General features: G+C 44.7%; 96 protein-coding genes and 3 tRNA genes (1 of these 99 only partly in view). 66 read left to right on the forward strand and 33 right to left on the reverse strand.

The features are described from left to right. The first annotated feature begins 102 nt into the window (after positions 1-102). The 5 genes from topA (at position 103) to fdhD (ending at position 6,107) form a co-directional block, all read left to right on the forward strand. Positions 103-2,763 (forward strand): type I DNA topoisomerase, encoded by a 2,661-nt coding sequence (gene topA, locus ACXAGV_RS07835; RefSeq protein ID WP_474872768.1) that lies wholly within the window; start codon positions 103-105, stop codon positions 2,761-2,763. Between the two features lie 137 nt (positions 2,764-2,900). Further along, positions 2,901-3,452: a DUF2058 domain-containing protein gene (locus ACXAGV_RS07840; protein ID WP_474872769.1), complete on the forward strand. Its 552-nt coding sequence runs from the start codon at positions 2,901-2,903 to the stop codon at positions 3,450-3,452. A gap of 349 nt (positions 3,453-3,801) precedes the next feature. After that, complete coding sequence (locus tag ACXAGV_RS07845) at positions 3,802-4,617, forward strand: leishmanolysin-related zinc metalloendopeptidase (protein ID WP_474872770.1); 816 nt, start codon at positions 3,802-3,804, stop codon at positions 4,615-4,617. A gap of 91 nt (positions 4,618-4,708) precedes the next feature. Beyond that, positions 4,709-5,335 carry a molybdenum cofactor guanylyltransferase gene (mobA, locus tag ACXAGV_RS07850; RefSeq protein WP_474872771.1) on the forward strand — a complete coding sequence of 209 codons (627 nt, stop codon included), beginning with the start codon at positions 4,709-4,711 and terminating at the stop codon, positions 5,333-5,335. Then, the gene (fdhD, locus tag ACXAGV_RS07855) at positions 5,325-6,107 is read left to right on the forward strand and encodes a formate dehydrogenase accessory sulfurtransferase FdhD (protein ID WP_474872772.1); all 783 of its coding nucleotides are present in this window, start codon (positions 5,325-5,327) and stop codon (positions 6,105-6,107) included. The genes mobA and fdhD overlap by 11 nt, the downstream gene beginning before the upstream one ends. 65 nt (positions 6,108-6,172) lie before the next feature. Here fdhD and ACXAGV_RS07860 read toward each other — a convergent pair whose 3' ends face one another. Continuing rightward, on the reverse strand, positions 6,173-8,497 hold the full coding sequence (locus ACXAGV_RS07860; RefSeq protein ID WP_474872773.1) for an FdhF/YdeP family oxidoreductase: 2,325 nt from the start codon (positions 8,495-8,497) through the stop codon (positions 6,173-6,175). A gap of 404 nt (positions 8,498-8,901) precedes the next feature. Between ACXAGV_RS07860 and ACXAGV_RS07865 the strand changes: the two genes are divergently transcribed. Next, positions 8,902-9,366, forward strand: coding sequence for a GNAT family N-acetyltransferase (locus ACXAGV_RS07865; protein WP_474872923.1), 465 nt, complete (start codon positions 8,902-8,904; stop codon positions 9,364-9,366). Between the two features lie 137 nt (positions 9,367-9,503). Here ACXAGV_RS07865 and ACXAGV_RS07870 read toward each other — a convergent pair whose 3' ends face one another. The 5 genes from ACXAGV_RS07870 to rne all read right to left on the reverse strand — a co-directional run bounded on the left by ACXAGV_RS07870 (position 9,504) and on the right by rne (position 17,571). After that, a complete protein-coding gene (locus ACXAGV_RS07870) occupies positions 9,504-10,331 on the reverse strand; it encodes a haloacid dehalogenase type II (protein WP_474872774.1) in 828 nt (275 codons plus the stop codon). Between the two features lie 82 nt (positions 10,332-10,413). Beyond that, positions 10,414-11,091 carry a response regulator transcription factor gene (locus ACXAGV_RS07875; protein WP_474872775.1) on the reverse strand — a complete coding sequence of 226 codons (678 nt, stop codon included), beginning with the start codon at positions 11,089-11,091 and terminating at the stop codon, positions 10,414-10,416. A 44-nt stretch (positions 11,092-11,135) separates the two neighbouring features. Beyond that, entirely contained in the window at positions 11,136-12,707 is a 1,572-nt protein-coding gene (locus ACXAGV_RS07880; RefSeq protein ID WP_474872776.1) for a sensor histidine kinase, read from the reverse strand. 207 nt (positions 12,708-12,914) lie between these two features. Continuing rightward, positions 12,915-14,057, reverse strand: coding sequence for an oxidoreductase family protein (locus tag ACXAGV_RS07885; protein WP_474872777.1), 1,143 nt, complete (start codon positions 14,055-14,057; stop codon positions 12,915-12,917). 106 nt (positions 14,058-14,163) lie between these two features. Next, the gene (gene rne, locus ACXAGV_RS07890) at positions 14,164-17,571 is read right to left on the reverse strand and encodes a ribonuclease E (protein WP_474872778.1); all 3,408 of its coding nucleotides are present in this window, start codon (positions 17,569-17,571) and stop codon (positions 14,164-14,166) included. Positions 17,572-18,381: 810 nt separating this feature from the next. On the opposite strand from rne, the gene rluC reads away from it, so the two are divergent. Together rluC and ACXAGV_RS07900 are read left to right on the forward strand one after the other, a co-directional pair. Continuing rightward, positions 18,382-19,323, forward strand: a complete 942-nt coding sequence (rluC, locus tag ACXAGV_RS07895) for a 23S rRNA pseudouridine(955/2504/2580) synthase RluC (RefSeq protein WP_474872924.1) — start codon at positions 18,382-18,384, stop codon at positions 19,321-19,323. Positions 19,324-19,326: 3 nt separating this feature from the next. Further along, positions 19,327-20,034, forward strand: coding sequence for an HAD-IA family hydrolase (locus tag ACXAGV_RS07900; RefSeq protein ID WP_474872779.1), 708 nt, complete (start codon positions 19,327-19,329; stop codon positions 20,032-20,034). 51 nt (positions 20,035-20,085) lie between these two features. On the opposite strand, the gene ACXAGV_RS07905 is transcribed toward ACXAGV_RS07900, so the two are convergent. Continuing rightward, positions 20,086-20,706, reverse strand: coding sequence for a Maf family protein (locus ACXAGV_RS07905; protein ID WP_474872780.1), 621 nt, complete (start codon positions 20,704-20,706; stop codon positions 20,086-20,088). 153 nt (positions 20,707-20,859) lie between these two features. Between ACXAGV_RS07905 and yceD the strand changes: the two genes are divergently transcribed. The 14 genes from yceD (at position 20,860) to ACXAGV_RS07975 (ending at position 32,387) form a co-directional block, all read left to right on the forward strand. Next, the gene (gene yceD, locus ACXAGV_RS07910; RefSeq protein WP_014976324.1) at positions 20,860-21,393 is read left to right on the forward strand and encodes a 23S rRNA accumulation protein YceD; all 534 of its coding nucleotides are present in this window, start codon (positions 20,860-20,862) and stop codon (positions 21,391-21,393) included. 3 nt (positions 21,394-21,396) lie between these two features. Then, entirely contained in the window at positions 21,397-21,567 is a 171-nt protein-coding gene (rpmF, locus tag ACXAGV_RS07915; protein WP_012518206.1) for a 50S ribosomal protein L32, read from the forward strand. A gap of 15 nt (positions 21,568-21,582) precedes the next feature. After that, complete coding sequence (plsX, locus tag ACXAGV_RS07920; protein WP_474872781.1) at positions 21,583-22,608, forward strand: phosphate acyltransferase PlsX; 1,026 nt, start codon at positions 21,583-21,585, stop codon at positions 22,606-22,608. Continuing rightward, on the forward strand, positions 22,605-23,570 hold the full coding sequence (locus tag ACXAGV_RS07925; protein ID WP_014949212.1) for a beta-ketoacyl-ACP synthase III: 966 nt from the start codon (positions 22,605-22,607) through the stop codon (positions 23,568-23,570). Before plsX ends, ACXAGV_RS07925 begins: the two co-directional genes overlap by 4 nt. A 99-nt stretch (positions 23,571-23,669) precedes the next feature. Beyond that, positions 23,670-24,599, forward strand: a complete 930-nt coding sequence (gene fabD, locus ACXAGV_RS07930) for an ACP S-malonyltransferase (RefSeq protein ID WP_474872782.1) — start codon at positions 23,670-23,672, stop codon at positions 24,597-24,599. Between the two features lie 9 nt (positions 24,600-24,608). Then, the gene (fabG, locus tag ACXAGV_RS07935) at positions 24,609-25,349 is read left to right on the forward strand and encodes a 3-oxoacyl-ACP reductase FabG (protein WP_474872783.1); all 741 of its coding nucleotides are present in this window, start codon (positions 24,609-24,611) and stop codon (positions 25,347-25,349) included. A 199-nt stretch (positions 25,350-25,548) separates the two neighbouring features. Next, the gene (acpP, locus tag ACXAGV_RS07940; protein WP_012518211.1) at positions 25,549-25,788 is read left to right on the forward strand and encodes an acyl carrier protein; all 240 of its coding nucleotides are present in this window, start codon (positions 25,549-25,551) and stop codon (positions 25,786-25,788) included. Between the two features lie 80 nt (positions 25,789-25,868). Next, positions 25,869-27,107 (forward strand): beta-ketoacyl-ACP synthase II, encoded by a 1,239-nt coding sequence (gene fabF, locus ACXAGV_RS07945; RefSeq protein ID WP_423077872.1) that lies wholly within the window; start codon positions 25,869-25,871, stop codon positions 27,105-27,107. Between the two features lie 233 nt (positions 27,108-27,340). Then, entirely contained in the window at positions 27,341-28,192 is an 852-nt protein-coding gene (gene pabC / locus ACXAGV_RS07950; RefSeq protein WP_474872784.1) for an aminodeoxychorismate lyase, read from the forward strand. A gap of 113 nt (positions 28,193-28,305) precedes the next feature. Then, positions 28,306-29,325 (forward strand): endolytic transglycosylase MltG, encoded by a 1,020-nt coding sequence (mltG, locus tag ACXAGV_RS07955; RefSeq protein ID WP_474872785.1) that lies wholly within the window; start codon positions 28,306-28,308, stop codon positions 29,323-29,325. 59 nt (positions 29,326-29,384) lie between these two features. Next, positions 29,385-30,059 (forward strand): dTMP kinase, encoded by a 675-nt coding sequence (gene tmk, locus ACXAGV_RS07960; RefSeq protein ID WP_474872786.1) that lies wholly within the window; start codon positions 29,385-29,387, stop codon positions 30,057-30,059. Further along, positions 30,059-30,946 (forward strand): DNA polymerase III subunit delta', encoded by an 888-nt coding sequence (gene holB, locus ACXAGV_RS07965; protein WP_474872787.1) that lies wholly within the window; start codon positions 30,059-30,061, stop codon positions 30,944-30,946. The genes tmk and holB overlap by 1 nt, the downstream gene beginning before the upstream one ends. A 64-nt stretch (positions 30,947-31,010) precedes the next feature. Next, on the forward strand, positions 31,011-31,793 hold the full coding sequence (locus tag ACXAGV_RS07970) for a TatD family hydrolase (protein WP_474872788.1): 783 nt from the start codon (positions 31,011-31,013) through the stop codon (positions 31,791-31,793). 36 nt (positions 31,794-31,829) lie between these two features. Beyond that, entirely contained in the window at positions 31,830-32,387 is a 558-nt protein-coding gene (locus ACXAGV_RS07975) for a pyridoxamine 5'-phosphate oxidase family protein (RefSeq protein ID WP_474831268.1), read from the forward strand. Between the two features lie 179 nt (positions 32,388-32,566). Here the strand turns inward: ACXAGV_RS07975 and ACXAGV_RS07980 are convergent, their stop codons facing one another. The 3 genes from ACXAGV_RS07980 to ACXAGV_RS07990 all read right to left on the reverse strand — a co-directional run bounded on the left by ACXAGV_RS07980 (position 32,567) and on the right by ACXAGV_RS07990 (position 38,332). Continuing rightward, the gene (locus ACXAGV_RS07980; protein WP_474872789.1) at positions 32,567-33,199 is read right to left on the reverse strand and encodes an SDR family oxidoreductase; all 633 of its coding nucleotides are present in this window, start codon (positions 33,197-33,199) and stop codon (positions 32,567-32,569) included. 196 nt (positions 33,200-33,395) lie between these two features. Next, on the reverse strand, positions 33,396-36,350 hold the full coding sequence (locus ACXAGV_RS07985) for a ligand-binding sensor domain-containing diguanylate cyclase (protein ID WP_474872790.1): 2,955 nt from the start codon (positions 36,348-36,350) through the stop codon (positions 33,396-33,398). 161 nt (positions 36,351-36,511) lie between these two features. Next, positions 36,512-38,332 carry a M2 family metallopeptidase gene (locus tag ACXAGV_RS07990; protein ID WP_474872791.1) on the reverse strand — a complete coding sequence of 607 codons (1,821 nt, stop codon included), beginning with the start codon at positions 38,330-38,332 and terminating at the stop codon, positions 36,512-36,514. Between the two features lie 354 nt (positions 38,333-38,686). On the opposite strand from ACXAGV_RS07990, the gene ACXAGV_RS07995 reads away from it, so the two are divergent. Next, entirely contained in the window at positions 38,687-39,052 is a 366-nt protein-coding gene (locus tag ACXAGV_RS07995) for a DUF4870 domain-containing protein (protein WP_474831272.1), read from the forward strand. A gap of 70 nt (positions 39,053-39,122) precedes the next feature. Next, positions 39,123-39,329: a hypothetical protein gene (locus ACXAGV_RS08000; RefSeq protein ID WP_474872792.1), complete on the forward strand. Its 207-nt coding sequence runs from the start codon at positions 39,123-39,125 to the stop codon at positions 39,327-39,329. A gap of 91 nt (positions 39,330-39,420) precedes the next feature. Here ACXAGV_RS08000 and ACXAGV_RS08005 read toward each other — a convergent pair whose 3' ends face one another. The 3 genes from ACXAGV_RS08005 to ACXAGV_RS08015 all read right to left on the reverse strand — a co-directional run bounded on the left by ACXAGV_RS08005 (position 39,421) and on the right by ACXAGV_RS08015 (position 41,637). Beyond that, positions 39,421-39,696: a hypothetical protein gene (locus tag ACXAGV_RS08005; RefSeq protein ID WP_474872925.1), complete on the reverse strand. Its 276-nt coding sequence runs from the start codon at positions 39,694-39,696 to the stop codon at positions 39,421-39,423. Between the two features lie 215 nt (positions 39,697-39,911). Then, on the reverse strand, positions 39,912-40,676 hold the full coding sequence (locus tag ACXAGV_RS08010) for an SDR family NAD(P)-dependent oxidoreductase (protein ID WP_474872793.1): 765 nt from the start codon (positions 40,674-40,676) through the stop codon (positions 39,912-39,914). Positions 40,677-40,722: 46 nt separating this feature from the next. Further along, entirely contained in the window at positions 40,723-41,637 is a 915-nt protein-coding gene (locus tag ACXAGV_RS08015) for a haloalkane dehalogenase (RefSeq protein WP_474872794.1), read from the reverse strand. A gap of 245 nt (positions 41,638-41,882) precedes the next feature. Between ACXAGV_RS08015 and ACXAGV_RS08020 the strand changes: the two genes are divergently transcribed. The 3 genes from ACXAGV_RS08020 (at position 41,883) to ACXAGV_RS08030 (ending at position 47,157) form a co-directional block, all read left to right on the forward strand. Next, positions 41,883-44,006 (forward strand): 3-hydroxyacyl-CoA dehydrogenase NAD-binding domain-containing protein, encoded by a 2,124-nt coding sequence (locus tag ACXAGV_RS08020; protein ID WP_474872795.1) that lies wholly within the window; start codon positions 41,883-41,885, stop codon positions 44,004-44,006. A gap of 160 nt (positions 44,007-44,166) precedes the next feature. Continuing rightward, positions 44,167-45,348 carry an acetyl-CoA C-acyltransferase gene (locus ACXAGV_RS08025; protein WP_474872796.1) on the forward strand — a complete coding sequence of 394 codons (1,182 nt, stop codon included), beginning with the start codon at positions 44,167-44,169 and terminating at the stop codon, positions 45,346-45,348. 9 nt (positions 45,349-45,357) lie between these two features. After that, positions 45,358-47,157 (forward strand): acyl-CoA dehydrogenase C-terminal domain-containing protein, encoded by a 1,800-nt coding sequence (locus tag ACXAGV_RS08030; protein WP_474872797.1) that lies wholly within the window; start codon positions 45,358-45,360, stop codon positions 47,155-47,157. Between the two features lie 547 nt (positions 47,158-47,704). Here ACXAGV_RS08030 and ACXAGV_RS08035 read toward each other — a convergent pair. From ACXAGV_RS08035 to ACXAGV_RS08045, 3 genes are all read right to left on the reverse strand, one after another. Further along, positions 47,705-48,103, reverse strand: a complete 399-nt coding sequence (locus tag ACXAGV_RS08035; RefSeq protein WP_474872798.1) for a DUF3718 domain-containing protein — start codon at positions 48,101-48,103, stop codon at positions 47,705-47,707. A gap of 562 nt (positions 48,104-48,665) precedes the next feature. After that, complete coding sequence (locus tag ACXAGV_RS08040) at positions 48,666-49,064, reverse strand: DUF3718 domain-containing protein (RefSeq protein WP_039224045.1); 399 nt, start codon at positions 49,062-49,064, stop codon at positions 48,666-48,668. Between the two features lie 355 nt (positions 49,065-49,419). After that, positions 49,420-49,713: a sugar-binding domain-containing protein gene (locus tag ACXAGV_RS08045; RefSeq protein WP_474872799.1), complete on the reverse strand. Its 294-nt coding sequence runs from the start codon at positions 49,711-49,713 to the stop codon at positions 49,420-49,422. A gap of 123 nt (positions 49,714-49,836) precedes the next feature. Between ACXAGV_RS08045 and ACXAGV_RS08050 the strand changes: the two genes are divergently transcribed. After that, positions 49,837-50,097 carry a hypothetical protein gene (locus ACXAGV_RS08050; RefSeq protein ID WP_474872800.1) on the forward strand — a complete coding sequence of 87 codons (261 nt, stop codon included), beginning with the start codon at positions 49,837-49,839 and terminating at the stop codon, positions 50,095-50,097. Positions 50,098-50,325: 228 nt separating this feature from the next. Here ACXAGV_RS08050 and ACXAGV_RS08055 read toward each other — a convergent pair whose 3' ends face one another. After that, positions 50,326-50,718, reverse strand: coding sequence for a DUF3718 domain-containing protein (locus ACXAGV_RS08055; RefSeq protein WP_039224051.1), 393 nt, complete (start codon positions 50,716-50,718; stop codon positions 50,326-50,328). Between the two features lie 159 nt (positions 50,719-50,877). Beyond that, on the reverse strand, positions 50,878-51,780 hold the full coding sequence (locus tag ACXAGV_RS08060) for a LysR family transcriptional regulator (protein WP_474872801.1): 903 nt from the start codon (positions 51,778-51,780) through the stop codon (positions 50,878-50,880). 231 nt (positions 51,781-52,011) lie between these two features. On the opposite strand from ACXAGV_RS08060, the gene ACXAGV_RS08065 reads away from it, so the two are divergent. Beyond that, on the forward strand, positions 52,012-52,461 hold the full coding sequence (locus ACXAGV_RS08065) for a MaoC family dehydratase (RefSeq protein WP_474872802.1): 450 nt from the start codon (positions 52,012-52,014) through the stop codon (positions 52,459-52,461). A gap of 187 nt (positions 52,462-52,648) precedes the next feature. Here ACXAGV_RS08065 and ACXAGV_RS08070 read toward each other — a convergent pair whose 3' ends face one another. Together ACXAGV_RS08070 and ACXAGV_RS08075 are read right to left on the reverse strand one after the other, a co-directional pair. Then, the gene (locus ACXAGV_RS08070) at positions 52,649-52,813 is read right to left on the reverse strand and encodes an entericidin A/B family lipoprotein (protein ID WP_474872803.1); all 165 of its coding nucleotides are present in this window, start codon (positions 52,811-52,813) and stop codon (positions 52,649-52,651) included. Between the two features lie 17 nt (positions 52,814-52,830). Continuing rightward, positions 52,831-53,814 (reverse strand): mechanosensitive ion channel family protein, encoded by a 984-nt coding sequence (locus ACXAGV_RS08075; RefSeq protein ID WP_474872804.1) that lies wholly within the window; start codon positions 53,812-53,814, stop codon positions 52,831-52,833. A gap of 419 nt (positions 53,815-54,233) precedes the next feature. Here ACXAGV_RS08075 and ACXAGV_RS08080 point away from each other — a divergent pair, with 419 nt between their 5' ends. The 14 genes from ACXAGV_RS08080 to rpsO all read left to right on the forward strand — a co-directional run bounded on the left by ACXAGV_RS08080 (position 54,234) and on the right by rpsO (position 70,714). Next, positions 54,234-56,927, forward strand: a complete 2,694-nt coding sequence (locus ACXAGV_RS08080) for a TonB-dependent receptor plug domain-containing protein (protein WP_474872805.1) — start codon at positions 54,234-54,236, stop codon at positions 56,925-56,927. A 167-nt stretch (positions 56,928-57,094) separates the two neighbouring features. After that, a complete protein-coding gene (locus tag ACXAGV_RS08085) occupies positions 57,095-57,397 on the forward strand; it encodes a 4a-hydroxytetrahydrobiopterin dehydratase (RefSeq protein WP_474835831.1) in 303 nt (100 codons plus the stop codon). A 203-nt stretch (positions 57,398-57,600) separates the two neighbouring features. Further along, positions 57,601-57,677 (forward strand) — tRNA-Met (locus ACXAGV_RS08090). A gap of 53 nt (positions 57,678-57,730) precedes the next feature. Continuing rightward, positions 57,731-57,807, forward strand: a tRNA-Met gene (locus tag ACXAGV_RS08095). A gap of 52 nt (positions 57,808-57,859) precedes the next feature. Then, positions 57,860-57,936: transfer RNA gene (locus tag ACXAGV_RS08100), tRNA-Met, on the forward strand. 183 nt (positions 57,937-58,119) lie between these two features. Continuing rightward, positions 58,120-61,455: an MHYT domain-containing protein gene (locus ACXAGV_RS08105; RefSeq protein WP_474872806.1), complete on the forward strand. Its 3,336-nt coding sequence runs from the start codon at positions 58,120-58,122 to the stop codon at positions 61,453-61,455. A 14-nt stretch (positions 61,456-61,469) separates the two neighbouring features. Continuing rightward, positions 61,470-62,471, forward strand: coding sequence for a response regulator (locus tag ACXAGV_RS08110; protein ID WP_474872807.1), 1,002 nt, complete (start codon positions 61,470-61,472; stop codon positions 62,469-62,471). A 301-nt stretch (positions 62,472-62,772) separates the two neighbouring features. Then, positions 62,773-63,231, forward strand: coding sequence for a ribosome maturation factor RimP (gene rimP, locus ACXAGV_RS08115; protein WP_474872808.1), 459 nt, complete (start codon positions 62,773-62,775; stop codon positions 63,229-63,231). A gap of 45 nt (positions 63,232-63,276) precedes the next feature. After that, on the forward strand, positions 63,277-64,773 hold the full coding sequence (gene nusA, locus ACXAGV_RS08120) for a transcription termination factor NusA (protein WP_334058238.1): 1,497 nt from the start codon (positions 63,277-63,279) through the stop codon (positions 64,771-64,773). 24 nt (positions 64,774-64,797) lie between these two features. Next, positions 64,798-67,404, forward strand: coding sequence for a translation initiation factor IF-2 (gene infB, locus ACXAGV_RS08125; protein ID WP_474872809.1), 2,607 nt, complete (start codon positions 64,798-64,800; stop codon positions 67,402-67,404). Between the two features lie 113 nt (positions 67,405-67,517). Then, complete coding sequence (gene rbfA, locus ACXAGV_RS08130) at positions 67,518-67,919, forward strand: 30S ribosome-binding factor RbfA (RefSeq protein ID WP_118495169.1); 402 nt, start codon at positions 67,518-67,520, stop codon at positions 67,917-67,919. Beyond that, complete coding sequence (gene truB / locus ACXAGV_RS08135) at positions 67,920-68,891, forward strand: tRNA pseudouridine(55) synthase TruB (RefSeq protein ID WP_474872810.1); 972 nt, start codon at positions 67,920-67,922, stop codon at positions 68,889-68,891. A gap of 164 nt (positions 68,892-69,055) precedes the next feature. After that, positions 69,056-70,333, forward strand: coding sequence for a hypothetical protein (locus tag ACXAGV_RS08140; protein ID WP_474872811.1), 1,278 nt, complete (start codon positions 69,056-69,058; stop codon positions 70,331-70,333). A 111-nt stretch (positions 70,334-70,444) separates the two neighbouring features. Next, positions 70,445-70,714: a 30S ribosomal protein S15 gene (rpsO, locus tag ACXAGV_RS08145; RefSeq protein WP_012518257.1), complete on the forward strand. Its 270-nt coding sequence runs from the start codon at positions 70,445-70,447 to the stop codon at positions 70,712-70,714. A 94-nt stretch (positions 70,715-70,808) separates the two neighbouring features. Here the strand turns inward: rpsO and rluF are convergent, their stop codons facing one another. From rluF to ACXAGV_RS08160, 3 genes are all read right to left on the reverse strand, one after another. Continuing rightward, entirely contained in the window at positions 70,809-71,567 is a 759-nt protein-coding gene (gene rluF, locus ACXAGV_RS08150) for a 23S rRNA pseudouridine(2604) synthase RluF (RefSeq protein ID WP_474872812.1), read from the reverse strand. A gap of 146 nt (positions 71,568-71,713) precedes the next feature. Further along, positions 71,714-72,520 (reverse strand): hypothetical protein, encoded by an 807-nt coding sequence (locus tag ACXAGV_RS08155; protein ID WP_474872813.1) that lies wholly within the window; start codon positions 72,518-72,520, stop codon positions 71,714-71,716. 209 nt (positions 72,521-72,729) lie between these two features. Continuing rightward, positions 72,730-74,286, reverse strand: a complete 1,557-nt coding sequence (locus ACXAGV_RS08160; protein WP_039222014.1) for a bifunctional GNAT family N-acetyltransferase/carbon-nitrogen hydrolase family protein — start codon at positions 74,284-74,286, stop codon at positions 72,730-72,732. A gap of 436 nt (positions 74,287-74,722) precedes the next feature. Between ACXAGV_RS08160 and ACXAGV_RS08165 the strand changes: the two genes are divergently transcribed. Then, positions 74,723-75,394, forward strand: a complete 672-nt coding sequence (locus ACXAGV_RS08165; protein ID WP_474872814.1) for a 2OG-Fe(II) oxygenase — start codon at positions 74,723-74,725, stop codon at positions 75,392-75,394. 221 nt (positions 75,395-75,615) lie between these two features. Further along, positions 75,616-77,301, forward strand: coding sequence for a response regulator (locus ACXAGV_RS08170; protein WP_474872815.1), 1,686 nt, complete (start codon positions 75,616-75,618; stop codon positions 77,299-77,301). A 168-nt stretch (positions 77,302-77,469) separates the two neighbouring features. Here ACXAGV_RS08170 and ACXAGV_RS08175 read toward each other — a convergent pair whose 3' ends face one another. Both ACXAGV_RS08175 and ACXAGV_RS08180 read right to left on the reverse strand, forming a co-directional pair. Then, entirely contained in the window at positions 77,470-80,055 is a 2,586-nt protein-coding gene (locus ACXAGV_RS08175) for an ExeM/NucH family extracellular endonuclease (protein WP_474872816.1), read from the reverse strand. A 329-nt stretch (positions 80,056-80,384) separates the two neighbouring features. Beyond that, positions 80,385-81,707: a DUF2252 family protein gene (locus ACXAGV_RS08180; protein ID WP_474872817.1), complete on the reverse strand. Its 1,323-nt coding sequence runs from the start codon at positions 81,705-81,707 to the stop codon at positions 80,385-80,387. Positions 81,708-82,007: 300 nt separating this feature from the next. Here ACXAGV_RS08180 and ahpC point away from each other — a divergent pair, with 300 nt between their 5' ends. From ahpC to ACXAGV_RS08205, 5 genes are all read left to right on the forward strand, one after another. Beyond that, positions 82,008-82,565 (forward strand): alkyl hydroperoxide reductase subunit C, encoded by a 558-nt coding sequence (gene ahpC, locus ACXAGV_RS08185; RefSeq protein WP_425291745.1) that lies wholly within the window; start codon positions 82,008-82,010, stop codon positions 82,563-82,565. Between the two features lie 181 nt (positions 82,566-82,746). Then, the gene (gene ahpF / locus ACXAGV_RS08190; RefSeq protein ID WP_474872818.1) at positions 82,747-84,336 is read left to right on the forward strand and encodes an alkyl hydroperoxide reductase subunit F; all 1,590 of its coding nucleotides are present in this window, start codon (positions 82,747-82,749) and stop codon (positions 84,334-84,336) included. Positions 84,337-84,621: 285 nt separating this feature from the next. Continuing rightward, positions 84,622-86,784 carry a TonB-dependent siderophore receptor gene (locus tag ACXAGV_RS08195; RefSeq protein WP_474872819.1) on the forward strand — a complete coding sequence of 721 codons (2,163 nt, stop codon included), beginning with the start codon at positions 84,622-84,624 and terminating at the stop codon, positions 86,782-86,784. 9 nt (positions 86,785-86,793) lie between these two features. Next, positions 86,794-87,330: a hypothetical protein gene (locus tag ACXAGV_RS08200; protein WP_474872820.1), complete on the forward strand. Its 537-nt coding sequence runs from the start codon at positions 86,794-86,796 to the stop codon at positions 87,328-87,330. Positions 87,331-87,340: 10 nt separating this feature from the next. Continuing rightward, positions 87,341-88,834: a PepSY-associated TM helix domain-containing protein gene (locus ACXAGV_RS08205; protein WP_474872821.1), complete on the forward strand. Its 1,494-nt coding sequence runs from the start codon at positions 87,341-87,343 to the stop codon at positions 88,832-88,834. A gap of 310 nt (positions 88,835-89,144) precedes the next feature. Here the strand turns inward: ACXAGV_RS08205 and ACXAGV_RS08210 are convergent, their stop codons facing one another. Continuing rightward, the gene (locus ACXAGV_RS08210) at positions 89,145-89,723 is read right to left on the reverse strand and encodes a demethoxyubiquinone hydroxylase family protein (protein ID WP_474872822.1); all 579 of its coding nucleotides are present in this window, start codon (positions 89,721-89,723) and stop codon (positions 89,145-89,147) included. Positions 89,724-89,949: 226 nt separating this feature from the next. On the opposite strand from ACXAGV_RS08210, the gene ACXAGV_RS08215 reads away from it, so the two are divergent. From ACXAGV_RS08215 to ACXAGV_RS08225, 3 genes are all read left to right on the forward strand, one after another. Beyond that, on the forward strand, positions 89,950-91,026 hold the full coding sequence (locus ACXAGV_RS08215; protein WP_474872823.1) for an SMP-30/gluconolactonase/LRE family protein: 1,077 nt from the start codon (positions 89,950-89,952) through the stop codon (positions 91,024-91,026). A 276-nt stretch (positions 91,027-91,302) separates the two neighbouring features. Next, on the forward strand, positions 91,303-92,955 hold the full coding sequence (locus ACXAGV_RS08220) for a S41 family peptidase (protein WP_474872824.1): 1,653 nt from the start codon (positions 91,303-91,305) through the stop codon (positions 92,953-92,955). Next, positions 92,955-93,377: a hypothetical protein gene (locus ACXAGV_RS08225; RefSeq protein ID WP_474872825.1), complete on the forward strand. Its 423-nt coding sequence runs from the start codon at positions 92,955-92,957 to the stop codon at positions 93,375-93,377. Before ACXAGV_RS08220 ends, ACXAGV_RS08225 begins: the two co-directional genes overlap by 1 nt. Before the next feature lie 141 nt (positions 93,378-93,518). Here ACXAGV_RS08225 and ACXAGV_RS08230 read toward each other — a convergent pair whose 3' ends face one another. Next, positions 93,519-95,873: a YgiQ family radical SAM protein gene (locus tag ACXAGV_RS08230; RefSeq protein ID WP_474872826.1), complete on the reverse strand. Its 2,355-nt coding sequence runs from the start codon at positions 95,871-95,873 to the stop codon at positions 93,519-93,521. A gap of 228 nt (positions 95,874-96,101) precedes the next feature. Between ACXAGV_RS08230 and ACXAGV_RS08235 the strand changes: the two genes are divergently transcribed. Next, the gene (locus tag ACXAGV_RS08235) at positions 96,102-96,566 is read left to right on the forward strand and encodes an EVE domain-containing protein (RefSeq protein ID WP_474872827.1); all 465 of its coding nucleotides are present in this window, start codon (positions 96,102-96,104) and stop codon (positions 96,564-96,566) included. A 140-nt stretch (positions 96,567-96,706) separates the two neighbouring features. On the opposite strand, the gene ACXAGV_RS08240 is transcribed toward ACXAGV_RS08235, so the two are convergent. Further along, positions 96,707-97,117, reverse strand: coding sequence for a hypothetical protein (locus ACXAGV_RS08240; protein WP_474872828.1), 411 nt, complete (start codon positions 97,115-97,117; stop codon positions 96,707-96,709). Between the two features lie 156 nt (positions 97,118-97,273). Between ACXAGV_RS08240 and ACXAGV_RS08245 the strand changes: the two genes are divergently transcribed. The 8 genes from ACXAGV_RS08245 to ACXAGV_RS08280 all read left to right on the forward strand — a co-directional run bounded on the left by ACXAGV_RS08245 (position 97,274) and on the right by ACXAGV_RS08280 (position 107,988). Then, positions 97,274-99,613: a TonB-dependent receptor gene (locus ACXAGV_RS08245; protein WP_474872829.1), complete on the forward strand. Its 2,340-nt coding sequence runs from the start codon at positions 97,274-97,276 to the stop codon at positions 99,611-99,613. A gap of 15 nt (positions 99,614-99,628) precedes the next feature. After that, positions 99,629-101,782, forward strand: coding sequence for an FAD-dependent oxidoreductase (locus ACXAGV_RS08250; RefSeq protein ID WP_474872830.1), 2,154 nt, complete (start codon positions 99,629-99,631; stop codon positions 101,780-101,782). A 29-nt stretch (positions 101,783-101,811) separates the two neighbouring features. Continuing rightward, positions 101,812-102,675, forward strand: coding sequence for a DUF547 domain-containing protein (locus tag ACXAGV_RS08255; RefSeq protein WP_474872926.1), 864 nt, complete (start codon positions 101,812-101,814; stop codon positions 102,673-102,675). Next, a complete protein-coding gene (locus tag ACXAGV_RS08260) occupies positions 102,662-103,996 on the forward strand; it encodes an ABC transporter substrate-binding protein (protein WP_474872831.1) in 1,335 nt (444 codons plus the stop codon). The genes ACXAGV_RS08255 and ACXAGV_RS08260 overlap by 14 nt, the downstream gene beginning before the upstream one ends. Next, a complete protein-coding gene (locus ACXAGV_RS08265) occupies positions 103,996-105,759 on the forward strand; it encodes an ABC transporter permease (RefSeq protein WP_474872832.1) in 1,764 nt (587 codons plus the stop codon). The genes ACXAGV_RS08260 and ACXAGV_RS08265 overlap by 1 nt, the downstream gene beginning before the upstream one ends. Then, a complete protein-coding gene (locus ACXAGV_RS08270) occupies positions 105,749-106,387 on the forward strand; it encodes an ATP-binding cassette domain-containing protein (protein WP_474872833.1) in 639 nt (212 codons plus the stop codon). Before ACXAGV_RS08265 ends, ACXAGV_RS08270 begins: the two co-directional genes overlap by 11 nt. Then, positions 106,381-107,022, forward strand: a complete 642-nt coding sequence (locus tag ACXAGV_RS08275; RefSeq protein WP_474872834.1) for a CDP-alcohol phosphatidyltransferase family protein — start codon at positions 106,381-106,383, stop codon at positions 107,020-107,022. The genes ACXAGV_RS08270 and ACXAGV_RS08275 overlap by 7 nt, the downstream gene beginning before the upstream one ends. A gap of 114 nt (positions 107,023-107,136) precedes the next feature. Further along, entirely contained in the window at positions 107,137-107,988 is an 852-nt protein-coding gene (locus tag ACXAGV_RS08280; protein WP_474872835.1) for a sterol desaturase family protein, read from the forward strand. A gap of 60 nt (positions 107,989-108,048) precedes the next feature. Here the strand turns inward: ACXAGV_RS08280 and ACXAGV_RS08285 are convergent, their stop codons facing one another. Both ACXAGV_RS08285 and ACXAGV_RS08290 read right to left on the reverse strand, forming a co-directional pair. Then, positions 108,049-108,822, reverse strand: coding sequence for a DNA/RNA non-specific endonuclease (locus ACXAGV_RS08285; protein ID WP_474872836.1), 774 nt, complete (start codon positions 108,820-108,822; stop codon positions 108,049-108,051). Between the two features lie 138 nt (positions 108,823-108,960). After that, positions 108,961-109,536 (reverse strand): exopolysaccharide biosynthesis protein, encoded by a 576-nt coding sequence (locus tag ACXAGV_RS08290; RefSeq protein WP_474872837.1) that lies wholly within the window; start codon positions 109,534-109,536, stop codon positions 108,961-108,963. Between the two features lie 257 nt (positions 109,537-109,793). On the opposite strand from ACXAGV_RS08290, the gene ACXAGV_RS08295 reads away from it, so the two are divergent. Next, positions 109,794-109,997, forward strand: a complete 204-nt coding sequence (locus ACXAGV_RS08295; protein ID WP_474872838.1) for a diguanylate cyclase domain-containing protein — start codon at positions 109,794-109,796, stop codon at positions 109,995-109,997. 109 nt (positions 109,998-110,106) lie between these two features. Here the strand turns inward: ACXAGV_RS08295 and ACXAGV_RS08300 are convergent, their stop codons facing one another. Both ACXAGV_RS08300 and ACXAGV_RS08305 read right to left on the reverse strand, forming a co-directional pair. After that, positions 110,107-111,168 (reverse strand): alcohol dehydrogenase family protein, encoded by a 1,062-nt coding sequence (locus ACXAGV_RS08300; RefSeq protein ID WP_474872839.1) that lies wholly within the window; start codon positions 111,166-111,168, stop codon positions 110,107-110,109. A gap of 64 nt (positions 111,169-111,232) precedes the next feature. Further along, positions 111,233-111,751, reverse strand: a complete 519-nt coding sequence (locus tag ACXAGV_RS08305; protein ID WP_474872840.1) for a TetR/AcrR family transcriptional regulator — start codon at positions 111,749-111,751, stop codon at positions 111,233-111,235. 277 nt (positions 111,752-112,028) lie between these two features. Between ACXAGV_RS08305 and ACXAGV_RS08310 the strand changes: the two genes are divergently transcribed. Both ACXAGV_RS08310 and ACXAGV_RS08315 read left to right on the forward strand, forming a co-directional pair. Further along, on the forward strand, positions 112,029-112,775 hold the full coding sequence (locus ACXAGV_RS08310) for a hypothetical protein (RefSeq protein ID WP_474872841.1): 747 nt from the start codon (positions 112,029-112,031) through the stop codon (positions 112,773-112,775). Between the two features lie 50 nt (positions 112,776-112,825). Continuing rightward, positions 112,826-113,632 (forward strand): DUF3307 domain-containing protein, encoded by an 807-nt coding sequence (locus tag ACXAGV_RS08315; protein ID WP_474872842.1) that lies wholly within the window; start codon positions 112,826-112,828, stop codon positions 113,630-113,632. Positions 113,633-113,773: 141 nt separating this feature from the next. Here the strand turns inward: ACXAGV_RS08315 and ACXAGV_RS08320 are convergent, their stop codons facing one another. Then, complete coding sequence (locus ACXAGV_RS08320) at positions 113,774-114,679, reverse strand: LysR family transcriptional regulator (RefSeq protein ID WP_474872843.1); 906 nt, start codon at positions 114,677-114,679, stop codon at positions 113,774-113,776. 197 nt (positions 114,680-114,876) lie between these two features. On the opposite strand from ACXAGV_RS08320, the gene ACXAGV_RS08325 reads away from it, so the two are divergent. Further along, positions 114,877-115,343, forward strand: the start of a protein-coding gene (locus ACXAGV_RS08325; RefSeq protein WP_474872844.1) for an NAD(P)H-dependent oxidoreductase. Its footprint extends 505 nt past the window's final position; the window shows 467 of its 972 coding nt (coding positions 1-467); the start codon lies at positions 114,877-114,879; its stop codon lies beyond the right edge, outside the window.

Here is a 115,343-nt window from a genome sequence, read left to right on the forward strand (position 1 = left end):
TGTTAAAAAAGAGCGAGTACCCTATATATAGTGTCGGGCTGCTCCAGTTTTCAGAAATTGACGTAAATAGTCATTAAAAATCAATAGGTTTAGTTCAATTATATGGCAAAATCACTGGTCATAGTCGAGTCACCAGCCAAAGCAAAAACGATAAATAAATATCTTGGCAAAGATTTTATCGTAAAAAGTTCGGTTGGCCATGTTCGAGATCTTCCGACGAAGGCGTTAGGCAAAGTAGAGCCTAAAAAACCGGCTAAAGAACTCAAAACTTTAGGCGAAGAAGAGCGTCAAGAATATCTTCGTCGTCACGAATACTTAAAACTTGTAGACAGAATGGGCGTTGATCCAGAGAAAGACTGGAAGGCTCACTATCAGGTGCTGCAGGGTAAAGAAAAGGTAGTCAACGAACTTAAAAAGCTCGCAAAAGACGCTGACACTATCTATCTCGCAACGGATTTGGACCGCGAGGGAGAAGCGATTGCGTGGCATTTACAAGAGCTGCTAGGCAAAAAAGATAAGATATATCAGCGGGTAGTGTTCAACGAAATTACTAAAAATGCGATTCAAGAAGCATTTTCAGACCCGGGCGAGCTAAATATATCGCGTGTCAATGCGCAGCAAGCACGCCGATTCCTAGACCGCGTTGTGGGCTTTATGGTGTCGCCATTGCTGTGGAAAAAGATTGCGCGCGGCCTTTCAGCTGGGCGTGTTCAATCGGTAGCGGTTAGGCTTGTTGTCGAGCGAGAGCGCGAAATAAAAGCCTTCGTCCCAGAAGAGTTCTGGGATGTACATGCAGACTTGACCAGTCAACAAAAAGCAGCGCTTCGTATGTTGGTTGCCAAGCATCAAGGTAATGCATTTAAGCCTAAAAACAAAGCTGAAACAGACAAAGCACTTGCTGAATTAGAAAGGGCTAGCTACACGGTAGAAAGCCGCGAGTCGAAGCCAACGCAAAGTCGTCCTTCTGCGCCATTTATTACCTCTACGCTGCAACAAGCAGCGAGCACACGTTTGGGCTTCGGTGTTAAGAAAACCATGATGATGGCTCAGCGCCTTTATGAGGCGGGTTACATCACCTATATGCGTACTGATTCGACCAATTTGAGTCAAGAGGCAGTAGATAGCGCGCGAGCTTATATCTCAGATAATTTTGGTGATAAGTATTTACCAGATTCGCCTAACCGCTATGGAAGTAAAGAGGGTGCGCAGGAAGCGCACGAAGCGATTCGACCTTCAAATGTGAGCATTAGTGCTGCAAGTCTAGGTGATATGGAGCGCGATGCACAGCGTCTATATGAGCTTATTTGGCGCCAGTTTTTAGCGTGTCAAATGACGCCGGCAAAGTACGATGCAACTACCATCAAAGTAGCGGCAGGGGACTACGAACTTACAGCAAAAGGCCGAGTACTTAAGTTTGACGGTTGGACGCGCGTGCAGCCTCAGCTTCGCAAAAAAGGCGAAGAAGAGCTTATGTTGCCCGATGTTCAAAAAGGTGATGTGCTTGACTTAAAAGCGCTTGATCCTAAGCAACACTTCACTAAGCCAATAGCGCGATTTAACGAAGCGTCTTTGGTGAAAGAGCTTGAAAAACGCGGCATTGGTCGTCCTTCTACGTATGCTAGTATCATTTCAACCATACAAGACCGCGGCTATGTGCGTTTGGAAAATAAACGTTTCTACGCCGAGAAAATGGGAGAGATAGTCAACGATCGTCTGATGGAAAACTTCGACGATTTAATGAGCTACGATTTCACGGCAAACATGGAACAGCATCTTGATGATATTGCTGAAGGCAATAAAGATTGGAAAGATGTTCTTAATGAATTCTACAGCGGCTTCTATGGGAAACTGCTGAACGCCGAAAAAGATCCTGAAGAGGGCGGTATGCGCCTAAATCAGGCAATACCTACGGATATTGCATGCGACAAATGCGGCCGCGAAATGAATGTGAGAACGGCTTCAACCGGCGTATTTTTGGGCTGTTCAGGTTATAACTTACCGCCTAAAGAGCGTTGCACCAACACCATGAACCTAACGCCTGGTGATGAAGTGGTGAAGGTAGATGACGAGGAAGAGCTTGAAACAGAAGCGCTTCGCTCTAAAAAGCGTTGCCCTAAATGTGGCACTGCTATGGACAGTTATTTGGTAGACGAGACCCGTAAGCTTCACGTTTGTGGTAACAACCCCACCTGTGATGGCATCTTGGTTGAGACGGGAACATTTAAAATTAAAGGCTACGACGGCCCCATTATCGAATGCGATAAATGCGGCAGTGATATGGAGCTTAAGAACGGTCGGTTTGGTAAATACTTCGGCTGTACTAACGAAGAATGTAAGAATACCCGTAAGCTGCTAAGAAACGGGGAAGCTGCGCCACCTAAAGAAGATCCGGTCGATTTACCTGAGCTTCCGTGTGAAAAGTCTGACGCTCACTTTATGCTACGCGATGGGGCGTCGGGCATTTTCTTGGCAGCGCATAACTTCCCTAAGTCACGCGAGACTCGTGCGCCGAAAGTGGAAGAACTTGCCCGCTTTAGAGATAGAATATCGCCGAAATTCTATTATCTTGCTGATGCGCCAAAAACAGACCCTGATGGTAACCCTGCAATAGTTCGCTACAGCAGAAAGACCAAACAGCAGTATGTGATGTCCGAAAACGAAAACGGAAAAGCCACCGGGTGGTCGGCGTGGCACGACAACGGCAAGTGGCAGGAGCAGGCAGCGAAAAAGCCGGCGGCTAAGTCAAAAGCCAAGAAAAAGTAATTCAAAGTTAATATAATACTTTAAAGACTAAGCAATAAGCCCGGATTTATTCGGGCTTATTACGTCATAAGATGTCTTTTAGCGTCTTGCTGCACGCACAATGCAAGGCTCGTTAATAAATCAATAGAGAGTGAGTTATGGCCTCTTTACAAGATCAACTTCTAAAAGCCGGATTGGCTGATAAAGCGTCTGCAAAGCAAGCGCGAGCGGATAAACGCAAAAAACAAAAGCAAAAAAACAAGCAAAGTCAACCTGTTGTAGATGAGGCGACGATTGCAGCTCAAAAAGCCGCAGAAGAGAAAAAAGCGCGTTCACGAGAGCTAAATCAACTTCAACAGCAAGAAAGGGAGAAGCGCTCGATAGCCGCACAGGTCAGGCAACTTATTACAGTAAACAAACAACCGCGTAACGGCGAAACGCTTCTCAACTTTACTCACGACAATGTCGTTAAACGGATGTACGTAAGCGAAGAAATGCACAGGCAGGTCACAAAGGGTCGTTTGACCGTGGTATTGCTAGACGATGCTTACGAGCTGGTTCCTACGCCGGTTGCTGACAAGATTGCTCAGCGTGATGAAGCTTCAATAATCTATCGTGCTGATTTGGACAAGAGTGGTAATGACGGTAAAGACGAAGCAGAAGACGACTGGTATGCCGATTATGAAATCCCAGATGATTTGACCTGGTAGCCGGTTTGTTCTCACCACCTTTTGGCGTGGAATTAGGTGGTGAGTAAATTTTCTTAGTCTTTATTTTACTTGCTCATCATCATACACACTGCCGCAAACACTATTTCTGCTTATACCTTTATATTGCAACTGGCTTAACTGCCTTTTTAAACCCCATTTTTTGCTGTAACAGATTGCATTTGGCAAGCGTTGTTAAAAAATTTTCTTTAGAATTTATTTGCTTAGCCGTTACATAGTTAAACTTAAAAGATCATCTAACCTCGACTCTCTCGACTATAGTTTTAAAAGCGCACAAGCATTGCTGGTTATCTTTTTTGCAGTGGAAGTTTTTTAATTCAGGAGTGAAGCTATGAAAGGTTTACCGAAGCTGGTTTTAGGTGTCGCAGTAACACTGTGTATGTCACTACCTGTAAGTGCTGGGCTATTCAACATTTCTATTACTAATCTTGGAGGGTTAACACCCTCACAATCTAGTGCATTTGACGACGCAATAGCCTATTGGGAATCATACTTAATAGGCGTTCAAAGCTCTTTTGACCATAGTATTATTATAGAGGCGAGTGGAGTACCGATTGATGGTACGGGCGGGGTACTAGGTAGTGCCGGCCCGTCGAGTATTACTCAGTTTTCCGATAGTACTTATGTTTATGCTAATAAAGGTCGCATGCGGTTTGATACGGCAGATCTAATTAACATGGAAAATAACGGCACACTTTTCGATGTTATCGTGCACGAAATGGCTCATGTTATTGGGTTTGGCACTTTGTGGACGACTGATTTTTTTATCGCGGGGAGCCAGTCTAATTACGTCAATGGCACAGGGCGCTACACTGGAGAATACGCTTTGGAAATCTACCGCCGTGAGTTTGTCGAAGACGCCACCTTTATTCCTGTTGAACTTGGCGGTGGCGCAGGTACTGCCAACAGTCATTGGGACGAGCTGTGGCCCGGTGGTTCTTCTGACTTAATGACAGGGTATCTCGGGCCCTATCCAATTACACTAAGTGATACCACTGTAGCTTCGTTTGCTGATATTGGCTATTTAACTACTGTTACCCATTCGGTGAGTGAAGCCGCAACAGTATGGCTGTTTCTACTTTCATTCTACTTAATATTCAGAAAAAAGCCTCTACGAAGTAGTGCGCGCCTTCTGCAATCTGTGTAACCTAACCTAGGCCTAGCTTTCTATGGCTAAGCAGTGTTTTGAATTTTCAAAATAAAGAATGAGGGAAAGCTTGATAAGACAGAAACATAAAGTGAATAAAACTCTTATCGGACTCGTGTTAGCGGGTGGCCAGTCGCGCAGAATGGGACAAGATAAAGCCCTTATGCGTTATCAGGGTAGCACGCTTATTGAGCATGCTTCATCACTGTTAAAGGCTGCAGGGTGTGATGAGGTATTAATCAGCCGTAATGCGCCAAATTTTTTAAATGATAAAATTGACGATGCGGGTCCACTGGGTGGTGTGCATGCGGCACTGGATGTTTTATGTAATTCAAATGAGGGCAACGGCAGCCCTATCGAATTGCTTGTCCTTCCCGTGGATATGCCCCAGATGACGCCTGAGCTTTTGAAAACGCTAGTATCATCTGGGCGGGAAGCCCAACGGTCGGTTTACGTGAAAAAACGCTTTCTGCCTTTCTACTTGTCTGTTATGCACAATACTAACGCTTTGCTAACTCACTACTTGGTTACTCAAAACAAGCGACGTGTAGTGGGGTTTTTAGAAAGCCTAAAAGCCATTGCTCTTGAAGAAGCTAATCTTGCGCACACAAAAAGGGTAGATGGCGAGCAAGGAAAACAGGGCGAAAAAACAACCCGTGTGGACGAGGCACAATGGCTTAATGTTAATACGCCAGGTGATTGGCCTGATGACATATAACGCTGAACACCAAGCATTAGTTTTAGATGGTAAATCTGAAACTCAACGTTTTACTCTTGCTGAAGAGGTCGCATTAAGCATTAGTTACAACGGTATCAACTATGCAGTAATGCTTATTACGCCAAAACATATTGAAGATTTCATCATAGGCTTCAGTTTAAGCAACGACGTTATCGAGCATCCTCGTCAGCTTTACAGTATCGAATTGACCCACCACAAAGAACACATTAATGCTGAAGTTGAAATTGCCAATCAGGCGTTCTGGAAGTTAAAGGAAAATAAACGGCAATTGGCGGGTAATTCTGGCTGTGGGCTCTGCGGCGTTGAGGCGTTAGACAACGCTATGCCTCAATTAACGCCTATTAGAGTATCACCTTTACCCGATGTGAGCTGGTTTAAAGGTTTGCGTAGCCTTATAAGCAACGCTCAAGCATTAGCGCAGCAGAGCGGTGCAGTACACGGCGCACTTTATATTGATGCCGAGCGCAATGTATTGGCATGTCGTGAAGATATAGGAAGACATAACGCATTTGATAAATTAATTGGGGCAATCGCGGCTAATAAACTTTATCAGAAGGATTGCCTTGTAGTACTAACCAGTCGCTGTAGCTTAGAACTAGTACAAAAAGCGATAAGAGCAAAATTACCTTTGGTAGTAACGCTTTCTGCTCCTACAGCGTTATCAGTAAAGTGGGCAAGCCGTTACGGTCTCACCCTGATCCATGTACCTAAGTATGACCCTCCAAGAGCTTACGCACCGCAAGAAAAGTAGTGCGCAGCGAGCCAGTTAGATTTAAAGGGCCAATACTGATAAGTACGAGATAAGCATCGAAAAGCTTACACCGCAGAGACTGCTATTCGGCCATCTGATACAGATTTCGAAAGTTTGATCGCGATAAATTTCGATGTTGGTGTGAACGTGCCATCACCGTAGCTTTCTAGTGGTACTAACGGATTAGTTTCGGGGTAATATGCTGCCGCTTGACCTTGCGGGATGTCGTAAGCCACCAACATAAACTGTTTAACTTGGCGTGTTTTGCCGTCGTTCCAGAGTGACGTAATGTCGACTTTATCGCCATCGTTAAATCCCAGCTTCTGAATATCACGTTCATTAACAAAAAGAACGTCCCGCGCGCCAAACACGTTTCTATAGCGGTCGTCCATACCATAGATGGTTGTGTTGTACTGATCGTGAGAGCGCAGTGTTTGTAAAATGAGGTCCGGCTTTTCACCTTTCGCAACAAGGTCAGCATTTAACAGTGAATCAGGCAGGGCGTTAGCGGCAAACTCGGCTTTGCCCGATGGTGTTAACCAGCGTCTCTCACCTGCTGCATTACCTAAATGAAAACCACCTGGTTGAGCGAGTTTGGTGTTAAAGTCTTTAAAACCGTCGATGGTGTCGGCAATGAGCTCACGAATATTGTCGTAATCGCTTATTAAGAAGTCCCAGTTTACCGGTGTGTTGCCTAACGTAGCCTTCGCGATACCAGCAATAATAGCGGGTTCAGAGCGAAGTTCGGGCGAGCTTGGCGGAAGTAGGCCATAAGAGATATGTACCATAGAAAACGTATCTTCCACAGTCACGCCTTGTTGCCCGCTAGCCTGCATGTCGACTTCAGTTCTACCTAAGCATGGCAAAATGAGCGCATTTTTACCTGTGGTTAGGTGAGAACGATTTAATTTGGTGGCGATATGAACGGTTAAGTCGCATTGTGACAGCGCAGCGTGAGTACGCGGCGTATCTGGCGTCGCCTGGGCGAAATTACCGCCTAGGCCGATGAAAACTTTGGATTCACCACTTTCCATAGCCTGGATAGCTTGAATCGTATTGTGACCTCTTTCTCGCGGTACGGCGAAGTTAAACTTGCATTCTAGCGCGTCGAGCAAGGCTTTAGGCGGTACTTCGTTAATACCCACGGTTCTATCACCTTGTACATTACTATGGCCTCTAACAGGCGATAGCCCTGCGCCAGGCTTGCCGACGTTTCCGCGCAATAACTGTACATTCACAATTTCTTGGACCGTAGCAACAGAGTGCTTGTGCTGTGTAATTCCCATAGCCCAGCACATAATGACCCGTTCTCCACGTTTGTACATTGTGGCCGCGTGACGTATTTCGTCTTTTGATAAACCGCTTTGTGCTTCAATATGCTCCCAGCTCGTCGCTTCAACGGTTCTCAGATAGTCATCCATGCCATTGGTATGTGCATTAATAAAGTCGTGGTCGAATACGGGGGCATCATTGTTCGCCCTGGCTTCATGTTCCCAAGTCAAAAGCCATTTAGCGATGCCGCGCATAACCGCCATGTCACCACCAAGAGCAGGCCTGAAATAGGCGGTATTTGTGGGAGTTGAACCATTGGTCAGCATCTCGATAGGGTGCTGAGGATGCTGGAACTTTTCTAAACCGCGTTCTTTTAGCGGGTTAAAGCAAACTACCTGAGCGCCTCTTCTAACAGCATCGCGAAGCGGCTCTAGCATCCGAGGGTGGTTAGTCCCCGGGTTTTGGCCTATAACAAATATGGTGTCGGCCTTTTCGAAATCGTTAAACGTGACCGTACCTTTACCCACACCTATGGTTGGTTTCATCCCTTGGCCCGACGCTTCGTGACACATATTTGAACAGTCGGGAAAATTATTGGTGCCAAATGCGCGTACGAATAACTGGTAGAGATAGGCGGCTTCGTTACTCGCGCGTCCAGAGGTATAAAATTCTGCTTGGTGAGGTGAAGGTAAAGCATTTAGATGTTTAGCGATAAGTGCAAAGGCATCGTCCCATGATACGAGTTCATAGTGGTCAGTCTGAGCATTGAAGCGCATAGGGTGGGTGAGTCTACCTTGTGATTCTAACCAATAGTCAGTGTGCTTCTTGAGTGAGCCTACAGAATGGTTTGAGAAAAACGCCGGGTCGACATAACGGCCTGTAGACTCCCAATTCACTGCTTTAGCACCATTTTCACAAAACTTCACTAATCCACTTTCTGGCGACTCACCCCAAGCACATCCAGGACAGTCAAACCCTTTGTCTTGGTTGGTTTTGAGCATTGCTCGCAAATTTTTAAGCGGCTTTTCGCTTTGGATCCAGCTTTGGGTGACACTTTTCAAAGCGCCCCATCCGCCAGCGGGTTTGTCGTAAGTTTTGATGTTGCGCTTATCACTCATTTATTGCCCCTGTTTCGAAGTGGTGTTTGTCTTAGAAGACAGTGTTAATTTCCACGACATTTTCTTTATACACAATAACCATTCTTGTTACAGTGTTCCAATTGATTACGCCAACCAAATGATTGAGTTCATCAAAAAACTGCTTATTTACCGTTACCTTGCTGTCGGAAAAAGGGGATGAAGCTTCTGATTGAGAAGTGTAGTACTAGTACGAAGTATAATGGCGCAGTGTATAGTTAATTAATTTGGTTGCGTTACGCTACACCAATCGTTATCGTCACAAAGCGCTTAATATTAGCTTACTGACACTGGTATCTAGATATCAGGATCGTATAACCAGTATCGTTAAAGGCCACATTAAAGGCGCTGCTCAATCATTAATTATAAAAACTCATCGAGGCAACATGGTTTCTTGGCAATCGCTCACATTTAATGAACTTACGAATCACCAACTTTTCGAACTGCTTAAGCTGCGAGTCGATGTTTTTGTTGTTGAACAAAACTGTGCTTATCCTGAGCTTGATGAAAAAGACCGCCACCCGCAAACACACCATTTAATGGGATTTCAAGACAACAAATTGGTGGCGTGTGCACGATTACTTGTCGAAGGGGTAAGTTATCCATCGGTCAGTATAGGCCGAGTGGCTACCAGCGAAACCTTCAGAGGGAAGGGGGCTGGTAAAGCGCTTATGCGTGAAGCCCTTGATCATTGCGAGGCGCTATGGCCGGGCTGTGATATTGAAATTGGCGCGCAAGAATATTTAAAAGGCTTTTATGAAAGCTTTGGGTTTGAAGCCACTTCGACTATGTACTTGGAAGACGATATTCCTCACATCGATATGAAAAGAGCAGGTACGGCAAAAGCCTAGTTCGAAAAATCGGTTGGCATTAGCCTTGGCTCAGGCGTTTAGCCTGAGTATTAAGCCAAGACGCTTGTGCGCGCCAACCGATAAGCTGTGCTTTTGAGTGCACCTTGATACTAGCTTGATAACATAGACCCTAACGCTTATTTGACATCGGGTAATTGGGAGACTAATTCATCTAGTCCGCTTACCACAGTATCGGGCGCTATTGCTAACGGGTAAAGTACCTTACCGGGGCGTGCAATGAACGCGGCTTGCCAGCCTGCCTGTTTAGCACCAGCAATATCCCAACCGTGTGCCGCCACTAACATAGCGTCTTCTGCTTCTATCCCCATTTTTTCAATAGCCCACTCATACGTGCGTGTATCGGGCTTGTACAGATTGATGTCTTCTACACTTAGTCGCTCGTCGAAGTAAGATAAAAGATCAGCATTCTTAAATTGTGTATATACGCCTTGATTAGAAGAGTTGGTAAGGCTTACCAGTTTATAGCCCTTGTCTTTTAGTGCCTGTAAGCCATCGCGCACGTCAGGATGGGGTGGTAGGCTTCGCAATGGCGTGACGATAGCTGTTTTAGCTTGCTCTTTGGTTAATTCAATACCTTCAATCTCAGCGACCATCAATAGTGAGGCAACGCCAATTTCTCCAAAGGTATGAAAGCGGCCAGTCGTTGAATCAACCAGTGAATGATGCAGCATAGTAGAGAACCACAGTGGCAACAAATCATCTCGACCGCCCAAGGCTTCGCCTACCGAACTGCGCATGGCGGTCAGGTCAAGCAAGGTCTCATTAACATCGAAAAAGATAACCTTTGGTGCTCGCAATTCCCGTGCAGACATTGCTGTATTCTTATCAGGCTGCGCGGCATCTCTGGTGTCTGTCTGAGCGAAGACAGGTGATGACAATAGACTAATGCCTACAGCGGTTGCGCAACATAGCTTTGAGAGTAATGAAGCAGGTGAGAGAGCCATAATTATCCTTTATATAAATTTGAACGAGTGTTCAAATTAGGCGGGATAACACATGAATGCAATAGCTAATGAGACGAAACAACTATTTTCTGGTGGTCAACCGGTAGCCGTTGCCTCTAAGAGTTTCAATAAATATGGCATCACTGCTGTGAAGCTTTTGTCGCAGCCTACTGATATACACATCAACAACATTAGTTAGCGGATCGCTGTGGCTTCGCCATACTCGACTTAATATGCGTTCTCGAGACAGCACTTTTTCAGCATTTTCGGCGAAGTAGTTGAGCATGTCGTATTCTAGTTTGGTGAGTGAAATCTCTTCCCCAGACAATGTCGCAATACGTGACTCGTCATCGATGTTTAACGGTCCGATGGTGAGTCCTAATTGGGAAACCGGTGTATTCGTCACTCTTCGGCTTAAGGCCGTTATGCGCGCAAGTAGTTCGTCAAAGTCAAATGGCTTGCACAAATAGTCATCCGCGCCTTGTTTTAAACCATTCACGCGCTCGCGTACTTCGTCCACCGCGGTTAGCAACAAAACCATAGGGGCATGGGGAAGCGACTTGATTGCGGGCAGCAGCTCTACGCTATCCTCATCACCAAACATGCGATCAAGTACAATAATGGCAGGGGCTTCATGGCGAATGCGCGTGACTAAGTTGTGCAATGCCGACTCTTCGATGCACTCAAAACCTTCAGCGCTTAAGCCTCGTGATAGAAAGCGTAGCAAGGGGGCTTCGTCATCAGCAATAAGAATTTTCATTGTTGTTATGATCCTAGTCGTTCGATGTTACTTAACGGTTGTTATTAATCTAATGACGTCGCGTGGTCTTGTAACACCGGCAGCGTCAACGTGAACTGCGAGCCTTTACCTAATGTGGAATGCGCACTCAATGTACCGCGGTGGGCTTCTGCTATCGCTTTAGCGATAGACAAACCTAGCCCCATTCCATTGCCTTTGCGCTTTAACCTAACGAAGCGTTCAAAAACGTGCTGCAAATCACTTGACGAAATGCCTTCACCGCTATCAATGACTGATACGTTGATATTCGGGCCTTCGCTCTCAACGCGCAGCACAATGGGCGTATCGGGATAAGAATATTTGTGTGCGTTTTCGATAAGGATGGTCAGTACCTGCGCAATTCTGTCTTTGTCGATGAGCACTTGGACCTCATTATTGGCAAGCCATTTAAGATCTAAGTCTCTTGGCTTTGTGAGCTTTTGCCATAACGCCATATTTTGTGTAAGCAGGTTATGTAAGTCAGATTTAACCAGATCTACAGTAAATTCGTGCATCTCGGCACGCGCTAGCAGCAGCAAATCATCAACCAACTTACTTAAGTTCACGGCTTGCTCAAGTATGGTTTCTAGCGTTTCTTTATAAATCTCGTTGCTAGCCGCAGCCTGCCTAAGGGTTACCTGCGCTTCGCCACGAATAATGGTTAACGGAGTGCGCAATTCGTGACTTACATCAGCCATAAATTGTCGGCGCTTTGCGTCCAGCTGAGTGAGTTTATTGTTGGCTTTTTTTAAAGCCCGGGTTCGGCTCTCCACTTCAAACTCTAAGTGCTTACGATGGGCATCAGCTTGGTCTTCGTGTTCTTGTAGTCGCGCTATCATGGAATTTAGTGCTTTGACCAAGTCAGTAAATTCGCTATCCAGGGTTTCAGGCAATCGATAGTGGTAGTTTCCCGAGGCAATGGCATCGGTACCCGTGCGAATAACTGTAAGCGGCTGATACAGGGCATTGAATAGCCAATAACAACCCAGCAGAATAAAAGGACAGGTGATAAGGCCTAAACTGATAGTAAACCACACAATGCTGCTGTTTAGCGTTTCAATGCTAGCGTTAATGCGCGATACAACGCCTGTTTGGCGGTTTACTGCAGAGTTGATGGCCTCCCTAAACTGGTTGTCGATAGTTACTTCAAGTAATGTTTGAAGGCGCTGCTGTTGATTAAGTGGAGTACTGTCGTTACTTAGCGCAATAGCTCTAAACTCTTCCACAATGCCTTGAATCAGCGCTTCAAGTTCATCGGTATCTTCAACACTTCCTAATGTTGCCTCAAGCCCTAGCGCTTCGCGTTGGGCAAGTTCCAGAGATTTTATACGGTTCAACGAGTTTTCTATTTGTTGTTGTTTGTTTCTCACTTTCGCTTGGTTCGCATTCTTGCCAAAAATAAGCTCATCGGTTAGCTGTTTGAAAAGCCTGTAGGAAATACTTGATAACTGCTGGTGCTCTGACAGCAGGGATTGAGCGAGTTGAGCTTGCGCTAAGTTAGTGCGCGTTAAATGCGCAGATATGGCTGCACTGGCTAAAGCAATCAACAGAATAAAAGTGGAAAGTAGCCCAAAAAGGTAGAGTTTACGTTTGTACATTGGCAGCAGCGTTATGATTATTTGTCACTATATACGCTAAACGTAATTTGATGGTGCAGTTTCACTGCAATAAAATAGTAAGTCTGAGCAGATGGGCTACCAGCGACATGTCGTCTGAACTGGTGTAAAAATAGAACAAAAAAAGGCGCGAGAGAGAGGAAAAAAGTACGTTCATAAAAGTCGTGATCACTATGAAAACGTAAACGTTTAAGCCGTGCGCTCAAGAATAGACAAGGCAATATCTGTTTGATATTGGAGCTCTTCATCTATTTTCCAGTGTTCGGGGCTCCAACCCGCTAAGAACCGATAAAAGTCAGCGCAGGCGAAGGGGTACAGGTACTTCCATTCAGCAATGATAAGCGCAATATCAGCACGCTTGAAACAAGCCGAACTATCATTGTTAGCCAATCGAGTGTGTAGCGCATCTTCGAGCGCTTGAAAGTAGGTATTGAGCAGTGCATCACGATGCTTCATGTGGGTTTGGGTTGATAGCGCACTGCCCAAAAAATACGCCACGTCCTTTATGCCTGCGCCATAACCCACATACTGAAAGTCGACAGCTGCACAGTCAGAAAAATCTTCGGTAAAACAAAAGTTAGCCACTTTAGCATCGCCGTGCACCAAAGTGTGATAGTGAGCGTCGCCTAACGTGGTAGATATATCGACAGCATGTTGCTTTAGTAATCCATCCGACATGGCGTTGAACTCATCTTCACGGGTTGCCAAGTGCCAATACGTCCCTTCAGGCCATAATTGTAAATTTCGGCTATCAAATTCATCTCTCACATTGACAAAGCGTGCATGAAAGTTGGCAAGCCATTCTAGAACAGTGATGCATTGCGCAGCGGTAAGTGAAGAGGCCGTGCGAGAATAGCCACTGTGTGCTAAGTCTTCCATAACAAGAAGGGAGGCTTCGCCCTGTTGGCTGTGCCCTAAGCATTTAGCTGTACGGCAGGGGGCGTCAGTTTGCGTTTGAAGATTGCTGTAAAAACAGTTCTCTACCTTAAAAGATTGGCACTTACGGTTGTGGCTAGCTTCACCATTCCAGCCTTTGGGGTGTGAGAGGCTGTGTGGCGGAGTGGCGCATTTCACGACTACTTTTAGCGCTGCTCCGTCTACACCGTGTTGTATGCTAAGTGGGTTTTGTAGCGCTTGGTGATGCTGGCTTTCTCGGAAAGGGCGACTCTCGTCGTCATTCTTCGAAAAAGTATTATTTGGATAGCCCAAAGTGGCACGAAAGCACGCACCGTAGCCACTCCAAAGAGGTTGAATCATTTGTGTGTCTAATACCTGCGCGTTACATACTTGGCTTAACCAATCTATATACTGCTGATTTACCGTATCTGACATTTTATTCTCAACTCGGACTCGATGTTAAACGTACACTAACAAACAAAAAAGCCGCTCGAAAGCGGCTTTTACGTCAATTAGCTAGTAGCGCACTAGCGGCTGAAACTTATTCAGCCTCGGCTGCCACATCGCCAACTTCATCAACTGATTTAGGAAGCGTAGTTACTGCTGAAGCGCGCGAGGTAACGTGCGACATTGCCGCAGTTTTACCTGATACTGCGAGTGCAGGTCGTGTGTCGTCTGCTTTAGCGGTAAGTGCTACATCAACAAACGCGTCGTTTACTGACGCTGGCAATGCCATAGGGTGCGATGCACCACGCTTACCTTTGCCACTTGCTGCTAGGCTGGTAGAAGGCATTGCTTTTTCTAGCGCTTTTTCTTTTGACGCTGGCGTATCTGCTTTCGCTTCTTGCGCTGCTGATTCAGATTCAGCATCTGCAGGTGCGTCAGCCAAGTTTATTTCAACTTGCTCTGGCGATGCTGCTTCGTCTTTAGCTTCTGGCGCTATGGCTGCCTGGGCAGTATCAGCTTGCGTTGCTTTAGCTTCAACCGCTGGTTCGGCTTGTGCTGCCGGTACCTTTTCTTCGGCGCTGCTTTGTTGCACAGAAGTTCCGGTCTCATTAGCAGATTCGGCTTCAGTCGCCTCGTTGTCGCCCGCTGACGTTACTTCTTCCGCTGAAGATTTTTCGTTAGCTGAAGCTTTATCGTCCGCTGAAGGCTCTATACCCGCTGAAGGCTCTATACCCGCTGAAGGCTCTGCATCAAACTGAAGTTCGTCCTGAACAGCTTCAACATCAAGCTTAGCGTTTTCTTGCTTATCTTGTTTAGAAACAGGTTGCTCGTCAGCCGGGGCTAGTTGTCCAGGCTCTTGTGCTTGTGTTTCTTCAACAACAGGTGCATCTGTCTTAGCTGTCGATTCAACTTCAACTTCTGTCTGCTGTGGTGACAGTTCACCAGGCTGTTTAGCTTGCGTGTCTGTATCGTCAACTTGCTGCGACTCTTTCTTACGACGTTGACCTGCTGCGCGAACGTGACGTGGAGAGCGGCGTGAACGGCCACGGCCTTCACGTTTCTGACCTTGCTCTTCACTATTAGTGTCGGTATTTGCATCGGTATTTTCAACGGCATCACTGGTTACCGCAGATGAGCCATCATCACCCTTCACAGCATCGGTTAGTGGCTTCGCTTCAACAGGTTTTTCAGCTGACTTTTTCTCTGCTTTCACTGTTGGCTTTTGCGTATCCTGCTTCGGCTCAGTCGTGTTTTCAACCGGAGTCTCTGCCTTCGGCTTAGTGTCAGCTTTAGCTTTCTGCTGCACTGGCGCTTCTTTGGCTACTGGTGCGGCCTGCGCTTTGTTTTGATCAGCAGTATTTACCGCGTTGTCATCCTTTTTCACACGAACGCTGCGGCGCTTATCGCGACGTTTTCTACGCTCAGCAACTTCACGCTTCTTCTGCGCTTGGTTTTCTTGCTGCTCGCCATCTTGCTTCTCGTGCTTAGGCTTTTGTTGCTCATCGCGAGGTTGCTGTGCCTTACGAGGCTTACGACCTTTGTTATTACGCTTGTCGTCTTGGTCTGACCGTTGTTCTTGACGCTGGTCTTTTCGCTGATCGCCGCGCGGTTTGCGATTATCGTGCTGCTCACCTTCGCGATTTTGATCTTTACCTTGGTCTCTGTTTTGAGACTGATTGCCACGACGATTGTTTTTATTACGAGGCTTGCGGCGACGGTCGTCATTATTGCGGCTGCGGTTGTTTCTATTTTTATTATCAGACTGTGGCTTCTTGTCTTTATTGGTTTCTTCTTCGCTTCCGCTACCGAACAAATCACTAATCCACTTACCAAATCGGGCAAATAGCGAAGGCACGTCATCGGCTTTCTTTGCTGGCTCTTCTTTTGGTGCTACAACAGGCGCAGCCGTCGGCGCGACAAGACCTTTAAGCGCGGGTTCTTCACGCTTAACGGGGGTTGAAGTTGTGGTTTCTGTTTCTGCTTCTACCGCAGGCATAAGCTCTACGTCATAGCTCGCTTCAGATACTACGTCATCCGGGCGTCTGCGCAATACCTGGTAATGCGGTGTATCTAAATTGGCGTTAGGAATAAGCAGTAAATTAACGCCGTGGCGCTTTTCAAGCAGCTGAATAGACTTACGCTTTTCGTTAAGTAAATAGGTCGCTACTGGAACAGGTAATTGCGCTTCAATTTGCCCCGTGTTCTCTTTAATACTCTCTTCTTCCAGAATACGAAGAATAGACAGTGCCAAAGATTCAGTGCCGCGAATGGTTCCGTGCCCCGAACAACGCGGGCACACATGGTGTGCAGATTCACCCAGAGAAGGGCGTAAACGCTGGCGAGACATTTCAAGAAGACCAAAGCGAGAAATGCGGCCTAACTGTACTCGTGCTCTGTCGCTTCTTACCGCGTCTTTCATGCGGTTTTCAACTTCACGTTGGTGACGAACTGGTGTCATATCAATAAAGTCGATAACAACCAAACCGCCTAAGTCGCGAAGACGCAATTGACGGGCAATCTCGTCTGCTGCTTCCAAGTTAGTATTTAGTGCTGTCTCTTCAATATCGCCACCCTTGGTTGCTCGGGCTGAGTTGATATCAATTGAGGTTAGTGCTTCAGTAGGGTCAATAACAATTGAGCCACCAGATGGTAAGCGAACTTCGCGTTGGAAAGCAGACTCAATTTGGCTTTCGATTTGGTAGTGGCTAAATAATGGAACTTCACCACGATATAGTTTTACGCGGTTTGCAAAGTCAGGGCGTACTAGTTGAATGTGCTGTAACGCTTGTTCGTAGATACTGGTTTTATCAATAAGGATTTCGCCAATATCGCGACGTAGGTAGTCACGAATAGCGCGTACGATAACGTTACTTTCCTGGTGAATTAAGAAAGGTGCTTCTCGCTCTTCTGCTACCTCTGAAATCGCTTCCCAGTGTTTAAGCAAGACTTTTAAATCCCACTCTAACTCTTCGTAAGATTTACCTACACCAGCAGTACGGACAATAAGGCCCATGCCGTCAGGAAGATCTAACTTGCTAAGTGACTCTTTAAGCTCTGTACGCTCGTCACCTTCAATACGGCGAGAGATGCCGCCAGCGCGTGGGTTATTTGGCATAAGTACCAAGTAACTGCCCGCAAGCGATAGGAATGTAGTTAAAGCTGCGCCTTTTTGGCCGCGTTCTTCTTTGTCAATTTGAACAATGACTTCTTGGCCTTCTTTAATCACATCTTTGATGTTTGGGCGGCCTTCGAATTTGTAACCTTTAGGGAAGTAAGTGCGGGCAATTTCTTTAAGGGGAAGGAAACCGTGACGCTCTGCGCCGTAGTCAACAAAAGCGGCTTCTAAGCTAGGTTCAACACGGGTAATTTTACCTTTGTAGATGTTCGCTTTTTTCTGCTCGTGCCCTGGGCTTTCAATATCTAAATCGTACAACCGTTGCCCATCAACGAGGGCAACGCGCAACTCTTCTTGCTGAGTTGCATTAATTAACATTCTTTTCATTGTATCTAACTCTGTTTTCGTACAGCCGTTAAGACACAAAATTAAAGTGACATGTGCAAACCCTCACCGCGCAACCTCACGGCTGGACGGGGACCTTGTTGTTTCGTCGCATTATCCCTGGTGGGTGACCACATTAGCGCCGTTTTTAGCGCTCAAATTCAATTAAATTAACTTGTGTCTTATTTTCAGACAAACTCGCAAGTAAATTGTAATGGCCACACTGCTTTAAGGATGTCGGGAGCGACTAGCCCTTATTACTGTATTCTTTTTTACAAGCAATTTAATTGCTTGCGTGTCATTTAATTCTGTTAGTTAACGGCAAACTTATTTTATGTTCGCAAGCAATGGCGGTTGCTTTATCACGGCAGTGTAGTCGTTGCCTCTCTAGCTTGGTTGGCCTGAAAAACATTTTTTCATTGCGGATGCTACCAACACGAACGCCATACTTTTTCGTTTTACAAGTTTGAGCAGCATCGTCATTCTTTATAGATTGCTGTCTCTTTCTTGATTGTTGTTTTTATAACGCTGAGTTTCACGTTTCTGAAAGGGCGTTTTGTTACCACTTACTGTCAAAAACTAAATTGTGAATATTACCGTTCAAAAAACGTCGTTAATTATCGCACCAAAACTGCAAATTTAGCAAGGAAAGCAAGTGAATAAATTGTGTATATGTCAATAATTAGGCTGTGTACTGAGCACAGACGAATGGCAAAAAATGTCTTTGGTTAAAATTGCGACGATAAATGCTTTTTTCAATTATTTATCACTTTCAATTAGCCCAGAGAAATACCAATGAGGTATACTCTGGGCATGAAAGAAGAAGCTCCCCAAAAAGTACGTTTTGTAACGGTTGAAGCCGACTTGGCTGGTCAACGTATCGATAATTTTTTGCGCACCCAGCTAAAAGGTGTGCCGAAAAGCATGATTTATCGCATTTTACGCAAAGGTGAAGTGCGGGTGAATAAAGGTCGTGTTAAGCCTGAATATAAGTTACAAGCCGACGATTTAATCAGAATTCCACCGGTTCGCGTGTCGGAAGGTGCGCCTGCGCCATCGCCAAAGCTCGATAAAATTGCATCATTAGAGTCGCATATCCTTTTCGAGGACGACCGTATACTTGTTATCAACAAGCCATCGGGAATGGCAGTTCACGGGGGAAGCGGCTTAAGCTTTGGTCTAATTGAAGGCCTAAGAGCCTTGCGTCCCGATGCCAAATTTATGGAATTGGTACATCGACTAGACCGTGACACATCAGGCTGTATTTTAATTGCTAAAAAACGTTCTGCCCTTCGCCACATGCATGAGCAGCTTCGCACGGGTAAAATGGACAAGCGATATAATGCGCTAGTTGTAGGTGAGTGGCCTAAAACTCGATTTAAAGTTAAAGCGCCGCTTCGTAAAAATGTGCTGCAATCGGGTGAGCGCATGGTAAGTGTAAGCGACGATGGTAAACCGTCAGAAACTCGCTATCGCATATTAGAGGAATACGCAGGTGCAACCTTGGTTGAAGCGTCGCCTATTACAGGTAGAACCCACCAAATTCGCGTTCACTGTTTGCATGCGGGTCATCCTATTGCTTGTGACCCAAAATACGGCGATGCGGATTTCGACGCGGCAATGCGCCAAAAAGGGCTGAACAGACTGTTCCTTCACGCTCGCAGTATTTCACTGCTGCACCCAGCGACTGAAGAGCGCGTCACATTTACCGCGCCATTAGACGACACTCTCTCAAATACACTTAAAGCGCTGTAAGTTATGCATTCAAAAAAACAGGCTGTGGAAACACAGCCTTTCATTTCGTTAGATAAAAAACTGCCTAAGTACAAACTTGTTATCTTTGATTGGGATGGCACGCTCATGGATTCGGCGGCAAAAATTGTTAGCTGCATGCAGCTTGCCGCAAAGCAGTGTGATATGCCTGTTCCTACCTACGACGAAGTAGGCCACATTATTGGTATAAGTTTAAAGCCCGCCATCAAGCAACTTTTTAAAATTGAAGACGATGAGTTAGCCGATCGTTTAGTGGCAGCGTACAAAGAAGCGTTTGTTACCCGCGATACAACACCGTGCCCGCTATTTGAGGGCGTGGAGCAGCTACTTGTTAATTTGAAAGAAGCAGGATGTACACTAGCCGTGGCGACAGGTAAAGCGCGCCGCGGTCTTGATCGAGCGTGGGCACAAACAGGGACGGGACCTTTCTTTAGTGCGTCACGTACCGCCGATGAGGCAGAATCAAAGCCTTCGCCCGACATGCTGCTACAGTTACTTGATGAACTGGGCTATGAAATAAAAGATGCCGTGATGATTGGCGACACAACCTACGACATGCAAATGGCGAAAACGATTGGTATGGATAGGATAGGTGTGTCATATGGCGTTCACGCGCAGGTTCATTTAGAAGCGTTGTTACCTGTTGCAATTGTACACTCTATAAGTGAACTAGAAACCGCGCTATTCAAATAGCGCTGGTTTGTAGCAATGCTTTGATACAACTGCTCTGACAGAATTAGTGGCTTACTGTGCAGCCATTGCTAATAAATCGACATCGAAGTGTGCGCCCAGTAATTCATTTAGCAGCATTATCGGAAGACCGATTAAACTGTTAGGGTCGCGGCTTTCTATTTTATCGAACAGTAATACACCCAAACCTTCGCTTTTAAAACTGCCAGCGCAATCAAGTGGTTGCTCTTTATCTACATAGGCGCGAATGGCAGCTTCACTGTTATGGCGAAAGAAAACGCGTGTTTCATCTACCTGTGTTATTGTTTTATTGGCGCTAGGTTGGTGAAGGCAAAGTGCAGTATAAAATGACACTTGCTTACCTTGGCATGCCATTAGCTGGTTTACTGCATTTTCTAACGTGCCAGGCTTGCCAAGTAACTGCGGGCCCGCATCGGTTTGGACCAAAGCGACTTGATCACTACCTATAATAATGGTGTCGTTATTTACCTTTTCTAATTCAGCGGCAACCTTGTGCGCCTTTTGTTCGGCTAAACGTAAACTCAATGCAGTAGGGCTTTCGTTCGCAAAGGGCGTTTCGTCAATATCCGGTGCGTGGGTGTCTACCTGAATACCAATGTTGGCGAGCAACATTTTTCGGTATTGCGATGATGAGGCAAGAACAAGGGAGGCCACAATTACTCCTTTTATAAAATCAATATGTTGCGTACTTTCAGTTAGTAGTACAATGTTACATTATCACTGCGCACCACATACAGCGTTTTATTGTAGGTTAAAACGCAATTTTGCTTTGACAGGGAGGGGTTGACCCTATATCATGCGCGCCCTATGCAGAAAGTGAAACTCCCTCATTCGGTTGAACCGACTAAAAGTGCCATGAAACGTTCCGATTACCGGGGCGTGATTGCGTCTAAAGATATGGAACGATTGAGTGAAGCAGTTGTCCGATGCAATGACTATGTGGACGCAGAAGTACAGTTCGAAAAAGACGCGCAGGGTCTTACTGTCTTTCACGGCCATCTAGCCACGCAGGTAACACTTATCTGTCAAAGGTGTAATGGTGAACTCGATTATCCCGTGGAAGCGGAATTCTGTTTTACTCCAGTGCAGGGAGAAGAACAGGAAAGCGATGACATCATTCCCGAGGCTTACGAACCGGTAGAGGTCAACGACCACGGAGAAGTTAATCTGCTTCAAATTTTTGAAGACGAGCTACTGTTATCTTTGCCAATTGTGCCCCTTCATGCAGAGTCGGAGTGTACAGTGAAGCAGGACGATATGTCGTTTGGAAAGATTGAACCGGAACAAGAGCGACAAAACCCTTTCGCGGTTTTGAAAGAACTTAAGCGAGACCAGGAGTAAGTTATGGCAGTACAACAAAATCGTAAAACGCGTTCTAAGCGCGGTATGCGTCGCTCACACGATGCATTGACAGGCGCGACTTTGTCTGTCGATTCAACGTCGGGCGAAACTCACCGTCGTCACCACGTGACCGCTGACGGTTATTACAAAGGCAAGAAAGTAATCGGCGCGTAATACGGCGACTACATTTTGTCTAAACTAACCATCGCGTTAGATATCATGGGGGGCGATCATGGTCCCCCTGTTATCCTTTCCGCAGCCGTAAAGGCTATTCAACTTCACCCAGACGTGCACTTCACGCTATGCGGTGATGAAGATACCATCAAAGCAGGTATACAGCCCCTTACTGATTCTGAGCGCAACCGCGTTACTATTGTCCATTGCTCACAAGTGGTTGAGATGGGCGAAGCGCCTACGTCAGCGCTACGAAATAAGAAAGATTCTTCTATGCGTCGCGTTATTGAGCTTGTCGAAAGTGGCGAGGCTAACGCGTGTGTAAGCGCAGGTAATACCGGTGCATTGCTTACCTTATCGTTCTATTTGCTTAAAACCTTATCAGGTATCGATAGGCCCGCACTTATTAATATGATGCCTACAACAGGGCACCATAACGTTTTTCTCCTTGATTTAGGCGCTAACGTAAACTGCACGCCTGAAATACTTTTCCAATACGGCGTTATGGGCTCAGTGCTTGCGCAAGAGGTGGCGGGCATAGCATCGCCACGGGTTGCCTTATTGAACGTGGGCGAAGAAGATATTAAAGGTAACGCGCAGGTAAAATCTGCCGACCAGCTTTTTAAAGACGCGCCAGGCATAAACTATATTGGTTATGTAGAAGGTGACGACATTTTCACCGATCATGCCGATGTAGTGGTAACTGACGGTTTTACCGGAAATGTAGCGCTTAAATCAAGCGAAGGACTGGCTAAGTTAGTGATAAACGAAGTAAAACGCCAGTCACAGAAGAACTTTTATACCCGATTATTGGCAAAAATTGCCTTCCCGTTACTGAAATCTATCTATAACAGCGTGAACCCCGACCAGTATAACGGTGCGAGTCTGATAGGATTGCGCGGCATTGTTATCAAGAGTCACGGAAATGCACAAAAAGACGCCTTTTATTACGCCATCGTGCAAGCAATGAAAGAAGCAAAGATGCATTTACCTGAAAAGATAAAGACAAAGATAGAAACGGTATTGTTGGAGCAGCTTTGAGCAAATATTCACGCTTTATAGGAACAGGTAGCTATTATCCCAGCGACGTGCGTACAAACGCAGATTTAGAGCAAATGGTGGACACCAGTGACGAATGGATCACTGACCGTACCGGGATAAAAGAGCGACGTATTATTGGAGCAGATGAAACCGCTGCTACCATGGGGGCAGAAGCCAGTAAGAAAGCCATTGAAATGGCTGGCATAGACCCGAAATCTATCGACATGATTGTGTGCGCTACCACGAGTGGTCGCTATGCGCTTCCAAGCACAGCATGTGAAATTCAACGCATTCTAGATATTGACGGTATTCCTGCATTTGACGTAGCTGCTGCGTGTGCAGGCTATTGCTACGCATTAAGTGTTGCCGATCAATACATTAAGTCTGGCATGGCGAAACGTATTCTTGTAGTCGGTACCGACTGTTTGAGCCGCTTGATAAACCCTGAAGACAGAACCATGGTTATCTTGTTTGGCGATGCGGCAGGCGCGACGATTATTGAAGCAAGTGATGAACCTGGCATTCTTTCCACACATATCAACGCATCAGGCTCTCACGGCGATTTGCTGTACGTGGGTAATCCAACCCGTGGTGACGAGCAGTCGGTTCACGAGAACTGGGGTGTGATGCGTGGTAATGAGGTCTTTAAGGTTGCGGTAACCAAGCTTTCAGAAGTGGTAGAACAAACCCTTGCTGCCAACGGTATGCAAAAATCTGATCTTGACTGGTTAGTACCTCACCAAGCAAACTTTAGAATTATTAAAGCGACAGCTAAAAAGCTGAATATGTCTCTTGATCAAGTAGTGCTTACGTTAGAGCAGTATGGTAATACCTCTGCTGCTACTGTGCCTACAGCGCTTGATACCGCTATCAGAGACGGGCGCATTCAACGCGGACAGCATTTATTACTAGAAGCATTCGGAGGCGGATTTGCTTGGGCATCGGCGCTTGTACGCTATTAGCCTTGCAGATATTTGCTTTGGTGATATTTGCCTCGATAGGGGCACTCCAACTCCGACGTTTTCTCGCTTCTAGTAAATTAAAAATAATAAGGAATCGACATGACAAAGACAGCCTGTGTATTTCCAGGACAAGGTTCTCAAAGCGTAGGTATGCTAAAGGAACTTGCTGAGACTTCTCCTATTATCGAAGCGACGTTTAAAGAAGCCTCTGACGCGCTCGGCTACGATCTGTGGGATTTAGTCCAAAATGATACAGACGGTAAACTAAACGAAACGCATATCACTCAACCAGCGTTGCTTGCTGCTAGCGTAGCAATTTGGCGTGTTATTCGCGAGCAGGGCATCGATGTAGATTACCTAGCGGGTCACAGCCTTGGTGAGTACTCAGCATTAGTATGTGGCGGCGCCATGGATTTTGCTGATGCTATCAAGCTTGTGGAAGCTCGTGGTAAATACATGCAAGAAGCTGTACCAGCAGGTGCAGGTGCCATGTATGCCATTATCGGATTAGACGATGCCGCCATTGCTGATATTTGTCAGCAAACTGCTATTGCTACAGGCGATGTGGTTGCACCAGTTAACTTTAACTCTCCAGGCCAAGTGGTTATTGCAGGGGAAAAGAGCGCCGCCGAGCAAGCCGCTAATGCGTGTAAAGAAGCGGGCGCTAAGCGCGCACTTCCTCTTGCGGTGAGCGTTCCTTCACACTGTGAGTTAATGCGTCCTGCAGCAGACAAGTTAGAAGACGCGTTATCGTCATTGAACGTTAATGAGCCTGCAATCAATATCGTGAATAATGTTGATGTCACTATTGAAACCCAAGGTGATGCAATCAAGAACGCATTAGTGAGACAACTATATTGCCCCGTTCAATGGACGCGTACTGTTGAATACTTGGCGGCTGCGGACGTTGAGCGCGTTATTGAAGTAGGTCCAGGTAAAGTACTTACTGGATTGAACAAACGTATCGACAAGAGCCTAGAATCTCTTGCAGTTAATACACCTGATGGTGTTGAAGCATTAAAACAATAAGGAAACGCAATGAGTCAATTAGACGGTAAAATTGCGCTTGTTACCGGCGCAAGCCGAGGTATAGGCAAAGCGATTGCCACGCAGCTTGCTCAGCAAGGTGCTACGGTTATCGGAACCGCAACCAGTGAAAATGGTGCGCAAGCGATCAGCGATTATCTTTCTGAATTCGGTGGCAAGGGTTTTGCGCTTAATGTCACTGACAAAGAAAGTGTAGATACAACATTAAAAGCAATTAACGAAGCTTTTGGTAGCATCGATATATTGGTCAATAATGCAGGTATCACACGTGATAATCTACTAATGCGCATGAAAGATGACGAGTGGCAGGACATTATCGACACCAACTTAACTTCAATTTTCACACTGTCAAAAGCGGTACTTCGCGGTATGATGAAGAAGCGTTTTGGTCGCATCGTGAATATTGGTTCAGTGGTGGGCAGTGCAGGTAACGCCGGACAAGCAAACTATGCTGCAGCGAAAGCAGGGGTCATTGGTTTTTCTAAATCAATGGCTCGTGAAGTGGCTTCTCGTGGTATCACCATCAACGTTGTAGCGCCTGGTTTTATCGATACAGATATGACAAAAGCGCTGACCGATGACCAAAAAGAAGCCATTTTCAAAGATATTCCGGCGAACCGTTTAGGTGCGCCTGATGAAATTGCAGCCACTGTTGCCTTTTTAGTGAGCGATGGTGCAGCCTATATTACAGGCGAAACTATCCACGTAAATGGTGGTATGTATATGGGGTAAATTCGCAAAAATTGCGAATTTTCCTTAGTTTGGGGTGGTATTTACCCGAACTTGGATGTAAAAATAGTATTTTACGAATTTCGAATGTCGCTGGTTTGACCAGAAAATTTGTTTAAACTGGTGCTTGCAAGGATGCACCTTGCAAAATAAACTAGCGGCACTTTTATTATCTAGTGACGTTTAAGGGAAACCTAGAATTATGAGTAACATTGAAGAACGCGTTAAGAAAATCATTGTTGAACAACTTGGCGTGAAAGAAGAAGAAGTAAAAGCAGAAGCTTCATTCGTTGACGATTTAGGCGCTGATTCACTTGACACTGTTGAGCTAGTGATGGCTTTGGAAGAAGAATTCGATACTGAAATTCCTGACGAAGAAGCAGAAAAAATTACTACTGTTCAGTCTGCAATTGACTACATCAACGCTAACAAAGACGCTTAAGTCTTAAGTAGCGACAAAGCGGCTCTTCTTACAGAGCCGTTTTTGTATCTCCTACCTTAGTTCCAAAGCGAGGGCTTTTTGTGACAAAACGTCGCGTAGTGGTTACTGGTCTTGGAATGCTTTCACCATTAGGTCTTAATAGCGAAGACACATGGCGCAAATTGCTCGCGGGCGAAAGCGGCATTGGTGAAATCACCCATTTCGATTGTAGTAACTATTCAACCCGTTTCGCAGGTCAAATTAACGATTTTGATCCGCAGGAATACATTGAAAAGAAAGAAACCAAGAAAATGGACCGCTTTATCCAGCTGGGTATTGCAGCAGGCAAGCAAGCCTTGGTCGATTCTGGTTTAACTGTTTCACAAGATAATGCGCATCGCGTAGGTGTAGCTATTGGTTCAGGTATTGGTGGTTTAGAGCAAATTGAACAAAACCATTTAAAACTGACAAATAGCGGACCTAAGCGCGTATCGCCATTCTTTGTACCTTCAACCATTACCAACATGATTTCAGGCTTTTTGTCTATCATGGAAGGGCTGAAAGGACCGAATTTAAACGTTGTGACTGCTTGTACAACAGGCGTTCACAACATTGGTATTGCCGCAAGAACAATTGCTTATGGCGATGCTGATGCCATGCTAGCCGGAGGCGCAGAAGCGTCTATTACTCCGCTAGGCATGGCTGGTTTTGCCGCAGCACGTGCTTTGTCATCTCGCAACGACAACCCACAAGCAGCAAGCCGCCCATGGGATAAGGACCGCGATGGTTTTGTTATGGGTGAGGGCGCTGGCGTGGTAATGCTGGAAGAATACGAAGCAGCTAAGGCACGTGGCGCGACCATTTATGCAGAACTGGTTGGTTTTGGTATGAGTGGCGACGCGTACCACATGACATCTCCACCTGAAGATGGTGAAGGCGCGGCCGCATCTATGCAAAACGCAATAAACGACGCGAAGATGGATGCAAGCGAAATTGGCTATGTTAACGCACATGGCACGTCTACGCCCGCAGGTGATATAGCTGAAGTAGCTGCGGTAAAACGTGTGTTTAACGATCACGCTCACAAGTTACTTGTTAGTTCTACCAAGTCAATGACAGGTCATTTACTTGGTGCAGCGGGTTCGGTTGAGGCAATTTTCACTATTTTGGCACTGCGTGACAAAATGGCGCCGCCAACCATTAACTTGGATGAACCAGGTGAAGGCTGCGACTTAGACTTTGTTGCACACAAAGCGAAAGCATTCAATGAAGACTACGCACTGTGTAACTCATTCGGGTTTGGCGGTACGAACGGCTCATTGATTTTCAAGCGTATCTAATACGGCGTAACTAATATAGCGTAATTATCGCTGATTAAGTGAACTTCACGCAAAGTTAAAAGGCAGCTTCGGCTGCCTTTTGTTGTTTATACAGTTAAATCTCACAGTGAATATCATAAAACTCAGGTCTCTTTGAGCACCGCTACAGCCAAATCAATTCAGCTAGTCATTGTTTGACAAACGCAAGTTGGTATACTTCCCTCAACCACAATAACGGCGAACAAGAGTAGGCAGTGAGAATTATTCCTAGCGCTACGCCTATTTCATCAAGTGACAGGGCGTTTAACTATGGCGACGGTGTGTTTACCACATTGTTGGTAAGTGAACATCAAGTAGAATTATTGCCTTATCATATTTCACGTTTAGAGCACGATGCGGCAGCCATCAAGCTCAATATTGATATCCGCGCGCTTGAAGTTGCAATTGCTGAACAAGTTAAGGCCATAAAGAACGGTTCAGGTGATAACGCGTCTTTAAAATATGTGCTAAAAGTTCACGTGTCGGGAGGTCAAGCCGGAAGAGGGTATGCGCGAAGCGAAGACAGTGAAGCATTAATCAGATTTAGCCAGCACCCTTACCCTGTCCATTACGATAGTCTTACGAATGAAGGGGTAACTGTAATTTGCGCTCAAACACGGTTAGCCATTCAACCATTGCTTGCGGGTGTAAAGCATATGAACAGGCTAGAACAAGTCTTAGTTAAGCACGAAGTAGACGATGCTGGCGCACACGATGCTATTGTTTGCGATACCCAAGATAACATTATTGAAGCGAGTGCTGGCAATGTATTTTTCTACCTCAATGAACAATGGTATACCCCGTCTTTGAAAGGAAGCGGTGTCAATGGCGTAGTCAGGCAGTGCCTTATTGATTCGCTGTTAAACGACAATTGTTCGCTTCACGTGGGGGAATATGACCTTTCTTATTTGCGAAAAGCGAGTGCAGTGGTAATTACCAATGCACTAATGGGCGTTATGCCGGTACAGCAAATACGAATGCCGGATTTCTCTTATGTAGATTTTGACGTAACTAGCGATGCGATTGTAGCGCTAAAGACAAGGCTTCAGACTGCGCTTAAAAATTAACTAAAACGCACTTCTTACAACAGGGTTCGTCAACGTTTTACGAGCTTCACCAAATTGGTAGTAAAAAGAAACAAAATGGAATGTAGAGCAATGAAAAAAGGGGAAGTTCAAGCATGAAGCGGGTAATTGTTATTCTATTATCTCTTGTCATGCTTGCCGTTGTTGGGGCAGCCTCTGGCGTAATGTATGTCTCGAGCAAGGTTACCGATGAACTAGCATTAAAAAGTGAAATCTTATTTACGATAGAGCGCGGCAGTAACGCTTATCGTACCGTGAAACACCTGCGTAAAATAGGCATGACCGATGTGTCGCCCTTTGTTGCGAAGGTGTGGCTCAAATTCTTCGCAGGCAGTACGTCTGTTAAGTCTGGCACCTACATGCTGCGCCCAGGGCAGTCACTGGTAGATGTGTTTACCTTGTTTACCGAGGGCGATGAGCATCTGTTTGCAGTGAGTTTAGTTGAAGGACTAACCCTTGCACAGTGGCTTGAGGCGCTTAAACAAAACTCAGATTTGGTGTTTGATTTAAACGAAGGGAAATTAAACCAGCTCACTCAGGATAATGGCGTAGATTGGTGTTGCGAAAACGTTTCGCAGACAGAGGGCGTATATTTGGCTGATACGTATTTCTTTACCAAAGGCACAACCGCAAGCGAGGTATTGAAAAGAGCACACCGCGCGCTAATTGACTTTGTCTCTAGCGAATGGGAGTTACGGGATGCCGAACTGCCGTTAGCCACACCTTACGAGGCTCTTATCTTGGCGAGTATCATTGAAAAAGAAACGGCTGTGCCTGCGGAACGTGACATGATTTCAGGCGTTTTCGTCAATAGGCTCAACGGAAATATGCGTCTTCAAACCGATCCCACCGTGATTTATGGTATCGGCCCCACGTTTGACGGAAACATTACCCGTAAGCACCTGCGAACAGCAACGCCTTACAATACCTATGTTATTAAAGGGCTTCCACCTACGCCTATCGCGATGGCAGGCAAGGCCGCCATTCACGCTGCGCTGCACCCGCTAAAAACGGATGCACTATATTTTGTGGCGAAGGGCGATGGCAGCCATCAATTTTCTACAACACTAGCTGAGCACAATGCAGCTGTGCGAAAATACCAGTTAAAACGATAGCCGTATTGATGCAGACAACCGATACGTTATAGCTAAATAAAAACAGAGTTTAAAAAGTAATGCGCGGAAAGTTTATTGTAGTTGAAGGCCTTGAAGGGGCAGGAAAAAGCTCAGTGATTGGGCTGATTGTTCAAGCATTAAAAGGTGCAGGAAAGCACGTTGAGCAAACTCGTGAGCCAGGCGGCACACCGATGGCAGAAGCCATTCGAGAATGTGTAAAACACGACTGGGATGAGACCGTGAGTGAGGAGACTGAACTACTTCTTATGTATGCGGCTCGTGTGCAATTACTTACCAATAAAATCTTACCTTCACTTGATGCTGGTGCGTGGGTGGTAGGTGACAGACACGACCTGTCATCTCAAGCCTATCAAGGCGGTGGTCGGGGCGTCAGTGGAAAAACAATGTCGGCCATCAGCGATATCGCCCTTAAAGGGTTTAAGCCAGATTTAACTCTATATCTGGATGTCGAGCCTGCGGTTGGACTAGAGCGCGCCCGCGGGCGAGGGGAGCTTGACCGCATTGAGCAAGCGGGGCTCGCCTTTTTCGAACGAACTCGTGCAAAATACTTGTCTCTTGCTAAGCAAGATGAATCTATCGTCGTGGTTAGTGCAATGCAGCCTATGGAAAAGGTTCATCAAGACGTGATTGCGATTATCAATGACTATGTGACGAACACAAGTAGCGAAAGCAGTAACATTGCTCGAAACGAAAGCCAGCAGGGGAAAGGCTAATGCAAGTAATGCCTTGGTTTGCTACAACGTTCTCGACGTTACTGTCGCGATATATGGCAAAGAAACTACACCATGGTTTATTGCTGACAGGGCCAAAGGGAATTGGAAAATACCAACTCGCGTTAGGGTTAAGCAATGCGCTATTGTGTAAGCAGCCAAGCATAAATGGGCCATGTGAACAGTGTCAAAGTTGCCATTTGAGGCAAGCTGGAAACCACCCAGACTTTCATATATTAGAAAGTGAAAAGCAGTTAGGTGTGGATAAGATTCGTGAAGGCATAGCCAAGCTTTCAGGTACTGCGCAAATGGGGGGCAATAAAGTGTTGTTGATCCCTCGTGCCGATACCATGACGGAAGCGGCGGCTAATGCACTGTTGAAAACCTTGGAAGAACCCACAGATAATACCTTCTTGCTGCTGATCACTGACAGTATCAATAAAATTATGCCGACCATATTAAGTCGATGTGAACGGCAGATACTCTCGCTCCCGTCAGTGTCAGACAGTTTGAACTACTTAAACGCTAAGGGCGTAGAAGATGCAAGCGAAGCGTTACTGGCAGCTTATGGCTATGCCCCTCTTCGCGTAGAAGAGGCCTTCAGTGGTGAAGAAGACATTAGCTATCGCAATTTTAGCGATGGTATGCAGGCGCTCTTAGCAGGCGATGCAAATTTGCAAGTACAAACGCTTGCGAATAAGTGGCAGGACAATGCGCCTCAAATCGCATTGTGGTGTCAACAGATGGCCCATGACGAATACATAAAACGTCAACAGGCTGTTGATTTTAAACGCTATGAAGCGTGTGTTGATGCGGTAAGAACGCTGCAGCACGCAGGTGTTAACAAATCAATGGTACTTTTTGGGTTACTAAAGCAATTTCAACGTTAATAGGCAAATGCTGGCTTGTCGAAGCCCTTTTGTCTGACAGCAATTTTTTTAAAACAGGTGTAGTTTGTTCGTAGATTCTCATTGTCACTTAGACCGACTTAAGCAAGGGCCAGAAGAGCTGGCTGAAACCTTAAATTTCGCAAGAACCCGAGGTGTTGAACACTTCCTTTGTGTGTGCGTATCTGTTGGTGATTACGACAGCATGTTAGCAGCTGTAAGTCAGTTTGAAGATGTATCAGTATCTTGTGGGGTGCACCCACTACATCAAGATGAAGCGTGTAGCTATGAGGAACTGCTAGAGAAAGCGCAGCGTGAAGAAGTTGTAGCCATTGGCGAAACTGGGCTGGATTATTTTTATAGCCCGGAAAGTAAAGAAGTCCAGCTAACATCTTTCGTCGACCACATCAAAGTAGCTAATGAAACTAAAAAGCCGCTAATTATTCATACGCGGGATGCAAGGGAAGACACAATTAACTTACTCCGCCAACACAAAGCTGCGCACACCAAAGGTGTTTTGCATTGCTTTACTGAGTCATTAGACATGGCGCAGGCAGCAATAGAAATGGACTTCTATATCTCTATTTCAGGGATCGTAACCTTTAATTCAGCAGATGAATTGCGTGAAGTGGTAAAAGCGATCCCTATAGAGCGAATACTTATTGAAACTGACTCACCATGGCTTGCGCCAGTTCCTCATCGCGGTAAACAAAACCAGCCAGGTTACGTAGTGGAAGTGGCAGAATTTATTGCTGAGCTTAAAGGCGTGACGGTAAAAGAACTAGCGGAAATTACCACGCAAAACTTCTACACGCTGTTTTCTTTAGCCGCTAACAAGAAAACCGCGTAGCGATAAGTATAGGCGGTTTTATACCCGGAGGTGGTTATGCCCCAGTGGCGACAAGGATTGACAAAGAGTCTTCACCAAACCCGCAGTATGCCAGAAAGTCGTTACTTTCAGTTAGCTACTGTGGACGGTAGTGGTGTACCGTACTGCCGTACCGTGGTTTTTAGAGGGATCACCGACGACAACCAACTGGTGGTTATTTCTGACACTCGCTCAGATAAATATGACCAGCTTGGCCAGAATCCTCACTCTCAGGTGTGTTGGTATTTCTCTAAAACTAGGGAACAGTACCGCTTCTCTTGTACTGCAACAATAATAACGTTACATCAAGATGCAGACTTAGTTACTCAGCACTGGAATAAATTGTCAGATGCAGGCAAAAAGCAGTTCTTATGGGGCGAGCCCGGCACACCAAGAAACGATGGTTCGGCACTACAGGTTGAAGGGGATTTTGGTGTAGTACCACCTCATTTCTGTGTGATCATGCTTGCTATTGATAGCGTAGATTACCTGAATTTGAGAGGTAACCCTCAAAGCCGAGAGTGGCACCAAAAAGACGGCAATGCCAATTGGATGAGTCAGTCGTTGATTCCCTAGATAAAAAAATCAACGTTTTCCTAGCAAATTGAATGAAAACTCCAAGCTTAAATATGCTTAAAACCTGTGGTTAAGATTAGACGCTCGCTAAATGTGTCTTAGGCACATATATGAAGCCCTCTTGCTCTACGTTGTTAAACTTGCAAGAGCAGAAGAGGGCTTTACATTATTTATATAGTTTATAAAACCTGAGAGATCGGTGTTTCGCCTTTGAACAGGTGAGTAATTACGTTTTCAGTTCCTTCTTTTGCAACGCTTTCCACAATGGCTGTAGCTACGTCTTCCCTCGGTATAACAGCATCATCTTTATTGCTGGGCATATCTGTGCGAACAAGGTGATTACCTGGCTCATTTAATAAGGTACCTGGGCGCAGGATGGTATAATGTAAGCCACTATTAATTAAATGCTCGTCTGCCATGTGTTTCGCAACTAAGTAAGGCTTTATGGCTGATTCAACGGAGTCAGGATCGCCAGCACCGATAGAGCTTACCATTACAAACTTGGGTGTACCTGCAGCCTTTGCGTAGTTAACCGCATTGCGAGCGGCCCATAGGTCTATCATTAATGTCTTATCTGCCCCTGTATTTCCTCCCGAACCGGCTGTAAACACAGCGACATCTACGCCTTCGAAATGTGCCGAGAAGTCTTTTTCTAAATCCTGCTCAACCACGGTAAGGTTGCTATTTTGTATATCAGAAAGTTTCTGTGGGCTTCTTACAGGAGCTAAAACCTTGTGCCCTGCATCTAAGAGCTTTACGGTGGCTTGTTTACCGATTTGTCCTGAAGCGCCAATCACTAATACGTTAGCCATAATGCTATTCTCCTTGTAATTAAAAATGTTTGTCGTTACGAGGTTTTATAAGAAGCAAACGCAACAAGTGATCAATAACTACGGTGGATTGCATGTTAAAGAGATTGAATGCATAAAAGAGTAAGCGCAAAAAAGTCGGATTGAGTTAGTCAAGAACTTGCGGATCGGGGCACGCCATGCTGCCGGTATGTTATCGTTATTTCACAACGGCATTTCGACCAGACTCTTTCCCCTCATACAGCTTTTTATCAACGGCGTGAATACAGGCATCTACGCTATCGTAATCTTTGATGTCTGCAACGCCACACGTTATGGTTACCTTGATAGAGTGGGGAGGGCTCTCAATAGTTTGTTGTGAAACACACTTACGTAACTTTTCTGCTACCCAATAAGCCTCTTGTACATTGAGTGAGGGTAACAATATCAAAAATTCTTCTCCGCCCCAGCGTGCAATGACATCGCTTTCTCGAAGGTTTTTTTCCAAGGTTTTGGCTATTTTTACCAACACCTCATCGCCAACATGATGGCCGTATTCATCGTTTATATTCTTGAAAAAGTCTATATCCACAATAAGCAAGGAAAAGGTACGACTATGGCGTTTATATTCTTGCCACTCTGCGTTGGCTCTCTGTGTGAAATATCGTCTATTTTTCAACTCAGTTAACGAGTCTTGAGTCGATAATTTCGTAAGTTTTTCTATCATTGCTTCAAGATCTCGTGTTTTTTCCTCTACTTTAAGGGCCAGTTCTGCAGAGCGCTTTTTCAGCGTCGAAATTCGTAGCCAGATTGCTGAAGAGATGATGAAGAGAATACTTAAAACTAATGCGCCACGCCAAATAGGCTCGTCCCACCATGGTGGTATCACTATAACTTCAAGTTGAGCTTCGTCGCTACTCCATACATTCTCCTGATTTATAGCTTTTACCGTAAAACGGTATCGCCCAGGCTCTAGATTTGTATAGGTTGCCACTCGCGTCTTAAAATCAGTAAATCGCCAGTTATTTTCGAAATCAACGAGCTTGTATGCATAGCGCAGTTCATTAGCATTCATAAAATCTGTGGCTGCGAACTCAATGGAAAGGGCAATGTTATTATAAGTGAGTTCTATCTTTTCGCCTAAGTTAAGGCGTTGCTGCACGCTAGTACCATTGTGTTCATCTCGACTTACAGTCTCTACCTTTGTCAGGTGAACAGCAGGCGACCATTTAACGTTTGCAACTTCTGACGGAACAAACTGCGTGAGCCCCTCTGCACCGCCAAAAAGAATAGTGTTATTTTGGGTTGTGGCAACAGAGCCGATATAGTAACCCTTGGAAAGGGCGCCATTTTCTTCGCCATAGTGGTAAAGTGTCGAAAGATCAGGCGCTAGATAACTTATTCCCTCAATAGTTGAAATCCACAGCCCGTACTCATCATCTTCAACAATTGCCCCGATTGATACTTTGCTCAATCTACTCTCTGGCTTAATTTGTGTAACTTTTATGGTTGATAAGTCATCGTTATTTTTGGTGACAAAATACAAGCCATCAGCTTGCGTCCCGACCCAATAGCCACCGCGCTCAGAATGTGAAATCCACGTTACTACCGTACTGTCTGTAATTTTGTCGGTGTAATCACTAATACTTTTTAATTCACCAGTGAGCTTATTAGCCAAATGTAGCCCTGTTACTGTGCTGAGCCATGCACTTTCTTCATTTTCGAAAACAATACGAGTAGTAAGTGAAAGAGGCCATTGCTTTATAATCCGTCCCTCGGAAGGGCGATACACGAAAACACCATCGCTATATCCGCCAAACCAAATATCTCCTTGGTTGTCCATGTTAATGCTGTAGCCAGACTTACCTTGTAACGCCTCAATTTCGAGGAGGTTTGTTTCCCTATTTAACTTTGCTAGTCCGCTGCGAGTCGTCACCCAAAGCGTATCGCTCTTTGAGTCATAAAAAATACTGGTGAGTTTATCACTAGCTTGACTGTCAGTTTTTTGTGCGTGATTTGAAGTGAAAGGTCCTTGATAGGTTTTATTATCTGTATCGTAAACCCATAGACCTTTTTCATTCGCTACCCATACTTTATTCTCTTTAAACGAGGCCATAGATCCAATTATCCGGCCACCACCGACTTCAGTTGTATAAAAGTTGCTTAGTTCGGGGTTACTTATGGAAAAGCCATCGTCCTTTGTACCCACTACGACAAGGCCTGATTTTGTTTGATATAGGCTTGAGACGCGCTCGTCTCCTGAGTCTTTGTCACTTATTGGGAAGTGTAATACTGTATAAGGGCTGTGGGCTTTTAAAAGGTTTAAACCTCGTTCTGTCGCAACCCATAAATCGCCATTTCGCTGTAGTAAAATATCCGTTACCGAATTGTCTGACAATCCTTGTATTTCACTCGTACATTGTTTAGTTATTGGCTCGGGCTCGATATTGAGATTAAACAGGCAGATACCATGAGTAGAGGTGCCCAACCAGAGTCGTGACCGCTCTGCAGCGATCAGTCTGGAAAAGTTAACACCTTCATAAGCAGCAAGTACCAATGAATTTTTTATCGTATCGAGCTTATAAAGACCAGAGGTGGAGGTAACGTATAGACTATTGCCGATTAACTCTATATCAGTGAGTGTGCTCGTTGTATCGGGAAGGTAACTGACGAGCTCGATACTGTCGCTTTTTTCATAGTACCGATACAAATTTCGTTCGGATATTATCCACAGCGTGCCGTCGTAGGTGGTTTTCAGCCTGTTGATGACCTGTTTGCCAAAAGGTGATGAAACAGGGAGTGCGTAATGCATAAATTTTTCAGTGTCTACATTTAATCGACTCAGACCGCTAAAGGTGCCAACCCAAATATGTTGGCCGTCTACACTTGCTTCTAACTGAAGAACACTTAATGTTTGTAGACCTGTAGACTTATCGTTGTCCCACATTCCAAAATTTCTAAAGGTATAACCATCGAATTTATCAATGCCCGACTGTGATGCTAGCCAGAGAAAACCGTTTTTATCTTCCGCGATATCAGAAACAGTAACGTGGGTGATACCGCTTTCCATATCAAAGGTATGAAAGGCTGGGGCACCTATTTCAGCTCGTGCGACAAAGTTAAAGCTAGCCAATAAAGCAAAGATAAGGAATAGGTACGCTGAGGGACCGCGCATATTGTGGCAACGTTAAAAATAATTCATGTCTAAAAACTACGCTAATTCAGGGGACTTTCAATAGAACAAAAGTTTAATTTGTTTAGAAAAAGCCCCGTGGTTAGGGGCTTTGTCTATTAAAAATGTTCACAACTGTGTTGTGATTTAAGTACCAGAGCGAGTTACCAACCACACTGGCGGGATGCGTTTTGTTCATCAAGCCATGTTTTTAGCGGCGCAAAGTAATCGGCAATGGTACTGGCGTCCATTTGCGGTGAGCCTGTCAATGTCTCTAATGCATTTTGCCACGGTTGGCTCATGCCCATTTCTAACATTTCATTTAATGCTTTACCAGCCTCTTCGCTTCCATAAATAGAGCAGCGATTTAATGGACCTTCATCTCCTGCAATGTCACACAGTGCTTTGTGGAATTGGAATTGAAGAATATGCGCCAAGAAATAACGCGTGTAGGGCACGTTGGCTGGAACGTGGTATTTTGCACCTGGATCAAACGCACTGGTACCGCGCTCCACTGGCGCCATGACGCCTTGATACTTTTCTCTCAACTCCCACCAAAGCTGGTTGTATTGTTCAGGTGTTACTTCACCTGACATCACTTTCCAGCGCCACTGGTCTACCATCAAGCCAAAGGGAATAAAGGCTATCTTATCAAGCGCTACCTGCATCAGCATGCCGATATCGTTTGATGCGTCTGGGATCTCATCAATTAAGTCAATTTGCTTAAGATACTTAGGCGTTATGGATAGTGCAATAGTGTCACCAATGGCTTCGTGGAACCCGTCATTGGCTGAACCACGATAAAGAAGCGGCTGGTCTTTATAAGCGCGTTGATAGTAGTTGTGACCTAATTCATGGTGAATAACGTTAAATTCTTCGCCCGTTTTCTGAATACACATCTTAATACGAAGGTCGTCTTTATCGTCTAAATCCCATGCAGAAGCATGACACTGCACGTCACGGCCGTCTGGCTTTTGAAACATAGAACGTTTCCAAAAGGTATCAGGAAGTTCTTCAAAGCCAAGCGATGAGAAAAATGACTCTGCTTGTTTAACCATGGCGATTTCGTCATACCCTTGTTCAGCTAATGCACCTGTAACATCGGGCACTTTCATTTCTTGCTGAGGTTTAACGATATCGTAAATATTCCCCCACGACTGCGCCCACATGTTACCTAACAAATGCGCAGGAATTGGCTTGTCTTGTGGTACCACATCTTCGCCATAGTGTTCACCTAGCTTAGCGCGAACATGGCAATGTAGTGACTCGTAAAAAGGCTCTACTTGCGTCCATAGACGATCTAACTCTTTGGGAAATTCATCTGCTGGCATGTCATATTTGCCACGCCACAAGGCGCTGACGTTTTCGAAGCCTAGTTCTGCAGCACCTTCATTGGCAAGTGATACTTGCTCGGCATAAAGTGGTGCCATAGGTTTAGATACTTCACGCCAGCCTGTCCAATACTCTAACAATTTATCGGCATCGCGTAGGGTAGACATTTCAGCGCTCATTTCGACCAAGCTTTTACACGTACCATCTTCGCTGCAATACTCACCAGAGCCGTACAAGGCGCTTAAATCAGAACCAATTTTTGCAAGACGCTCAGCTTTTTGCGCATCTGCCGGCGGCGGCATTGTTAAACTGTTTTTAAGTAGGTCAAGCTGTCTGCGAGTGTCGGTATCTACTTCTACATCGTTAAACTTCGCCGCTTCTTTCGCTAACTTAGCCACTTTCATTGAAAGTACTTCGTTAAAATAAGCACTCACTGCTGCTGTGTCGAAATTGATGTTCGTAGCGTAGCTCCACTCTGCGTGCGCGGCAGGAACTTGCATTTTCGCAATGTCATTTTGCGCCTGTGTTAAAAACTGTTTGGCATCTTGCGCTGTGAGTTCTGGTTTAGTTTCTGTCTGTGGTGTACTTTCGCCACATCCCATAAGCGAAACGCTTACTAATGCTGCTATAAGAGTACGTTTATGATTGAGCATACTTTGTCCTTTAATTATTTTGATTTTAAAGTGAATCGATGTTCACATAGACATGCGGTAGCATTGTGTAATGCTGCGCAGCTTTTGTAAAACAAATTTGATGTTCGTGTATGCATGAAGCCTTGTAGTGCAAGACATAATAGACAGAGTACAAAAACTTGCTCTGGGAAAGTAATGATGAGCCTTTAATATCGAGACGGCCTCTCATGAAATTAAAAACCTAATAATGCGCAAAATTATGATTTTGAATATGAGCAATACGAAAAAGTAATTGTTCCAGTTAAGCTAGGCTGCAGCAAAACAATAGATGCTTATATTTATCAGATAGCACCAACTAAATAGAAAGGAAAAGTTATGTCAACGGAAGAACCACTCTATTGGGGTTTAAACGCTCGAAGCTATTGCACGCTTATTCATGTTTCTCAATTATCCAGCTTCGTTATACCTGGTTTGGGGGTCATATTGCCTATCGTGCTATGGATTGCTCACAAAGATCAGAACGAAGACATCAACCAGCACGGCAGGGTGACTGCGAATTGGTTGATAAGCTTGCTTATATACTCGGTTATTTGTTTTGTATTGACGTTAATAATTATAGGAGCGCTGGGCTTTATCGTTCTAGGTCTGATGAATTTCGTCTTTGCTATTGTGGCAGCGGTTAAAGCAAATAAAGGAGAGCTGTGGACCTATCCGCTAAGTTTTGAGTTCTTCAAACGTTAATCTCACAAATAACATGTTGCTTCAAGCAAGAAAGAACTGCGATTAAAAACTGCTTATGAAGGACGTTTCAATGTTGAAACGTCTTCGTACCTATCCCATAGCAGACACTGTAATGGCCAACGTAAGCAATAACGCGATATGTTTTGGTTTTAATAGCATGCTTACCTCTTTTCTTATGACTATTTCTACCGGTGTTAACCTTAAAGATAGTTTTCAAAATGGTGTCGCGCTATACATAATTAGTATAATGGGCTTAAATGTCGCTAATGTCATTTAGTTGGCGTTATTACAAAGGCGCTATGACCAAGGCGTTATCGTGGAGCGATTTTGTTGGAAGGTAAGCTGAGTGCCGGGTTCTAGACTAGGAATTACTTCGCACTAAAGCGATCACTCGGCAGTGCGCTGTGAATAAGGTACTGGCTTTTCAACTGTTTGGCGCTTTTAAGCGAAGTACTGCTACCGCGCTTCACTGTGCTTAGTGCTAGCGGTTTATTCTGGCGCTGCTTCTTAAGTAATTGGGATGAAGGCGCTTCCTTCATATTTACAAGCGTAGGTTGGGCTTCTTGCGCGAAACTGCAATTCATCAACGAATGTGCTAGAAAAAGTGCGATAGCTAAAAAACTGTTTTTATTTGGCCTTGTCATCACATTTTTTCTCTTTTTTGTTCAACGTAAACGCTAGACAATCTGATTAAGTACTACTTGATTTGATGTCGATGGCTGAGGTGGTTGCACCCACCTCATTCATCGGCTTTGTTTGTTCGCTTTCATTACACCGAATGTGGAATGGAATCGAAAGATTAGGTGTTATACAAGGGTATTTTTTTATATACCTTTGTGCCTAATACTCAAGCAATACATCACCATGCGGTAACGCCTCCGTCTACTGCTATGGTTTGTCCGTTCATGTAAGAGTTGCCAGGGGAAAGCATCAGCATCATGGTGTTAACGATTTCCTGTGGTTCGCCCAGTCGTTTCATCGGGCTTCCCATGCCAAGCTGTTCTCTTGCCTCAGGGGTGTTGTAGCCGTCTACATTTAGAATGTTGGTTGGACTGTAAAAGGGGCATATGGCGTTTACGCGCACGTTTTTGCGGCCATATTCCACAGCTGCTGTACGAGTTATCCCTGACACGGCATGTTTTGCTGCAGCATACGCACCGCCCTTTGGCGCTCCGCCCAAGCCCGCGAGTGAGCTAACATTTAAAACGTGACCTTGCTTTTGTGCCAACATAACGGGTATCTGGTACTTCATTCCAAACATAACGCCTTTAACATTCACTGCAAACTGCGAATCCATGATTTCCTCTGTCATTTGATGAATTGGCGCTGGGTTATGCGCTATACCCGCATTATTTACGGCAATGTCTAGTTTGCCAAAGGTTTCCATGGCTTTATCGACTAGAGCTTTGTTAATCGATTCGCTTGCTATATTGCCTGCTATCACGACTGCATCTGTTAGCGCCTTTACGTCGTTTTGCGTTTCTTCAAGGGCGGTTTCGTTAATGTCTGAAAGAACGAGTTTCGCTCCTCGGTTGGCAAGACCTAGCGATAACAGGCGGCCAAAACCACTGCCTGCACCGGTAATTAATACGACTTGTCCAGAAAAGTCGAGTAGAGCGTCCATTGTTATCTCCTAATAATTAATAGTTTCGTGTCGGCTGAAAGTCTTGTTACTTAAGCTGCGTATTCTGGATAAACTGAACAAGCAGATTGGCCAGCAGTTCCCCTTGGTCTTCCTGAATAAAGTGACCACCATTTTCTATCTGTGTATGGGCCATGCCGTTACAGCCGGGAACGAGCTTTTCAAATACCTTATTGCCACCTTTGGTCACAGGGTCACTATCACCAAATGCCGTAATAAAAGGTTTATTGTATTGCTTCAGTTTTTCCCAAGCTTTTCTATTTGCCTGCGCCTCAGCATTATCGGGGCTTGTAGGAACTAGAAGAGGAAAAATGCGGGCTCCCGCTTTGTAGCTTTCGTCAGGGAAGGGGGCGTCGTAGCCAGCCAGCGTTGCTTCGTCTAATTCGGTGGTTGTTGCATTTTGAATAATGGTTGAGGTGGGGAATTCGGGCACGTCCTGAGAAAAACGACGCCACTTGATGAAAGCATCACTAGGCGAATGATCGCCGGTGGGCAGCCCAGTATTAGATACCATGACACCTGAAAAACGCTCAGGCATATCGGAAACAAGTCGCAGGCCTAGTAAACCTCCCCAGTCTTGACAAAAGAGTGTAACAGGGCCCTTAGTAGCCTGTGAAAACCAGTCTTTTAGCCATATCACATGACGAGCGTAGGAGTAGTCCTCCTTTCTTACTGGTTTATCTGAGCGTCCAAAACCAATGAGATCAGGCGCTATGACATTGAATCCCGCATCAGCCAATATGGGCATCATCTTGCGGTACAAATAAGCCCACGTCGGTTCGCCGTGTATTAATAGCACGGTATGTCCGTCTTTAGGTCCACATTGATAATGGGCCATTCTTATTTCACCGCTTACTGTGTCAGTTATTTCAGTGAAACGGGGTGGGTAAGGAAAGTCAGTGATTTTATTAAAGGCGCTTTCCGGTGTTTTAAGCACTTGCATAGCCAATCATCCTTTTGTAAATAAAATGTAATTACAAGTGTTGCTCGATTAACAAAAACACCGGTTTTATTTTCTGTCAAATAAACCTTAGGCAAGGTAGGACAGGCTCTGCGCAGAGAAATGAATTCACAAAGGGGCTGGCGGTCAATATTAAATATTATGATAAATGTCTATAACACCAATAAACTTGGATGATTGACAACACTGCAATAACATCCAGTTAACGTGATAAACAGGACATGGTTATGACTGAGATGGAAAATAAAGCCGTAGAATATGCAGTACAACAGGGTGTTGCCACGCTGACAATGCAAAGTGCGCCCGTTAATGCGCTGTCACGCGCTATCAGAGTAGGGTTGATAGAAGGCATAAACAATGCACTAAATGACGACAGCGTAAGTGCCATTGTTATTACTTCTTCACTACCTATTTTTTCGGGTGGAGCTGACATCAGCGAATTCTCTGGTGGCGATTTGTCTCCCATGCTGCCTGAGGTACTAGACAAGATTGAAAATGCGTCTAAGCCGGTTGTTGCTGTTCTCCCTGGACCAGCATTCGGCGGTGGCTTAGAAGTGGCGCTAGCTTGCCATCATCGCATCACCTTTGCCGACAATAAGGTGGGTCTTCCAGAGGTAAATCTAGGCATATTACCGGGCGCAGGCGGTACTCAGCGCCTTCCTCGTTTAGCCGATGCACAAACATCGTTAGAAATGATCGTAACAGGCAAGCCTACGTCGGTGGTCAAACTTCCAGGTGTCTTCGACAAAATTTCTGATAAGCCTGAGCATTTACTTGAAGATACAAAAGCGTATTTACAAGCATTAACGCCAGATAAAGCGATTAAACGCACCAGTGATATCACGCTGTCCATGTCTGACGAAACGCAGGCGGTGTTTGATGCAGTAACTGCACAAACTAAAAAAGCGACCCGTGGTTTCTTTGCTCCATTAAAATGTATCGAAGCGGTACGCGGTGCTTACACGCTCGCTTTTGAAGATGGCCTTAAAAATGAAGGCAAGCTTTTCATGGAGTGTATGAACACGCCACAGGCGCGTGCCCAGCAGCATTTCTTTTTTGCTGAACGCGCAGCAGGTCACGTAAGCGATTTCGACAAAAATACTCCTGAGCGCAGCATTGAAAAAGTCGCGATCATCGGCGCCGGAACAATGGGCGGTGGTATCGCTATGAATTTCGCCAATGCCGGCATTCCAGTTACCATGCTCGAGCTCAAAGAAGAAGCGCTAGAGAAGGGATTAGCGCTTATCAGAAAGAATTACGAAAACTCAGCGAAAAAAGGCAAATTAACCCAAGAGCAGGTAGAGAGCCGTATGGCACTGCTTTCAGGCACTACGTCGTATGATGACTTAGCTAATGTTGATCTTGTCATAGAAGCGGTTTTCGAAAAGATGGAAGTAAAGAAAACCGTATTCTCGACGCTAGATAAAGTGTGTAAGCCGGGCGCTATTTTGGCTTCGAACACATCGACGCTGGATATTGATGAAATTGCTACTGCCACATCACGTCCTGAAGACGTGATTGGTCTTCACTTCTTCTCGCCAGCGAATGTAATGAAGCTACTTGAAGTGGTTAAAGCTGAAAAGACATCTGCTGAAGTTATTAAAACTTGTATGAAGATGGCCAAGAAAATCAGAAAAGTCGCTGTTTTGGTTGGCGTATGTTTCGGGTTTGTGGGTAACCGCATGATTGAGCCTTACGGCCGTGAAGCTAACCGCTTACTGCTAGAAGGAGCAACACCTGAGCAAGTTGATCGGGTTTTAACCGAGTTTGGCATGCCAATGGGGCCGTTCACTATGGGTGATATGGCTGGATTAGATATTGGCTACTATGTACGACAGTCTCGACAAGAGCACATTGCACACGACCCCGCTTACGGTGCAGTTGCAGATCGCTTGGTAGAAAAGGGGCGCAACGGACTTAAAACCGGACGCGGAGCTTACAACTATGAACCTGGCAGTCGAGTGCCTGTCCCAGATCCAGAAGTACTAGAAATTGCTAAGCAAGAAGCAGAACGTTTAGGCGTGGTTCAGCGTTCAGACATTAGCGATGAGGAAATTCTAGTTCGCGTCATGTACTCATTGATTAACGAAGGTGCTGCCATCTTAGAAGAAGGCATTGCAGCTAAATCTAGCGATATCGATGTGATTTATGTTTACGGTTATGGCTTCCCCGTGTATCGCGGCGGCCCTATGCAATATGCCGACGAAGTAGGGCTAGGCACTATTTTAGATAAGCTGACTACCTATCGTGATCAATTGGGTGATTACGGAAAGATGTGGCTTGAACCAAGTGATTTGTTGGTGAAATTGGCCCAAAGCGGCGGCACGTTTAAAAGCTATAAAACGAAATAAACATAGCTCTCGTTAGCGAGAATTAATCGACGGTGAGAGCTAGCGATAGCTCTCGTTACCCGACATCCGAATTTGGTAAAGCTAGGTATTTTTGATAAGTAGCAAATAAGCCTAGCTAAACTTTGGCTGAACTTTCAGCCCAACTGAAAGGAACATGAAAATGCGCGATGCAGTTATCGTAAGTACAGCACGTACGCCAATCGGGCGCGCTTATAAAGGTGCACTGAACAATTTACCAGCCCCTTCATTAGGTGGCCATGCTATTCAAAACGCGGTAGCACGCGCAGGGATCGACCCTGCCAGTGTCGACGACGTGGTAATGGGCGCAGCGCTAACCCAAGGCAGTGGTGGCATGAATATTGGCCGCTTGGCTGGCCTAGCGGGTGGTTTACCGGTCACCGTAGCAGGTATGACACTCGACCGCCAATGTAGTTCTGGCATGTATGCCATTGCTACCGCAGCGAATTCAATTCGTACAGGCGATACCAACATTATGGTTGCGGGTGGCTTAGACTCAATTTCACTTGTGCAAAATAAGAACATGAATATGTTTCGCGCCGTTGACCCTGCACTGGTTGCTAAGCACAAGGATATTTACATGCCTATGCTTCAAACGGCAGAAGTAGTTGGCAAGCGCTACAACATCAGCCGTGACGTACAAGATGAATACGGTTACCAAAGCCAGATGCGCACAGCCGCGGCGCAAGAAGCAGGCAAGTTTGATGATGAGATTGTCCCTATCACAGCAACACAAGCTGTATTCAATAAAGAAACAGGGGAAACTTCTGAACGCGAAGTAACTTTGTCGAAAGACGAGGGTAATCGCCCTGAAACAACGCTAGAGGGTCTTAAAGCACTCAACCCTGTCATTGAGGGCGGATGTATCACGGCGGGTAATGCAAGCCAGCTTTCTGATGGCGCAAGCGCGACAGTTATTATGGATGAGCAATCAGCGGCGAAGGGCAATGCTCAGCCTCTTGGTATTTATCGCGGGATTGCAGTGGCAGGCTGTGAGCCGGATGAAATGGGAATTGGCCCAGTGTTCGCCATCCCTAAGCTATTAAAGCAGCATGGATTAACCATGGATGATATCGGTCTATGGGAGCTTAACGAAGCGTTTGCGGTACAAGTATTGTATTGCCGCGACAAGTTGGGCATTCCAGACGAACTATTAAATGTAAACGGCGGTGCCATTTCTATTGGTCACCCATACGGCATGAGCGGTGCTCGCATGGTGGGTCACGCACTCATCGAAGGTAAACGACGCGGTGCGAAATATGTTGTTTGCACCATGTGTATCGGTGGCGGCATGGGCGCTGCTGGTCTATTTGAAGTAATATAGGTATTGGGTATGGAAGGTTATAAAGCTCCACAACGTGACGCCATGTTTGTAACACATGAGCTACTAGATTATCAAAATCACTATCAAAAACTGGGTTTCGATGAAGCCTCTGAAGACCTAGTTTCGGCGATTTTCGCTGAAGCGGCTAAGTTTTCTGAAAATACGCTTGCACCTATCAACGCGTCTGGCGATGAAGAAGGGTGTAAGTGGGTTGACGGAGACGTTACTACGCCAAAAGGTTTTAAAGAAGCTTATCAAACCTATGTTGACGGTGGTTGGCCAAGTATGTCGCACCCAGAAGAGTTTGGTGGCCAAGCGCTTCCTTATTCGTTGTCTTCTATTATCGCTGAATGGTTCTCTGGTGCTAACCACTCGTGGGCTATGTACCCTGGTCTCAGTCAGGGTTGTATGGAAACCCTTAAAGCTCATGGCACGGAACTGCAGCAAAAAATGTTTCTTGAAAAATTGGTTAGCGGTGAGTGGACAGGCACAATGTGTCTAACTGAAGCACACTGTGGCTCAGACTTAGGTATGCTTAAGTGCCGTGCCGAGCCTCAAGAAGATGGCAGCTACAGCTTAACAGGCACAAAGATTTTCATCTCTGCGGGTGAACATGATATGTCTGAAAATATTGTACACATTGTTTTAGCTCGCTTGCCTGACGCACCAGAGGGCACTAAAGGTATTTCACTGTTTGTGGTACCAAAGTTCAACGTATCTGAAGAGGGTGAAAAGCAAGACAGAAACGCTGTAGCCTGTGGCAGTATTGAACACAAAATGGGTATTAAAGCCAGTGCAACCTGTGTTATCAACTTTGACGGCGCAAAGGGCTTCTTAATTGGCCCACCTAACCGTGGTCTAAACTGCATGTTTACCTTTATGAACACTGCGCGTATCGGCACAGGTCTTGAAGGCTTAGCTGCATCTGAAGCTTCTTTCCAAGGCGCATTGCGCTATGCGAAAGACCGCATTCAGTTTCGCTCACTAACTGGGCGTAAAAACCCTGATGGCCCTGCTGACCCAATAATTGTGCATCCTGATGTGCGCCGTATGCTACTCACACAAAAAGCGTTTGCTGAAGGAAATCGTGCGCTAGCGGCTTACTGCATGCAAATGGTTGACGTCACGCTCTACGGCGATGATGCGGCAGAAAAGCAGGTCGCAGAAGCTAAACTTGCTTTCTTAACGCCTATTGTTAAAGCGTTTTTGACCGAAACGGCTCAAGAAGCAACTAGCTATGGCATGCAGGTTTACGGCGGCCATGGCTTTATTAAAGAGTGGGGCATGGAGCAGCTAGCTCGCGATACACGTATTTGTACTATGTACGAGGGTACAACGGGTATTCAAGCTGTTGACTTATTAGGTCGCAAAGTAATGGGCTCTAATGGCGAATTACTTAATGTATTTGTTCAAGAAGTTCGCGACTACTGTAATTCATTGCGCGACAACGCCCAGTTTAGCGCTTGGACCAATGCACTTAACTCTCATCTTGACGAGTGGCAGCAAATTACCATGGACATTGGTAAAGCAGCAGCGTCAAACCCAGATGAAATTGGCGCAGCGTCTGTCGATTACCTAATGTACTCAGGTTACGTCACTGTTGCTTACTTCTGGCTTAAAATGGCAGTGAAGGCACAAGAGCAGCTTGATGCAGGTAGCACAGAAACCGAGTTTTATAAGAGTAAAATTTTAACAACGGGCTTCTACTTTGACCGTTTGTTAACCCGCACTCGCTCGCTTGTTTCAGCTATGCAGTCAGGTGCTGACAACTTAATGTCTATGCCAGAGAGCATGTTTGCTATCGAATAGTGACATAACAGCAAAACACGTGCGTTAAGAAAAGGCGCACTAAAGGCCGAGAAAATAATGTAGCCCAAATAAACATGAAGGGCGTTATTTTACTCGGCCTTTTTGTTTTTGTAATACTGAATAGAAGGAGTAATACCAATCCGCATAGGTAATTGCCCACTCAGAAGGTGCTGGTAAGCTTCCTAGCAAAGCGTGGGAGTGCAGAAATGGCTGTACTCTCTTAAATTCTAAGTGCGCAAAATTTTAGGGGGCTCTATACATTAGTTATTCGCTGACCAACGCTATTATAGTGGGGAGACTAGGATGATGTGTTTGAATTAAGAGCACTAGATAAAATTGAACGCAAGGTTCCATTAATATCAAAGCTTTCAATCCGAGGGGCGTTACATTGGTTACACAGAGAAATGCTTGAGTGGGTGTAAAAAGAAGTGATTGATTTTATAGGGGCCTAGAAAGGGGTGAGGCCCCTAAAAAGGGGCCTCCAGTGCGGCGTCCTGCCGCTACCATGTTGAACCGGTGTATCACATGGTGTGACTAATCTGTTGTATTAAATTCTGCCGTCAAGCTCAGCTGAAATAGGTGAACTTTGTAGACCTTGCTCAGCAATCCAAGCTTGTAAAGTTTTGCCGTCTGACTCTGGCTGAGCCAAATCTTTACTTGGCATTTTCTTTACAAGAAGCGTACCCACTTCAACCGCATTATTCGTTAGAGCTGTGCGAATAAGGCTTTGACCGTTACAAGAAATGCCAGAGTAGTAATCGCGAAGCTTTAGTTTGTAGTCTGACTGAACGCTACGCATTTTCTTACGAAGTTCGCCTTTGTCATCTGCTTGAACAATTGTGCAAATGTTTGCTAGTGCTTCGTTAATGTCATTAGCCTGTGCTGCGTTTGAGAAAGCTAAAGTAGATGCTGCAATTACTAGAGAAGTTTTAACGATTTTCAACATGGTTAAATTCCTTCGGTTGTTGTTATTAAGATTGTGTTTGTTCGTTGAGATGTATTAAACCTTAATCTAAGTGGCTGAAAAACATATCGTAAAATAACAAGGTATACCAAAGTATACTTATTGCCGTGAATTCTGATTCTAGAAGGTAAATCAAATTGCTTTTTCTACTTGGTTCACTGCCGATAAATCAAACGCGGGGGACGGTAACGCTCAGTACGTTTACCAGTTGATAGCTTTTGAACTTCAAGGTCCAAATAAGAAAATAAGAAAGTATTAAAGCTATTGATATTTGTGCTTAAAGATAATCACTCTCTAATCGAGACTTAAAATCTTTTTAATCGCAGCGTTTTGCAGCAGGTATAGTCGGTTCTATATCAAGTTGACACAACAAAGAGTACAGACATGTATAGACTCGCCTTGAGAGGAGTGGGAATTGTCTATGCGGTTTGGTAGGTAGCATGGGCCACAGACAATAAAAAAGGCCCCGTAGCAGTGGGGCCTCTCAGTGCAGCATTCGCTGCTACCATGTTGAAACGGTTCACATGGCAATGTGAAATAGGTGTTAAATTCTGTCGTTTAGCTCAGCTGAAATTGGTGAGCTTTGCAGACCCTGCTCAGCAATCCACGCTTGTAGTGTTTTACCATCAGCTTCTGGTGCTTGTAGATCTTTACTTGGCATTTTCTTTACTAGCAGTGTACCAACTTCAACAGCATTGTTTGAAAGTGCAGTTCTGATTAAGCTTTGACCGCCACAAGATATGCCTGAGTAGTAGTCGCGAAGCTTAAGTTTGTAGTCTGATTGCACACTACGCATTTTTTTGCGCAATTCACCCTTATCATCTGCTTGAACGATAGTACAGATGTTAGCTAGCGCTTGATTTATATCATCAGCTTGTGCTGTGTTAGAGAAAGCCAAAGAAGATGCTGCAATTACTAGTGAAGTTTTAACGATTTTCAACATGGTTAAATTTCCTTCGTTTGTTTTATTAATCGGTTCGTTTGTTCGGCTTTAATTAAAAAACAATCAAGATGATTAAAAAACATTCACTCAAATAACTAAGTATATTGGTTAATACCTTATACTAAAGATGTAGAAGAGAAGGTGGCGCTATAGCCTTTAGTATTAAAGGGGTTAAGAGCTAATTGCACGATGAAGAATGAGATTGTTAAACGAACAAAAAAAGTGCAAGAAAACAGCATCTATGCTGTTTCTTTGCATTGAAATAGCGTCAAGGATGTAATAGTGGCCCATCTATATTTCAGTAATACCACACACAACATGTGTAGACTTACTTTTCAAAAGAACCAAATTAATGCTAGATACCTTGTAATGCTGACACTGTGCGCTCTAATGTAATAAGCCAGTATAAGAACTTAGAGCGAAGTGCGCTTCTTGCAGCTTTAAATTTATTGTCGCCCGCTGCTATACCGATTACGGGTTTCTCTGGCGTTGCCTTTAACTTAAAGCTGGTCGTTCTTTCATTGATATCGCATTTTATGAGCGCGCCTTCTTCGTTGAATGTCCAGCTGATTATTTCGCCACTCGCGCCATAATCAGCCAGTACGCCTAGTTCGTCGTCATGAATAAATCCGTCTTTGTACAGTGGCAAAACGCTATCTAAATTTCCGATCCTAGACGAAACTAAAATCCTCTTGTTCTGCTAGTGTGTGTATACGGGAAATGTGTTGTTGCCCAATTACCGGTATTTTAACTGCCAATACTAAAAGATAACTTGGCTGCGGGGCGTGATGTAAGCATTAGTGCTCTGGTGGTAGCCTGCCGGGCATATTTTTCTGATAAACGTAGGTCGCAAGAAGGGAAACCTCTGGAAATCAATGACGTTCTAGCTGACAAGCTACATCAAGCAGCAAAAGAAAATGAAGTTAATGCGCTTCGCTTTCTTGAGCTAGATGAGGTGTTTGGTGAGTTAGCTAAACATGAAGTGTTTACGGGTTGCTACCAGTCTGATTTAGAGCGCATATATCAAAACTAGCCTGTGCTTTTACTAAGTGAAGAACTTGCTAAATCCAAGCTTGCTATGGCAAAAGCTAGTTAGTCAATCAAAGTTAGTCAAACAAAGTTAGCTGAAATGAAAAGAGGGTAGTACGCGACCTTCTTTTTTTGTGTCTGCTACAAAGAAAAAAGCGACCCGAAGGTCGCTTCTTAAAGTGCAGATTTCTCTGCAACCATGTTGAACTGGTTCACATGGCGTGAAACTGTTTTACAGTCGGTCGTTGAGTACCGCTGCAATCGGGTTGTCTTGTAAGCCGTTTTCGGCAACCCAAGCCTGTAGCGTTTTACCGTCAGCTTCAGGTGCCTGTAAATCGCTCTTTGGCATTTTCTTAACCAGCAATTCACCTGCTTCTACAGCATTATTCAAAAGAGCCGTTCGGATAAGGCTATTTCCGCTGCAGCTAATACCTGAGTAATAGTCTTTTAGCTTCATGCGGTAGTCTGACTCTACAGAACGCATTTTTTTACGTAATTCGCCTTTGTCGTCTGCTTGTACGATAGTACAAATGTTTGCAAGCGCCTCGCTCACATCAGCCTGTGCCACGCCCGATACACCTAGTGTCGCCGCGATAACAAGAGAAGCTTTAACGATTTTCAACATGGTTAATTCCTCAAGTATTTTAAATGTTTGATTGCTCGTTCGGGCACAATTAAACGCAAAAAATTATGTTTTGGAAATGATGGGAGTAATACTCAGGTATGAGGTTTTATAACCATGTTTGGTTCAAAGACAACGCCCCATTGGGGCGTTGTTTTTAAGTTAGTGCGGCTTGAAGTTACTTGCTACTTCCATTATTTGTTCGCGCATCCACATGTGTGCGTAGTCGTGGTCTGCACTGACGTGCCAATACAAATAATACTCTACTGCAGGTAGATCGAATGGCATTTCATAAATGGCAAGGTCGTAGTGTTTTGCTAAGTGAAACGGTAAACACGCTATTAAGTCTGTTTTAACAATGGTACTTGGAACCGTTAAAAAGTGTTGACCACGCATTACCTCTTTTCTTCTTTTCCCCATTTTGTCTAGCGCTATATCAATAGGGCCTGCGCCTGATTTACGTTGAGACACGTTAATATGACCCAAGCGCAAAAAAGTATCTAAGTCTAAGCCGTTTTTTAGAGCAGGGTGGTTTTTGCGAGCAAGTACTACAAACCTGTCTTGTGCGATTTTTTCTTTGCAAAGGTGAGGGTCAGTGAACGTAGATGCATCAGCAAAAAAATCTAATGTACCCGCTGCCATAGCAGATACTACTTGGCTTCTAGGTATCTCATAGTTGGTCAAGCCAATATTGGGTGCTAGATTCTGAAGGCGAGCAACCAATCGAGGCATAATACTAGCTTCAAGTAAATCTCTGCTTGCAAAATTGAAAGACTTCTCGGCAGTTAAAGGATCAAACGTGTGGCTTTCCTGAACGCTTTTGCGCAACAATGCCAATGCTTGACGCGCAGGCACAATAATGTTTTGGGCTACAGGTGTTGGTGTCATGCTGTGACCAGTACGAACAAACAAGGGATCGTTTAACATTTCTCGCAGTCTTGCGAGAGAGTTGCTTACTGCTGGTTGAGTAATACACAAGACATCTGCTGCCTTGGTTAAGCTTCCTGCCGTATAAATGGCGTCGAATACTGCAAAAAGGTTCAAATCGATTCTATTGAGATTCATAACTAATCCTTTAAGAGCGAGTGCCCTGAACATAGCCAATAGATGAAGAGGCGCTAGTTTGCACCACAGTGCTTTTGGCCAACACTTTGATGACATGCTACATAGCATCTACGAATAATTTACGATAGTGTAACAAGAATATTTATAAATACCTATTATTAAAAGTTAATTGAAGTATTCAACTAAATAATAGTAGTTTTGTCGTTAATAAATGGAGATTGGACTGAAATTATGAAGACACTTTTAGATTTAGCGATAGGCGAGTCGCTTGCGCAACCCGAATGGTTAACAGTAACACAGGACATGATTAATCAATTTGCAGATGCAACAGGCGACCATCAGTGGATTCATTTAGATTCGGTTAGGTGCGAAAATGAAAGTCCATTTAAAACGACAATTGCTCACGGCTTTCTCACTGCCAGTCTTATGCCTAAAGCATTTGCAGAGGTTATTGCCCCAAGTGAACGCATCGCATCAATGATTAACTATGGAATAGATAAGTTACGCTTCCTTGAACCGGTCAAGAGTAACGACGCAGTTAAATATCAATTTAAACTCGTTGATGTTAGCGAAAAGCCGCAAGGCAAGCTGTTTAAAGTTGAGGCGAGTTGTTTGTTGAAGTCAAGTGGTAACCCTGCGCTGGTTGGAGGGTTTCTTATGCTAGCGGTGCTCAAGCCATAATAATGTGAGAAAGGTTGTTAGCATGAAAAAATGTCTATTACCTTGCGTTACATAAAAGGCTGAGTAAGTATCAGCTTGAAAAAATGAGGTGCTGTTGTAGAAGGTAACCTATATGAAGTGTAAAAGCCTGATGCGTTCTAACTCTGTTAAAAAGCATCAGGCTAATCTTACATAAGTACGCTAAAACCTAATTAGACGCTTCCTCAGCACCTTCTTCTACCGCTTCTCCAGCGCTTTGAATATCTTTGCCGGCGCCTTCAATCGTTGCGCAGCCGCCTAAAATTCCAAAACTTGCTGTGATAATCATAGCTAAGAATGCGTGTTTAAGTGATTTTGAATCTAATATTTCCATTTGTATCTCCTTTTACTTTACTCGTTCCCAGGTTGATCTGGGGTGTCACCTGCTTTTACATCAGACTTCTGGCTTGATGAATTTGAATTGTTATTGCTACCTTGCTCGTTGTGCTCTTTCAGCATGGCATTAAGTTTGTCGCCGCCTTTGGCATTAAAGTCCAAAGTCCTAATTGGAAATGGAATAAGAATATCGTTATCTTCAAGCACCGTTTTAATAGTATTGATGGCGTCGTGTCTAACCATCATAAAACCGGGCTCGCCAGGGTAGCGGATCCAAAACCACAGTAATAAATTAATACTAGAGTCGCCGAATGATTCTGCATACACAGCAGTTTCATCTTTTTTGATAACATAATCTTTATCGTTCATTGCGTTGGTAATAACGCTAGCGGCTGTTTCGATATCGTCGGCGTAAGAAATCCCGACAGGGACCTCTATTCTTCGATATCCTAAACTTGAGTAATTTGTCAGTATATTTCGGAATAAAATTTTATTAGGGATAACTTCAAGTTGGCCATAGAAGGTCTCAACTAGTGTATTTCGAAGATTAATTTCTTTCACATTACCAAACACGCCCTCCGCCTCAATGACATCGCCGATTTCAAAGGGCTTTCTAATACCCATTGCTATTCCTGCTATAAAGTTTTCTGTCATATCTTGGAAAGCAAAACCGACGGCCAGCCCAACAATACCTGCACCTGCAAGCAATGAAGTAACTGTGCCTTTAAGGCCGACAAAATCTAGCGCTATAAATATGCCGGCCAAGAGGACAATGGATTTAATAATTGAAGTGAGTAGACCGGCAATTTGACGGGACTCAAACGTGCGTCGCATTAACTTGCCAACAACGTTACCTACCATCTTTGCGATAACGCCGAACAATATGGCAATTAAAAAGGCGACGACAAGATTAGGAAGGAGAGTAATTGCACCTTCTATCCAGCTTTCAAGCTTCGAGCTTAGCAGCTTGTACACCTCATCTACCTTTGGAAAATCCATAAACCTCATAACCATTTACTTATTTATAACTAAGCTGAATCAAGAATTGTTCCGTAACATATAATCTTTAAGTTTCTGATTTGAAAAGATTAAGTTTTTTATGTGGTCTGTGCTGGAAACGCACAAGTGAATAAATTACGCACACAGAGAAACATTTTCTCACTACGCTTTTTAGAAATTGTGAATGAGGCATTGGACTCTGTAGCCTTAAGTCTATCTGGTCTGACCATGTGTAAAATTAATGTGAACATATTATTCACAATAAATTTACAAAATTAAAATTCGAGCATAGTATCAATCATGTAGGTCGACATTCTGTCACCTTCAAACAATAACAACACAAAATCGAACAGCCTGTTGCTAGCGGAAAGTGTGGGTAGTAGTGCCGGTAGTGATAAGCCCAGATTTGGAATCACACTATGAAATTAAAAACGCGTAAGACAGCAGTTGCCGCTATGGTCGGTACTGCGTTATTTTGCTCTTCTTACATCGCATCAGCCCAAGAGTCTGACGTTGAAACTGAGCAAGATGCCAAGAAAGACGTTGAACTTATTCTCGTTACCGGAAGTTTTGTTCGCAGAAGCGAAAACTTTGAATCTCCGTCGCCGCTAGCGGTAGTAGACAGCGTTGCAATTGATTCGATCGGCGCTAAAAATATCGCGGACATCACACAAACGTTAACAATTAATACAGGTGCAGAAAACAACCCCGATGCCTTCACGCAAAATGCTACCGCGGGAACCTCTAATATCAACCTACGTGGTTTAGGCGTGGCATCAACCTTGGTTCTTCTTAATAACAAACGTCAAGTTGTTACTGCGCAGCCTACCAACGAGGGCTTAAATTTCGTCGACACTAGCTCACTTGTACCCATGATAGCCATCGATAGAATGGAAGTGGTAAAAGACGGTGCTTCTGCCTTATACGGTTCAGACGCCGTGGCGGGTGTAGTTAACTTCATAACGAAACGTAACTATGATGGCGCTATGGTTAGTGTCGATTATCAAGACGGTGCACATGGCGATAATAAAGAATATGTCCTTCAGGGTCTATGGGGAGCAACGGGCGACAAAGGTAATGTTATAGCGGCCATTAGTTATACAAATCGTTCTCCGCTTTTTATCAACGACAGACGATTGAGTCGCCCGCAAGACGATACCAGTGCCTTGGGGAATCCAGCGAGTTTCTTCATTGCGCCAGGTGTTCCAGTTATCGACCCGTTTGGATGTGAAGAATTCGGTGGTTTTCCACAGATACTAGCGCCGGAAGGCACAGTGCCTGGGCTTGATGTGGGCCTTTGTGGTTTCGATTTCGGGCCCTTCTATTCTTATGTCCCGGATGAAAGCCGCATTAATGCATATACCCGTGCCGAGTACGAATTTTCAGACGACATCACATGGACGACTGAAATTGGCATGGCACGGAACCGAGCCGAGCGTGGTGGTGCACCAAGCTTTCCTATTTTGACAGCACCAGTGGTTCCAGACTATCACCCACAAAATCCATTTGGGCGTGCAGTTTCGTTTTTTGGCCGTGCTGAAGGCAATGGGCAGCCCGGCGATGCTGCAAATACTGAGTCGGATACATTCCGCTTTAGCACAAATTTACAAGGCGTTACTGATAGTGGTTTCTGGGAAATAAGTTATACAAGAGCGGTAAATGACTTTGTATTTTCAGTACCTGATGTATTGAATACTGAATTTCAACTCGCGCTGTTAGGTTTTGGCGGTTCAAACTGTAATCCAGTTTTGGGAACACCAGGTGAGGGAAGCTGCGAATTCTTCAATCCATTTGCAACGTCATATACAAGTGCGCCTAACTCAGACTATGTACTTAATTCATTTACGGGTAAGCAGGTCATCGACTCTAAATCTGATTTAGAAGTATTCGAAGCATTTACCTCTTTTGATACTTTCGAAATGGGTGGCGGTTATGCCGCGCTTGCACTTGGGGTTCAATATCGTGAAAACAGCCTGAGACAGGATTACGATGAATTATCTAATCAAGACAGCTTCACCTTTGTTATCGGCAACCCTGATTTAGATGGAAGCCAAGATGTTTGGGCAGCATTCGGGGAATTAGCATTACCTGTTAGTGACGAACTTGACGTGCAGTTAGCTCTTCGTTATGAAGATTACGGCGGTAGCATTGGTAGTACCGTTGATCCTAAGCTGGCTATATCGTGGCGCGCGACAGACGAGTTTTCGTTACGAGGCTCGATCTCGACGTCATTTAGGGCGCCAACCGTATTCCTTGCTCAAGGGGGAGCTACTTCACTACAACAAGTTGTCGACCCTGTGCAAGGTGCGCAAGCTTTTGTCGCTGTGCGTACATCGGGTAATGAGGACTTAAAGCCTGAGGAATCTACAGCGTACAACATAGGTTTTTCTTACGAGCCGTTCAGAGACCTATCAATTGAGGTAGATTATTGGAACTTTGAATTTGAAGATTTGATCATTCAAGAGAATGCGCAAGCGCTTTTGAACGCAGACCCTACTGACACATCGCGGATCGTACGAGCAGGTGACCCTTTAACGGGGCCAGTCTTACAGATTAACAATACTTATGTTAATGCAAGTTCACTGGAAACATCGGGGATAGACTTTGTTTCCAGCTATAAAATGGAGACTGAGCTTGGCAACTTTACACCTACAATACAAGCAACTTATATTACTAAGTATGACTTGAGCGACCCGCAAGCAGGGGATGTAGATGGTGCTGGTCGACGTAACTTCAATAACATAGGTGTGTCATCGCCAGAGTTACGTATGAATATTGGCCTTAATTGGCAACATGATGTACACGCAGCAAACCTGTTCCTAAGATACATATCATCATATGACGATGATCAAAACTGTGCAGATGGAACAAGTAATACCGCTGGATGTGCAAATGGTTTTTATGAAATCGACAGCATGTTAACGGTTGACGCTCAGTACAACATTGACTTAGGTAGCGTTTTCGACACTGATCAAAGTTATGTATTAACCTTAGGTGGAGTCAATCTATTTGACGAAGAACCACCACAGGTATTCACAAACAGCGGTTTCGATTCGAAAGTACATGATCCTCGTGGTCGACAAATTTACGCGAGGTTAGCAATAGAGTTTTAAGGTTATTGCTCAAAATTATAGAAAGATAGAGCCGGCTTCCAAAGCCGGCTTTTTGTAAACTAAAAACTCCACACATTTTTTCAAGTTTTATGCATATCCCTTTTCTAATCTAACTTTCATTATTTAGAGTAAGTAAAAGACTTATGGAAACCTACTGGGAGATAATAATGCCGACAAAGCTATCGGAAGATACTATTACGACTAAACTGGCTGCACTTAATGATTTAGTTACAGACGGCACACATTGGGAGCGAAGCGGTGATTGCATCAAAAAAACATTCACATTTAAAAGTTTTATCCGTGCATTTGGGTGGATGTCGCAAATCGCGATTTGGGCAGAAAAACTGAAACATCATCCTGAATGGTTTAACGTATACAACAAAGTAGAAGTTACCCTGACCACTCATGATGCTGATGGGCTAACGGATCTCGATTTTTCACTTGCTGAAAAAATGGAAAAATTTAAATAGTTTGGGCAGTTAACTGTTTTAAATGAGCTTGTTTTACCGTTAATTTGTATTAACTTTGAGCATGTTGGTTAATTAAGCCGCTAACAGTCAGAAAAATGAAATATTTCGGTGCTAAGCACTTGTGTTGATCAAGTCTCTATGTATAATACGCCCCACGTTGAAGCGAGGCGCGAAATGCATCAGCTACAACGTTAATTTTCTGGCGCGGGATGGAGCAGTCTGGTAGCTCGTCGGGCTCATAACCCGAAGGTCGTAGGTTCAAATCCTGCTCCCGCAACCACAGAAAATAACCAGAATTTCAAAGCACAGCATAAGCGTGCTTTACCGTACAGTCGCGGGATGGAGCAGTCTGGTAGCTCGTCGGGCTCATAACCCGAAGGTCGTAGGTTCAAATCCTGCTCCCGCAACCAATTTAGAAAAACCAAAATTAAAGTTTTGTTAACGCAAACTAAACCGTACAGTCGCGGGATGGAGCAGTCTGGTAGCTCGTCGGGCTCATAACCCGAAGGTCGTAGGTTCAAATCCTGCTCCCGCAACCACATTTAGAACCCAGCATTCGCTGGGTTTTTTCTTTTCTAGCGCTAATGCACTTAAACATTTGCTGATTTACACGGTAATTTGTATAAATCCTACGAATTAATTAGAACACCCAACAAACGAGTGTGCTAACTTAAGTTCACGCCTTCATTAAAAATTAAATTAACAGGTAGTTTGGCCGCGTTATGATGTCTCGTTTTTTTACGTTCGAAGAGCACGCCACTTTAATTGAGGGGGCATATCATTTTCCCCTTGTTGTCTTATCCTTATTGGTAGCCGTGTTCGCATCATTTATGGCGTTTAACGTTGCGGGGCAAGCTTCTGTTACTCATGACGCACTTAGACGAAATACGTTATTAGGAACAGGAAGTATCGCGCTAGGTGGTGGCATCTGGTCAATGCACTTTTTAGGTATGACAGCGTTTGACCTTTGCTTGCCAGTAGATTACGACCCTTTAATTACCTCACTTTCTGCCATTCCAGGTGTCGCTGCAGCTTGGGTTGCGCTTAATCTTTTAGTCAAAACACGCATAAGTATCACGGAAGTATTATTAGGCGGTGTATTGGTGGGGGCTGGCATAGGTACCATGCACTACAGTGGTATGGCCGCAATGGAGATGGCGCCACTTCTTCGCTATGACATTGGTATGTTTGTACTCTCTATTGTGGTCGCCGTAGGCTTGGCAATGCTATCGCTGTGGATTAAATTCGGTATTACTGCTGCAACCAAAAGCAGAAAGATGCTGGGTAAACATGTGATTTTGGCGAGTGTTATTATGGGATTGGCAATCGCTGGTATGCATTATACTGGCATGGCTGCTGCAAGGTTTGTTCTTCCTCCAGGAATGGAAGCGTCAGGCCAATCATCAAGCATAGCCGTTTTTCTTGCTATTGCTATTGCTATTGTTACCTTGGTACTGATAATCCTTGTTTTGGGCATTAGTCTTTTATTTAAATACCGTGACGTCATGATACGCGCAATAGAAAGCGAGCGAATTCAAAGCGCCATCACTGATACTGCTGTCGATGCCATCCTGACCGTTGATGACAAAGGAATTGTTAAAACAGCGAACCCTGCTGTAGAGCAAATTTATGGTTATACCCAGCAAGAAATTGTAGGAATGAAAGCCATTGAGATGGTTCCGCCTGAAAGACGGCATGTATATAACGATGACTTTTTTAGCCAACGCGTTGTGCCAACTGAACAAATTATCGGTACCGGAAGGGAAGTTGAGATTATCCGTAAGGGCGGGGAACGAATTCCGGCACGCCTTGGTGTTGGGTACACCAAAATAGAAGGTAAGCCCGTATTTGTTTTTTTTGCTTCAGACCTTCGAAAACGAAGAGAAATGGAAGATGCGCTGCGTGAAAGTGAAGCCAAGTTTAGAAGCTTAATATCTAACATACCAGGTATGGCTTATCGGTGTTTGAACATGCCAGGCTGGCCTATGGTTTTTCTAAGTGATGCTGTGTCAGAAGTGACTGGTTATCCGGCGAGTGACTTTGTTTTACCTGACCCAAAGCGTTCGTTTACTGACCTCTATCATCCCGATGACGTTGAGCGACTCTCTAATATTAACGATGATACGGGTTCTTTCTCCTACGAGTACCGAATTATAGCGAAATCAGGTGAGGTGAAGTGGGTTACTGAACACGGTGTTCACGTTAAAGACGATGATGGCAACATCCTTTACGTCGATGGTTTCATTTCAGACATAACTCAAAGACGGGTAATGGAGGATGAGTTAAAAGCTGCGAAAGACAAAGCTGAACAAGCGGCAGCCGCACGTACTGCATTCCTTGCCAATATGAGTCACGAAATTCGTACTCCTATGAACGCGATTATTGGTTTTAGCGACTTGATGTTAGGAGAGTCGCTGCGCGAAGAGCAAAAGTCTCACTTAACGACGATAAACCGGTCGGCCCGTTCATTGTTGCATTTACTTAACGATATCCTTGATAGCGCAAAGTTGGATAAGGGTAAGCTCGATTTGGATTACCGTAATTTCCTTATCCGCGAAGAGTTAGACTTGGTTATCTCTACGTTTTGGTTAGAGGCAAAACGCAAAAAAGTGGGCCTCGTGCTCAATGTTGACGATTCAGTAGCCAATGCGTATCGAGGCGTACCTGAGCGTATGCGACAAGTCCTCAATAACCTTATTGGTAACGCTGTTAAATTCACTCATGAGGGTGAGGTTACGGTTAACGTACGAAGTGATGCGAACTTTGTTTACTTTGCCGTCTCAGACACGGGTATAGGTATGACGCAGGAGCAGGTAGAGCGTGTGTTTGATCCTTTTTCACAAGCCGACGCGTCGATGAGCAGAAAGTATGGTGGAACGGGGTTAGGGACCACAATATCAAAACAACTCGTCGAACTTATGGGGGGAAATATCTGTGTCAGTAGCGAAAAAGGCGAAGGTACGACATTTACATTTAGGCTGCCATTGGAAGAAGTTGAAGCATGCGAGTACGCTTCCGATAAAGTACAGCTAACCTCAATGAAAATTGACGCAACATTACGCGTATTGGTGGTTGATGATGTTCAGCAAAATATAGAATTATTATCTCTACTTCTCTCGCGAGCAGGACATCAAGTCGATACTGCTACAGATGGTTTATTGGCGCTGGAAAAAATGGAGTCAGCGCCATTCGACGTGGTGTTAATGGATTTGCAAATGCCCAAGTTAGATGGGCTAGAAGCGGCAAAACGACGTCGAGAATATGAGAAAGAGCACAGCTTACCTTCAACGCCTATTATCGCCCTAACGGCAAGTGTCCTAATACAAGATAAGCATGCGGCTCAGAAAGCAGGAATGGAAGGGTTTGCTAATAAACCCGTGGACTTTAACTTGCTCATGGAAGAGGTTGCGCGCGTATTAAAACTTGACTCCCATGTGGTAAGTACGTCAACTGGCCATTCACATGAAAATGAATCAGCGACGACGTTCAACGTTGAAAAGGTTGTACTAGATATCACAAAAGCGGTTGGTTTGTGGGGGAGCGAAGATATTGTGCTAAGGGAGGTCGACAAGTTCTCCAATGCAAGTAGAGAAAAAGTCGATGCGTTAATGAGTGCTGCCATCAGAGAAGATTATGACGTTGTTGCGAAGCTTGCCCATGGACTGAAGGGAACGTCTGGCAATCTGTGTTTAACTACGTTTTTTCATATCACCAAGGAGATAGAAGCACAGGCGTTGAAAGCACGCGTTAATATTGAAGAAATCAATCAGCTTCGCGGTGCATTAGACAAGATAGAGTTGATGTTGAATGAGTCTCCCTTGTATGCAGAAAATGCCATTAATGAAAGCATTGATAACGCGTTGCTGCTCAGTCATCTGGAAGCTATGCTCAACAGTGTAGAGCAAAACATGGTAGATGAAGGGGAGTTGTCGTTTTTTCGCGAAGTTGGATGTTCTAGTCACCAAGAGCAAATTACTCAAATACTTTTAGATATCGATGATTTTGAGTTTGAGTTAGCGCGTGAGCGCATCTCTTCACTGATACAAGAATTAAAGTAGCTAAGAGATATGGCATGTTAGAAATTGAAATAACAAAACCTACTTTACTCCTCGTTGACGATGAGCCTGTAAACCTGCGGGTTTTAAAGCAACTTCTCGCCAGTGATTACCAATTAATTTTTGCCAGAAATGGTGAGGAAGCACTGAAGCTAGCACAAACAAGACAGCCTAATTTAATACTTCTAGACGTTATGATGCCTGGGTTAACGGGGTTTGAAGTATGCCGCCAGCTTAAACAACAAGCAGATACAAGGCAAATCCCTGTTATATTCGTAACCGCCTTAAACGATGAACACGAAGAAACGGAAGGCTTCGAGGCGGGGGCGGTGGACTACATCACTAAGCCAATATCTCCGGCCATTGTAAAAGCTCGGGTTAAAACTCACCTTAGTTTAGTACAAGCAGACGAACTGTTGGACAGCCGCTTGCAAGTTGTCCAGCGTTTGGGAAGGGCGGCAGAGTACAAAGACAATGAGACGGGCATGCATGTTATGCGCATGAGCCATTATGCTAAAGAGTTAGCGCTTGCTTATGGACTCACTGACAAACAGGCGGAAATTTTACTTCACGCGGCGCCGATGCACGATATCGGCAAAATAGGTATTGCCGATAGCATAATGCTAAAGCCGGGCAAGTTAACTGACGAAGAATTTGCCACCATGAAGCATCACCCAGAAATTGGTGCCGAAATTATTGGTGATTGCGGCGATTCTCTGTTGTTACAGGTAGCGAAATCAGTGTCACTGACACACCATGAAAAGTGGGATGGTTCTGGCTATCCCAAAGGACTGGCAGGCGAAGATATTCCAATTGAGGGACGCATTTGTGCCATAACTGATGTGTTCGACGCACTTACCAGTAAACGGCCTTACAAAGATGCGTGGAATATTGAAAAAACCATCGATTTTATGGAAAGTCAGAAAGGTAAGCATTTCGAACCAAAACTGGTCGAATTGATGATCGAAATTATGCCAAAGATTCTCGACATAAAAGCCAAGTTCAAAGATGAGGACTAACCGCTACGTCTTTTCGCTGTTGCTTAATGCGTCGCCTATACGTATAATGTGCGCATCAAGTGATGAGAGCGGGCTCCCTCATTAAAGGAAAGTAACGCACTTATCATTAGCAAGCTATCACCTATCGGTGGTTTTACCCATAAGTTTGCAACTGCCTACATTGGCAGGTATGGGTTCAGAATTTTAATAAAAGCCCCGCTAGTCCGGGGCTTTTTGTTGTATTAAAACCTGGAGTCAGCCTCGCTGAGCCAGGCGATGACAGGTGGGCTTTAGGCCCTTTTTTCGTTTTTGGAGGTTTGCATTGGCAAAACTTGAAGAGAAACTAACCGAAATGCTTGAGCCGGGTGTTGAAGCACTGGGCTTTGAACTGGTTGGTATCGAGTTTGTACGAGCGGGGAAGCATTCAATTCTTCGCGTTTTTATTGATCATGAGAACGGTATTACCGTAGATGATTGTGCAGATGTAAGTCATCAGGTTAGCGCAATTTTGGACGTTGAAGATCCAATTAGCACTGAATATAACCTCGAAGTGTCATCACCAGGTATGGACAGACCGCTTTTCAAAGAGAAGCATTACATCGAGGCTGTGGGTGAAGTGGTTCAAGTTCGATTGTCTATGCCAATGGACGACCGACGTAATTTTAAAGGCAAAGTACTTGCGTGTGAAAACAGCATTGTAAGTATTGAAGTGGATGGCCAGCAGTTCCAGTTAGCTGTGGCGAATATCGAAAAAGGTAACGTTGTTCCCACGTTCGATTAACGGAACAGCTCTGCTTTCATCGACGAAAGCATAAGAGAGGCGAAAATGAATAAAGAAATTTTGTTAGTGGCGGAAGCCGTTTCAAATGAAAAACAAGTGCCTAGAGAGAAAATTTTTGAAGCGCTAGAATTTGCAATCGCTAGTGCAACAAAAAAGAAAAACGAAGGCGAAATTGAAGTTCGTGTAAGCATCGACAGAACGTCTGGTGACTTTGATACATTCCGTCGCTGGTTGGTTATCCCAGATGACCAAGAGCAAGAAAATCCATTTGCTGAAATTACGTTTTCTGCGGCGCAAATCGACGAGCCAGAGATACAACTTGGCGATTATGTGGAAGAACAGATTGAATCTATCAAATTCGACCGCATAACTACGCAAACCGCAAAGCAAGTGATCGTACAAAAAGTACGTGAAGCTGAGCGTCAGCAAATGATTGCTGAGTACGAAGACAAAGTAGGTGAGTTGGTTACAGGTACGGTTAAGAAAGTAAACCGCGACAACATCATCATCGATTTGGGTAACAACGCTGAAGGTGTTATCTACCGCGATGACATGCTTCCTCGTGAAACTTTCCGTCCGGGCGACCGTGTACGTGGTCTTCTTTACGTTATTCGTCCAGAAGCACGTGGCGCACAGCTATTTATTAGCCGTACACACCCAGACATGCTAGTTGAGCTTTTCCGTCTGGAAGTACCAGAAATTGCGGAAGAGACACTAGAAATTAAATCTGCAGCGCGTGACCCAGGTTCTCGTGCAAAGATTGCGGTTAAAACTAACGACAAGCGCTTAGACCCGGTTGGTGCGTGTGTGGGTATGCGTGGTTCACGTGTACAAGCCGTATCAGGTGAGCTTGGCGGTGAACGTGTTGATATCGTGCTATGGGACGAAAACCCAGCGCAATTCGTTATCAATGCTATGGCTCCCGCCGAAGTGGCGTCAATCGTTGTTGATGAAGACAGCAACAGCATGGACGTAGCGGTTGAAGCAGACAACCTAGCACAGGCAATTGGCCGTAGTGGTCAAAACGTTCGCCTAGCTAGCCAGCTTACAGGCTGGGAACTTAACGTGATGACGGTTGACGACCTCAACAAGAAACACGAAGAAGAAAACGCGAAGGTACTTGATCTATTTACTGCTGGTTTGGACATTGACGAAGAATTCGCGTCTGTCTTGGTAGATGAAGGCTTTACAACGTTAGAAGAAGTGGCATACGTGCCTGCAAGTGAACTTCTAGCGGTTGAAGGGTTAGATGAAGAAATGGTTGAAGAGCTGCGCAACAGAGCGCGCGCTTTCCTAACCACGCGTGCACTGGCGAACGAAGAGTCGCTTGAAGGTGCAGAGCCTACAGAAGCCTTATTAAATCTTGAAGGTATGAGTAAACACGTGGCCTATGTGTTGGCCAGCCGCGGTGTTACCGACCTGGAAGAATTAGCAGAACAAGGTACCGATGATATCAGTGATATCGATGAACTAGACGAAGAGAAAGCCGGTGCGTTAATCATGGCGGCTCGTAATATCGTATGGTTCAGTGAAGAAGAGTAAGGTCAACAGGGGGAAAATTACGTAATGGCAGATGTATCTATTGAAAAGCTCGCCAGCGACATTGGTACGACCGTTGACCGATTGGTTGGCCAGTTTAAAGACGCGGGTATCTCTAAGAGTGCCGGCGATCAGGTAAACGAAGACGAGAAACAGAAACTATTGGATCATTTAAGTAAGCAACACGGCAGCGCAGCTGAACCAACGCGTATGACACTTAAGCGCAAGACAACTAGCACATTAAGTGTTGGCAAGTCTAAAGAAGTGAAAGTGGAAGTACGCAAGAAGCGCACATACGTTAAGCGCAGCGACGTTGAAGAACAGCAGCGTCAAGCGGAAGAAGAAGCGAAGCGTCTTGAAGAAGAGGCACGTTTGAAGCGCGAAGCAGAAGAAAAAGCAGCTGCTGAAGCGAAGAAAGCCGCTGAAGAAAAAGCGCGTAAAGCAGAAGAAGCTAAGAAAGCTGCTGATGAAGAGCGTGCACGTCGTGCGGAACAAGCTAAGAAAGAAGCTGAAGCCCGCAAAGCAGACGAGCCTGAACTAACTGAAGCTGAGAAAGCTGAAGCAGAAGCTGCACGTCAGGAAGAAGAGCGCCTGCGTAAAGCACAGGAAGAAGAAGCGCAGAAGAAACTTGAAGAAGACGCGAAGAAGGCGGCTGACGAAGCGCGTAAACTTGCTGAAGAAAACGAGCGTCGCTGGAAAGAAGAAGAAGAGCGTCGTAAGAAAGCAGAAGCTGAAGAAGTTCACTTGCATTCTAACCGCTATGCTCAAGAAGCAGAAGACGAAGAAGACATGCAGGTTGAGCGTTCTTCACGTCGTCGTCGCAAGTCTAAGAAAAATGCTGGTGAGCATCTTAAGCAAGGCTTTAACAAGCCTGCAGCACCTGTAGAGCGCGTTGTTAAGCTTGGCGCAACCATCACAGTTGGTGAGCTGGCAAGTAAACTTGCTATTAAGTCTAACGAAGTTATCAAAACGATGATGAAGATGGGCGAGATGGCTACCATCAACCAAGTACTAGACCAAGACACTGCGGTACTTGTAATCGAAGAGATGGGTCACAAGTACGAGCTTGTAAATGACAATGCGCTTGAAGATGAGTTGCTAGCAGACAGCACAGATGGCGAGAAATCGACACGTGCTCCTGTTGTTACTATCATGGGTCACGTTGACCATGGTAAAACATCACTGCTTGACTACATACGCCGTGCGAAAGTAGCAGACGGTGAAGCAGGTGGTATTACCCAGCATATCGGTGCTTACAAAGTACAAACAGATAACGGTGAAATCACTTTCCTAGATACACCTGGACACGCCGCGTTTACTGCAATGCGTGCTCGTGGTGCTACGGCGACGGATATCGTTGTTCTTGTTGTTGCTGCAGATGACGGCGTAATGCCGCAAACGAAAGAAGCGGTACAGCACGCCCGTGCTGCGGGTGTACCTCTTATCGTTGCAGTGAACAAGATGGATAAAGAAACAGCCGATCCAGACCGCGTTAAAACTGAGCTATCTCAACTAGAAGTTATCTCAGAAGAGTGGGGCGGTGAACACCAGTTCTGTAACGTTTCTGCGAAAACAGGTATGGGCGTCGATGAGCTTCTTGATGCTATCGTTCTTCAGGCAGAACTACTTGACCTTAAAGCGGTAGCTGAAGGCTCTGGTCGCGGTATTGTTATCGAATCTCGTCTTGATAAAGGTCGTGGTCCGGTAGCGTCAGTACTCGTTCAGGAAGGTCAACTACTTGCTGGTGATATCCTACTTTGTGGTGAAGAGTACGGCCGTGTTCGTGCAATGCGCGACGAAAACGGTAAAGAGATTAAAGTTGCAGGACCTTCAACGCCGGTAGAAGTACTTGGTCTTTCAGGTGTTCCTGTAGCGGGTGAAGATGCCGCAGTTGTTAAAGACGAACGTAAAGCTCGTGAAGTAGCAGCGAAGCGCCATCAGAAGAAACGCGAGCTTAAACTTGCTCGTCAGCAAAAAGCGAAACTTGAAAATATGTTTGCGAACATGGAATCAGGTGACGTTAGCGAACTTAACATCGTACTTAAGGCTGACGTACAGGGCTCTGTAGAAGCGATTTCTGAGTCACTGGTTAAGCTTTCTACTTCTGAAGTTAAAGTTAATATTGTAGGTAGTGGTGTAGGTGGAATCACCGAAACTGACGCGACCCTTGCGGCTGCATCAGGCGCTATCGTACTAGGCTTTAACGTTCGTGCCGATGCAACAGCACGTCGCGTACTAGAAGCTGAAGAAATTGACCTACGTTACTACAGCGTTATTTACCACCTAATTGACGAAGTGAAAGCGGCCATGAGCGGTATGCTTGCACCAGAGTTCAAGCAGGAAATCATTGGTCTTGCCGAAGTACGTGATGTATTTAAGTCACCGAAACTTGGCGCAATTGCAGGCTGTATGGTTACAGAAGGTAATGTTAAGCGTAGCAACCCAATCCGTGTACTTCGCGAAAACGTAGTAATTTACGAAGGCGAATTAGAATCACTACGTCGCTTTAAAGACGACGTACAAGAAGTACGTAACGGTATGGAATGTGGTATCGGCGTTAAGAACTATAACGATGTGAAAGTAGGCGACCAAATTGAGGTCTTCGAAATCGTTGAGGTTAAACGCGAAATTTAATTGCCTTAGTTAATTCGGCAAGTGAAAAACGGGGGCCGAGTGCTCCCGTTTTTGTCTGTATATAGTAAACAGACTCAAGCATGCCCTACGTTAAATAAGGAAAGGAGAGTACAATGGCTCGTGAATTTTCACGTACCGACAGAGTAGCTCAGCAAGTTCATAAAGAAGTAGCGAGCATTCTGCAAAACGAATACAAACACCGTGTAGGCGATATGCCTTTAATTACGGTCTCTGATGTAGATGTATCGCGCGACCTGGCCCACGCGAAAATCTTTGTGACTATCTACAACAGCACTGAAGAAGAAGGCAAAGCCCAAATCAAGCAGCTAGCTGAATACAAAAAGTTTATCCGCAGTATTCTAGCTAAACGAATTCGCATGCGCTCAGTGCCTGATCTTCATTTCTTTGAAGATAAGTCGATTGTTGAAGGTATGCGTATTTCTAATCTTGTGTCTCAGACCATCGCTAAAGATGAGTCGAAGCGCGATGAAGACGATTCACAAGAGCAGGAGTAAATGGCAAGACGTCGTAAAGGCCGTGACATTAACGGCATAGTATTGCTTGATAAACCGCTTGGTGGATCATCAAACCAACTGCTTCAAAAAGTGCGCTGGTTGTACAAAGCCGCCAAGGCTGGGCATACGGGCGCACTTGATCCACTTGCCAGTGGCATGTTGCCGCTGTGTTTGGGTGAAGCGACGAAGTTTTCCCAGTTTCTTCTGGATGCCGAAAAGACCTATGAAGTTACTGCTCAATTAGGTGTTCGTACCACCACGTCTGACGCCGATGGCGAAGTGGTTGAAGAAAAGCCTGTTGATGTCAGCGAAGAACAAGTACGCGATGCGTGCTTGGCATTTCTTGGTAAGAGTAAACAAATCCCGTCCATGTTTTCAGCGCTTAAACATCAAGGTAAGCCGCTTTACCACTATGCACGTCAAGGTATAGAGATTGAGCGAGAACCCCGTGATATTGAAGTGTATGAACTGGACGTACTGCGTATTGAACTGCCGTTTGTAGAAATGCGCATTAAATGTAGCAAGGGCACTTATATTCGCTCTATCGTAGATGATTTAGGTCAGAACCTTGGCTGTGGTGCCTACGTGACCCGCTTACACCGTACGGAAGTCGCAGACTACCCTACGGATAAAATGGTGTCGCTGGATAAGTTAACTGAAATCCAGGAATCATTGGAAGAAGGTAACTTTAAAGCGCTGGATGACTTATTGATTCCTATGGATACCGCCGTAAGTCGTTTGCCATTTGTGACGATCAACGACGCTGAAAGAAGCCGTTTTGATAACGGCCAATCTGTAAAAGGGGTTTGTAGCGAAGCGCTAAGTAAAGGCGTGGCTTATCGTGTTTACCATGGCGACGATACCAGTGGTATTTTCTTAGGCGTAGGGGAAGGGGTACTTGACCCGAAAGATCAAGGCATTCCGAAACAAGAAGTGTTTGTTAACCCAAAACGTCGAGTTGTTTACAACTAACGTTACTGTCTGTGCAACCGTATCCATTTTCTGTTAAAGCCCAGCTATGAAGCTGGGCTTTTTTATGGTTAGATATAAATCGTTTAGATTAGATGAGAGGTTGCCTCTACGCCTAACATCGCGTTGTTACCTCGTTAATGTTTTTCAAATAGGATTGCAGTTTCATGAAAAGGATATTCACTTGGCTTTGCTCGGTATGCATCGCATTTATGCTAGGCTTTTGGCTAAATGCTTCACTAACAGCCACGTCAGATAGTATCGAGCCTCACTCAGATAATGTAAGTGAAGTTGAAAACAAGACTGCTCATAAAGAATCAGTTGATACCGACGTCATAAATCCTGCGCATATTTCTGTAAAAACAAGTGAACCTGTTAAGATTAATATTGATTTATGGTTGCGTGAGAAAAGAAGGCTCAGTTTAAAAGAAACAGGGGCTTTTATTACGCTTATTAGTGAGATGGATGAAGCGTCCGTTATGAAAGCGTTATCTGACTGGGATGTTTCAGCTATATCAATCGAAAATGCGGTGTTACTCTCCTCAATGGTAACTCGCTTAGTCGAGCTTAATCCCAACCGGGCTATTGATTTTGCAAGTAACTTAGAGGGAAACTCTGAATTCAAAATGCAAATAAAGGTGTCGGTCATTGCAAACTGGGCAAATCAAGCCCCGGCCGAAGCCCTAGATTGGTTTATCAATCAAAATGCTGAAGTCCAGACGCCATCGCTCCAAAATAGCGTTTTTGCCATGTTAATTTTTCAAGAGATGGCTAAGAAAGACGTGTTTAATGCTATTGACTCTATTTCTTTACTTAAATCAGACAACCAAAGACGGCTTGCATTCAACGGTGTCTTTAGCACATTAGAAACGTCGAGTGAGTTTATTAATATTTTGCCGGTAGTAGAGGATCAAAATGATAAACAAATTGAACGCAGTCACCTTCAGCAATGGGCTCGAAACGACGTAGAAGGCGTAAAAACCTGGGTTGCTTCACTGGAAGATAATGACGAAACGCGAGAAATAAAAAAGGAAATATTCAATAACTATTTTCACGTAGCTCCCGTAGAAGCCGCTTCTTGGTATGTAGCACAAAGTGTAGAAGAGGATTATAAAACAGATGTTGAGCATGCCGCTGATCTTATCGCAAGTATAGAGCCACAAGAGGCGCTTGAGTGGGTGCAACGACAAACAGGTATTGATACACAGCGTGCCATTATGAACGTGTTATATCGTAGCGCACGCAATCACCCAGAGTTTGTCGAAAATAAGCTTTCTTTAGTACATGACCAAAAATCTCAGATAGAAATAGCACTCTTTGTGTACCGCAGCTATGAAGATAAAAGCAGTGAGCGCGCCGAACGCTTTTTAGACGGACTTACTTATAAAACTGAGATAAAGAAAAAGCTCGGGCCGCTGTACCGAGGATTAAATAGCACCAACTAATGAAAATACGCTGTAGAGTCCTTGCTAACTGTTCAAAGGTCATTATAATACAGCGCTCATTCCGCTTTGCTGAATTAGTGATCGGCGAAGCATTAATATTAGGAGAATGATATGTCACTAACTAAAGCAGAAACCGCGAAAATTATTGCTGAGTACGGCGTTAAAGAAGGCGACACTGGTTCACCAGAAGTTCAAGTAGCTTTGCTTACTCACAACATCAACAAGCTTCAAGGTCACTTCGCTGATCACAAGAAAGATCACCACTCTCGTCGTGGTCTTCTACGTATGGTTAGCCAACGTCGTAAGCTTCTAGACTACCTTAAAGGCAAGAACGCTGAGCGTTACCTTGACCTTATCAAGCGTCTAGGTCTACGTCGATAAGACTAGGTTTCAAGAAAAGCGCCCAATGGGCGCTTTTTTTTCGTCTGCTCTTGGCTTTGGTAACTTATTGCGTATGACGTGTGATGAAGTAGGTCTATTGACGCGAATCGACTTTCTCTGCAGTTTTAGTGGAAGAGCGAACTGCATTTTGCATTATTTTCAGCTCACGCTCAGTTAAGTTTCTCCACTGACCTGGCCTTAAATTACTGAGTTCCAAATGCATAATACGCGTTCGTTTTAGTTTGGTGACCTCGTAACCCAAAAACTCACACATTCTGCGTATTTGACGATTAAGTCCTTGGGTGAGAATGATAGTAAACTTGTTTTTGCCAGTAGGTTTAACGATGCAAGGTTTTGTTACCGTTCCTAAAATAGGAACGCCCCGCGCCATTCGTTTTACAAAGCGCTCGCTTATTGGTTGGTTTACCGTTACTTCATACTCTTTGTCGTGCGCGTTTTCAGCACGAAGAATCTTGTTCACAATATCGCCATCGCTCGTAAGAATAATGAGTCCTTCAGAAGGCTTATCTAATCGGCCTACAGGAAATATGCGCTCTTTGTGACCTATAGCGTCTACAATATTGCCTTTGACATGACGTTCGGTAGTGCAGGTAATGCCGATAGGCTTGTTATAAACAATATATACGCGGTCTGATTTATCTGACGCTACCGCACCTACAACCTTACCATCTACTTTTACTATATCGCTAGGGCCTATCTTAGTACCCAGTTCCGGCGGCTGATTATTAACGGTAACGCGATTTTGCTCAATGAGTTTATCGGCTTCACGGCGAGAGCACAGGCCAGTATCGCTGATATATTTATTTAAACGTTTGGGCGCTTGTTCACTCATTGCGCATTAAGTCCTATTGATTTTGAAAAGAAGGCAATTCTACCACGACAAAAAGAAAGGGGCGATTCGCCCCTTTCTTTATTATGCGCAGTACTTCGCTTGTTGTGCTTAGTTGGTTACTCTCGGAATACGTACGATTAGCGTTATTAGTTACCTGAGGGAGAAGGGGCGGACCCGCTACCACCCGTTGAGCCGCTTCTTGAGACAACTTTGGTGGCTATATCTCGGATCTCATTTTCCATACTAGTAATACGCCCTGATAACGTCGTGTTGCGCTGTTCTAACACCGAAAGCTTATCAGTTAAGTTACGAACACTTTGTTGCGCGCTTTGCTTGTCGCTTGCCGCTTGTTCTAACTGAACGTTAACCGCCAGTAGCTCATCAGCCAATGAAGCTAATTGATTTTTAACTGAACCAATAGCCGCAGTTTGCGCCTTTACATCATCAGAAACGGCATTGATGTTTTTATTAAGTGCTGTTTGAACATTTCCTACACGGTCGCCAAGATCAGCGATTTCTTGTTGGTTTCGACGCCATGCTGAAGCCCATAGCTTATCCATTTGCTCCCAAAGCTCGTTGGTCTTGTTAGTCAACTCGGTCACTTTAACCTGCAAAGCAACGGTAGACTCGCCAATTTCTTCGCCTGTGGCAGAAAGTTTGTTCTCTAGCTGCATGATTCGCTTTTCGGCCTGCTCAGCTACAGCTTTTTGTTGTTCAAGCATGGTGAACAAGTAATAACATCCTCCGCATGCCGCCAGCGCAACTAGAGCAACTAATAAAATCCAAAGCCCATTACTGCTACCGCTGCTTGATGGCTGACGGCTAGCCGAAGAGGGAGATGAGGACGTGGCTGCCTTTGTTGGAGCCGCTTGTCTTTTCGTCTGGTAGTCTCGACGGTCTTCCTCATCCAATCTAATGGTTGGAAACTCATCGCTTTTAGAATTATTTGCCATAGTAAATTTGTTATCTCTTTATGAAGCGCTCTCTTCATAGTGTCGACATCTTCTATATCGTTCAAGAGAGCACATTTATTTTGCGCACGATTTCATGTTATCGCTAAATTAAGGGAAATTCTATGGCTTATGTTGAGTGTCAATCAATATAAGCCAAAGAATTTGAAACTCGAATGATTTAGCCGCTTATTTAGCGAGAAAACACCTTGTTAATTTTTATCGCCAATCCACTCCACACGGTATAAATCGCGACGTCGGTCTAGGTAGTTTCTTACTGAACCTTCATTTTGCAATTTAGTCAGTTTGTCTAGGTCTAAATCAACAATCAGCGTCATTTCGGTATTTGGTGTAGTCTCTGACACGATAGCATCGTGAGGGAATGCAAAGTCACTAGGGGAAAATACCGCAGTCTGTCCATATTGAATGTCCACGTTATCAACTTTGGGCAAGTTTCCTACACTTCCTGCAATTGCTACGTAACATTCGTTTTCAATAGCCCTTGCTTGTGCGCAGCGGCGGACACGCAGGTAGCCATTTTTCGTATCCGTCCAAAACGGAACAAACAAGATTTGCATCTCTTGGTCGGAAAGAATGCGTGCCAACTCGGGAAACTCCACGTCATAACAGATTAACACGCCGATTTTCCCAAAGTCGGTATCAAATGTCTTGAGGCTGTTTCCACCCTTCATGATCCAGTCCTCTTTTTCATGAGGTGTTGGATGAAGTTTGTACTGGCTCTCAATGGTCCCGTCCCGCTTGCAAATATAGCTAACGTTATATAGCTGTTCATCTTCTACCACAGGCATTGAACCCGCGATAATTGTAATATTGTATGACACCGCTAAATGCGATACGGCAGTTAAAATTTCATCAGTGTAAGTAGCCAAATGCCAAATAGCGTCGATGGACGAATCTGAAGGACTTAGGCCCATTAATGGCGCGTTAAAAAATTCGGGAAAAAGGGCGACATCGCACGAATAGTCAGACAGTGCGTCGACGAAGTACTCAACCTGCTGTAACAGCTCCTCGACATTATTAAAATAACGCATTTGCCACTGAATACATCCTATGCGCGCACTTGATTTTCTACTAGCTATCAATGACGGTGTGCCAGGCTCGTAGTAAATGTTGTGCCATTGAAGCAGCGTGGCATAACCCTTCGATGCTTCATCTTCAGGGAGGTAGGCGGTCATTACTTGCTTAACTTCAAAACCGTTTGATAGTTGAAACGTCAAAATAGGGTCGTAAATATCCTTGAGTTTAACTTGCTCAATGTATTCATAAGGCGACAGTTCATCTGCATAGTTTCTATAATTGGGTATACGGCCCCCAGCCATAATTGATTTTAGATTTAAATTTCTACATAGTTCTTTGCGCGCTTCATAAAGACGCCGACCCAAACGAAGGCCGCGGTACTCTGGGCAAACAATAACCTCTACGCCATAAAGCACATCACCGTTCGGATCGTGTGTTGTTAGATAGGCATCACCGGTTATTTCATCGTAACTATGTTTGTCACCGAACTGGTCGTAATCAACAATAACTGAAATGGCAAAAGCAACGACCTTCCCTTTATCTTCAATGCAAATTTGTCCTTCAGGAAACGTGGTAACTTGCGCTTTGTAGTTAGAATAAGGCCATGCGCCTCCAACGTTAGCGTATACCTTATCCATTAACGCTTTTACGTCGTTGTAGTCGTCCAACCTCAAGTTTCTTAAGTCTAGATGATGTTCTGTTTCTTCTATCTGTGTTTGATCTTGACTCATGGGTTACTCTTTTTGCTAAAAAATTCTGATACGTATGTTGTATATTTCTACTTAAACGCCTTGCAAGTAGTTTTTCAACTGTTAAATGCAGGTGAGTGTTTCAAAGAATGAGACAAAGGCGACGAGGACACGTGAAAAGCGCTTTCACTCGACATTCTTAAAATATGCACCTCGGTTTACTTGTTGATTTAGTTTACCTTTTACGGAATTTACTGGTGCACCAATGGAAATGAAGTAAGCAAGAAGCGTGCGACTTTGCATCGCCCAGACGAACGATAAAAAAATTTTCTTCTATCGATAAAAAAATAGCACAGAAAATAGGTGGTGATGCGATTGCCATAAGTCTCAACCCCGAGTATAAGTTCGCAAACTTTTTAACGAATACAAGCACCCTGACTACGCGGTTAGTCAACCGCTTAAAGGTAAAGATACTTTGATGAATAGAGAGCAACTTGCGTCCTATCAGCCTCTACATGTTTTCGATGAAGCCATATTTGAAAATGTCGTCGATGACTTAGTCACTCAAGGCTTTTCTATTCAAGAGAATGGTTTACCTGATTTTATTACTCAGGCACTTTTGTCTTGCCAGAAATCAATATCCGAAGCTGAATACAAAAGAGCGGGTATTGGTCGCGCTGAAAATTATCAACAAGCTGAAAAAGTGCGAGGGGACGAAATTTGCTGGATCACAGGGTCTTCTGAAGAAGGGGCCTTGTGGCTTTCGTGGTGTGAAGCTATGAAAATATACATAAATCGTTCACTTTTTATGGGGCTTTTTTCTTTTGAAAGTCATTTTGCCTGTTATGAACCCGGTAAATTTTACAAACGCCATGTAGATGCGTTTAAGGGGCAGGGCAATCGCGTACTGTCACTCGTTGCTTACTTAAATGATAGATGGCAAGAAAACGACGGTGGAGAATTGGTGCTTTATGTTGATGAAAGTGACGAGACAGGCTCTAAAATTCTACCAACTAAGGGCACATTCGTGGTGTTTCTTAGTGAAGCCTTTCCCCATGAAGTATTGCCTGCGGTAAAAACGCGTCATTCTGTCGCAGGGTGGTTCAGGGTAAATGGAAGTGTTAATGATAACATCGACCCACCACGCTAGTATCTAAAAAACAATACTTATGTATAATACGATTTTGCTATATATCTGTTGTTATGAAGCATGGCTCAAAATAAAAACGAAACATAAGCGCCGGCAAGTTATGCGCTGACTGTGCAGTTAAAAGCCATGTTTCACAGATCGTATAGTGTTATCCACAATAGGCTGCGCTTAAGCTATTCTATTGTGTTGCTTAGGGATAAGATGTAAGAAGTGATTGGCTAATGCTGGAAAAAATACCTGCCCCCACCCCAAGAGAAGAGCTACACGTGCTGGTTATTGATAACCAAGGGCTAGTGCACGATGTTGTTGCATCAGCATTACATGAAGTTGGGATTAAAAACGTAAGTAGTGCATTTAATGCATTTCATGCCAAAAGGCTTTGTTCGGCAAGACAATATGATTTTGTTTTACTAGCGTTTAACGTAAGTCACGATAAAGATGGTTTTCACCTTTTCGAAGAATTAAAACACCTCAATCACATCAATGACACCACAACGGTAATTTTTCTCAGTGCAGAGACCACCCCGGAACTTGTTAACTGTATTGTAGAGCTACAGCCCGATGACTTTTGGGTTAAGCCACTACAACGCAACAAGATTGAATCTCGGCTAGAATACCTTATTCAAGTTAGACTAAAGCTTCATAAAATGTTGCATTGCATGCATGCTGGTGACTATTCCACAGCTATGTATTACGCAGAACGACAGTTGAATGATCCCTCGCTTTCGGAATACCACACCCGAATAAAACGGCTTATTGGTGATTGTTTGCTGCAGCTTCGCGACTATGAAACGGCAGAGGATTACTTTAGAACACTGTTACAAAGTATGGACCACGCATGGGTTCACATTGGTCTTACTCGTTCGCTATTGCGTCAAGATGAGCTAGAAGAAGCACAGTTACTGGTTGACGATCTGCTCCAGCGACCCGACACGCGATTCCTTACTTTTGATTTACTCGCACAATACTTTATTGAAAAAGAGCAGTTTGATATTGCTTACGAGCAAATGAAAGAAGCAAGTCGACTAGCTCCCCGAAATATTGAACGCAACAAGCGTTTATGGGATCTCGCCAGACTTAATCACGACAAAGCCGGTCAGCTCTCTGCCGTGCAAAATATGGCCAAGTTTGCCAAAAATTCAATTCACGATTCGCCGCAACTGACACTTAATGTTATTCGCTCAACCATTGATTTGGCCACAAGCCTAGGTAATGCAGAAGGTGACAAGTACTTAAAGCGCGCAGAGTATGAACTGGAAGAACTTAAGCAGCAAAAAGGTATGCAAAATCAACTCGCCGAGCAGATTGATGTGGTTAAATCGCGAGTACTATGCCTAAGAGACCAGAAGCGTGAAGCGGAAAAATTAATGGAGGGGCGTACTGCGTCTACCGACGGACTATCGATGGAAGACAGTTTAGACAAAATGAAAGCGTTTCATGAACTGGGCATGCGCGAGCACTGTGTCAGTATTTTGGATAAATTGAGAAAACAGATAGAGGGCGATACGTTTACTTCACAAGTGGTGAATGAATACCTTAACCAAGAATCAATAGAGCGTACCGAAATTCAGTTTACCACAAAAGAACTTAAACAGATGGCGGCAGTGAACTACAAAGAAAACCGCCTTATCCCTGCGTACAACAACCTGCAGCAGGCGTTAACGCTGTCACCAAAAGACAAGCAAATTGCGTTAAGCTTGCTTAAAGTCATTACTCAAATGCATCTTGATGGTGGGCTAAGTGAAGAGCAAATGAAGTCAGCGCAGCGAGCGGCAAAGTTACTCTGTGCAGAAGAGCTATCGGCGACTCAGGCGGATAAACGCGACCAGTATATTGCTCGCATTGGCATTGAAGTCGACGATACTAATGCTGCTGATTTAGTTGGTATGGTTGTGGCAAAAGTTTAATTTTTTGCATGTTCACTGTATGCGGACTTTTTGACAGAGCAGTGCCTGACATTTATTTTCAATCACCCTATAGTCACAGAATCTATGATAAATGTGAGACAAAAACTAAAAAGCTGCTTTGATACCAGAGCAGCTTAAACGTTTTAAAAAAGTTAACCTTTTCTTTTTTTATTTATTCGCAGCAGTAGTGCGACGACGAAAGCCAATCGCTGCAGCTAGCAGAGCAAGAATTCCTCCCATTGCCCCACCAGAACTATCATTGCTTGCTTCTTCCTCTTCTTCAGTAACATCCGCTTGTAAATCGAAGGTGGCGATGAATGGGTCGTGGTCTGAGCTTCTAAATGGACCAATGTCAGTGAAAGCGTAACCGTCTTCATCCGCGTAATAGCGAAGCGCTTGATCGTACTGCAACTGGTAAGCTTCAACTGAGTTAATGTTCCAGTGAGCACCGTCAATGGCATCTGCAAGCATGGCTTCACTTGCTAATACATGGTCTAAACTACCTACCTGTTCAGTACCGTAGAACCAGTATGAGAAGCCTTCTGCATCAAATTCTTCTGCCAAATTGTGATAGCCAAAGCTTGACTCGACCTCTACTGAAACGCCTTCATCCATACCTGTATTAACCGCAGTCGTAATAGTGTATCCACGAGACTCAGGTGTGTAGTCGGTCAGCACGGCTACTGGATCTTCAGCGCTATACGCGTTTAAATCGCCTAAGATAACCTTACGCTCTGGCAAACTTTCATCGCTTAGCGCATTGCCTAGTGTAATAGCCGCTGATACACGAAGAGCATTACAGCTTCCTTGAATGGTCGTGATTTCAGACGGTGCTTCTGCTGCGTCTTCGGCGCATTGACCACCTTTTGATTTAAAATGGTTCACGGCCACAAGGAAAGATTCGCTGCTTTCAGTGTGAACGAACGATTGAAGAAGGCTTGGGCGCATGCGTGCCAGGCTATCTTCATCAATTTGTTGCTCTGGCATAGCGACTATCATAGCGTCGTTTTCCGGCGTTACGACTGAAGCTTTGTATAACAAGCCAACAGTAATCGCATCCGTACCAATTTCACTGCCATCACTGGTAGCGATGAATGAGTATTGTTCGGTTTCACCAAGTTCAGCGTTGATAGCATTAACTAAAGATTGGATAGCACTATCTTCACCGAAACCATCGTTTTCTATTTCCATCAAACCGACAACGTCTGCGTTAAGGTTAACGATTGCTTCAACGATACGACCTTGTTGCAATTCAAACGCCACTGCATCGTCTGCGCCGCGGTTTCCGTCATAATCGAAAGTCACGTCGCCATTTGCATCTACCTCACCATTAAAGTAGTTAAGCACGTTGAATGTAGCAATAGATAGGTTGCCTTCTGTTACAACTGGGGTCGCTTCACGGGTCGACGTTACGTCAATAATGTCGCTAGGGTTAATCCTGTAAGTGCCAAAACTGTAGTTTAGTGGGCCAGCAGCTGAAACAGAATCACCAATTCGAATAGCATTAGCGTAGCTAAAAGTAGGGAAGTAATTAAGTGCATCTGGGTACTGCGAACTGCTGTTATCTTCGATAGTAAGAAGGCTTGTTTCGCTCGCTTCTTCTGCCGCTGTGTAAGCTTCTGACAGGGGCGCCGCCACGTCGCTTGGTTGGCGTTTAATTGTGTCACTAACAACGATCTCACCAAAACGCCACAGGTTGTTTGTGCTTGTCACTGTCGCATCAGTCACGCTAACAACCATACCTTCAACGGTTTCTAGGTCAAGTTCGTACGGCATAGAAAGCTCTATTGCCGAAACAGCATCCGCTGTACCACAATCGAGTGCAGCCACATCGCTATCCATAGCAAGTGTAGTCATACCGTAGTTTTCTTCTACTTCACCGTAAAGGCGAATCAGGTTGCCTGTTTCAACGTCAACGGAACCGTCTACAAATAAGCCTTCAGAAGTCGCGTCGTCAGCGTCGTAATCAGACGCTTCTTCTTGCACAAAGAAGCCGCCAGCACGTATGCCGGTTACAATAGCTTCAATAATAACGCTGTTGCCAACTTCAGCAGAGCTGCTTTCACTTCCTTGAATAGCACTAATAAGTGTTGCGTCTGCGCCACAAGTACCTAATTCAACAGCAGGTTCTTCTGGAATTTCTACAACGTCATCGCCACCTTCAGTGGTAAACGTGCCAGCTGGAAAAGGCGTTGCAGCGTCGGTATTAGTGGTAGAGCCATCTAGCGCGTCTACACCACTGTAGGTCCAGTTTGTGGCTTCAAAACTGCCACCATTTGCGGTTTGGCCTGACGTACGGTATGCCCATCCATCCAGGTATTCCCATGCAGTGCCGTTGCCGTCCGTATTGATGTCACCAAATGTATCAATAACGCTGCCATCTTTAAAAAGCTCAACTGCGTCGTCACCATTAATACCCATTGCCGATGTGTCGTAGTCTGGCGCTGAACCGAAAAACGCAGTAAAACCTTCAACCTCTGAGGCGACGTATATGTAGCTGCCAGCGCTTGCAGAAACACCAGCTGGAAAGGTGAACTCCTCGCCATCTGTGCCGCCACCATTGTTCGCACTGCCGATGCCATAAGAAGATAAATCAGCAATATCGTTGACAACGAATAGTTCTACGGCTTTTGGAACACCGCCACTTAGTGGACCATCAATAACACCGCTTATGACTAAATCGTTGGCTTGTATGGCAGTTGAAGAAAGAGCAGAAATGATTCCTGCAGATAGTAAAGTTAATGATGTTTTCACGTCATTTTCCCTTTGTAGTTTTCATTATTTTTAATTCACATAATTACTGTTTCTGCTTTTGTCGAAATAGAAAAAACAGAGTGATATGTGAATCGCAATTTTCTTATTGCTTCGACTACACTAAGGGCAATTGTAATGGATAGGAATGACTCAATCTTATTCAAGCTGTTTTTAAAATGTTCATTAAATATCAGTTACTTATAATCTATAGGTAAGTTTACTCAAAGCTTTAACTCTTAACCAAAAGCTAATGTAGTTGTTAAGTAATGCTATTGACACATCTATGACAACAGTTCGCCTGGTAAAAAATACGCTTTTTGTTGATATCTTTATTTTAGCGCACGAGCGAACAGTGCGTGGTCATCAACTACTTGTTCTGTATAAAGATTTGCTATTTTGACAAGCAGGCTTTTTACTTGAGAAAACGATGTAGAGGCTGATGAAGCAAATCGTGTGCTCCTTCTGTCACCTCGACAGTGGGCTAACGCAAGGCTATGTCCACACAGTTCTGCAAAGTATTCGAAGCCGCCATTAATCGCCTTGTTACCCATTGCAACGTCTTGAGGGTCCACGCCTACTTTTGCGTGATGTCTGGAGCGAACCAGATAATGGGCATTTTCAAACTTTACTTCATCAAGCACTAAGTCCGGTTTTCGTTGCATTCTGCGTTGGCAGCGGGCAGTAAGATGCGCAGCGTTTAATTTATTAACTGGATTAATATCGGGGAAGTAATAAATAGGCGCCGCAACACGTTGTTGCTTAACTTCTACAATATGACAATGCGCAAAGCTTGCTGAATTATGTGGCTTTGCTGGCCCTACTAAAAAGTAGTAGCGCGCCATATTTACCGACCCAGTGCCCGCATCAAGGCGTTTCACTATATCGACTACCGCATCGTCCATGTAGGGAGCAAAAGCTTCTAGTAGCGTGGCGTATTCTTGTGGGCTTAGGGTAGAAAATTTCTCACTGTTGGCCTTAAACCCCAAGGTCTTGCCATCAAAATGAACGGCTTTAGCCAGCGCACTTTTAACCGTGAAGTTTTCTCCTCCTGCACTTCGGCTTTTCGCTTTTTTATATAGCTTGGTCAGTTTGCTTGGTGCGGCATTAGGGCAATAGTCTATGGCTTCGTTAATTACCGTGGCATTTTCTACTACCCGGCTACAGGTTTCTACGTAACGCTCAATAAATGCATATTGCGCATTAATAACCTGCTGTTGGCTGACAATAGGTTTAGTGATGTCGATGTTATCGCACGCATATTTTCCCTCAGCGACACCTCGACAATGTATCTGAGCAAGGTGCAGTGAAGTGAGATAACGAAGCACATCCCATTGCGCTTTGCCGACACATGCATCATCAAAGTCGTTGGGTGAGAAAATAACCGTATCTCCGTGAGATCCTTCTTCTGTGAGAAAGCCAAAATTTGAGGTGTGGCAGTCTCCCATCACGCTAGTGAGGGGAATTGTGTCGCACTCTGTAGGGAAATTGATAAGGCCAGCTTTCATATCGGCGTAAAACAACTGCGCACTGCCTCTGTAGAAAACAAAGGGGCTGGCTTTCATTTTTGCATGCTTTGCCAAATTGCGTGATGGCGCGTGCCCATCGATCAGCATTATTTCATTCGAGATGTGCTGTAGCCGGGAATTTGTCATTGTTTTCTCATTTAGTGGGATTAAGCCAGTGAAACCGTATTGCAAAGGCAATCAATCTATTTTGGCTCAATTTTCATCGTTCAATTCAATAACCTGATTAAGCGATTCATTTTTACCAATTAGTTTTTTGCGATTGAGCGCGCTATTCTTATCACCAGTTTCAAGAGACATGAATTTCGCGACAAGTGATTATATTCACAAAACTGCAAAACCATGTCGACACAATAAACGTAAAGTTTTTATTCGCATGTGTTAAACGTGCGGAAGTAATTTAAACCAAATGGAGAATTAAACATGGCATTGATTAATACTGCTATCAAACCTTTCAAAGCAACTGCATTTAAAGACGGCGAATTCGTAGACGTAAGCAGCGAAGACATCAAAGGTAAATGGGCAGTTTTCGTATTTTACCCAGCTGACTTCACATTTGTTTGCCCAACTGAGCTTGGCGACATCGCTGACAAGTACGAAGAACTTCAGTCTCGTGGCGTAGAAGTATTTTCAGTATCTACTGACACTCACTTCACTCACAAAGCATGGCACGATTCTTCTGATACAATCAATAAGATCAAATTTGCAATGATTGGCGACCCAACGGGCGAAATCACTCGCAACTTCGATTGTATGCGTGAGACTATGGGCCTTGCTGACCGTGCAACATTCGTTGTGGACCCAGAAGGTATTATCCAAGCGATGGAAATCACTTCTGAAGGCATCGGCCGTGACGCAGACGACTTAGTACGTAAAGTTAAAGCTGCTCAGTACGTTGCAAACAACCCAGGTGAAGTTTGCCCAGCTAAGTGGAAAGAAGGCGAAGCAACACTAGCACCTTCACTTGACCTAGTAGGCAAAATCTAAGCAGCACGCTTAGCGCTTAATATTTGAAAGCTCCGCGCTTTGTGCATTGCACAGTATTAAGCAAATAATTTATAGGGAGTGGGTCTCCACTCCCTGATATTAATTCCCAATTTCCGCTTATGTTGTTGACCTTTTTATAGGTTGGCGGGGATCGGCGTGTCGAAAACAAGGCAGAATAACCGTGTTAACTAAAGAAATTTTACAAGCATTGAAATCATATGCAGAGTCAATGCAGAAAAACGTAACCTTTGTCGTACAGACCGGTGAACATAGCAAGCGTGAAGAGCTTGTGACGTTTCTGTCCGACATTGCTTCAGTAAGCGAAAAATTAAACGTAGAAGAGCGTGACACAAATGGTGAACTACGCAGCGCTATCACCTTTTTATTGGAAGCTGACGGTGAAGATACTGGAATTCGTTTCTCAGGAATCCCGGGTGGCCATGAGTTTAATTCTCTTGTACTTGCTATTCTGCACGCAGCAGGCACTGAACTTAAGCTAGACGAAAGCGTTAAGTCGATGGTGAAAGCGGTGAATGAACCACTTAATTTTGAAGTGTTCATTAGCTTAAGCTGTCACAACTGCCCTGAAGTCGTACAGGCACTTAATCAATTTGCATTGATTAATCCTAACATCAAGACCGAAATGATCGACGGCGGGTTATATCAAAATCTAATTCAAGAGCGCGACATCCAAGGTGTTCCTAGCGTATACCTTAATGGCGAGCTATTTGCGAATGGCAAAGTTGATGCCTCTGTGCTTATCAACAAGCTAATTGAACGCGACCCTAGCCTTAAAGAAGCAAACAAAGGCGATGCGTTACCACTTCAAGACGTAACAGTTATAGGTGGTGGTCCAGCAGGTGTTGCATCGGCGATTTACAGTGCCCGTAAAGGCCTTAAAGTTGCCATTGTTGCTGAAACTTTTGGCGGTCAAGTTAAAGATACTATGGGTATCGAAAACCTTATTTCAGTACCTAAAACAACGGGCCCTGAGCTTGTTGGTAATTTGATGGAGCACGTACGCGATTACGATATTACGCTAAAAGAGCATGTACGCGTCGATAGCATTGAGAAAGGCAATATTAAAACCATTACGCTTTCTTCTGGCGAACAAATCCGCACACGCACAGTTATTGTGGCGACAGGTGCGCGCTGGAGAGAACTTGGCGTGCCAGGCGAAAAAGAGAATATCGGTAATGGCGTAGCATACTGCCCACACTGCGACGGCCCTTTCTTTAAAGGTAAAGACGTAGCGGTCATTGGTGGTGGTAACTCAGGTATTGAAGCGGCACTTGACCTTGCAGGCATCGTAAAATCGGTGACAGTATTTGAATTTATGCCAGAACTAAAAGCGGATAAGGTACTTATCGATCAAGCCGAAAAGCGCGATAACATTACCATTATCAAGAATGCGGCAACCCGCCAAATTACTGCCGAAAATGGCAAAGTGAACGCAATTGAATACCAAGACCGCTCAACTAACGAAGTGCACACTCGCGAACTTGCAGGTGTATTCGTTCAAATTGGACTGGTACCTAACAGTCAGTTTATGAAAGGCACGGTAGACATGACGCAGTATGGCGAAATTATTGTTGATACTAAGTGCCATACTTCTGAGTCAGGTATTTTTGCAGCCGGAGACGTAACAACAGTGCCGTATAAGCAAATTGTTATTTCGATGGGAGAGGGCGCAAAAGCATCGCTCGCTGCATTTGAATATTTACTAAGTCACGAAGTAGTTGAATCAGATAAAGAAAGCGAAGCAGCTTAACAAATAGCCTGTCTATAATTGTAAGAGTAAAGCCGGACTAACTATGTTAGTTCGGCTTTTTTGTTGCCCTAAATAAAAATGCCAGTGAGGCCCTTGTACTTTTAATTAAGTCTCAAGGACTGCGATGTATTGTCTACGCTTTTAATCATGCAAATGTTAATGATACTGGTTATCATTAGCGTAAAAGTTTGTTAAATTAGACGAAAGCATAATGCGGCTCATAGATCACTCCTTTTCAGCGATAGGCGATTAGTGAGCGCAAATAACTAACAGACAATACTCAACATGAATAAAAAATTACTAAGTTTGGCAGTAACGGCTATATTAATGTCTCACGCACATGCTCAGGAAGATGAAAGTGGCGCTGGCCTAGCTATAGATAAGCGAGAGGCAACAGCGGAAAAAGCAGAAGCGAATGCAATAGAAAAGATTGAAGTAGTGGGCATGCGTTCTCCGTTTGGCGCAACAAAAACAAATACACCCATTGTTGAACTCGCCCGAACAATTTCCATTGAAACCGCATTAGATTTAAAGCAAAAGGGTGTATTAAATCTTTCTCAGTCCGCCACTTATATGGCGGGTGTGACGGGGGAGTCTTACGGATACGCCACTCGAGTCGATTCAATTTCTTCCAGAGGATTAAGTATTCCGCGCTATCGCGACTCAATTCAAGAGTTGTTTGGCAGTTATAATTCTACGCGGGCAGAAATTTATACAATGGAACAGGTTGAGTTGCTAAAAGGGCCAGCCTCTGTACTTTACGGCCAGGGCTCTCCCGGTGGCATAATGAACTATGTGTCAAAAACGCCGACGTTAGGCAAAGGAAGCGAAGTGGTGTTGTCCTACGGAAACTTCGACCGCGCGCAAGTTGGGGTGGATGTAAACGGCAGCCTGTCTGAAGATGATAAGTGGATGGGGCGTTTTGTTGGTATATATCGTAATGCTGACTCTCAGGTTGATTATGTTAGCGATGACACCCAAGTATTCATGCCGTCACTTTCCTTGATGCCTTCTGACGATACAACACTAACGCTTATCGGGTTATTCCAAGATACTGATAGCGATACAGCGGCGCAGTTTATTCCTGTGGAAGGCACATTATTGCCTTTGGCTGACGGCACTTATTTACCCGACCAAGATGTTTACGCAGGTGAACCAGGGTTTAATAAATTTGATACTAAGTCGAACCAAGTTACCTTGCTTGCCGAGCACTTGATTAACGATACAACGTCACTTTCATTTACTGCTTTATGGCGAGATGGTGAGGCAGACTACCACCAAGCGTGGCCCACTTTTACTGGCGGTACTCGCTATCTAAACGCTTTTGTAGGGGCACCGGTCGCGCCTACCGATACCTTTGTGCCGAGAACGTTTTATCAAGCAGACAATACATTCAATCAACACGCTTTTGATGTTCGTGTAAACAAGGGCTTTGTAACAGGCGCTTTCGAACACGAATTATTAGCGGGTGTACAATATCAACATGTTAAGACTGACGCCAACTCTGCTTACTATGCTGGTGGTGGGGTATTACAAGGTGATTTTAGGTACATTCTGGACTTGGCCAACCCTCAGTACACGGGCGCACCAGAGCAAGCCATTTTCGACACAATCTATAACGATGCGCCTGAACAGACAGTCGCGGACACGGGGCTATACCTGTCTGACCAAATTTCCTACGAAAACTGGCGGGTAACGCTGGGCCTACGTCACGACCGCGTTGACAATGATACAGGCGTAACTGAGCAGGATGACACGCAAACATCATACTCAGCTGGAATTTTGTATCGTTTCGATAACGGCCTTTCTCCTTACCTTAGTTACGCTGAGTCGTTCGAGACGGTTGTGGGACTTGATAACAATAACAACCAGCTTAAGCCAGAAGAAGGCCGTCAATACGAGGCAGGGATTAAGTATGAACTCTCGTCAGTTCCTGGTTTTATCACGCTGGCGTATTACGATATTGAAGTTTCAAACCTTCCTAATCCTAACGGATTACCAGACGAAGCGGCGCAACAGCAAGGCGTAACGACCATTGAAGGGATTGAGCTAGAAGGGCGCGTAGACTTTGGCCAGATAACAGCGCAATTTGCGGCGTCGGTCTTGGATGCAGAAGATCCTAACGGTTTTTCGTTGTCAGCACAGCCTGACAGCAATGCGTCGTTGTGGGTAAATTATTCTCCACTTGAGCTTGAAGCGCTGACGGTAGGAGCTGGTATTCGCTACGTGGGAGGATCAGTTTCTGATAATGGTGCCATCAGATACGACACGCCTAGCTACACCCTTGGTGACCTGATGGTGTCGTACGAGCTGGCAGATAATTTAAATTTGCAGCTGAATGTAAGAAATGTGACCGATAAAAAATATCTCACGTCTTGCTTATTCAGAGGTGACTGTTTCCCTGGTGTGCGCAGAACAGTTAACGCGTCGCTAACCTATTCGTTTTAAGGATTTATCATGCTTTCAGTTGCAGCGGGTGGTATAACACTTGCAGCCTTAGGTGTTATTTATAAAAGTTGGCGCGCTCAAGCGTCAACGTATCTTTATTTGGGTCTTGTAGTATGGCTAGTTGCGGCAGTGTGCTGGTCTTATGCTCAGGGGTGGGAGTTTGGCGTGCTGTATGCGCTGTGTATCCCTTCCATTTTAGTGTGGCCTTTTATTGCGTTTAACCAAACGCATTTACCTCAGCCTAAAAACGTACCTCAGCCGCGAAGCTTTGACTTTGCAAGAGGTACTGTATTGGCAAATGTTGCAAACTATTTAGTGGTACTGGTTGTTCTATTGGTGGTCAGCGTTCTAATAACGCTCGGTGTATGCGCGCTGCTTCCATTTTCTATCGCAGGGCAGTTAGCTACGGGTACGGTTCTACTGCCAATTTTGTGGGGGCTTTTCGTTTATCACTACCTTGCCACCGCCCACAAATTTAAAGTAATTGGTGCTTACGCAGGTTTGGCCGCGCTATGCGTACCAATTCTTATCTTCTTCCCCATGTAGGTGAATATCGATGGATAAAATAACAAAACAAAATGCATTAAACGCACATACTTGGGTTGGTGTTTTTTTAAGTGTACTGCTTTTTTTAGTATGCCTTTCAGGAACGGTTGCCGTATTCCACCTAGAGTTCGAAAGGTGGGAGCAACCTCATATTGAAGAGATGGAGAATGTTTCTCCGCAGGCGATTGAAAAAGCTATGGATAGCTTCCTAGCTAAACATACCGAAGAGTCTCACCATCTCTTTGTTGTGTTTCCTACATCCGATATTCCACGGTTGGTGGTTGAAAACGACCATGTAGCGTATTTTGCGGATAGCGAAGGTAATTTACTTGAAGAAGAAAGCGTGTCTTTCACCCAAATGCTGGTGGACTTGCATTTGTATTTAAACTTGCCGCATAGCTGGGGAATGATTTTAGTCAGTGCCTTAGGTGCCATTATTTGCACCTTGGTTATTACAGGTATCATCGCTCATAAAAGGATCTCAAAAGATGCATTTAAAATCAGAAGAGGCGGCAATGGTCAGCAAGCACAAATTGATTTGCACAACCGCTTTGGTCTGTGGGCAGCGCCGTTTCATTTAGTCATCGGCATTACGGGAACTTACTTTGGTTTGGCCGGTATTATTTTAGTGTTAGTTGCCACCGTGAACTATGGCGGTGATAGAGATGCGGTAATAAACCAAATTTTCACGCCAGACCCGGTCATCGCCCCACAAGAAGGTAAACCTGCTATTGGAAAGGCATTTGCCCAAATGGAAACGCTAGCGCCTGAAAAGTCGCCAATTTTTTTAACGGTACACGAGGTCGGCGAGCCAGAGCAGTTTATTGAGATATATGCTAAAGCGCCAAACAGGATGATTTACGCTGAAGGCTACCGTTTCGATACAGCGGGCAATTACATTGGTGACGCTGGTTACGAAGATGGAGAGTGGGGTAAGCAAATATTCTGGGCCATGTATCGATTACATTTCGGCGACTTTGCCGGCATGACCAGTAAATGGTTGTTTTTTATTCTTGGCGTAATGCTAACTATGCTTTGCGTTTCTGGAATGGAAATTTGGCTGTCTAAAAAAGCACACCCACCTTTGGCTAGTCGGCTTTGGTATAGCATAGTCTGGGGAAGTGTCAGTGCGTTAGCCTTAACCGCGGTGGTTGATATGTTCTTTGCAGGTTCACTCATTGCAGTATTTTGGGGGTTGGTGGTGCTTAATACTGCAATGACGGTAGCAATAAAACCCTTAACTAAGCCAGTCTGGTTACTAATTTCGGGGCTAAGCGTACTAGTTTTACTTATTGCTTACGTTGCTGTTCACGGCAGTGCTGCATTCACTATTTCTTCGCTACAACTAAATATTCCTATGGCAGGCTATGTCATTTGGAGCTTATACCGTGCACGCACGTTAATAAAACGCGTTAGTGCTAATCGAGCAGAAGCGAAGAATGATGGGAACGATAGTAATGCGCGGGTGAGCCAAGGTAATAGTATAGAAGAGGCGCGTATTTAGAAGTACAAAATATTGAGCGCTTTGGTAGCGCCTAACCATAGAAGCGGTTAGGCGTTAATTGCGCTTTTTCCTTTTCCACGTGCCCCCGTAGAGATAAACCGCGCTATTCGCTGCCTGTTCCTGGCATGTTTTACATACAATCAACCAGCGCTCACTATCGCTGGTTTGTACTCTATACTGTATGTCCTCCACTTTACCGCAGATATCGCAAGGTTTTGGCGGTCTAACTCTACTTTTTTTGCCCATTCATACTTCCGCGATGCGCCATGTATGGTATCTGTATTACATATGTAATACGTCAGTAACTCGCTTAAACGATCTTCGCAATGGAAACCGCCGTCGATGAGCCTGCTTTTACCAAGCGCCCCCACATTTTCATAGGTAGCGATGCTTTTGCGGCCATTAAGGATTCTGCCTCGTCTCTGTGGTGCTGCTCGTCCATCTGGCATCGCTTAAACCTGTCGATGACGTTCGAAGGCGGGTTAGGCTGCATCACCAGTTGGCTACACTGTTTTTCATAATGGGTATCGACAAATTGTTCAACACAGTAAATGGTATAAAAAAACCAATTTTTGCCCAACAAGCGAGGAATAAAGCCTGTCATAAATCCAGCCCCAATCCAAAGAGGAAGAATAAAGCTCTCTCTGAAACGTGGCATTTCAGTTTCGAAAATCTCGATGTGTTGCTTTTCAGTTTTCAAGTGCTGATAGATAAAGCGCGTAGTTTCGCTTGTTGAACGCACTATCTTAAACAAACTCAGAATAAATTCAGCACATAGAGCGCCTCTATATATCCATACCGCGCCAGTTTCTCCAGCGTGACTTGCTCTTAGTTCTCTGTCTATCTGCTTGGCGTACGAAGCTTCGAGTGTTCTTGAATAAAATGACATGATGTACCTCTACTGCATTTTATTATGAAACGCGCGAAAGTTATTTATAGATGCGACTTTACGAATTTGTAATGCATAAAAAGCGATGTCGAGTAAAAGGTTTGGAATAGGGCATGAGTAATAGTTGACTATTCAAAAACGAAAGGGGAGTGTTGAAACTTTGCTTGGTATGGTGAAAAAACTGAACGCCTGTAAATGGGAAGCGTTTTAAAAAGGCAAAATTCTAATGAAAGTAATGTGGTCCATAGCTATATCCATTATCCTTTACCTACTATTGTGGCCTTTACCAATAGCGCCAGTTGCTTGGCATGCACCTGTCGATAAGGGTTTTGGAGGAAAATTTGCAAAAAACACACGACTATCTCAGTTAACGCTCGTTAACATGGGCAATGACTATGGGCCAGAAGATTTTGCCTTGAACCAAAATGGGACGTTAGCAACATCGAGTCATTCTGGCGCTATTCTTTTGAAGAAGAGAGGCGAGGATACTTTTTCCCCTTGGGTAAATACGGGCGGTCGCCCCTTAGGCATTGAATATGACAATAAAGGCAACCTTGTTGTCGCTGACGCCCACCTTGGGTTACTTAAAATAAATTCAGCGGGCAAGGTCTCTGTGCTGGTTGATAAGGTAAACAATACACCTGTTGTTTATGCCGATGATGTAGATATTGCTCAAAGCGGCAACATCTATTTTACCGACGCGACCACTAAATTTCCGGCACAAGACTTTGGGGGTACCCTTAATGCTAGCTTGCTAGAGATATTCGAACACCAGGGTAATGGCAGGTTAATTGAGTACAACCCCGACACTGGCAATAGTGTAATACTCATGGATAAGTTGGTATTCGCGAACGGTGTGGCAGTTAGTCACGATGAGCAATCGATACTGGTTAACGAAACCGGAAAATACCGTGTGCTGCGTTATTGGCTTAAGGGGCCAAGTAAAGGGCAAGTCGACGTGCTTATTGATAACTTGCCAGGCTTTCCAGATAACATCAGCCGTGCAGATAATGGCAGCTACTATATTGGCCTTGCGTCGCCGCGCTCAGCCCCTGTCGATATGCTGTCTGATAAACCATTTATTCGAAAAATGATACAGCGCCTTCCTGGCTTTATGCGTCCTCAAGGGCAGTCTTATGGGCACCTTATAGAATTAAGCGAAAAAGGTGAGATAGCACAAAGTTGGCAAGACCCTACCGGCGCTTTCCCCTTTGTGACAGGCGCGATTAAAACTGATGAGGGGCTTTTTATTAGCAGTCTCACGGCTAAGAGCGTTGGGCTTTTGCCGGTGCAGCAGCACTGATGGTTATTTCGTCGTAGCTGGTCTACTTCAAAGCTTCAAGAAAAAGCGCGTATCCTGAAAAAGTAATAATGCTCTATTTTAAGGTAGCTTAGCAGACTAACAAAAGGGTTAGTGGATGCCCTCAATTTAAAGCACTTACATTTTACAATTAGAGATATTTTAAACTTTTGTTATATAGTTAGGTTTATAAGGATATGACATTATCGGCTATGCTATTGTTTAAGTATTAAGCTGTAGGCTTTGGCTAGCCATTCACGATAAGGACATGTTAGAACTATGAAAGCGTATGTGTATTCTTCAGTTGCATTAGCGGTGACGATTTCTCTATTAGCAGGCTGTGGGGGCGGTGGTGGTTCATCTAATTCCTCTCCGGTAGTGACTACGCCTCCAACGCCAGTAACGCCTGACCCTATATGGGAAGCCGGAGTCTACGAGCCGCAATCTGAGTTCATCGCCAAATGTGAAACACCAAGGAGTGGTATAGACCCTTTCACGGGAAGTAGCTATCCAGACACCCAAGGCACCGCAATGGACGAAAAACTCTGGCTGCGTTCTTGGACCAACGATACGTACCTATGGTACGACGAAGTCGATGATAACGACCCAGAAAATTTTTCAGTATTGGCGTACTTCGCTCAACTAAAAACAAACGAATTAACGCCAAGCGGCACGCCAAAAGACAATTTCCATTTTTCACAAGACACCGCTGAATACAACGAGTTATCTCAGTCCGGAATATCATCGGGCTTTGGTTTTAGCTGGGAATTCGGCTCAACAACAGTGCCAAGAGAGTTAACCGTACGGTACACCGAACCCGGTTCACCTGCAGCGTTGGCAAACGTGCCGCGCGGCGCCAAGGTGGTGAGTATCAACGGCGTTGATTTTGTTGATGATAATACCCAGCAAGGCGTGGATGCTATCAACGATGGATTATTTCCTGATGATGCCGGTACGACCACAAACTTTGGTTTTGAACTGGTTGACGGCACCATGCTAGCAGTAGATATAACGTCAAATGATATCAGTGTAACGCCAGTGCAAAATGTAAAGGTACTGGATACGGAAAACGGTAAACTAGGCTATTTTCAATTCAATAGCTTTATTGTTACTGCGCAAGAAGGGCTCATTGATGCGTTTGATACTTTTGTCGAAGCGAATGTAACCGAATTAGTCATGGACTTACGTTACAACGGCGGTGGCCGATTGGCGTTAGCTTCACAGCTTTCTTACATGGTAGCGGGTCCAAGTCAAACCAATAACGCCACGTTTGAGACACTGCGATTTAACGACAAGAACCCAACGACTAATCCAGTAACGGGTCAGAGTATCAGTCCTACGCCATTTTACAGCAACGTTATCGATTATAACGAAGGCGTGCTTACTGATACCTTATTGCCAAGCCTTTCACTAACGCGTGTATACGTAATTTCAACAGATGCAACCTGTTCAGCGAGTGAAGCTGTAATGAACGCGCTTCGCGGCATAGATGTAGAGGTGGTACAAATTGGCTCTACAACGTGCGGTAAGCCTTATGGTTTCTATCCTACAGACAACTGTGGTGAAACTTACTTTACTATTCAGTTCCAAGGCGTGAATGATAAAGGCTTTGGTGATTATGCCGACGGCTTTATGCCAACCAGTACTCCAAACTTTGATTTTGAACTGCCAGGGTGTGAAGTTGAAGATGACTTCACCGCTAGTTTAGGCGACCCAAATGAAGGTATGTTGTCTGCAGCACTAGAATTTGCAGCCACAGGCGCATGCCCTGAAGTGGTATCGGGCAACGGCACGGCTGATGTAAGTGCTCTGCGCGGTAATCAAAGCGCGCTAGTGGGTGAAAAACTTATACCTATCGACACACCCGAAACGCGCAAAGAGAACTTTGTACTACATAACAAGATTAATCAGCCCGTTATCAAGGAACAATAATGATGGCTCTATTCGGTAGAGGCAAAGGTAAAAGTAAAAGCAAAGGGCCGACAGCTGCAGCCCTTGCTATAGCGCTATCATCGGCAACTGGCTGTACCGCAACCAAGGAGGCTGAGTTGCATAAAGCAATCACTAACAGCACGAGTGCAAACCAAAAGCAAACTATTGAAAATACCATCAGTAAATGGTTCGGCGGTATATCCATCACTGTTGCTGATAATGTGTTTAGTAGCACTTCAAGCATTACAATTGAACGGAAAGAGAAGGTAGACAGCAGAGGTTTACCGGTTGAAGGAAGGCATGACAACCCTGTGTACAGTTTTACGTTATTAAGTGATGGCAAGCAGTGCCTGCTGCGAAATGATCAAACTGGTGAGCTTGCTAAACTTGAAAATGTGGAGTGCTACCCAAATCACGACTGAACGTAAACGTTTAGCTTGGGTACATATATCTCAGTTACATAAATATTTGGCTGAAATACCGCAGTGCAATTGTTAAAAATCGTAAAAATATCGCCCGATGTTTAAAAGTATCGGGCGTTTTTATTTTTAGCGTTTTGTATCTTAACGTTTATGCATACTTGGTTGTTTTTGAGAGCGACCACGATTGTTGCCGCCGCCATTATTCGCCTTAGAAGCCTTACCGGAATTTCGATTGGCGGTGGTGCCGCTGGCTTGCTCTTGCCTGTTACCACTGCTTTGTTTATTACCGTTTGTATTACGACGGTTTTTATATACCGCGCTACCGTCTCGGTTTTTGCCTTTTCCGTTTTTACCCTGAAACGTCGGTGGAAGCCCGGTATGTTTGGTAAGCGCGCGTTCGCCACGACGGCCTTTTTGCGCTTTTTGGCGTTTTTCATCTGCCGTTTCTGGCGGAACAAGGTGTTGAGGGCCTCGGCCTATTAAGTCTTCACGTCCCATACGCGTAAGGGCTTCGCGAATTTGCGCAAAGTTTTTCGGGTCGTGATAACGCAACATAGCCTTATGTAGTCTGCGATGAATTTCACCTTTTGCAGATGGCACCTCTTCACTTTCTTTCGTCACTTTGCGAAGTGAATTCACCTCTGTGTGGTACATAGTGGTGGCCGTTGCCATTGGCGACGGATAAAAATTTTGTACCTGATCCAGCTTAAATTTGTTTTCTTTAAGCCATATCGCAAGGCTTAGCATGTCTTCGTCGGTGGTACCCGGGTGCGATGCAATAAAATAAGGAATAAGGTACTGTTTTTTGCCCGCTTCTTGTGAGTACTTATCGAATAGCTCTTTAAAACGGTAGTAACTGCCCATGCCCGGTTTCATCATTTTCGAAAGCGGGCCGTCTTCGGTGTGCTCTGGCGCAATTTTTAAATAGCCGCCTACATGGTGAAGGGCTAGCTCTTTTACGTACTCTGGGTCTTCTACCGCTAAGTCATAACGCACGCCTGACGCAATCAAAATCTTTTTAATACCAGGCAGTTCGCGAGCACGGCGGTATAAGTCAATCGTGGGCTTATGGTCCGTATCCATATGTGCACAAATGCTAGGGTACACGCAGGAAGGACGGCGACATGTAGCTTCTGCTTTAGGGCTCTTACAACGAAGGCGATACATGTTCGCCGTTGGACCGCCTAAATCTGAAATTACGCCGGTAAAGCCAGGTACCGTATCGCGAATTTGCTCAATCTCGCGAATAATAGAGTCTTCTGAACGGCTTTGAATAATACGGCCTTCATGCTCGGTAATAGAGCAAAAGGTACAGCCACCGTAGCACCCCCGCATAATGTTAATGCTAAAGCGGATCATATCGTATGCAGGTATTTTGGCATCGCCATACACTGGGTGAGGCACACGCTGATATGGAAGGTCAAACACCGCATCCATCTCTTCAGTCTCAAGAGGCATGGCGGGTGGGTTAATCCAAATGTGTCTGTCACCGTGGCGCTGCATAAGTGCACGAGCGCAACCTGGATTGGTCTCTTGGTGCAAAATACGCGAGGTGTGCGCGTATAACACCTTGTTGTCTTTTACCGTTTCATACGCAGGTAGCTTAACGTACACCTTCTCCCAAGGCTTACGCTTTTCTTTTTCTTTCTGCGCCGGTTGAATGACGATAGGCGCAGCCTCTGGTGCTTCACTGCTTTTAGTGTCTTTATCCTGCGAGTCGCACTCGGGCTCCATTTGATAAGGGCTTGGAATGGCATCAATTTTACCGGGCCTATCAAGAGAGGTAGAGTCGACACCTTGCCATTCAGGTAAGGCTTCTTTAACGATGATTGCAGTACCGCGAATATCGCGCAAATCGGCAATATCTTCACCTGCCGCTAAGCGGTGGGTTACTTCAACAAGGGGGCGCTCTGCGTTACCGAAAAACAGCATGTCGGCTTTAGAGTCGAACAGTACTGAGCGGCGTACTTTTTCGCTCCAGTAATCGTAGTGCGCAATACGACGCAAGCTTGCTTCAATGCCGCCCGCAATCACAGGTACGCCTTTGAAGGCTTCGCGGCAGCGCTGTGCATAAACAGTTACCGCACGGTCCGGGCGCTTGCCACCTACATTGCCTGGCGTGTAGGCATCGTCGTGACGCAGCTTTTTGTCAGACGTATAGCGGTTGATCATGGAGTCCATGTTTCCGGCTGTTACGCCAAAATACAGGTTGGGCTTACCCAACTTCATGAAGTCGTCTTTACTCTTCCAATCTGGCTGAGAAATAATGCCAACACGAAAACCATGGGCTTCAAGCACTCGACCAATAACCGCCATGCCGAAACTAGGGTGATCGACATACGCATCGCCAGTTACCAAAATAACGTCACAACTGTCCCAGCCAAGGGCATCCATTTCCTCTTTTGACATAGGAAGAAAAGGCGCAGTACCCAGGCAGTGTGGCCAATATTTAGGGTAAGAAAACAGACCGCGGTCGGCCTTAATGGTGGCTTGCATAGTAATCACATCTAGATAAATCAGGGAATTGCTGAACTCAAAATAGGGGCGAGCTCAGATTAAGTGCGTAATTATAGCAGTCTTAGCCAAGCTAAGGTATAGCACTGTCATTAAATAAAAGCGCTTTGTATACTGATGTTAGTTTAAAAGATTATAGAGCACGTGCAGCGTATGCTTATTTATATACGCTTTAGTAAGTGTGCAAACATTAAGAGAATGAATAAAAACATGGCGTATTGGCTATTTAAAACAGAACCTGATGCATTTTCTATTGACGATTTGGCAAGCCGTCCTGACCAAACTGAACCGTGGGATGGCGTAAGAAACTACCAAGCACGTAACTTTCTACGTGATGGCGTAAAGCTGGGTGATAAAGTATTTATCTATCATTCAAGCTGCAAGCAGGTCGGCATCGCGGGCGTTGCCGAAGTGGTGAAAGACGGCTATCCGGATACCACGCAGTTTAACCCTGAGTCAAAATACTACGACCCTAAATCTAATCAGGATAACCCCCGTTGGTATCGTGTGGATGTCAAGTTTGTAGAAAAGTTTTCAAGCGTTCTGCCGCTTTCAGTGATTAAAGCTATGGACGGTATTACCGAACTGTCATTGGTTAAAAAAGGTGGAAGATTGTCAATCATGCCGGTAGAAGAAGCTGAATGGCAGCAACTGTATGCTGCTGCCAAACAATAAGTTAAATGCTAAAAATGCGTAGCAGTCATGCCTTGTTAGCTCGCTTAAGATAAATACAAGGGCCATGGCTATGCGATCTAACTTTTATCATACAGTGCATCTAGCGGTTGTATCTAGCGTGTTTACCCATCGAAAAGCCGTTACTTGCCAAAGGCAAACTTGGTGTCAGCATCGCGCAATAGGAAAAGTGCAAAGCACGCGCCCCACATTGGCCATGCAGCAAAAAACAGCAGGTGATTAAAGGCATCTAGGTACTGTGGGAAGGCAGAAAGGGTAGACCCACCGTGAAGAATAAAAATAAGACCGTAGGTGTATTTTTTAGCAAGCCCGGCTAAGAAAGCTAAAACTAGCGAGAGTTGTAGTGCGCCCATAACGTATACGGCGACTTCAGGAACGCCACCAATGCCATAGAATTTTTCAAAAATAGCCATGCCGTGTGCGGGGTTAATAAACTTATCGAGTGTCCATACGAACATAACGATAAAAATAGTTACGCGAAGAGAAAGTAACGACCACTGAAGTCGGTTTTGAATATTAGTGCTGTTTTGCATACATGCTCCAAAAGTATAATAGTGCAAGCATACAAGAACGACCGTTCAAAATAAAAATTTCAACTAATTTCATGTTTTTTAAAAATTAAATGTACTGAAATTTTTTGTGACACGTATCGGTCTAGTCGAATAATAAATAAAATTACGGAATCGTTAATGAAAAGAATAATCGGCCTAGCCGTTAGCACACTCGCACTTGCCATAAGTCAGTCGTTAGCTGCCCAACAAGTGGCAGATATAGAAGTGGTAGAAGTAACAGGCAATCAAGAAAACTTAAACACGCTCAACCCCGGCGACAATACGCTAAAAGGGTTATTTGGTAGTGGTTTAAGCGCAGCAGAAACCCCTCGTGCGGTAACGTCATTGTCAGCAGAAGCGATTGAAGCACTTAACATTAATGATCTTCACGACATTGTAAAAGCAGCTCCAAATGCCTACGCCTCTAGCGGCTTCGGTACACCTAGTTTGCCAAGTATTCGCGGGCAGCTAGGTGAACTCTTTCAAGACGGTGTGCGTCGTCAGGCTGGTAATAACGGTTTTGGCTTGCCGTTATCTTTTAATAGCGTAGAGCAAATTGACGTAGTGAAAGGGCCATCGCCGGTGTTGTTTGGTAGTACGCAGCGCAATGGCGGCTTTGTAAACCTTCAAACCAAGGTCGCGCCTACCACAGAAAGCAAGGGTAAAGTTACCCTTCGCGCCGGGCGTTGGGATCAGTATTCAGCCCAAGTGGACTACGGCACAGCAATAGAAGAAGGGAAAAGCGGCATTCGCTTTAGTGCAGAGTACCTAGACCATGGCAGCTTCTATGACTTTGCTGAGCGCGATAGTACAAACCTATTTGTTGCATATCGCTATACACCGAGCGACGCGCTCACATGGGATATCAGCGCGGAATATTATGACACAGACTATCCAGATAACGCAGGTATCAACCGCCCAACCCAAGACCTTATCGACAATGGTGTTTATATTACAGGGCAAGGCACTCAGCCTAATGGCAGTACAGTACCGGGGGCTGGAGCCATTATTTCACCTACCGGTGAAGTGGTTATTCCTCGTAGCCGCGTATTTACTAATCCTGACGACATTAACGGTGCTGAAACCACGGTTATTCGAAGCAATGTAGAATACAAAGTGTCGGATAACGTGGCGCTTCGCAACATTACTTATTACCAATATCTTGAACGGGAAGAAATTGCGCAAAATAGCTTTGTAGAGATTATTGACGGCGCTGACACGTTTGAAAACCGCACTGAAGTGGATTACCAGTGGAACGATAGCCAACTTACTACCGTAGGTTTAGCGCTTCGCTATAACGATGTGCTGGGCTATAGCCAGTTTACTACTGAGGCCGACAATCCGATTGATTTAACCGGGCCTATCTCTAACCGTGTGATACCTCTTACCGACGCGCAAAAAGCACGTTTAGTCGAGCTGCGTCCGGGTGTATTCGTATCTCCGGGCGCGCAATATGATCTGGATGGTGATGGCAACGGCGATTTTAACTTGTCAGACACCACTGATTCCACATCGTGGCAAACAGGGTTGGCACTTCAGCAACGCTCTACATGGACAGATAAGTTCTCAACCATTGCCGGCGTTAGAGTAGATTATTACGATGTTGAAGCCCGTGACCCTTTATCGCCGGTCGGCGTTGAAGCAGCTTCAGATTCGTATAGCGATACGTTAAGCAGCTATCAATTAAGCGCGGTATACAAACTCACTGGCGACATCAACTTATATGCAGCGTTTTCCGAAAACGATGCCACGTCAAACAGCATGGCGGGGGGCACAGTATTGGGCGGTAATAATGAAATTAACCCGCTTAATTTTGCTACCGAAAATACTCTGTATGAAGCAGGGGTAAAATACGCGCCAAACAGCAAATGGTATGCTGAAGCGGCAGTGTTCGAACAAACCCGTAGCTTACGCAATCGCGATGGCAGCAATAGCGGCGTGAAAACCAAAGGGTTTGAGTTGCAAATGTTTTACCAAGGCGACGATGTATGGGTCAATGCTGCCTACAGTTATTTAGACGCTCGCTTCGATGACTCTGCAGCGTTTCAAGGCACGGCTCAGGTGATCGACGCTTTTGATAACAGTCGCCCGGATATTATTGAAGGCACGGGAGTAGGCTCGCCGTCGTTTGCGGCGTTCCCAGCATCGAACAGCCGAGTACAAGGTATTCCACCGCAAATAGCATCTATTAATGCTGGCTGGCAGGTAACTGATGATGTTCAGCTTGGTGCGAGTGCTTTATACACCAAGTCTTTCCCGCTAGACTTTTTACAAACCGTGCATATTCGCGACCAGTACACCATAGACTTAAATGCTGATTACCAAGTTAGCGACGATCTGCGTGTACGCTTAGATGTAATTAACGTGACTGATGAAGAAAATTGGCAGCCGCTGTTTGAAGGTGGATATTTCGGCGCAACGCTTGTTATGCCAAACGTGCCCCGTCACGCTCAAGTTACCATGCAATACGCGTTTTAAGCGCTAAGGATTTTTATGTTTAAGAAAATAGCGCTTTTAGGGGTTATCGCCGCCGCTATATTTAGTTTTTTCTACTTTGATTTGAATAGCTATTTAACCCTTCAGGGGATGAAGGGCTCACTCGATACGTTTCAAGCGCAAATAGAAGAAAACCCTGTTTTAAGCATTGGGGTGTTCTTCGCTATTTATGTTGCGGTTACCGCTCTGTCGCTACCAGGTGCAGCAATTTTGACCTTAGCCGCAGGGGCCTTGTTTGGGCTGGCGCAGGGCTTAATTATTGTGTCGTTCGCATCGAGCGTGGGCGCTACGTTAGCTTTTTTAGTCGCGCGCTTCATTCTACGAGATACCGTACGCAACAAGTTTAAAGAAAAGCTTAAAAAGATAGATGAGGGCGTAGAAAAACAAGGCGCGTTTTACTTGTTTACACTGCGTTTAGTACCGGTATTCCCGTTCTTTTTAATCAACCTGTTAATGGGGCTGACGTCACTTAAAACCTGGACATTTTACTGGGTAAGCCAAGTGGGCATGTTGGCTGGCACCGCTGTATATGTAAATGCGGGTACTCAACTTGCGCAAATTGAAAGCCTATCAGGCATTGTCTCGCCTGGGCTTATTCTCTCATTTGTATTGCTAGGTATATTCCCTTGGATAGCTAAAGCTATCGTGGCGGTAGTCAATCGCCGCCGCGTCTACAAAGGCTATAACAAACCAAAGAAATTTGACCGTAATCTAGTGGTGATCGGCGCCGGTGCAGGTGGCTTGGTCACCAGCTATATAGCTGCAGCGGTGAAAGCAAAAGTAACGCTGGTAGAAGCAGGGGAAATGGGGGGCGACTGCCTTAACTATGGCTGCGTACCCAGTAAAGCCATTATAAAAACGGCGAAAGTAGCAAACCAAATGCGCCATGCCGATAACTATGGTTTAGAGCCGGTAACACCAGCGATGTCGTTCAAGAAAGTGATGGCCCGTGTACATGAAGTCATTGCGGCTATCGCGCCCAACGACAGTGTAGAGCGTTACACCAGCTTAGGTGTGGATGTAGTGAAAGGCTATGCGAAGATCATCGACCCCTGGACGGTGGAAATTAAAAAGAATGATGGCGGCACGCAAACGCTAACTACTAAAAACATTGTTGTTGCCACAGGCGCAGCGCCTTTTGTTCCAGACCTGCCTGGTATTGAAAAAAGCGGTTATGTCACGTCTGACACCTTGTGGACTAAGTTTGCTGACCTAGAAGAAGCGCCAAAGCGTTTAATCGTGTTGGGTGGTGGGCCTATTGGCTGTGAACTGGCGCAGGCATTTTCTCGCCTGGGTAGTGAGGTTACGCAAGTTGAACGTGCACCGCGTTTAATGGGCCGCGAGGATGCGGATGTAGCCGAGTATGCTGAATCTGTACTACGAGAAAGCGGAGTGAATGTTTTGACATCTCATGACGCACTGCGCTTTGAAACGAAAGACGATGAAAAAGTATTAGTGGTTGCTAAAGAAGGTGTCGAGTCTACTATCGCTTATGACGAAGTGATTGTGGCGGTGGGTCGAAAAGCGCGCCTTACTGGGTTTGGTCTTGAAGATTTGGGGATACAGTTCGATCGAACCATAGAAACCGATGAATACCTGCAAACTCTAATGCCAAACATTTTTGCTGCTGGTGATGTGGTAGGGCCCTATCAGTTTACCCACGTTGCCTCGCATCAGGCGTGGTACGCGGCGGTAAATGCACTGTTCGGCACGTTCAAAAAGTTTAAAGTGGATTATCGCGTTATCCCTTGGACAACCTTTATTGACCCTGAAGTGGCAAGAGTAGGCTTAAGTGAGCGAGATGCTGCTGAACAAGAGATTGATGTGGAAGTAACTCGTTACGAATTTGCTGAGCTTGACCGCGCGGTTGCCGAAAGTGCGCGTAAAGGGTTTATAAAGGTGCTTACGCCGCCGGGTAAAGACAAGATACTGGGCGTTACTATTGTTTCTGAGCACGCTGGTGATTTGCTTGCTGAGTTTGTTATTGCCATGAAACACGATCTAGGGTTAAACAAAATTCTTGGCACTATCCACGCCTACCCAACATGGGCAGAAGGTGCGAAGTACGCAGCGGGGAATTGGAAGCGCGCTAATGCTCCTGAAAAACTTTTAAGCTACGTTGAGAAATTCCACACATGGCGCAGAGGGTAATAGAAGTGAAAACTACTCAATCGCCTTTTATGTGGAAAGTCGCCCGTTTATCACGTGGTAGTACAGTATTACGTGGTGTAGCAGTAGGCAGCTTAGCGCTGTTTGCTGCAAGCGTAAGTTTCTATGCTAGCGCTGAAGAAGGCCTACATCGTACGTTCGATAATTTATTAAGTGAGTATGTAACGCCGATTTCTAATGGCGCTAGCACTCAGGTAAATTACGATGGTTTTAAAAAAGAGCGGACTAAGCTTAACGAGTATTTAGCGCGATTGGCTAAGGTTGAGCAAAGTACATTCGATTCATGGAATAAGGATAAACAACTCGCTTTTCTCATTAACGCGTACAACGCCTACACCATCGAGCTTATTTTAACTGAGTACCCAGATATCGACTCAATTCGTGATTTAGGAGGTTTCTTTTCCTCGCCTTGGAAAAAAGAAATAGCACCGCTGCTAGGCGAAACCCGCACGTTAGATGAAATTGAACACGAACTTATTCGCGGTACAAACCAAACCACAAAAAACTATAACGAGCCTCGCATTCATTTTGCGGTGAATTGTGCCAGCGTAGGTTGCCCAGCGCTTCGTGAAGAAGCATACACAGCAGACAAACTAGATTCGCAGTTAGAGGCACAAACTAAGCGGTTTTTGGCTGACACCTCTCGCAACAAAATGAGCGATAACACACTCTCTCTATCAAAAATATTTGATTGGTACAGTGAGGATTTTGAAGGTGAAAACGGCGAGTGGCGTGACACGGCAACGCTTAGTGAGTTTATCTTGCTGTATAAAGACGCAATGCAATTAACTGAAGCGCAAGTTTCAGCGTTAAAAAATAACACTGCAGATATCGAATACCTAAACTATGACTGGGCGCTTAATGCGAAACAGTAGCGGTAACGCTAACATTAACGCTAGTGCCCTGAATGCTTCGCAAATGAATTCAGGGTGGCAAGCTGCGGGACAGTTAAGTACAAATAGACCCTTGTTTACCCCCATGCAGGTATTCTTTTTTACCTGCATGGTTATTTTTTCCGTATTTGTTGTAGCCCAGCCGGCGTTGGGCCAAACCAGCGATGAAGCAGCTAGCGAAAAACCGCCTCTTGTTCGATTTCATGCCTGGGGTGGTAGCGCCCAGGTCAATGGCTACCTTCAGTGGGTAGCCGAGCAAGTTAAAACGCGTTTTAACATAGAACTACAACATGTGAAGCTGGCCGACACTAGTGATGCGGTTTCTCGGGTGCTTGCTGAAAAGGCGGCAGGAAACCACAAAAACGGAAGTGTTGACCTTATTTGGATAAACGGCGAAAACTTCGCTGCAATGAAAAAGCACGATTTGTTAAGTACTTCGTGGGCAGGTGAACTTGACAATTTTAGCCTAACCAATCCAGATCAAAACCCCGCTGTAACGACAGACTTTGGTGAGCCTACGTTAGGAATGGAGGCGCCTTGGGGCAAAGCGTCTATGGTTTTTTACTACCGTAGCGCACACTTAAATACGCTAGGGCTTATGGCGCCGAAAACCATTGAAGAGCTTCTACGATTTAGCCAAAAATCCCCAGGTAGGTTTACCTATCCAGTACCGAGCGATTATTTAGGTATTAGTTTTATTAAGTATGCAGCGCTTGCACTTAATAAAGATAAGCGAAGCCTTTTCTATCAGCCAGCGACTGATGAATCGCTTGATGCTGTTTTACCGAGTTTGTGGGCGTACTTTGATGCGCTGCACCCCACCATGTGGCAACAGGGTAAACACATGTTACGGCAAGCCTCCCAATTACAACGTTTGGTGGGTACAGGTGAGCTTTCAATGGCCTTCTCTTTTACCGCTTCAGAAATTCCTTCGGCGGTAACGCGTTTCGATTTACCTGACGATGTTCGTACTTATGTTATGCAAGACGGTAGCCTGGCAAACGTTCACTTTGTAGGCCTTACTTATAACTCAAAAAACAAAGCGGCGGCTAAAACGGTGGTTAATTTTTTACTTTCACCCCAGGCACAAGCTAAAAAACAGGCAGTAGAGGTATGGGGAGACGATACCGTGCTTGATATTGAAAGCCTGTCAGAGTTAGACCAAGCGCTTTTCGTAGAAGATAATATTCACCCATCAGCGCTGGATAAGTCTCAATCAATTATGTTGTTGGCTGAACCTCATGCAAGCTGGACCGATGCGCTGCGTGAGGCATGGTACGAACGCTACGGAGCGCGTTATTGATGTTTGCTCAGTTTACACAAGTTGCACGCTGGTGCTTATTACTTTTGCTGTGCATCCCTGTTTTGGCTGGGTTGGTTGGCGTAGCGTTTCCGGCGTTAGGCTATTTTCCTGCCATAGGCGCAAACAGCTTTTCACTAGACGTTTTTAGAACGCTATTTGCTCTTGGTGATATTTGGCAGATGGTGTGGCTATCACTTTTTACTGGGGTGGGGTCTACATTACTGGCGATGGCTGGCGCATTTTTATTACTAGCGTCATTTTATCAATCGAATTGGTTAAACAAAATCCAAGGCTTATTAAGCCCGTTTCTTGTTTTTCCACACGCGGCTGCAGCCATTGCCTTACTATTTGTATTCAGCCCGTCAGGCATATTTGCTCGAATAACCGCGGTAGGAACGGGTACGGTTATTCCTGGTAGTGGCGAGGCGCTTTTCCCATATGACACTTTTTTTCCCTATGATCCTGCGGGGCTAAGCGTACTGCTGGCGTTAAGCTTAAAAGAGCTACCGTTTATTCTTTTAATGGCGTTAAGTGTAATGTCCCAGCCATTAGTGAAAAGTAAACTTTCTGGCTATATCAAAGTGGGCACGGCGCTTGGCTATTCTCCCGTGGCAACCTTTTTTAAGCTTGTAATGCCCACTGTCTTCACACAAATCAGATTACCTATATTAGCGGTGTTGGTCTTCGCTACTTCTAACGTGGAAATACCGCTTATATTAGGGGGAAATAACCCCAGCACTTTGGCCGTAGCGATTATGCATTGGTTTAACCATATCGATTTGTCTATGCGCCTATTGGCAAGCAGTGCAGCCGTGCTTCAGGTTGCCGTTAGTGGTTTGGCGTTACTTCTGTTGTTATGTGTCGAGAGTATAGTGATATATGCGGGAAAGAAAAGGCTTGCGAAAGGGAGTAGGCGCTTTTTTGATAGCTTTGTGCAAGGCGCCGCTTATAGTACCGTAGCGCTATACATTGCTTTAATCGGTGCGGTGATTTATTCGATAATTACGTACTCAATGGCTAAGCAGTGGTTGTATCCTAACTTACTGCCAGAAGGTGCTACGCTATTGCATTGGCGAACAGCACTTGAAACTCTCGATACGCCAATTTCTAATAGTTTATTACTTGGGATAATGGTAAGTACCTCAGCATTGGGGTTAGTACTATTTACACTTGAAAGTGAGCTGCTTAAACCCGCAGGTAAAAATGCCAAAAGGGCGTTTTCAATTTCGTTGTTTTTGCCGCTATTGGTGCCTGGTGTCGCTTTTTTATATGGCTTAGTTTGGTTCCAGCAACTCGTGCTGCAAGACGCTGTTTGGTTTCATACCTACATTGCTCATATGGTTTATGTGGTGCCCTATGTATTTTTGTCTATGGCGGTAGCCTATCGGAAATTCGACATACGATACGCAATGGTTGCACAAAGCTTAGGCAAAACGCCCTGGCAAGTGTTCTATCATATTAAATTGCCATCCCTGGTTTCAGCCATCATGGTGGCGTGGGCGCTGGGGCTTGCTATCAGCTTCAGCCAGTACTTACCTACGTTACTGGCCTCGGGGGGAACTATTGCCACTATCACAACAGAAGCCGTTGCATCAGTATCGGGAAGCAGTACTCGCTTAACGGCTGTATTCGTTATTATCCAAGCAATTATGCCTTTAGTTGGCTTTGTGATGGCGTGGTATTTACCCGCCATGTTAGTTAAACCAGGCAGTAAAGTACGTACTTCAGAAAAAAAGAGCAGGGCAGTATTCCATGGCGCTTAGTTTAGAAAACCTAGTGGTTTCTCATGCACAAAACACACTATTAAAAGTGAATGTATGTGTGAAAGACGGAGAAATTTTAACGGTAATGGGCCCAAGTGGAGCCGGGAAGTCTACTTTGCTGCAGGCAATTACCGGCCAACTTCATGGGCCGTTTAGTTTTAGCGGTATCATTAAAATTAACGGTGTTGTAGTAAACGATAAAGCGGCTCATTTACGTAAAGTAGGCATTATGTTTCAAGACGCCTTGTTATTTGAGCACATGACGGTTGCAGAAAATATTGCCTTTGCCATGCCTAAAGACAGTCACACAAATCGAAAAGCAAAAATGGAGGCTATCGAAGAAATGCTTAGCGCTGTTGACTTGGCAGGTATAGGGGAGCGCGCAGTAACTTCACTATCAGGCGGGCAGCAATCCCGTGTTTCTCTACTAAGAACGCTAGCTTCACAACCTGACATCGTATTGTTAGACGAGCCTTTTAGTAAGCTAGATTTTGCCCTTCGTGAGCAAATTCGAAGCTGGACGTTTGCGCAGCTAAAAGCGCGAAACATTCCCGCAGTACTTGTAACACACGACAAAGAGGACGCCCTTGCTGCCGGCGGTCAAATAATAGAGTTATCACCATGCTAGATGCGAAAATTACCCCCTTTATTAAACCGCTATTAAAACCATTGATCGCAACACTGGATGCAAAGGGCATCAGCCCGAATCAAGTTACCGTGGCAGGCTTTATTATAGGTATTCTTGCCGTTCCCTTTATTATTCTTAACTGGTGGGGAATGGCACTTAGCTGCATTATACTCAATAGGGTATTTGACGGTATTGACGGTGAGTTAGCTCGCTTTCAACAAAGTAGCAGCAGCGCAGGTGGGTTTCTTGATATATGCCTAGACTTTTTGTTTTATGCATCTATTCCGTTAGCATTTGGCATTGCTGATCCCATCAACTGGGGCATACCAGCAACGGTGCTGCTTGCCACATTTATCGGTACGGGCAGTAGCTTTTTGGCTTTTGCTATTGCAGCTGAAAAATTTCATATCGACAGACCCCAGTTCGCTAACAAAAGTTTTTACTATATGCAGGGGTTAACCGAGGGTACAGAAACAATTCTTATGTTTCTTGCTTTTTGCATCTGGCCTGAACATTTTGCTGTACTAGCATATATTTTTGCCGCTGCATGTGCCGTAACGGTGGTCACTCGAATTGCGGGTGGGTTTAGCACCTTAAATAAAGTAGAACAAAGTCAGTGTTCGACAACTGATTAGGTTTAAAGCGTCACAACTGATAAGGGAAGGGGCCAGAACTGCTCCTTCTGCGAGCACAAACCGTAATTAGTTGTTAAGAAGTAAACATGAAATTGAATCGATAAGAGAACCGTAGTGGATAATGCGTCAGCTATTCGCCTAAGTGTATTTCTTGGTGTTTTTGTCTTTATGGCAGCACTGGAAGCCTTGTTTCCAGCGCGTAATGCCGTGTTGAATAGGAAAACACGCTGGGTAGGAAACCTTTCCATGGTGGTGTTGGGGGCCCTAGTCTCTAGAGTTTTACTTCCCGCAACATTAGTTGGTGTATCGATATGGGCCCAGCAAGATGGCGTTGGGCTGTTTAATCTAGTAACAGCTAAAACCGTCGGTATTTTGCCGTCTACTGAGCAAATAAATAATACCCAATACGGCAACGCTCTGTTTGTCGGTATAGTGGTAATAAGTGTACTGCTGTTGGATATGCTTATTTACTGGCAGCATCGATTGTTTCACACGGTGCCTTTTTTATGGCGTTTCCACAAAATGCATCACGCTGATAGTCATGTAGATACCACTACAGGTCTTAGATTTCACCCCGTGGAAATTGCTATTAGCCTATGCGTTAAGGCTTTGGCAGTAGCGGTATTAGGCATACCAGCCATTGCTATAGTTATCTTCGAAGTTGCACTAAATGGGTTTGCGCTATTTAACCACGCTAACATTCGATTGCCGCAAAAGTGGGACGACAGAGTGGGGTGGGTGCTTATTACCCAACGCTTGCACCGTATACATCATAGCCAAGTAAAGGCAGAATCAAATTCTAACTATGGCTTCAGTGTATCTTGGTGGGACAGGCTTTTTAAAAGCTTTACTCCTAGAGCGAAGCAAAGCGACGAAACACTTTCCATAGGCCAACAGGATGTACCTGCAACAAAAGAAAATGCTTCAATTCGCGCCTTGCTACTGCAACCTTTTAAAAGCAACTAGCTAGCAAACAAAAAGGCTGTCTATTAATGATAGCTACACGTTTTTATTCCCAAGAAAGGCTTAGCTACACCCAAGTCGCATAGCTAGCTTACCAAGCCTGCCTTCAATAGTTTCCTCACTTTCATCGGGTAATACTGGCATAATATCTAACCCGGTTCTCGCTTCCACTTCATCAATGGTAACTTGTGTTGTGCAGTAATCATCACGGCGAGAGGCGTTTTGCTGCATGATAAACGCAGACGCTTCCACTAAACCGTTAACTTCACTCACGATAACTTTAAAGTAACCGCTGGGGATGCTGTGCAACTCATCGGCACCCGGTAACGCAGCGAAAAAAGTCTCGTAAAGAGGGCCCGAAACCACATAAACATCATGCCCTGTTCTCACTAGGCTACGCACTGCATTTTCCAATTTAACCCATGGACCCTGGTTCAAATCAGAGTCTTGAGGCGTAATGTTTGAAAGGTAGTTGAGTTCCCGCCAGTCAGGTGAGTTGCTAAAAGACGCTAGGGGGACTTGATGCCCTCTATCTGTGCCTATATTTCGCCATGCGCCTTTGTAATCGTTAGGCTCAAGCGTGCTTTCATCATCCAACTCAGGGTCTGCTTTCCAGTTACGGCTTCTAGATGGGCCATCAATAGTCTCGGGCGTAACATGATACGCCACCCAATTAGCAAACTTTGTTTGTGGGTTATTATTCAGCGTATAAATGGAGCGAGTTATGGTTTGCCCACTTAATCCAATAGGGCAGCTGAATACACAGTTTTCAGCAAAGGCTTTGAACGCGGGGAAAACAAATGATACAGCAAGAGATACCACAATAAGTCTCTTCATTATTTTTCGGCTCTATTCTAATGAAAGTAAGAGTCTGTACCGAAGTACAGTTGTTTAATTTCACGAATAGTACGTAAAAATCACGACAAAACAAGTGGTTGTCGCCTAAAGTAGGGGGGCTCTAGTTAGTACTCAGTGTTACATCATCGCCAGTGCCTTGAATACTAAGTATCCGGTGCCTAATTGAAGCAGCATACCAACAATAAGAAAGACGCCGTCACGGTTAGTTATTCCAAGCGCGGTAACGCATAGAGCAAAAGCGGGCAAGGCTACCGCAAAGGGCAGTACCTCCAGAGGTATCATGCAAAGCGATGCAATCGCGCAATATGCCGCAATAATATTCTTTGATGGGGTATGTGAAAGAAAGGTAAGCCTAGGTTTTAATAGCTTTTCAGCTTTCTGCGCATAAGGCTTGGCTTTTTCAACTGCGCTATCTAGTTTGTTAGTAGACACCTCTTTATTTTTAATAAATGTGGGAAGCCACGGACTGGTTTTTCCTATGGCGACTTGTGAACATATAAAAAATAAAGTGATTCCACACAGCGTGGGTACGCCTGGGATGGCGCCAGTGGGAAGCAGAGCGATCAAAGCTGGCATCAATAAAAGGGGACCAAAGCCCCTGTCTTCGAAGCGTTCTATTACCTCACCTAGTGACGTAGTGTCATCGCTCTCGCTGTACATGTTATCCATTAATTCAACAATTGAATTTCCCATATTCGCCTACTAATTCCAATTTAATGATCGCTATACTTATCATTACGCTTTTTCTTTAAATAAGTTTAATGAAATGCCGGTGCACGTCGTGGGATAAATAGATTTTTCACTAGTTAAAGATTAACTGCTACATTAACTAATAGCTGCTTAGGTAGTGACGATCTAGTTGCCCGCTATGGCGGTGAAGAATTTGCCGTTATTTAACCAATACTCGGCTCGATGAACTCCACGCTATCGCTGCACGAATTATTCGGAACGTGAAGTTTCTAGATATCCCACATAAGGCATCGGACTATGACGGTAAACTTACGGTAAGTATCGGTATGGCGACTATGGAGCTGAATCCATCACGTCATGATGATGCTCCGCAAAGCAAAGAGAGCGCTTTATCGCTGGTTCAGCAGGCAGACCAAGCCCTTTATCAAGCGAAAGCGTCTGGAAGAAACTGCGCTAAGCTTTAGTCCGTATAAACGTCAAACTCTTACATTTTACGTTACACTTTTGTTTAGCGCAGTCCGGCTCCAAGACACTTACCATGTAAATAACGTTAGCGAAATTGAACCTATCGTACTAGGATTTGTTTTCTCCAACTGTCAGTACCATCTTGCCAATATGCTTTTTCTTCTCAAAGTCTTGTTGTGCCTGACAAATTTCAGCGAGAGGGTAGGTAGCAGATACAAGCGGTGTAATGCTTCCTTTTTCGATGTGTTTTACCAAGTTTTCAAACACCTCACTCTCCAAAATCGTACACCCTAAAAGGGTTAAGTCTTTTAGGTAGAGTGTACGCACATCTAACGTCACTTTAGGGCCGGCGATTGCGCCAGAGGTGGCGTAGCGCCCAAATGGTTTAAGTACCTCAAGGAGTTCGGGCCAGCGCGGGCCAGCAACAAGGTCTATTACCACATCGAAAGCGTCGGGTTCTGCTAGGCTTGCCCAGTCACCATCGCGCAGCACGGTTTCATCGGCGCCTAATGCTTCTAGAGTGACACGTTTTTCTTCACTTGTTACCGCTATTACGTATGCGCCCCTCGCTTTCGCTAGCTGAACTGCCGCTGAGCCTACGCCACCCGATGCTCCCGTAATGAATACCCGTTCACCTGCTTTTACATTTGCACGGTGTAGCAAGTTTTCGGCAGTCGAATAAGAGCAGGGAAAAGACGCGAGCTCCTCATCTGTCATAGTTGAGTTTACGGCATGGGCATGGCGCGATGCGACTTTAGTAAACTGTGCGAAACCTCCATTGCATTCCGAGCCAAAGTACCAAGGCGAATCGAGCTTTTGATTGTTAACTTCAGTCAGGCATGGCTCTATGATCACACGCTCTCCAATGCGTTCTTGGCTAACATTTTTACCCACAGCAACAATGTAGCCACACACGTCAGCCCCTTGTATAAGCGGCAGAGCCAGCGGCTTACCACCCCAACTAGCATCTTCAGCGTCATTGTCGCCTTTGGAATACCAACCTTTTCGCGTATTTAAATCGGTATTGTTTACCCCCGCAGCGCGTACTTCTATAAGTACATCGTTGTCGCTGAGTGTAGGCATAGGTATGTTTTCGTTAAATGTCAGTGCGTCGAGATCGCCATGCTTGGTTAGCTGTACGCCGTACATTTTACTTGGCAATGATTTCATATTGTCCTCCAGAATTTTTGCTTTTAAAGAGAAAGGTAATGGTTGATGCAAGTACTAAGAAGGGCTAATCAAGTAGCACTGTTAGTGCGCCTTTCGCTGCAGTTAATGCTTTATCACCAATCGTTGGCCACGCTGATGACATGCCTTCATGTAGCAGGAACACGCTGTTTGAAAGGGCTGGGTCTTCGAGCTTTTCATTCAGCCAGGTTAACACCGCGTGTTTGTGGTTGTTCACAGCGGTTTCAATGTGAAGGTTATTGGGGTAACTCGCCAAAGCCTGCAATGACATGCAACCTCTGGGAGCGAATGTCGTTAGCCATACCGACAAGCGTTCAAATATGTGGTTAATTGCTTCTTTACGCGTCGAGGGGCAGTTTTCTTCCAGAAACGCGATGTAACGGCTGTGACGATAGTCAAGCGCGCCAATAATCATGTCTTCTTTTGAAGGGAAGTATTTGTACAAGGTTTTTAGTGTGGTGCCAGTGTGGTCCTTGAGTTTAGCCACATTAGGCTCTGCGAAACCGTAAAGGGCAAATGCGTGCTCTAGTTTCGAAGCTAACTCAGATTGTTTGGACGCGGTCATACCGGGTCTCCTCGAAAGCGTTTGTTATTTTCGTCTGCTTGGTAAATCGCTTGTTAACCAATTAAACAGATTTTAAGTAGAATAAATATTCTACTTAAGGGTAGAGTAAGTATTCTACTTAATCAACAGCTGCTACACGTTCTTTGTTATATTTTGCTTTGCGTTACTTAATTTACTCACATGTGGATTTGTGATTAATAATAATCACATTTTACTGTGTGATTGTTTTTGAATTTGAGATGGTAGCGTGTCATAGTGGACCTCTGAACGGGAAAAAGTGTCTATTGAAAGCAGAAAAGACAACGCGGCGCATAGTGAAATGATAAGAAAGAGTGCTTTAACAAGTAATACAAAAAAGTGCGCTGGTGTGATTACCGGTGACGTCTCCAACTCTCAGTCTTATTCTGATGCTGAATTCAGAGAGATAATTGCTACGCTGAGAGAGCGTTTAACATACTACGCCGAGTACTACGGTGGAGACTTTGATATTTATCGAGGAGACGCATTCCAGCTAGTTGTTGCACAACCACAGCATAGCATTGCAGCCGCAGTTGGATTGCGGCTAGCACTTAAGGCGCACGCTTCAGGAGTAGATGTGCGAATGAGTGTTGCTGTGGGAGAAGCGCAATTTCGCCCTTCAGACGTAAAAACAGGCACAGGAGACGCTTTTGTGTTGTCAGGGCGAGGGTTAGATAACATAAAGCCGCACCATCTTACTTTTTGTAGCGGTGAACAAACACTCGACGACAAAACGCAGCTCTTAACACGTTTTGCCGACGCGCATATCAATGGACTGACACAAACCCAGTCGCAAACCTTACTCGCGTATCTTGAAGCCACGGATAAGAGCCATGAAAGTGTAGCGGCCATACTAGATAAAAATCGCAGTAATGTAAGTCGAATCCTCAATGCCAGTAACTATAAACTGATAGCTGAATATCTCGATTATATGGAGAAAGCGCTCATTTTATGGACTCAAGATGGAGCCTCATTAAAAACGGAACAATTGACCAAGGAAGACTAACGTGATGACGGGTAATACAAAAAACAAAATGCTTGCAACAGGAGAGCCAAATGCTTGCTGAACCTCAAATGCTGGTGGCACTTGTGTTAGCGCATCTATTAGCAGACTTTTATTTTCAACCGTTTACCTGGGTACAGCAAAGAAACGAACGACACGCACTAGCTTTGCCCTTATACCTACACGCAATCATACACGGTATACTCGCGGCAGCAGCAATGTTCTTGTTTTCATCAACGATAAGTATCGCAAGTATAGGTGTTAGTGCAATTGTAGTCGCCGTTTCTCACTTCAAAATTGACGTGATTAAATCGTATTGTAAGCAAAACACTACGTCTTTTGTTGTCGATCAAATAGCGCACATTGTCGTGATCTTAGGCGTATTTTTGTATGCCACCAATCAGTGGCGCGAGGCAGTGGGACTACTTCAGCAGCTAGGCACATCGCATCTATTAGTGGCCTTGGCCTATTTGGCGGTACTCAAGCCCAGTTCAGTTATTATTAAACAGCTGCTGTCGCCTTGGAGCGATGAAGTATTAGCTAACAAAATGCCGTCTTCTCACCCCAATGATCCGCCCACAATAAGTACAGAGGCACAACAAACTTTATCACTGGCAGGTCAACGAATTGGCTATTTAGAGCGCGTACTCATGCTTACCTTTGTATTGTTAAACCAATTTTCTGCTATTGGCTTTCTTATTGCGGCGAAGTCGATTTTTCGTTTTGGCGATCTAACTAAACACCAAGACAGAAAGCTAACTGAATATGTACTTCTGGGAACCTTTACCAGTGTGGCGATGACGCTTGCCATTGGTTTGGCATGCGCAGCGGCATTAGGGCAGTTACCCATAAAGTCTTAGCAAGGGGTTTATTGCGTTACTATTGTGCGAAAGGCCGCTTAGCGCATCTGCAGAAAGTTAAAAACGATACCCTAGCGCACTGAAAGCAAACAAGTTACTAACGCCTGTTGAGATTTGATGCACAGGAAAAACCAACAGGCGCTAGCGCAAAACTGCGTGTTTTTCTTCAAGAAAGTCGATTAAGGCCCTAATTCTTTGGGCCTTTTGACTATGTTGCTGAAAATACATAAACAGCCCTGAATAAGGAAACCAGTTCTCTTTAAGTACGGGAACAAGCTCGCCAGTTTCAAATAATTCATCTACCATAGGTTCAACAATTCTTCCTATACCTAACCCTTTTTTGGCAGCATCAATCATCAAATCTGTATCGTTGACTACCATAGCAATCGGCATTGAAACACTAACAGCTTGCTGGTTTTGCCACAGATGAAGTGGCGCAAGTTTGTTAGAGGTAATAAAACGATATTGAATGAGCTTGTGTTGCTGAAGGCTATCAATAGACGAGGGAAGGCCATACTTTTTAGCGTAGTGGGGTGAGCAGAACAAACATTCTTTAGTGGCTTTAGTTAATCGCTTTGCCACCATGCCTTCTTCTATCCTATCACCAAAGCGAATACCCACATCCATCCCATCGGTAATCAAATTTACGGCTGCATCGTTTATCGATACCTCAAGCTTTAAGTCTGGATAGCGCTCGCAAAACTCTTGGTAATAAGGCGCCAAAAGCTGTTGGAAGGCGAAGCGGGGAGTGGTTATACGAACCGTGCCCCTAGGGGTATAGCTAAGGGCATTGACCTCTTCAAATGCAATATCTAACGTGTCGATAGCATGATGAGTTTGCTGCTTAAGTAACTTTCCCGCATCGGTTAATTCAACTCTACGCGTAGTTCGATTAAACAAAGGAACGCCCACACTTGCTTCTAGAGATTTAAGCGCGTGGCTTACAGATGGCGGTGCCATTTCTAACTGGCGTGCAGCACCACTAATGCTACCTTTATCGGCAATAGCATGAAAAACAATAAGTTGTTGAAATGTGGTGCCGTTCACTTGTAGCGCCTCTTGAAAGTCTAATTTACAAATTGATCAAATGGTTTCAAGCCTGAATTTTATCTAAATTTTAATTGTTAGCTTTAAACTAATAATCTTTGAGTTAATGATCATCTAAAACTAAAGGTCATTCAATCATAAACTTCTATCTGTTCACTTTGAATCAACCATAAAATTATCACGCAAAGGTAGAAGTAATGAGTAAAGTATTAGTTATCTCCGGCCATCCTAATTTAGACCAGTCCAATGCTAATAGCGCTATTTTGCAAAGCCTGACTAAGCGCATAAACAACATTGAAATTAGACGTTTGGACACCGTTTATTCTAACAACCCAATTGATGTAGAGGCAGAGCAAAAAGCCTTGCTTGAAGCTGAGGTAATTGTGCTGCAGTTTCCTTTCTACTGGTATTCTGTACCAGCTTTACTTAAGCGCTGGATTGACCAAGTATTTACTTATAATTTTGCGTTTGGCCCTGAAGGAGACAAGCTGGCGAATAAACATTTTTTACTGTCAATTTCGGTAGGTGGCCCAAAAGAGTCTTATGGACCGCTAGGCTATAACCACTTCAGTGTTGAAGAGTTTTTACGCCCGCTAGAACAGCTCGCTTATCTTGCAAAAATGCAGTATCACAAGCCAATTTACAGCCATCGCATGGTGTACAT

This window comes from Alteromonas sp. ABH4_453, assembly GCF_056160665.1.

Bases quoted from the DNA above. Each gene is read 5' to 3' on its own strand.
- topA (WP_474872768.1), top strand. From the start codon at position 103: ATGGCAAAATCACTGGTCATAGTCGAGTCACCAGCCAAAGCAAAAACG.
- ACXAGV_RS07840 (WP_474872769.1), top strand. From the start codon at position 2,901: ATGGCCTCTTTACAAGATCAACTTCTAAAAGCCGGATTGGCTGATAAA.
- ACXAGV_RS07845 (WP_474872770.1), top strand. From the start codon at position 3,802: ATGAAAGGTTTACCGAAGCTGGTTTTAGGTGTCGCAGTAACACTGTGT.
- fdhD (WP_474872772.1), top strand. From the start codon at position 5,325: ATGACATATAACGCTGAACACCAAGCATTAGTTTTAGATGGTAAATCT.
- ACXAGV_RS07860 (WP_474872773.1), bottom strand. From the start codon at position 8,497: ATGAGTGATAAGCGCAACATCAAAACTTACGACAAACCCGCTGGCGGA.
- ACXAGV_RS07865 (WP_474872923.1), top strand. From the start codon at position 8,902: ATGGTTTCTTGGCAATCGCTCACATTTAATGAACTTACGAATCACCAA.
- ACXAGV_RS07870 (WP_474872774.1), bottom strand. From the start codon at position 10,331: ATGGCTCTCTCACCTGCTTCATTACTCTCAAAGCTATGTTGCGCAACC.
- ACXAGV_RS07875 (WP_474872775.1), bottom strand. From the start codon at position 11,091: ATGAAAATTCTTATTGCTGATGACGAAGCCCCCTTGCTACGCTTTCTA.
- ACXAGV_RS07880 (WP_474872776.1), bottom strand. From the start codon at position 12,707: ATGTACAAACGTAAACTCTACCTTTTTGGGCTACTTTCCACTTTTATT.
- ACXAGV_RS07885 (WP_474872777.1), bottom strand. From the start codon at position 14,057: ATGTCAGATACGGTAAATCAGCAGTATATAGATTGGTTAAGCCAAGTA.
- rne (WP_474872778.1), bottom strand. From the start codon at position 17,571: ATGAAAAGAATGTTAATTAATGCAACTCAGCAAGAAGAGTTGCGCGTT.
- rluC (WP_474872924.1), top strand. From the start codon at position 18,382: ATGAAAGAAGAAGCTCCCCAAAAAGTACGTTTTGTAACGGTTGAAGCC.
- ACXAGV_RS07900 (WP_474872779.1), top strand. From the start codon at position 19,327: ATGCATTCAAAAAAACAGGCTGTGGAAACACAGCCTTTCATTTCGTTA.
- yceD (WP_014976324.1), top strand. From the start codon at position 20,860: ATGCAGAAAGTGAAACTCCCTCATTCGGTTGAACCGACTAAAAGTGCC.
- rpmF (WP_012518206.1), top strand. From the start codon at position 21,397: ATGGCAGTACAACAAAATCGTAAAACGCGTTCTAAGCGCGGTATGCGT.
- fabD (WP_474872782.1), top strand. From the start codon at position 23,670: ATGACAAAGACAGCCTGTGTATTTCCAGGACAAGGTTCTCAAAGCGTA.
- fabG (WP_474872783.1), top strand. From the start codon at position 24,609: ATGAGTCAATTAGACGGTAAAATTGCGCTTGTTACCGGCGCAAGCCGA.
- acpP (WP_012518211.1), top strand. From the start codon at position 25,549: ATGAGTAACATTGAAGAACGCGTTAAGAAAATCATTGTTGAACAACTT.
- mltG (WP_474872785.1), top strand. From the start codon at position 28,306: ATGAAGCGGGTAATTGTTATTCTATTATCTCTTGTCATGCTTGCCGTT.
- tmk (WP_474872786.1), top strand. From the start codon at position 29,385: ATGCGCGGAAAGTTTATTGTAGTTGAAGGCCTTGAAGGGGCAGGAAAA.
- holB (WP_474872787.1), top strand. From the start codon at position 30,059: ATGCAAGTAATGCCTTGGTTTGCTACAACGTTCTCGACGTTACTGTCG.
- ACXAGV_RS07975 (WP_474831268.1), top strand. From the start codon at position 31,830: ATGCCCCAGTGGCGACAAGGATTGACAAAGAGTCTTCACCAAACCCGC.
- ACXAGV_RS07980 (WP_474872789.1), bottom strand. From the start codon at position 33,199: ATGGCTAACGTATTAGTGATTGGCGCTTCAGGACAAATCGGTAAACAA.
- ACXAGV_RS07985 (WP_474872790.1), bottom strand. From the start codon at position 36,350: ATGCGCGGTCCCTCAGCGTACCTATTCCTTATCTTTGCTTTATTGGCT.
- ACXAGV_RS07990 (WP_474872791.1), bottom strand. From the start codon at position 38,332: ATGCTCAATCATAAACGTACTCTTATAGCAGCATTAGTAAGCGTTTCG.
- ACXAGV_RS07995 (WP_474831272.1), top strand. From the start codon at position 38,687: ATGTCAACGGAAGAACCACTCTATTGGGGTTTAAACGCTCGAAGCTAT.
- ACXAGV_RS08000 (WP_474872792.1), top strand. From the start codon at position 39,123: ATGTTGAAACGTCTTCGTACCTATCCCATAGCAGACACTGTAATGGCC.
- ACXAGV_RS08005 (WP_474872925.1), bottom strand. From the start codon at position 39,696: ATGACAAGGCCAAATAAAAACAGTTTTTTAGCTATCGCACTTTTTCTA.
- ACXAGV_RS08010 (WP_474872793.1), bottom strand. From the start codon at position 40,676: ATGGACGCTCTACTCGACTTTTCTGGACAAGTCGTATTAATTACCGGT.
- ACXAGV_RS08015 (WP_474872794.1), bottom strand. From the start codon at position 41,637: ATGCAAGTGCTTAAAACACCGGAAAGCGCCTTTAATAAAATCACTGAC.
- ACXAGV_RS08020 (WP_474872795.1), top strand. From the start codon at position 41,883: ATGACTGAGATGGAAAATAAAGCCGTAGAATATGCAGTACAACAGGGT.
- ACXAGV_RS08025 (WP_474872796.1), top strand. From the start codon at position 44,167: ATGCGCGATGCAGTTATCGTAAGTACAGCACGTACGCCAATCGGGCGC.
- ACXAGV_RS08030 (WP_474872797.1), top strand. From the start codon at position 45,358: ATGGAAGGTTATAAAGCTCCACAACGTGACGCCATGTTTGTAACACAT.
- ACXAGV_RS08035 (WP_474872798.1), bottom strand. From the start codon at position 48,103: ATGTTGAAAATCGTTAAAACTTCTCTAGTAATTGCAGCATCTACTTTA.
- ACXAGV_RS08040 (WP_039224045.1), bottom strand. From the start codon at position 49,064: ATGTTGAAAATCGTTAAAACTTCACTAGTAATTGCAGCATCTTCTTTG.
- ACXAGV_RS08055 (WP_039224051.1), bottom strand. From the start codon at position 50,718: ATGTTGAAAATCGTTAAAGCTTCTCTTGTTATCGCGGCGACACTAGGT.
- ACXAGV_RS08060 (WP_474872801.1), bottom strand. From the start codon at position 51,780: ATGAATCTCAATAGAATCGATTTGAACCTTTTTGCAGTATTCGACGCC.
- ACXAGV_RS08065 (WP_474872802.1), top strand. From the start codon at position 52,012: ATGAAGACACTTTTAGATTTAGCGATAGGCGAGTCGCTTGCGCAACCC.
- ACXAGV_RS08070 (WP_474872803.1), bottom strand. From the start codon at position 52,813: ATGGAAATATTAGATTCAAAATCACTTAAACACGCATTCTTAGCTATG.
- ACXAGV_RS08075 (WP_474872804.1), bottom strand. From the start codon at position 53,814: ATGGATTTTCCAAAGGTAGATGAGGTGTACAAGCTGCTAAGCTCGAAG.
- ACXAGV_RS08080 (WP_474872805.1), top strand. From the start codon at position 54,234: ATGAAATTAAAAACGCGTAAGACAGCAGTTGCCGCTATGGTCGGTACT.
- ACXAGV_RS08085 (WP_474835831.1), top strand. From the start codon at position 57,095: ATGCCGACAAAGCTATCGGAAGATACTATTACGACTAAACTGGCTGCA.
- ACXAGV_RS08105 (WP_474872806.1), top strand. From the start codon at position 58,120: ATGATGTCTCGTTTTTTTACGTTCGAAGAGCACGCCACTTTAATTGAG.
- ACXAGV_RS08110 (WP_474872807.1), top strand. From the start codon at position 61,470: ATGTTAGAAATTGAAATAACAAAACCTACTTTACTCCTCGTTGACGAT.
- nusA (WP_334058238.1), top strand. From the start codon at position 63,277: ATGAATAAAGAAATTTTGTTAGTGGCGGAAGCCGTTTCAAATGAAAAA.
- infB (WP_474872809.1), top strand. From the start codon at position 64,798: ATGGCAGATGTATCTATTGAAAAGCTCGCCAGCGACATTGGTACGACC.
- rbfA (WP_118495169.1), top strand. From the start codon at position 67,518: ATGGCTCGTGAATTTTCACGTACCGACAGAGTAGCTCAGCAAGTTCAT.
- truB (WP_474872810.1), top strand. From the start codon at position 67,920: ATGGCAAGACGTCGTAAAGGCCGTGACATTAACGGCATAGTATTGCTT.
- ACXAGV_RS08140 (WP_474872811.1), top strand. From the start codon at position 69,056: ATGAAAAGGATATTCACTTGGCTTTGCTCGGTATGCATCGCATTTATG.
- rpsO (WP_012518257.1), top strand. From the start codon at position 70,445: ATGTCACTAACTAAAGCAGAAACCGCGAAAATTATTGCTGAGTACGGC.
- rluF (WP_474872812.1), bottom strand. From the start codon at position 71,567: ATGAGTGAACAAGCGCCCAAACGTTTAAATAAATATATCAGCGATACT.
- ACXAGV_RS08155 (WP_474872813.1), bottom strand. From the start codon at position 72,520: ATGGCAAATAATTCTAAAAGCGATGAGTTTCCAACCATTAGATTGGAT.
- ACXAGV_RS08160 (WP_039222014.1), bottom strand. From the start codon at position 74,286: ATGAGTCAAGATCAAACACAGATAGAAGAAACAGAACATCATCTAGAC.
- ACXAGV_RS08165 (WP_474872814.1), top strand. From the start codon at position 74,723: ATGAATAGAGAGCAACTTGCGTCCTATCAGCCTCTACATGTTTTCGAT.
- ACXAGV_RS08170 (WP_474872815.1), top strand. From the start codon at position 75,616: ATGCTGGAAAAAATACCTGCCCCCACCCCAAGAGAAGAGCTACACGTG.
- ACXAGV_RS08180 (WP_474872817.1), bottom strand. From the start codon at position 81,707: ATGACAAATTCCCGGCTACAGCACATCTCGAATGAAATAATGCTGATC.
- ACXAGV_RS08195 (WP_474872819.1), top strand. From the start codon at position 84,622: ATGAATAAAAAATTACTAAGTTTGGCAGTAACGGCTATATTAATGTCT.
- ACXAGV_RS08200 (WP_474872820.1), top strand. From the start codon at position 86,794: ATGCTTTCAGTTGCAGCGGGTGGTATAACACTTGCAGCCTTAGGTGTT.
- ACXAGV_RS08205 (WP_474872821.1), top strand. From the start codon at position 87,341: ATGGATAAAATAACAAAACAAAATGCATTAAACGCACATACTTGGGTT.
- ACXAGV_RS08210 (WP_474872822.1), bottom strand. From the start codon at position 89,723: ATGTCATTTTATTCAAGAACACTCGAAGCTTCGTACGCCAAGCAGATA.
- ACXAGV_RS08215 (WP_474872823.1), top strand. From the start codon at position 89,950: ATGAAAGTAATGTGGTCCATAGCTATATCCATTATCCTTTACCTACTA.
- ACXAGV_RS08220 (WP_474872824.1), top strand. From the start codon at position 91,303: ATGAAAGCGTATGTGTATTCTTCAGTTGCATTAGCGGTGACGATTTCT.
- ACXAGV_RS08225 (WP_474872825.1), top strand. From the start codon at position 92,955: ATGATGGCTCTATTCGGTAGAGGCAAAGGTAAAAGTAAAAGCAAAGGG.
- ACXAGV_RS08230 (WP_474872826.1), bottom strand. From the start codon at position 95,873: ATGCAAGCCACCATTAAGGCCGACCGCGGTCTGTTTTCTTACCCTAAA.
- ACXAGV_RS08235 (WP_474872827.1), top strand. From the start codon at position 96,102: ATGGCGTATTGGCTATTTAAAACAGAACCTGATGCATTTTCTATTGAC.
- ACXAGV_RS08240 (WP_474872828.1), bottom strand. From the start codon at position 97,117: ATGCAAAACAGCACTAATATTCAAAACCGACTTCAGTGGTCGTTACTT.
- ACXAGV_RS08245 (WP_474872829.1), top strand. From the start codon at position 97,274: ATGAAAAGAATAATCGGCCTAGCCGTTAGCACACTCGCACTTGCCATA.
- ACXAGV_RS08250 (WP_474872830.1), top strand. From the start codon at position 99,629: ATGTTTAAGAAAATAGCGCTTTTAGGGGTTATCGCCGCCGCTATATTT.
- ACXAGV_RS08255 (WP_474872926.1), top strand. From the start codon at position 101,812: ATGTGGAAAGTCGCCCGTTTATCACGTGGTAGTACAGTATTACGTGGT.
- ACXAGV_RS08260 (WP_474872831.1), top strand. From the start codon at position 102,662: ATGCGAAACAGTAGCGGTAACGCTAACATTAACGCTAGTGCCCTGAAT.
- ACXAGV_RS08265 (WP_474872832.1), top strand. From the start codon at position 103,996: ATGTTTGCTCAGTTTACACAAGTTGCACGCTGGTGCTTATTACTTTTG.
- ACXAGV_RS08270 (WP_474872833.1), top strand. From the start codon at position 105,749: ATGGCGCTTAGTTTAGAAAACCTAGTGGTTTCTCATGCACAAAACACA.
- ACXAGV_RS08275 (WP_474872834.1), top strand. From the start codon at position 106,381: ATGCTAGATGCGAAAATTACCCCCTTTATTAAACCGCTATTAAAACCA.
- ACXAGV_RS08285 (WP_474872836.1), bottom strand. From the start codon at position 108,822: ATGAAGAGACTTATTGTGGTATCTCTTGCTGTATCATTTGTTTTCCCC.
- ACXAGV_RS08290 (WP_474872837.1), bottom strand. From the start codon at position 109,536: ATGGGAAATTCAATTGTTGAATTAATGGATAACATGTACAGCGAGAGC.
- ACXAGV_RS08300 (WP_474872839.1), bottom strand. From the start codon at position 111,168: ATGAAATCATTGCCAAGTAAAATGTACGGCGTACAGCTAACCAAGCAT.
- ACXAGV_RS08305 (WP_474872840.1), bottom strand. From the start codon at position 111,751: ATGACCGCGTCCAAACAATCTGAGTTAGCTTCGAAACTAGAGCACGCA.
- ACXAGV_RS08315 (WP_474872842.1), top strand. From the start codon at position 112,826: ATGCTTGCTGAACCTCAAATGCTGGTGGCACTTGTGTTAGCGCATCTA.